This window comes from Candidatus Kryptoniota bacterium, assembly GCA_036567965.1.
Classification (GTDB): domain Bacteria; phylum Bacteroidota; class Ignavibacteria; order Kryptoniales; family JAKASW01; genus JAKASW01.
Window position 1 is genome coordinate 288358 of the sequence record DATCTN010000026.1, and the last position, 80939, is coordinate 369296.

The 80939-nt window shown below is 50.9% G+C and carries 79 protein-coding genes and 2 tRNA genes (1 of these 81 running past the window's edge); 75 read left to right on the forward strand and 6 right to left on the reverse strand.

What is annotated here, in order from left to right; genetic code table 11:
- From rplA to yihA, 40 genes are all read left to right on the forward strand, one after another.
- Nucleotides 1-180, forward strand: partial view of a 50S ribosomal protein L1 gene (gene rplA, locus VIS48_11960; GenBank protein ID HEY9166863.1) — the 3' portion only. It extends 522 nt beyond the left edge of the window; only the last 180 of its 702 coding nucleotides appear in the window; its start codon lies beyond the left edge, outside the window; its stop codon occupies nucleotides 178-180.
- 93 nt (nucleotides 181-273) lie between these two features.
- Complete coding sequence (gene rplJ / locus VIS48_11965; protein HEY9166864.1) at nucleotides 274-804, forward strand: 50S ribosomal protein L10; 531 nt, start codon at nucleotides 274-276, stop codon at nucleotides 802-804.
- A gap of 35 nt (nucleotides 805-839) precedes the next feature.
- Entirely contained in the window at nucleotides 840-1226 is a 387-nt protein-coding gene (gene rplL / locus VIS48_11970) for a 50S ribosomal protein L7/L12 (protein HEY9166865.1), read from the forward strand.
- Nucleotides 1227-1375: 149 nt separating this feature from the next.
- Entirely contained in the window at nucleotides 1376-5218 is a 3843-nt protein-coding gene (gene rpoB, locus VIS48_11975) for a DNA-directed RNA polymerase subunit beta (GenBank protein ID HEY9166866.1), read from the forward strand.
- Between the two features lie 72 nt (nucleotides 5219-5290).
- A complete protein-coding gene (gene rpoC, locus VIS48_11980; protein ID HEY9166867.1) occupies nucleotides 5291-9568 on the forward strand; it encodes a DNA-directed RNA polymerase subunit beta' in 4278 nt (1425 codons plus the stop codon).
- Between the two features lie 129 nt (nucleotides 9569-9697).
- Nucleotides 9698-10078, forward strand: a complete 381-nt coding sequence (gene rpsL / locus VIS48_11985) for a 30S ribosomal protein S12 (protein HEY9166868.1) — start codon at nucleotides 9698-9700, stop codon at nucleotides 10076-10078.
- Between the two features lie 21 nt (nucleotides 10079-10099).
- Nucleotides 10100-10567, forward strand: coding sequence for a 30S ribosomal protein S7 (rpsG, locus tag VIS48_11990; protein HEY9166869.1), 468 nt, complete (start codon nucleotides 10100-10102; stop codon nucleotides 10565-10567).
- A 23-nt stretch (nucleotides 10568-10590) separates the two neighbouring features.
- Entirely contained in the window at nucleotides 10591-12684 is a 2094-nt protein-coding gene (gene fusA / locus VIS48_11995) for an elongation factor G (protein ID HEY9166870.1), read from the forward strand.
- Nucleotides 12685-12781: 97 nt separating this feature from the next.
- Nucleotides 12782-13996 (forward strand): elongation factor Tu, encoded by a 1215-nt coding sequence (tuf, locus tag VIS48_12000; protein ID HEY9166871.1) that lies wholly within the window; start codon nucleotides 12782-12784, stop codon nucleotides 13994-13996.
- Nucleotides 13997-14040: 44 nt separating this feature from the next.
- On the forward strand, nucleotides 14041-14349 hold the full coding sequence (gene rpsJ / locus VIS48_12005; protein HEY9166872.1) for a 30S ribosomal protein S10: 309 nt from the start codon (nucleotides 14041-14043) through the stop codon (nucleotides 14347-14349).
- A gap of 53 nt (nucleotides 14350-14402) precedes the next feature.
- Nucleotides 14403-15023, forward strand: a complete 621-nt coding sequence (rplC, locus tag VIS48_12010; protein ID HEY9166873.1) for a 50S ribosomal protein L3 — start codon at nucleotides 14403-14405, stop codon at nucleotides 15021-15023.
- Between the two features lie 14 nt (nucleotides 15024-15037).
- On the forward strand, nucleotides 15038-15673 hold the full coding sequence (rplD, locus tag VIS48_12015) for a 50S ribosomal protein L4 (protein ID HEY9166874.1): 636 nt from the start codon (nucleotides 15038-15040) through the stop codon (nucleotides 15671-15673).
- Nucleotides 15673-15963, forward strand: coding sequence for a 50S ribosomal protein L23 (gene rplW / locus VIS48_12020; protein ID HEY9166875.1), 291 nt, complete (start codon nucleotides 15673-15675; stop codon nucleotides 15961-15963). The genes rplD and rplW overlap by 1 nt, the downstream gene beginning before the upstream one ends.
- A gap of 39 nt (nucleotides 15964-16002) precedes the next feature.
- Nucleotides 16003-16830: a 50S ribosomal protein L2 gene (rplB, locus tag VIS48_12025; protein HEY9166876.1), complete on the forward strand. Its 828-nt coding sequence runs from the start codon at nucleotides 16003-16005 to the stop codon at nucleotides 16828-16830.
- A gap of 13 nt (nucleotides 16831-16843) precedes the next feature.
- Complete coding sequence (rpsS, locus tag VIS48_12030; protein HEY9166877.1) at nucleotides 16844-17134, forward strand: 30S ribosomal protein S19; 291 nt, start codon at nucleotides 16844-16846, stop codon at nucleotides 17132-17134.
- Between the two features lie 13 nt (nucleotides 17135-17147).
- On the forward strand, nucleotides 17148-17492 hold the full coding sequence (gene rplV, locus VIS48_12035; protein ID HEY9166878.1) for a 50S ribosomal protein L22: 345 nt from the start codon (nucleotides 17148-17150) through the stop codon (nucleotides 17490-17492).
- 47 nt (nucleotides 17493-17539) lie between these two features.
- Nucleotides 17540-18181, forward strand: a complete 642-nt coding sequence (rpsC, locus tag VIS48_12040; GenBank protein HEY9166879.1) for a 30S ribosomal protein S3 — start codon at nucleotides 17540-17542, stop codon at nucleotides 18179-18181.
- A 27-nt stretch (nucleotides 18182-18208) separates the two neighbouring features.
- The gene (gene rplP / locus VIS48_12045; protein HEY9166880.1) at nucleotides 18209-18628 is read left to right on the forward strand and encodes a 50S ribosomal protein L16; all 420 of its coding nucleotides are present in this window, start codon (nucleotides 18209-18211) and stop codon (nucleotides 18626-18628) included.
- Between the two features lie 4 nt (nucleotides 18629-18632).
- Nucleotides 18633-18878: a 50S ribosomal protein L29 gene (gene rpmC, locus VIS48_12050; GenBank protein ID HEY9166881.1), complete on the forward strand. Its 246-nt coding sequence runs from the start codon at nucleotides 18633-18635 to the stop codon at nucleotides 18876-18878.
- Nucleotides 18878-19147: a 30S ribosomal protein S17 gene (rpsQ, locus tag VIS48_12055; GenBank protein HEY9166882.1), complete on the forward strand. Its 270-nt coding sequence runs from the start codon at nucleotides 18878-18880 to the stop codon at nucleotides 19145-19147. The genes rpmC and rpsQ overlap by 1 nt, the downstream gene beginning before the upstream one ends.
- Before the next feature lie 14 nt (nucleotides 19148-19161).
- Nucleotides 19162-19530, forward strand: a complete 369-nt coding sequence (gene rplN, locus VIS48_12060; protein HEY9166883.1) for a 50S ribosomal protein L14 — start codon at nucleotides 19162-19164, stop codon at nucleotides 19528-19530.
- A gap of 13 nt (nucleotides 19531-19543) precedes the next feature.
- Nucleotides 19544-19864 carry a 50S ribosomal protein L24 gene (gene rplX / locus VIS48_12065; GenBank protein HEY9166884.1) on the forward strand — a complete coding sequence of 107 codons (321 nt, stop codon included), beginning with the start codon at nucleotides 19544-19546 and terminating at the stop codon, nucleotides 19862-19864.
- Between the two features lie 126 nt (nucleotides 19865-19990).
- Nucleotides 19991-20569 (forward strand): 50S ribosomal protein L5, encoded by a 579-nt coding sequence (gene rplE / locus VIS48_12070; protein ID HEY9166885.1) that lies wholly within the window; start codon nucleotides 19991-19993, stop codon nucleotides 20567-20569.
- Between the two features lie 18 nt (nucleotides 20570-20587).
- Nucleotides 20588-20773 (forward strand): type Z 30S ribosomal protein S14, encoded by a 186-nt coding sequence (locus VIS48_12075; protein HEY9166886.1) that lies wholly within the window; start codon nucleotides 20588-20590, stop codon nucleotides 20771-20773.
- Between the two features lie 21 nt (nucleotides 20774-20794).
- The gene (gene rpsH / locus VIS48_12080) at nucleotides 20795-21190 is read left to right on the forward strand and encodes a 30S ribosomal protein S8 (GenBank protein HEY9166887.1); all 396 of its coding nucleotides are present in this window, start codon (nucleotides 20795-20797) and stop codon (nucleotides 21188-21190) included.
- A gap of 17 nt (nucleotides 21191-21207) precedes the next feature.
- Nucleotides 21208-21753, forward strand: a complete 546-nt coding sequence (gene rplF, locus VIS48_12085) for a 50S ribosomal protein L6 (GenBank protein ID HEY9166888.1) — start codon at nucleotides 21208-21210, stop codon at nucleotides 21751-21753.
- 18 nt (nucleotides 21754-21771) lie between these two features.
- Entirely contained in the window at nucleotides 21772-22143 is a 372-nt protein-coding gene (gene rplR / locus VIS48_12090; protein ID HEY9166889.1) for a 50S ribosomal protein L18, read from the forward strand.
- Nucleotides 22144-22157: 14 nt separating this feature from the next.
- A complete protein-coding gene (rpsE, locus tag VIS48_12095) occupies nucleotides 22158-22730 on the forward strand; it encodes a 30S ribosomal protein S5 (GenBank protein HEY9166890.1) in 573 nt (190 codons plus the stop codon).
- Nucleotides 22727-22915: a 50S ribosomal protein L30 gene (gene rpmD, locus VIS48_12100; GenBank protein ID HEY9166891.1), complete on the forward strand. Its 189-nt coding sequence runs from the start codon at nucleotides 22727-22729 to the stop codon at nucleotides 22913-22915. Before rpsE ends, rpmD begins: the two co-directional genes overlap by 4 nt.
- Nucleotides 22916-22926: 11 nt before the next feature.
- The gene (gene rplO, locus VIS48_12105) at nucleotides 22927-23391 is read left to right on the forward strand and encodes a 50S ribosomal protein L15 (protein ID HEY9166892.1); all 465 of its coding nucleotides are present in this window, start codon (nucleotides 22927-22929) and stop codon (nucleotides 23389-23391) included.
- 3 nt (nucleotides 23392-23394) lie between these two features.
- Nucleotides 23395-24741, forward strand: coding sequence for a preprotein translocase subunit SecY (secY, locus tag VIS48_12110; GenBank protein ID HEY9166893.1), 1347 nt, complete (start codon nucleotides 23395-23397; stop codon nucleotides 24739-24741).
- Between the two features lie 6 nt (nucleotides 24742-24747).
- The gene (map, locus tag VIS48_12115) at nucleotides 24748-25515 is read left to right on the forward strand and encodes a type I methionyl aminopeptidase (GenBank protein ID HEY9166894.1); all 768 of its coding nucleotides are present in this window, start codon (nucleotides 24748-24750) and stop codon (nucleotides 25513-25515) included.
- Nucleotides 25508-25726: a translation initiation factor IF-1 gene (gene infA / locus VIS48_12120; protein HEY9166895.1), complete on the forward strand. Its 219-nt coding sequence runs from the start codon at nucleotides 25508-25510 to the stop codon at nucleotides 25724-25726. The genes map and infA overlap by 8 nt, the downstream gene beginning before the upstream one ends.
- A gap of 7 nt (nucleotides 25727-25733) precedes the next feature.
- Nucleotides 25734-25850, forward strand: a complete 117-nt coding sequence (gene rpmJ / locus VIS48_12125) for a 50S ribosomal protein L36 (protein ID HEY9166896.1) — start codon at nucleotides 25734-25736, stop codon at nucleotides 25848-25850.
- Between the two features lie 15 nt (nucleotides 25851-25865).
- Nucleotides 25866-26249 carry a 30S ribosomal protein S13 gene (gene rpsM, locus VIS48_12130; protein ID HEY9166897.1) on the forward strand — a complete coding sequence of 128 codons (384 nt, stop codon included), beginning with the start codon at nucleotides 25866-25868 and terminating at the stop codon, nucleotides 26247-26249.
- Nucleotides 26250-26267: 18 nt separating this feature from the next.
- Entirely contained in the window at nucleotides 26268-26654 is a 387-nt protein-coding gene (gene rpsK / locus VIS48_12135; GenBank protein HEY9166898.1) for a 30S ribosomal protein S11, read from the forward strand.
- A gap of 22 nt (nucleotides 26655-26676) precedes the next feature.
- Entirely contained in the window at nucleotides 26677-27309 is a 633-nt protein-coding gene (gene rpsD, locus VIS48_12140) for a 30S ribosomal protein S4 (GenBank protein HEY9166899.1), read from the forward strand.
- Nucleotides 27310-27396: 87 nt separating this feature from the next.
- A complete protein-coding gene (locus tag VIS48_12145; protein ID HEY9166900.1) occupies nucleotides 27397-28386 on the forward strand; it encodes a DNA-directed RNA polymerase subunit alpha in 990 nt (329 codons plus the stop codon).
- A gap of 13 nt (nucleotides 28387-28399) precedes the next feature.
- Nucleotides 28400-28867: a 50S ribosomal protein L17 gene (gene rplQ / locus VIS48_12150; GenBank protein HEY9166901.1), complete on the forward strand. Its 468-nt coding sequence runs from the start codon at nucleotides 28400-28402 to the stop codon at nucleotides 28865-28867.
- Nucleotides 28868-29031: 164 nt separating this feature from the next.
- Nucleotides 29032-29628 carry a ribosome biogenesis GTP-binding protein YihA/YsxC gene (yihA, locus tag VIS48_12155; protein HEY9166902.1) on the forward strand — a complete coding sequence of 199 codons (597 nt, stop codon included), beginning with the start codon at nucleotides 29032-29034 and terminating at the stop codon, nucleotides 29626-29628.
- A 51-nt stretch (nucleotides 29629-29679) separates the two neighbouring features.
- Here the strand turns inward: yihA and VIS48_12160 are convergent, their stop codons facing one another.
- From VIS48_12160 to VIS48_12170, 3 genes are all read right to left on the reverse strand, one after another.
- A complete protein-coding gene (locus VIS48_12160; GenBank protein HEY9166903.1) occupies nucleotides 29680-30813 on the reverse strand; it encodes a hypothetical protein in 1134 nt (377 codons plus the stop codon).
- Nucleotides 30810-32240 carry a cytochrome ubiquinol oxidase subunit I gene (locus VIS48_12165; GenBank protein HEY9166904.1) on the reverse strand — a complete coding sequence of 477 codons (1431 nt, stop codon included), beginning with the start codon at nucleotides 32238-32240 and terminating at the stop codon, nucleotides 30810-30812. Before VIS48_12165 ends, VIS48_12160 begins: the two co-directional genes overlap by 4 nt.
- 59 nt (nucleotides 32241-32299) lie before the next feature.
- Nucleotides 32300-32383 (reverse strand) — tRNA-Ser (locus tag VIS48_12170).
- A 110-nt stretch (nucleotides 32384-32493) separates the two neighbouring features.
- Here VIS48_12170 and VIS48_12175 point away from each other — a divergent pair.
- Nucleotides 32494-32919 (forward strand): hypothetical protein, encoded by a 426-nt coding sequence (locus tag VIS48_12175; protein ID HEY9166905.1) that lies wholly within the window; start codon nucleotides 32494-32496, stop codon nucleotides 32917-32919.
- A gap of 37 nt (nucleotides 32920-32956) precedes the next feature.
- On the opposite strand, the gene VIS48_12180 is transcribed toward VIS48_12175, so the two are convergent.
- Nucleotides 32957-33610, reverse strand: coding sequence for a peptidylprolyl isomerase (locus VIS48_12180; protein HEY9166906.1), 654 nt, complete (start codon nucleotides 33608-33610; stop codon nucleotides 32957-32959).
- A gap of 175 nt (nucleotides 33611-33785) precedes the next feature.
- Between VIS48_12180 and VIS48_12185 the strand changes: the two genes are divergently transcribed.
- The 28 genes from VIS48_12185 to VIS48_12320 all read left to right on the forward strand — a co-directional run bounded on the left by VIS48_12185 (nucleotide 33786) and on the right by VIS48_12320 (nucleotide 70549).
- Nucleotides 33786-34241 carry a hypothetical protein gene (locus tag VIS48_12185; GenBank protein HEY9166907.1) on the forward strand — a complete coding sequence of 152 codons (456 nt, stop codon included), beginning with the start codon at nucleotides 33786-33788 and terminating at the stop codon, nucleotides 34239-34241.
- A gap of 11 nt (nucleotides 34242-34252) precedes the next feature.
- Nucleotides 34253-35578 carry a transcription termination factor NusA gene (gene nusA / locus VIS48_12190; protein HEY9166908.1) on the forward strand — a complete coding sequence of 442 codons (1326 nt, stop codon included), beginning with the start codon at nucleotides 34253-34255 and terminating at the stop codon, nucleotides 35576-35578.
- A 25-nt stretch (nucleotides 35579-35603) separates the two neighbouring features.
- Complete coding sequence (gene infB, locus VIS48_12195) at nucleotides 35604-38387, forward strand: translation initiation factor IF-2 (protein ID HEY9166909.1); 2784 nt, start codon at nucleotides 35604-35606, stop codon at nucleotides 38385-38387.
- Nucleotides 38388-38422: 35 nt separating this feature from the next.
- Entirely contained in the window at nucleotides 38423-38773 is a 351-nt protein-coding gene (gene rbfA / locus VIS48_12200; GenBank protein ID HEY9166910.1) for a 30S ribosome-binding factor RbfA, read from the forward strand.
- A complete protein-coding gene (truB, locus tag VIS48_12205; GenBank protein HEY9166911.1) occupies nucleotides 38760-39425 on the forward strand; it encodes a tRNA pseudouridine(55) synthase TruB in 666 nt (221 codons plus the stop codon). Before rbfA ends, truB begins: the two co-directional genes overlap by 14 nt.
- Nucleotides 39422-40372, forward strand: coding sequence for a bifunctional riboflavin kinase/FAD synthetase (locus VIS48_12210; GenBank protein ID HEY9166912.1), 951 nt, complete (start codon nucleotides 39422-39424; stop codon nucleotides 40370-40372). Before truB ends, VIS48_12210 begins: the two co-directional genes overlap by 4 nt.
- A gap of 2 nt (nucleotides 40373-40374) precedes the next feature.
- The gene (gene rpsO / locus VIS48_12215; GenBank protein ID HEY9166913.1) at nucleotides 40375-40644 is read left to right on the forward strand and encodes a 30S ribosomal protein S15; all 270 of its coding nucleotides are present in this window, start codon (nucleotides 40375-40377) and stop codon (nucleotides 40642-40644) included.
- Between the two features lie 17 nt (nucleotides 40645-40661).
- Nucleotides 40662-42827 (forward strand): polyribonucleotide nucleotidyltransferase, encoded by a 2166-nt coding sequence (gene pnp, locus VIS48_12220; GenBank protein ID HEY9166914.1) that lies wholly within the window; start codon nucleotides 40662-40664, stop codon nucleotides 42825-42827.
- 46 nt (nucleotides 42828-42873) lie between these two features.
- Nucleotides 42874-42957 (forward strand) — tRNA-Leu (locus VIS48_12225).
- A 507-nt stretch (nucleotides 42958-43464) separates the two neighbouring features.
- On the forward strand, nucleotides 43465-43971 hold the full coding sequence (locus tag VIS48_12230; protein ID HEY9166915.1) for a hypothetical protein: 507 nt from the start codon (nucleotides 43465-43467) through the stop codon (nucleotides 43969-43971).
- A 12-nt stretch (nucleotides 43972-43983) separates the two neighbouring features.
- Nucleotides 43984-44580: a hypothetical protein gene (locus tag VIS48_12235; GenBank protein ID HEY9166916.1), complete on the forward strand. Its 597-nt coding sequence runs from the start codon at nucleotides 43984-43986 to the stop codon at nucleotides 44578-44580.
- Nucleotides 44581-44590: 10 nt separating this feature from the next.
- Nucleotides 44591-45844, forward strand: a complete 1254-nt coding sequence (locus tag VIS48_12240) for a hypothetical protein (GenBank protein ID HEY9166917.1) — start codon at nucleotides 44591-44593, stop codon at nucleotides 45842-45844.
- 75 nt (nucleotides 45845-45919) lie between these two features.
- Nucleotides 45920-46120 (forward strand): helix-turn-helix domain-containing protein, encoded by a 201-nt coding sequence (locus VIS48_12245; protein HEY9166918.1) that lies wholly within the window; start codon nucleotides 45920-45922, stop codon nucleotides 46118-46120.
- Between the two features lie 117 nt (nucleotides 46121-46237).
- Nucleotides 46238-47113, forward strand: coding sequence for a YicC/YloC family endoribonuclease (locus tag VIS48_12250; GenBank protein ID HEY9166919.1), 876 nt, complete (start codon nucleotides 46238-46240; stop codon nucleotides 47111-47113).
- On the forward strand, nucleotides 47110-47718 hold the full coding sequence (gene gmk / locus VIS48_12255; protein HEY9166920.1) for a guanylate kinase: 609 nt from the start codon (nucleotides 47110-47112) through the stop codon (nucleotides 47716-47718). Before VIS48_12250 ends, gmk begins: the two co-directional genes overlap by 4 nt.
- Nucleotides 47699-47995 (forward strand): DNA-directed RNA polymerase subunit omega, encoded by a 297-nt coding sequence (locus VIS48_12260; GenBank protein HEY9166921.1) that lies wholly within the window; start codon nucleotides 47699-47701, stop codon nucleotides 47993-47995. The genes gmk and VIS48_12260 overlap by 20 nt, the downstream gene beginning before the upstream one ends.
- A 58-nt stretch (nucleotides 47996-48053) precedes the next feature.
- The gene (gene coaBC / locus VIS48_12265; GenBank protein ID HEY9166922.1) at nucleotides 48054-49268 is read left to right on the forward strand and encodes a bifunctional phosphopantothenoylcysteine decarboxylase/phosphopantothenate--cysteine ligase CoaBC; all 1215 of its coding nucleotides are present in this window, start codon (nucleotides 48054-48056) and stop codon (nucleotides 49266-49268) included.
- Nucleotides 49269-49534: 266 nt separating this feature from the next.
- On the forward strand, nucleotides 49535-50566 hold the full coding sequence (locus VIS48_12270) for a LacI family DNA-binding transcriptional regulator (GenBank protein HEY9166923.1): 1032 nt from the start codon (nucleotides 49535-49537) through the stop codon (nucleotides 50564-50566).
- A gap of 8 nt (nucleotides 50567-50574) precedes the next feature.
- Nucleotides 50575-53388, forward strand: coding sequence for a TonB-dependent receptor (locus VIS48_12275; GenBank protein ID HEY9166924.1), 2814 nt, complete (start codon nucleotides 50575-50577; stop codon nucleotides 53386-53388).
- Nucleotides 53389-53404: 16 nt separating this feature from the next.
- Nucleotides 53405-57085 (forward strand): hypothetical protein, encoded by a 3681-nt coding sequence (locus tag VIS48_12280; protein ID HEY9166925.1) that lies wholly within the window; start codon nucleotides 53405-53407, stop codon nucleotides 57083-57085.
- A 12-nt stretch (nucleotides 57086-57097) separates the two neighbouring features.
- Nucleotides 57098-58105: a PorV/PorQ family protein gene (locus VIS48_12285; GenBank protein HEY9166926.1), complete on the forward strand. Its 1008-nt coding sequence runs from the start codon at nucleotides 57098-57100 to the stop codon at nucleotides 58103-58105.
- 185 nt (nucleotides 58106-58290) lie between these two features.
- A complete protein-coding gene (locus VIS48_12290; protein HEY9166927.1) occupies nucleotides 58291-60471 on the forward strand; it encodes an ice-binding family protein in 2181 nt (726 codons plus the stop codon).
- A 326-nt stretch (nucleotides 60472-60797) separates the two neighbouring features.
- A complete protein-coding gene (locus tag VIS48_12295) occupies nucleotides 60798-63863 on the forward strand; it encodes an alpha-amylase family glycosyl hydrolase (GenBank protein HEY9166928.1) in 3066 nt (1021 codons plus the stop codon).
- Nucleotides 63864-63935: 72 nt separating this feature from the next.
- Nucleotides 63936-65744 (forward strand): hypothetical protein, encoded by a 1809-nt coding sequence (locus VIS48_12300; protein ID HEY9166929.1) that lies wholly within the window; start codon nucleotides 63936-63938, stop codon nucleotides 65742-65744.
- Complete coding sequence (locus VIS48_12305; protein ID HEY9166930.1) at nucleotides 65741-66958, forward strand: extracellular solute-binding protein; 1218 nt, start codon at nucleotides 65741-65743, stop codon at nucleotides 66956-66958. Before VIS48_12300 ends, VIS48_12305 begins: the two co-directional genes overlap by 4 nt.
- A gap of 156 nt (nucleotides 66959-67114) precedes the next feature.
- A complete protein-coding gene (locus VIS48_12310; protein ID HEY9166931.1) occupies nucleotides 67115-68008 on the forward strand; it encodes a sugar ABC transporter permease in 894 nt (297 codons plus the stop codon).
- An 85-nt stretch (nucleotides 68009-68093) separates the two neighbouring features.
- On the forward strand, nucleotides 68094-68936 hold the full coding sequence (locus VIS48_12315; protein ID HEY9166932.1) for a sugar ABC transporter permease: 843 nt from the start codon (nucleotides 68094-68096) through the stop codon (nucleotides 68934-68936).
- Nucleotides 68937-69031: 95 nt separating this feature from the next.
- Nucleotides 69032-70549, forward strand: a complete 1518-nt coding sequence (locus VIS48_12320; protein ID HEY9166933.1) for an MFS transporter — start codon at nucleotides 69032-69034, stop codon at nucleotides 70547-70549.
- A 57-nt stretch (nucleotides 70550-70606) separates the two neighbouring features.
- Here the strand turns inward: VIS48_12320 and VIS48_12325 are convergent, their stop codons facing one another.
- Entirely contained in the window at nucleotides 70607-70888 is a 282-nt protein-coding gene (locus tag VIS48_12325) for a hypothetical protein (protein ID HEY9166934.1), read from the reverse strand.
- 272 nt (nucleotides 70889-71160) lie between these two features.
- On the opposite strand from VIS48_12325, the gene VIS48_12330 reads away from it, so the two are divergent.
- From VIS48_12330 to VIS48_12355, 6 genes are all read left to right on the forward strand, one after another.
- Nucleotides 71161-72225: an ATP-grasp domain-containing protein gene (locus tag VIS48_12330; protein HEY9166935.1), complete on the forward strand. Its 1065-nt coding sequence runs from the start codon at nucleotides 71161-71163 to the stop codon at nucleotides 72223-72225.
- 41 nt (nucleotides 72226-72266) lie between these two features.
- The gene (locus VIS48_12335; GenBank protein HEY9166936.1) at nucleotides 72267-73331 is read left to right on the forward strand and encodes an ATP-grasp domain-containing protein; all 1065 of its coding nucleotides are present in this window, start codon (nucleotides 72267-72269) and stop codon (nucleotides 73329-73331) included.
- On the forward strand, nucleotides 73324-73803 hold the full coding sequence (locus VIS48_12340; protein ID HEY9166937.1) for an N-acetyltransferase: 480 nt from the start codon (nucleotides 73324-73326) through the stop codon (nucleotides 73801-73803). Before VIS48_12335 ends, VIS48_12340 begins: the two co-directional genes overlap by 8 nt.
- 3 nt (nucleotides 73804-73806) lie before the next feature.
- Nucleotides 73807-74991 (forward strand): KamA family radical SAM protein, encoded by a 1185-nt coding sequence (locus VIS48_12345; GenBank protein ID HEY9166938.1) that lies wholly within the window; start codon nucleotides 73807-73809, stop codon nucleotides 74989-74991.
- Between the two features lie 107 nt (nucleotides 74992-75098).
- Nucleotides 75099-76868, forward strand: coding sequence for a glycoside hydrolase family 13 protein (locus VIS48_12350; protein ID HEY9166939.1), 1770 nt, complete (start codon nucleotides 75099-75101; stop codon nucleotides 76866-76868).
- A gap of 198 nt (nucleotides 76869-77066) precedes the next feature.
- Nucleotides 77067-79841, forward strand: coding sequence for a T9SS type A sorting domain-containing protein (locus VIS48_12355; protein HEY9166940.1), 2775 nt, complete (start codon nucleotides 77067-77069; stop codon nucleotides 79839-79841).
- Nucleotides 79842-79946: 105 nt separating this feature from the next.
- Here the strand turns inward: VIS48_12355 and VIS48_12360 are convergent, their stop codons facing one another.
- Nucleotides 79947-80234, reverse strand: a complete 288-nt coding sequence (locus tag VIS48_12360) for a hypothetical protein (GenBank protein HEY9166941.1) — start codon at nucleotides 80232-80234, stop codon at nucleotides 79947-79949.
- Between the last annotated feature and the right edge of the window lie 705 nt (nucleotides 80235-80939).

Consider the following 80939-nt stretch of genomic DNA (forward strand, 5'->3'; position numbering starts at 1 on the left):
GTTGGAAAGGCTTCGTTCGACAAGCAGAAGCTCATTGAAAATGTCAACTCGTTTCTCGCAGCGGTGAACAGGCTGAAGCCTGCTTCGGCGAAGGGACAGTATATAAGGACAGTCGCGATTTCCTCGACCATGGGACCATCGGTCAGGATCGACAAGTCGCTTGCTTCGAACGTACACTGAGTTTACGCACTGAATGCTTCTAAGCTTCTCTGGAATTCGTCCATCTCTTGTGCGGACGGATTCGATAATTAACGTTAAAGACCTGAGGAACAGATGAAAAGGAATGAAAAGGAAGAGGTTGTCGCGGAAGTCGCGGAGCTGATATCCAATTCAAGCAGCCTTTTCTTCACTGACTTTACTGGTATGACCGTGGCAGAGAGCAACGATCTGCGGCGGGAGTTCCACAAAAGCGGCGTCAAGTACCACGTCGTCAAGAATACACTTATTAAGAAAGCGATGCAGAAGTTTTCGTCCGACGATTCTTCCTACAAGTATCTCGTCGGGCAGACAGCGATCGCCTTCGGTGTCGACGACCCGGTAGCGCCGGCAAAAGTATTGAAGAAATTTTTCGACAAGAATCGAAAACCTGCTACGAAAGCCATCGTGATCGACAAGCAGGTATTTGAAGGCAACCGGCTTGCTGAATTTGCGCTGATGCCGACTAAGCCCGAAATGATCGCCGCGATACTTGGAAGCCTCCAGTCGCCGATCGCGGGAATAGCCGGTTCTGTCTCTGCAGTCATGCGGGACCTCGTTTCGGTGCTTGATGCTCTTGGGAAGAAACTCTCGGCTCAAGCGTCGTAAAACCAAAAATAGAATTTCAAAAGGAGAAACAAGAAATGTCAGAAGTAGTTCAAGATCTGGTAGAGAAGATAAGCAAGCTTACTCTTCTTGAAGCGTCCGAATTAAAGAAGGCGCTTGAGGATAAGTTCGGCGTAACAGCCGCGGCTCCTGTGGTAATGGCAGGCGCGGTAGCCGGAGCAGCCGGCGCTGCTGCACCCGTAGTTGAAGAGAAGACAGAATTCGACGTCAATCTGCTCAGCTGCGGTGCGCAGAAGATCAATGTTATCAAGGTCGTCCGGGCTGCAACAGGCCTGGGCCTGAAGGAAGCGAAAGATCTCGTCGACGGAGCCCCGAAAGTGGTTAAAGAGGCGCTCTCCAAAGCCGATGCAGAGAAACTGAAGAAAGAATTGGAAGAGGCCGGCGCAACTGTCGAGCTGAAGTAATAGAACTTTAGCAGGCATTTGAACGTTTTGTTATCAGTGGAAAAAGCCAAAAGGGTAATCCGCTCAGCGAGCGGATTACCTGTCTCTATACGGACAGTGCCTGCACCCCAATTCTTATCCGAAAATCTTTCTAAAGGAGTATGAATACGTTGAAGAGTCTAAATTCGAATGGGCAGGATGTGAAACGTCTTGACTTCGCAAAGATCCCTCAAAAGGTCGAATACCCTGATTTGTTGAACGTCCAGATCCAGTCGTTCAAGAAGTTCCTCCAGGAGGACATATCCGCGAAGAAGAGAAGACAGACCGGACTCCAGGGAGTGTTCCAGGTTAATTTCCCCGTGTACGACAACAAGGAGCATTTCGCCCTCGAGTTCGTCGAGTACAGTATCGAAAAGCCGAGATACGGCGTTGAAGAGTGTATCGAAAAAGGATTGACGTATTCGGTGACGTTGAAGGCGAAGCTCCGCCTCGCGAGCAAAGACACGAGCCCCAACAAAGAAGGGTATATGGAAGCGAAGGAGCAAGAGGTGTACCTCGGCTCCATTCCGTATATGACCGATCGCGCGACGTTCATCATCAACGGCGCAGAGCGCGTCGTCGTCAGTCAGCTCCATCGCTCTCCGGGTGTGTTCTTCGTTGAGACTGAACACCCGAACGGGGCGCGTATCTGGAGTTCGCGCGTTATCCCGATGAGAGGTGCCTGGCTGGAGTTTACAACTGACATCAATAATATCCTGTGGGTTTATATCGACAGGAAAAAGAAGTTTTATGCGACGACACTTCTGCGTGCCCTCGGGTATGAAAAGAATGAAGATATCCTCGACCTTTTCGGGCAGGTCGAAGAGATAAATGTCGCCAAGGTCGACCTCAGTGAGTATATGGGACGCAGGCTCGTCAACGACGTCGTCGATACGAAAACGGGCGAGATCATTATTAGTACTGCCGACATGTCGCTTGAAGAATTGAAACTCACCGAAGAGTATATCAGCCTTATTGAAAAGGCAAACGTTAAGAAGATTCACCTGTTAAAGACGACTCGCAAGGGTGACGATCCGATTCTTTTCAACACCATTCGCGAAGACTCAACGAGCTCGAGTGAAGGCGCGTTGAAAAAGATTTATGAAGAATTACGTTCGGTCGAAGCTCAGGACGCCGAAACAGCGCGAGGTCTGCTGGAGAAAATGTTTTTCAGCGAGAAGCGCTACGATCTCGGAAGCGTCGGCCGATACAGGATGAACGCAAAACTCTCGCTGGACATCCCGACAACCGTCACGGTGCTCACCAAAGACGACATCGTAGCGATCGTTGACTACATTTTGAAACTGAGGCGCGACGAAGGACAGATCGACGATATCGATCATCTCGGAAACAGACGAGTCAAGACTGTGGGAGAGCAGCTCGAATCGCAGTTCAACCTCGCGTTGACAAGGATGGTCCGCAATGTGAAGGAGCGGATGAATATTCATGATGAAGAGAATTTCACTCCGCAGGGTCTCGTCAATGCGCGCGTGATCACGACAGTCCTCAGCTCGTTCTTCGGGACGAGTCAACTCTCTCAGTTCATGGACCAGACGAACCCGCTGGCGGAGATGACTCACAAGCGCAGGATGAGTGCTCTCGGACCGGGCGGATTGACCCGCGAACGTGCGGGGTTCGAAGTCCGCGATGTGCATTATACTCACTACGGCCGACTGTGCCCCATTGAAACGCCGGAAGGTCCGAATATCGGATTGATTTCTTCTCTGGCAGTTCACGGAAGAGTAAACGATTTCGGTTTCATCGAGACGCCGTATTTCAAAGTGGTGAACGGAATCGCGACAGATGAGATCGTGTTCCTGAGCGCTGCCCAGGAAGATGAATACAAAATCGCGCAGGCGAACACGCCGGTCGATCAAAAGGGAAGAATTACCTCGGAGCGCGTCCGCGCGAGACATCATGGCGACTTCATTCTCGAGAAGCCGTCGGAGATCCATTTCATGGATATTGCGACGAACCAGATCGTCAGTCCTGCGGCCGCCTTAATACCGTTCCTTGAGCACGACGACGCGAACCGCGCACTCATGGGTGCGAACATGCAGCGCCAGGCAGTTCCTCTTATAAAGAACGAAGCGCCCGTCGTTGGTACCGGACTCGAGCGCAAGGTCGCAGTCGATTCGAGAACGCTCGTTGTCGCGGAACACGATGGAGTCGTCCAGTACGTAGATGGAAGCAGGATCGTCGTAAAATATGACATCAACGAGAAGTCGGATGAAGTTATTGCAAGCTTCGAGGATCTGAAAACCGCGGAATACAAACTCAGAAAGTTCTTCCGCACCAACCAGGACACAACGGTCAACCAGAAACCTCTCGTGAAGGTCGGTCAGAGGTTCAAGAAGGGCGAAGTTCTTGCTGACGGATGCTCTACGGAGAACGGAGAGCTCGCACTTGGCAGAAATGTTCTGGTAGCGTTCATGCCTTGGCACGGGTACAATTTTGAAGACGCCGTCATCGTAAGCGAAGAACTCGTCGCTGAAGATGCGTTCACCTCGCTCCATATCCAGTCGCTTGAAACGAGCGTGAGGGACACGAAACGCGGCGAAGAAGAGCTGACAAGAGATATTCCGAACGTCTCTGAAGAAATGACGAAGGATCTTGATGATAACGGGATCGTCCGCGTCGGAGCCGAAGTTATTGAGAACGACATTCTCGTCGGTAAGATCACGCCCAAAGGAGAAACGGATGTGACCCCGGAAGAGAAGCTCCTCCGGGCGATCTTCGGCGACAAAGCAGGCGACGTGAAGGATGCTTCCTTGAAGGCGCCTCCGGGAATGCGCGGAGTCGTCATTGACACAAAACTGTTTTCCAGGAAGAAGAAGGACGCTGAGTCGAAGAAGGAAGAGAAGAAACGTCTCGAGGAAATTGAGAAGTGGCTCAAGACCGTTAAGGGCGAGGTCCAGGAGAAGTTCATCGGCAAACTCACCGAAGTTCTCGAAGAGGAAGTCTCAGCAGGCATCCGCGCAAAAGACGGTTCGGTCGCGATCAGAAGTGGTACCGTCCTGAAGCGGGAGACTTTCCAGAAGTTCGAGGATCTTGAGAAACTCGATTTCACGGAACCGTGGGTTGAGAGTTCCCGTAAGAACAGGCTGATCGAGCAAATCTACAGAAACTATCATGTTCGCGTACTGGATCTTGAAGAAGAGGCACGCCGTGAACGGAATAAAGCAATCACTGGTGATGAGCTTCCTCCGGGTATTGTCCAGCTCGCGAAAGTTTATGTCGCGTCGAAACGCAAATTACAGGTCGGTGACAAGATGGCAGGCCGCCACGGCAACAAAGGAGTTGTCTCGATCGTGGTTCCCAAAGAAGACATGCCGTTCCTTCCCGATGGAACGCCTGTCGGGATGGTGTTGAATCCGCTTGGCGTGCCTTCGCGTATGAACATCGGGCAGCTCTACGAAACTGCGCTTGGATGGGCCGCAGAGAAACTCGGCGTCAAATACGCGTCTCCGATTTTCGACGGCGCGACCTGGGAAGAAGTCCAGGGTGAATTGAGAAAAGCCGGCTTGAATGAGAATTCCAAGACCGTGCTGTACGACGGCAAGGGCGGAGAAACTTTTGCAAACGAGGTGACCGTCGGTTACATGTATATGATGAAGCTCGATCACCTGGTTGAAGACAAGATTCATGCTCGTTCAACCGGCCAGTATTCTCTGATCACTCAACAGCCGCTGGGTGGCAAAGCGCAATTTGGCGGCCAGAGGTTCGGAGAAATGGAAGTCTGGGCTCTCGAAGCATACGGCGCCGCACATGTTCTTCAGGAAATGCTGACCGTCAAGAGCGACGATGTCCCGGGTCGATCGAAGCTGTTCGAGTCCCTGGTGAAGGGAGATAACACTTCCGAACCTGGCGTACCCGAAGCTTTCAGTGTTCTCGTGCGCGAACTTCAGGGACTCGGCCTCGAAGTCAAGGTCATGCACGACGGTGAATTCTCTCGCAGCGACGAGAGGAAGTAAGAAATTTATGATCCCGTACCGCGGGACTTCAATAAAAATTGTCCGAAGGACTCCTTCGGAGGAGGTTATTTGATGCCTAACGCAGATTTTCGCCGGGAACCCCAGTTAAGCCGCAAGGCGATAACGGCAATTCGCATTAGCCTTGCATCTCCCGATTCAATCATCGATCGTTCTCACGGTGAAGTCACGAAACCGGAAACAATCAACTACCGATCCTATCGCCCGGAAAAAGACGGTCTGTTCTGCGAAAAGATATTCGGTCCGGTTAGAGACTGGGAATGTCACTGCGGCAAGTATAAAAAGATACGGTACAAGGGTATCGTATGCGACCGCTGTGGTGTTGAAGTCACCCAGAAAAGCGTTCGTCGTGAGAGGATGGGGCACATCACGCTCGCGACGCCCGTGGTTCACATCTGGTATTTGCGCTCGCTGCCCAGCAAGATCGGCAACCTTCTCGGGATGTCGACAAAAGAACTCGAGAAGATCGTTTACTACGAATCGTACGTAGTGGTACAGCCGGGCGCCGCTGCCGACCTCAAGGCGAAACATCTCATGACCGAGGAGGAGTATTACGAGCTGCTGGAGAAGTATCCGCATAATAATGAGCTGGATGACTCGGACGCGAGAAAGGTTATTGTAAAGATCGGCGGCGAAGCGATTAAGGAAATGCTGAAGCGGGTCGAAGTCGATGAACTAAGCGACTTTCTCAGGACATCGGCTCGGACGGAAAAATCGGAACAAAAGCGAATTGATCTCCTGAAGCGCCTTAAAGTCGCCGAGGCATTCCGCACGCGCGAGGGAGACGAGTTCATCAACAGACCCGACTGGATGGTGCTCGAAGTGATCCCGGTAATTCCGCCGGAGCTGAGGCCGCTCGTACCCCTCGAAGGTGGACGATTCGCCACGAGCGATCTGAACGATCTATATCGCCGGGTGATCATTAGAAACAACAGGTTGAAGCGCCTCATTGACATCAAAGCTCCCGAAGTAATCCTTCGGAACGAAAAGAGAATGCTTCAGGAAGCGGTCGATGCGTTGCTCGACAACAGCCGCCGCATCAGCGCGGTAAATTCAGACAGTCAGCGCGCGCTGAAGTCTCTGTCGGATGTCCTGAAAGGTAAACAGGGGCGGTTCCGTCAGAATCTTCTCGGCAAGCGCGTCGATTACAGTGGAAGATCTGTGATCGTCGTCGGACCTGAACTGAAATTACATCAGTGCGGACTGCCGAAAGATATGGCGGTAGAACTCTTCAAGCCCATGATCATCCGGAAGCTTCTCGAACGGGGCGAGGCGAAAACCGCGAAGACCGCCAGAAGGCTTGTGGATCGAAAAGTATTGGAAGTGTGGGAAGTTCTCCCCTCGATAGTGGAAGGACATCCCGTAATGTTGAACCGCGCGCCGACCCTGCACAGACTCGGCATCCAGGCATTCCAGCCGGTGTTGGTCGATGCAAAAGCGATCAAACTTCATCCTCTGGTCTGCACTGCATTCAACGCCGATTTCGACGGCGACCAGATGGCGGTTCATGTGCCGCTTTCGTTTGAAGCGCAGCTCGAGGCGCGGATACTGATGCTGTCCAGCCACAACCTCCTGTCGCCGGCACACGGGAAGCCGATCGTCCATCCGACGCAGGATATGGTTCTCGGGTTGTACTACCTGACGAAGATTCAAAAGAGTGCAAATGCAACCCCGAAGGTGTTTGCCTCGGTCAACGAGATCAGACTGTCGATCGAATTAAAGAAGAATTCATATCATGAACCGATAAGATTCAAGAAGGGTGGAGAATATATAGACACGACTCCCGGCCGCGTTCTATTCAATGAGATAGTACCGGTCGAACTTGGATTCATAAATGAAGTCTTGACGAAGAGCAAGCTCATCTCCATCATTGCTGAGTCCTACAAGAAGGCCGGTCCGCTTAAGACCGCATTGTTCCTTGACGATCTGAAGGATCTTGGATTTGAAAGCGCGACGGCTGCAGGCCTCTCTATTAACGTCAACGATGTCATCATACCCGACGTCAAGAGGAAATTTATCGAGATTTCCGATCGTGACGTTAAGGAAATTGAAGCAAGCTACGAGGGTGGCTTCATAACTGCTGGCGAACGTTATAACAAGATCATTGATGTGTGGCAGAGAGCGACTAATCTCGTGAGCGACGCGGCGTACAAAACTCTATCCGCCTCGAAGGATGGATTCAACTCGATATGGATGATGTTGGATTCGGGCGCCAGAGGTTCCAAAGACCAGGTAAAGCAGCTCGCTGCGATGCGCGGTCTGATGGCGAAACCGCAGAAGTCGCTCACCGGCCAGGTCGGCGATCTCATCGAGAATCCGATCATCGCGAACTTCCGCGAAGGGTTGTCGATATTGGAATACTTCATCTCTACTCACGGCGCAAGAAAAGGACTAGCCGACACCGCTTTGAAGACCGCCGACGCAGGTTATCTCACTCGCAGGCTTGTGGACGTTTCTCAGGACGTCGTCATCGCGAGCGATGACTGCGGAACGATCCGCGGCATATCCGTGAGCGCTATTAAGGACGGCGAGCGAGTTCAGGAAACTCTGGTCGAACGTATTCTTGGACGAGTCGCACTTTACGATGTCGTCGATCCGCTCTCCAATACCGTGATCTTGAAAGGCGGCGAAGAAATCACGGAAGATCTTGCTGAAAGGATCGCAAACACCGCAATCGACAGCGTCGATATCCGATCGGTATTGACCTGCGAGGCTCCGCGCGGAGTTTGCGCGAGATGCTACGGCCGCAATCTTGCCACCGGAAAGATGGTCGAGATCGGTGACGCGGTCGGGATTATCGCGGCACAGAGTATCGGAGAACCGGGTACACAGCTGACTCTCCGTACGTTCCACACCGGCGGTACCGCAAGCGTCGAGTCGCAGGAATCGAACGTAGTCGCGCCAGCCGAAGGCAGATTGAGATTCGAAAACATGCAGCCGCTTGTCGATTATACCAACCGCACAACCGGCAAACCTGAAAAAGTATTGCTCGGACGTCACGGCGTAATCCAGATTCTTGACAAGGACAATCGCGCCATCAAGAAGATGGACGTTCCACAGGGCGCCCACCTGCTACTCGCCGAGGGCGATACCGTGAGTAAGGGCGACCTCGTGTACCAGTGGGATCCTTACAATACCCTGATACTCACCGAGTTCGGTGGCAAAGTGCGTTGGGTCGACCTGAAAAAGGACATCACTTATCGCGAACAGACCGACGAGCAAACCGGACAGGTCGAGAAAGTCGTCATCGAAAGCGTCGACAAGAATGTGACCCCGTCGATCGAGATTGTCCATGGCAGCAAGATCAAGCGGACATATAACCTTCCGGTCGGGGCGCACATCGTGGTCGAAGATGCCGAGGAGGTTCAGTCCGGCGAAACACTTGCCAAGAAGCCGAAAGAATTGTCGCGCGTACGTGACGTTACCACAGGTCTTCCGAGGGTGCAGGAGCTTTTCGAGGCACGTGCGCCGCAGGATCCTGCAACAGTAAGCGAAATTGACGGCTACGTCGGGTTCGGCGGACAGTCCAGAGGCACGAAAGAAGTCATTGTCACGAGCGCCGACGGAAAAGACAGAAAAACGTACAAGGTCTCTCTGAGACAGCACATCCTGGTACAGGAAAACGATTTCGTGATTGCCGGTGAGCGACTTACTGACGGACCGATCGATCCGCATGACATACTCCGGATCAAAGGTCCGGCTGATGTGCAGAAATACCTGCTCGACGAAATCCAGGAAGTGTATCGTCAGCAAAATGTGACGATTAACGATAAGCACATCGAAGTTATAGTGCGCCAGATGTTCCAGCGTGTTCGTGTCGTCGACGCGGGCGACACGCCGTTCCTCGAAGGCGATATCGTTGACGTTCACAGGATAAGAGAAGAAAACTCGACGATCAGCAAGAAGATCGTTGTCACTGCGAAAGGAGACTCGAAGTACAGAATCGGTCAGATTGTGGAGCGCGCAGTGGTCATGGCCAAGAATCGCGACATGCGACGGGCGAAGAAAAAAGTGACCGAGTTCCGTGACGCGGTCCCTGCAACTGCTGAGGACGTGCTTCTCGGAATCACGTCTGCCGCGTTGTCCACTGACAGTTTTATTTCTGCTGCTTCGTTCCAGGAGACGACAAAGGTCCTCACAGATGCGTCTGTGGAAGGGAAACTGGACAAGCTTATCGGCTTGAAGGAAAACGTCATAATCGGGCAGCTCATCCCCGCAGGAACCGGCTTGAAGAAGTTCCATGACCTCATCCTTACTGACGAGGAGATGCTTGAAAGAGCGGCCGAAGAGCCGGAGGAAGAAGAAGTCTCCAGGCAGAAGGTCGCGTCCTAATAAAGAAGTAAAACAGAGTGGGGAGAACGCTGTTTCTCCCCATTTTTGTGGCAAGTTTTCTTGATTATTTTATAGGCGTCGTTTATATTTAATTCTCTATGATGAAGGCACGTAATTCGGAGGAACAGATTGCCGACAATTAACCAACTGATAAGGCAGGGGAGAGAGAGACTCCTTCTGAAAGGTAAGTCCCCCGCGCTTCAGGGAAACCCGCAAAAGCGAGGTGTATGCACTCGCGTCTACACCACCACACCAAAGAAGCCGAATTCGGCTCTTCGCAAAGTTGCGCGCGTCAGGCTGACTAACGGAATTGAAGTCACGGCCTATATCCCTGGGGAGGGACATAACCTGCAGGAACACTCTATTGTTTTGATAAGAGGCGGCCGTGTGAAAGACCTACCGGGCGTGCGTTACCACATCATAAGAGGCACACTCGATACTGCCGGCGTGGCAGACAGGAAGCAGGGCAGATCGAAGTACGGCGCCAAGAAGCCTAAAGCTTCGGCATAAAACTTACAAGTAGAGTTTAAAATGAGAAAGAAACGCTCTGACAGGCGTCAGGCTTTTCCTGACCCGAAATATAACGACGTGTTTATCGCGAAGTTCGTGAACAACATCATGACTTCGGGTATGAAGCACCGTGCACGCAGAATTATCTACGATGCGTTCGACATCATCGAGCAGAGGACAAAGCAAAATCCTCTCGACGTGTTCCGGAAGGCGCTGAACAATGTTCAGCCGATTATCGAAGTGCGTGCGAGAAGGGTCGGAGGCGCCACGTACCAGGTTCCGAGCGAAGTAAGGCCCGAAAGAAGCCTTGCACTCGGAATGAGATGGCTCATTAGATATTCGCGCGAAAGAAAGGACAAGTCGATGTCCCTGAAACTTGCGGCGGAAATAATCGCGGCGTCGAACGGCGAAGGAAACGCGATTAAGAAACGTGAAGACACACATAAGATGGCGGAAGCTAACAAGGCTTTCGCTCACTATAGATGGTGAGATCGAAAGGCGATAGATAGGTTATGCCCAGAGAGTATCCGTTAGAACGAACACGCAACATCGGGATTATGGCGCACATAGATGCCGGAAAAACTACAACTACCGAGAGAATACTTTTCTATACAGGTAAGACGCACCGGTTAGGCGAGGTCCACGATGGCGCAGCCACCATGGATTACATGGAACAGGAAAAAGAGCGCGGAATAACGATTACCTCCGCGGCCACGACCTGCTTCTGGAGAGACCACAGGATAAATATTATCGACACGCCCGGACATGTTGACTTCACCATCGAAGTCGAGCGATCACTCCGTGTCCTTGATGGTGCGATCGCACTGTTCTGCGCGGTCGGTGGTGTCGAACCCCAATCTGAAACTGTATGGAGACAGGCCGACAAATACGGAGTCCCGAGAATAGCTTTCGTCAACAAGATGGACCGCGTCGGCGCGGACTTCTTTAATGTTCTACAGATGATGCGCGATAGACTCGCCGCGAACCCCGTTCCGATACAGCTCCCGATCGGCGAGGGTGACCTGTTCTCCGGCGTCGTCGACCTCGTTAAAATGAAAGCTGTTATGTACAACGAGTCGAATCTCGGGACGACCTGGGAAGAGTACGATATACCCCATGACCTCCAGAAGATTTCTGCAGAGTATAGAACCAAACTTCTCGAAGCCGTCTCCGACATAGATGACACACTTCTCGTCAAGTATCTCGACGGCAAGGAGATTTCAGAATCCGAAATTATAGCTACGATCAGAAGAGCTACAATAGGACTAAAGATTGTCCCGGTTGCATGCGGCACTGCATTCAAGAACAAAGGTGTGCAGCGTCTAATGGATTGTGTTGTCGATTTCCTCCCGTCACCTCTCGATGTCGGCGTGACTCACGGCCATGACCCGAACGGAAAGCAAATCGAACGCAAACCGTCCGACGAAGAACATTTTTCGGCACTCGCCTTCAAAATTATGACCGATCCGTACGTCGGAAAACTGACGTTCTTCAGAGTATACAGCGGAACACTATCCGGCGGTTCGTACGTGCATAACTCGAGTACCGGCCGGAAGGAAAGAATAGGTCGTATTCTTCGTATGCATGCGAATCATCGCGAAGATATCGACACTGCTTACACAGGAGACATTGCGGCTGCCGTCGGTCTCAAATACACGAAGACGGGCGATACGCTTTGTGAAGAGGACTCGCCGATCGTCCTCGAGAAGATGGAATTCCCCGATCCGGTTATCCATGTCGCGATCGAACCTAAGACGAAGGCTGATCAGGAAAAGCTCGGCGATTCACTCATGAAATTGACGGAAGAAGATCCGACTTTCCGGATGGCTACGAATGAAGAAACAGGTCAGACGATCATCAGCGGTATGGGCGAACTTCATCTTGAGATCATCGTCGATCGTTTGAAACGCGAGTTCAAGGTCGAGGCAAATGTCGGCCGACCGCAAGTCGCATACAAAGAGACTATTAAGAAGAAAGTCACACAGGAAGGAAAGTTCATCAGGCAATCCGGCGGGCACGGTCAGTACGGCCACGTGTGGCTTGAGATCGAACCCAACGAGAAGGGCAAAGGTTACGAATTCACGAACGCCATTGTGGGCGGCGTGATTCCGAAAGAATATATCCCCGCCGTGTCTGAAGGGATTCACGAAGCTCTTCAGAGCGGAGTCCTTGCCGGCTTCCCGGTTGTGGACGTCAAAGTAAAACTGTTCGATGGTTCGTACCATGATGTTGACTCCAGCGAGATGGCGTTCAAGATAGCCGGCAGCATCGGGTTTAAAGACGGTGCGAAAAAGGCAGATCCGGTTCTACTTGAGCCCATCATGGACGTTGAAGTTGTCACCCCCGAGGAATATCTCGGTGATGTAATGGGTGATCTCAACTCACGCCGTGGAAGGATCGAAGGGATCGGATCCCGCAAAGACGCTCAGGTTGTGAAGGCGATGGTTTCGCTTTCAGAGATGTTCGGATATGCGACGTCGTTACGTTCCATGACGCAAGGACGGGCGATCTTCACCATGCAGTTTTCTCATTACGATGAAGTGCCGAAGAGCATTTCGGAACAGATTATCGAAAAAGTAAGAGGCAAAGAGACGGTGGCTGCATGACAAAGGACCTCTCTTCCTTTACGCAGCTGGTTCCGGTTATGGTTCCGGTGGAACTGTTCCGGAGTAACAGTTTGAAAAAATCATAAGGAGAATTTAAATGGCAAAGGAGAAATTTGACCGTAGCAAGCCGCATGTGAACGTCGGCACGATCGGGCACATCGACCATGGCAAGACAACTCTTACCGCGGCGATCACAATGGCGCTGGCAAAGAAAGGATTGGCTTCGATAAGAACTTTTGACAGCATCGATAATGCGCCCGAAGAAAAAGCGCGGGGAATAACCATCGCAACAGCGCACGTCGAGTATTCCACCGCCACCCGTCACTACGCACATGTCGACTGTCCCGGTCACGCCGACTATATAAAGAACATGATCACGGGCGCTGCTCAGATGGACGGCGCTATTCTCGTAGTCGCGGCGAACGACGGACCTATGCCACAGACCAGGGAACACATTCTTCTCGCGTATCAGGTCGGCGTGCCGAAAATTGTCGTTTTCATGAATAAGGTCGATATGGTCGATGACCCCGAGCTTCTCGAGCTTGTTGAAGTAGAAGTCCGCGACCTCCTGAAGAAGTACAATTTCCCCGGCGATGAGATACCGGTTATTCGCGGCAGTGCACTAAAGGCCATGGAAGCGGGCGCCGACCCAAATGCAAAGCCAGACGACCCAAGATTCAAATGCGTCTATGATTTGATGGATGCAGTCGACAGCTACATACCGCTTCCGAAGCGTGATGTCGACAAGCCGTTCCTTATGCCGGTCGAAGACGTATTCACGATCACCGGCCGCGGCACCGTCGGAACCGGCCGTGTCGAGCGCGGAAAAGTGAAAGTTGGTGAGGAAGTGGAGATCATCGGTCTCGGAGCGCACAAGAAAGCGGTTTGCACCGGACTCGAGATGTTCCGCAAAGAACTCGATGAAGGTATGGCCGGCGACAACATCGGCGTTCTTCTACGCGGAGTTGAAAAAGAAGAACTTGAACGCGGAATGGTTATTGCCAAACCCGGCTCGATTACTCCTCACACAAAGTTCATCGCCCAGGTGTACGTGTTGAGCAAAGAAGAAGGCGGCCGTCATACTCCTTTCTTCAAAGGGTATCGCCCGCAGTTCTACTTCAGAACGACTGACGTGACCGGTTCTGCGACAGAATTCCCGGCTGGAACCGAAATGGTTATGCCTGGCGATAACGTCGACAACCTGAGAATCGAACTCATCACTCCCATTGCGATGGAAGAAGGACTTCGTTTTGCTATTCGCGAAGGCGGACATACCGTCGGCGCCGGAGTCGTAACGAAAATTATAGAGTAACTCTACTTTGAACGCTTACAAAAATATGGAAGCGAGGTAAAGCTGTGGCTGGTCAGACTATCAGGATAAAGTTGAAATCCTATGATCATGCTCTGATTGACAAGTCGGCCGAGAAAATCGTGAGGACAATCAAGTCGACCGGCGCCGTAGTGTCCGGCCCGATTCCACTCCCGACAAAGAAGACGATCTACACAGTTCTTCGGTCGCCACATGTCGACAAACGAAGCCGCGAACAATTTGAACTGCGTCAGCACAAGCGCCTGATTTATATCTACAACGCCTCATCCAAATCAGTCGACTCGCTGACGAAACTCGATTTGCCCGCAGGCGTCGATGTGGAAATGAAAGTCTGAACGGTTCAGCTGATGACATTTAATAATCCCCGCGCATACCGGAGTTTAAGATAATGAGTGGCATGCTTGGCAAGAAACTCGGAATGACAAACGTGTTCGATGAGAAGGGCAACTTCATTTCTGTCACCGTCATCGAAGCAGGTCCCTGTCCGATTACTGCAATCAAGACGAAAGAACGCGACGGATATGAAGCGCTTCAGCTCGGATTTGGTGCGAAGCGTGAAAGCCTGTTGAGCAAACCGTTGAAAGGTCATCTTGCAAAGTCCGGCGTCAAGTCGGCAAGAATTCTCGGTGAATTCGACGGCTTCGAGATTTCCGCCTACAAAGCCGGTGATGTGGTGAGCGTAGACAAGGTTTTCGCAGTCGGCGACACTATTTCCGTATCGGGAACCTCGAAGGGTCATGGTTTCCAGGGAGTCGTGAAGCGCCACCACTTTGGCGGCGGCGCGGTGACTCACGGTCAAAGCGACAGGACCCGTGCGCCGGGATCGGTCGGAAGCTCGTCCTACCCGTCGAGATCATTTAAGGGTCAGCGCATGGCCGGCAGAATGGGCGGCAAGCGCTCAACTGTGAAGAACCTGAAAGTTGTCCGCTTGATCCCGGATTCAAATCTGATCCTCGTCGAAGGCTCGGTGCCAGGACCGACCAACGGCTTTCTGGAAATCTGGAAGTGAATGAGGTCGACAAGATGCAATTAGATATTCTGAAAATCGACGGCACAAAGACAGGTGAGAAGGTGGAGCTATCCCCGGCCGTATTCGAAATCGTGCCGAATGATCAGGCAATCTACCACGCAGTGACCGCCTACCTCGCGCACGCACGCCAGGGAACTCATAAGACGAAAACCCGTGCCGAAGTCAGCGGCGGAGGAAAGAAACCCTGGAAGCAAAAACACACCGGCAGGGCGAGAAGCGGATCCATCAGGAACCCGCTTTGGGTCGGCGGCGGAACAATTCAGGGTCCGGTGCCGCACGAGTACAACCTCAAGGTCAATGACAAGGTGAAGACGCTGGCCAAGAAATCGGCACTCACATACAAAGCTAAAGACAGCTGTATCATGGTGGTCGAGGATTTTACCCTCAACGAATCGAAAACAAAAAGAGTGGTCGAGATTCTAAACTCGCTGGGATTAAAAGGTAAAAAAGTCCTGATGCTTCTCCCGAAGAATGACAAAACCATTTACGTCTCCAGCAGGAACCTTCCGAAGGTTTTTGTGAAAGATGCCGTCGGCGCTTCGCCTTACGAATTGCTGAACAACGATTTCATCCTCTTCCAGAAGAGTGCATTGACAGTTTTGCAGGACAAACTGGTCGGAGAAGCATAATGAGTACCCTTATTATAAGGCCGTTGCTGACGGAAAAGAATACGAAGCTGCAGGAGCAGCACCAGTACGTTTTCGAAATCGTAGTCGGATCGAACAAAATAGAAGTGAAGAGAGAAATAGAGAAACGCTTCAACGTAAAAGTGAAGACAGTCCGCACCGCTGTAATGAAAGGTAAGCTGATCGGCTCGCTCACGAGGCGCGGCAGATTTGAAGGCCGGCGTCCGACAAGGAAAAAGGCTATTGTGACCCTTATGGAAGGTTACACGATCGATCTTCTCGGGACCGCGTAGTATTGTTCCGGAAGAATCCAATAGGAAAAGGATTTTGAAATGGGTTTGAAAAAATTAAAACCGATGACGCCCGCGACGCGGTTCTACGTGGTCTCGACATTCGAAGAGGTGACGAAGACAAAGCCGGAGAAATCGCTCATCGTTCCGTTGAAAAGCAGCGGCGGGAGAAATAACCAGGGACGAATCACATCACGTCACCGCGGCGGAGCCCATAAGAAGTTTTATAGAATTATCGATTTCAAGCGGGACAAGGTTGGAATTGACGCGAAAGTCGCCGCCGTAGAATATGATCCCAACAGGAATGCGAGAATTGCACTTCTCCATTACCGTGACGGAGACAAGCGTTACATCATTGCCCCCGACGGACTGAAGGTCGGCGATATTCTCCAGACCGGAGAGGCCGCTGAGATCAAGGTAGGGAACTCGATCCCGCTTAAGAATATTCCCGTCGGCACGACAATCAATAACGTCGAGATGAAAGCCGGCAAAGGTGCACAGCTCGCCAGAAGCGCCGGCAATTCCGCGCAGCTCGTCGCAAAAGAAGGCAACTACGCAACACTCAGGCTTCCTTCCGGCGAGATGAGGATGATAAGGACTGAATGCAAAGCGACCATCGGCGTGGTCAGTAATGCTGAGTACGAGAATATCAGCTGGGGAAAAGCCGGACGACTCCGCTGGCTCGGTGTAAGACCTCAGTCGCGTGGAGTGGTTATGAACCCTGTCGATCACCCGCACGGCGGTGGCGAAGGAAAATCTCCCCAGGGAAATCCTCATCCGGTTTCGCCATGGGGATGGAAGACGAAGGGTAAAAAGACACGAAAGAGAAACAAGCCGTCCAACAAGTATATAGTGAAACGAAAAAGATAACGGTTGAACTAACATGGCGCGTTCGTTAAAAAAAGGTGTGTTCGTCGATCCGAAACTTCTCAAGAAAGTGGAGGATCTGAACAAAAAGAACCAGAAGAAGGTGATCAAAACGTGGGCCCGTGACACGATGATCGTCCCGGATTTTGTGGGGCATACTTTTGCGGTTCATAACGGAAACAAATTCATACCGGTGTACATCATCGAGGCGATGGTTGGGCACAGGCTCGGGGAGTTTGCCGCAACACGCACCTTCAGGACGCATCCCGGTCTCAAATCAGAAAAAGCCGCGACGCCCGCAGAGTAAGGAGCCTTAACAAATGGAATCACGTGCTGTCGCAAAGTATATCGGTTCGTCTCCGAGAAAGATGAGATTGGTAGTAGATCTCATCCGCGGAAAGAGCGTCGGACAGGCGCTTTCAATTCTTCATTTTTCCCCGAAGCATGCATCGAAAGATGCGGAGAAGGCGCTGCGTTCTGCCGTCTCAAATATCATGAACCGGGAAGATGTCGGTAAGCTCGACGAAGAGAGCCTGTTCGTGAAGGAAATATTTGTTGACGGCGGACCGGCTGCGAAAAGAGTTTTGCCTGCACCCCAGGGACGCGCGTACAGGATACGAAAAAGAAGCAACCATATCACGGTTGTAGTGGCAACGAAAGAATGAAACGATGAGCTATCAGATGAAAGCAATCGTCTACAACGGAGGAACTTTTGGGACAAAAGACTAATCCTATCGGCTTCAGACTTGGCATTACACGCGACTGGGATTCGACCTGGTTCGAGCGAAAAGGATATTCCGCGCTTCTCACGGAAGATGAAAGAGTGAGGAACTATCTGCGCAGTCGATTGAACAAGGCGGGAGTCTCCCGACTTGTAATCGAACGGAAAGGAAGCCAGATGACGGTCTCCATTCACACAAGCCGTCCCGGGATTGTCATAGGTAAAAGTGGAAAAGACGTGAATCAGCTTGAGGCCGAATTGAAGAAACTTACCGGACGGGAAGCTGTCAAAATAAAGACTTTTGAGATAAAACGCCCTGAACTCGATGCGTACCTGGTTGCCGAAAACATCGCAACTCAGCTCGAGGGAAGAATAAATTTCCGTCGTGCGATGAAGAACGCGATCACATCAGCTTCCAGGATGGGAGCAGAAGGTATCCGCGTCATGTGCGCGGGCCGGCTCGGCGGGTCGGAAATTGCCCGCACTGAACAGTACCGCGAAGGAAGGGTCCCTCTTCACACGCTTCGCGCCGACATCGATTACGCCAGCGTGGCGGCCAGAACGATTTACGGCTTGATCGGCGTAAAGGTTTGGATTTGCCGCGGCGAAGTTTACGGACCGCTGCCCAGATAATCATCCGACGGACAGGAGAACTTAGAAATGTTAATGCCAAAGAGAGTTAAGTACAGAAAAACCCAGAGGGGAAGGATGCGCGGCAAGGCCCTGCGGGGAAGCACCGTAGCATTCGGCGACTTCGGTCTGAAGGCGCTCGAGCCCGGGTGGATAACTGCACGGCAGATTGAAGCGGCGCGCGTCGCGCTGACAAGACAGATGAAACGCGACGGAAGAATCTGGATCAGGATATTTCCCGATAAGCCCGTGACAAAAAAGCCGGCCGAGACGAGAATGGGAAAAGGAAAAGGCATGCCCGAGTTCTGGGTCGCTGTCGTGAAACCGGGCAGAGTCATGTTCGAAGTCGGAGGAGTTGCAGGACCTCTCGCGCAAGCGGCACTCAGGCTTGCTGCTCACAAGCTCCCGATAAAAACGAAATTTGTCGTAAGAATGGATTACGAGGATTGAGACAATGATAAAGCCCCATGAAGTCCGTGCGCTGTCCGAGAAGGAAATCTCCCAGCGCATAAAGGATAACCTCGAGGCACTGGACAAGATCAAGTTTCAAAAAGCCGTCGGCGGTGAAGTCAAGAACCCGGTCCAGGTTCGGTTCTTGAAAAAGGAAATTGCCGAGATGAGAACAATTCTGAGGGAACGCGAGATTGAGGCGAAGAAAAATGCCGGCGCGGTCGAGACAAAGAAGAACGAGGGTAACTGATGGAAGCCACGGCTGAAAAAAGAAATCTGAGAAAGACCAGGATCGGAAAAGTGGTCAGCAACAAGATGCAGAAATCGATCGTTGTGAGTATCGAGAGACTCGTTCCACATCCGATCTATAAGAAGTATTCGAAAAGGACGACAAAGCTGACAGCGCACGACGAGAAGAATGAAGCAAAGATCGGCGACATCGTAAGGATCATGGAAACCCGACCGCTGTCCAAGAGCAAGCGCTGGCGCCTTGTAGAAGTTGTCGAAAAAGCGAAATAACGGAGGTTTAGAAATTGATTCAGGAAGAGACCAATCTCGTTGTTGCTGACAACTCGGGCGCGAAGAAAGTTCGCTGCATAAGAGTGCTCGGTGGACATGACAGGCGTTATGCAGGACTCGGCGACTTGATCGTGGTCGCTGTGAAGCAGGCGATCCCCGGAGCCGAAGTGAAGAAAGGCGACGTGTCGCGAGCGGTCGTCGTCAGGACGAAGAAAGAATACAAGCGGTCCGACGGAACATTCATCCGGTTTGATGAAAATGCCGCGGTACTGTTGAACGCGCAGGGAGAGCCCCGCGGCACCAGAATATTCGGCCCCGTCGCGCGTGAGCTTCGAGATAAACAGTTCATGAAAATTGTTTCACTCGCCCCTGAAGTTCTTTAAGAAAGGTTTTGTAATGCACGTCCATAAAAATGACATGGTATTGGTAATCAGTGGTAACTCGCGCGGGAAGACCGGCAAGGTACTCAGGGTGATCCCCGACAAACAGAGAGTTCTCGTCGAAGGCGTCAACGTGAGAAAGAAGCACACCCGCCCGACTGCCAAGATGCCCGCAGGCGGCATCCTGGAGAGAGAACTTCCGATCCACTCGTCGACCGTGATGGTGATTTGTCCGAAGTGCAACAACGCAAGCCGCCTCGGGTACGCTACCGTCGCGGGATCGGGAGGACGGACGCAGAGAATGAGAGTCTGCAAAAACTGTAACGAAATGTTTTAATCGGGTCTGAACATGGCCAAAGAGCAAAAAGTACAAACCGAACAAAAAGACAAAAAAGAGAAAAAAGAGAAGAAGGGCAAAGCCGAGGCTCAGGAGAAACATGTCCCCGAACCGCCGGAAGAAAAGGTGCCTCCCCGCCTGTACGAACAGTACAAGAAGGACCTGATCCCTTCGCTGATGAAAAGGTTCGGCTATAAAAACACGATGCAGGTTCCGAAGCTGGAGAAGATTTCCATCAACTGCGGCGTCGGGGCGGCGACACAGGATCAGAAAATCCTCGAAACGGTCGTGCGTGAGCTTACGATCATTTCCGGCCAGAAGCCTTCTATCAGGAAATCCAAGAAGGCGATCTCAAACTTCAAGCTGCGCGAGAATATCCCGATCGGTTGCAAGGTGACTCTGCGAAAAGAGAAGATGTTCGAGTTCATGGACCGGTTGATCAGTCTCGCGATTCCCCGGGTGCGCGACTTCAGAGGCGTACCGGACAAGTCGTTCGACGGTCGCGGTAATTACACGCTCGGGTTGAAGGAACAGATTATTTTCCCCGAGATAGATGTAGATAAGGTGGAAAGAATTTTCGGCATGGATATCACTTTCGTGACAACTGCCAAGACCGACGAGGAAGCGTACGAGTTGTTGAAAGGATTTGGAATGCCTTTCAGAAAACGTGAAGCGTCCGAAGGTGCCTTCGGATCGGCTGCCTAATTCGAAAGGAGTAACTGAGTGGCGCGTACAGCAATGATAGTTAAAGCCCGGCGGGCGCCTAAGTACAAAGTAAGGAAACATAATCGCTGCCAGATATGCGGACGTCCGAGAGCGTATTATCGCAAGTTCGGCGTTTGCCGCATCTGTTTCAGAAAGTTGGCCCTGGACGGATTGATTCCGGGCATCAAGAAAGCAAGTTGGTAATTTAATTAGGAGTGGAAGTCGATGTCTATGACTGACCCAATCGCCGATTTTCTCACACAACTGAGGAATGCGGCAACTGCGCGCCACAGAAGAGTAGATGTGCCGGCGAGCAATTTGAAAAAAGCGATAACGAGAATTCTATTTGAGCAGCATTACATAGACAAGTATACCGAGCTCGATACGACGTCTCAGGGAGTTATTAGAATCTATCTGAGGTATTTCAACGGCAAGCCGGTCCTTTCAGGATTGCGCCGGGTCTCGGTGCCGGGACGCCGCGTGTATGCGGCGGCGGATGAGATGCCCCGCGTGTTGAACGGCCTCGGTGTCGCGATAGTCTCCACCAACCGCGGTGTCATGACAGACAAGGACGCCCGGCGCCTGAATGTCGGCGGCGAAGTAATCTGCTATATCTGGTAATCATAAGGAGTTTCTAAGTGTCACGCATAGGAAAAAAACCGGTCGCGATTCTGAAAGGAGTCACGGTTCAGGTTTCCGACGGTGTTCTCAAAGTGAAAGGCCCAAAGGGAGAACTTTCAGCCGTCCTTCATCACGACATCTCGATGGAGATCGGCGCGGAACAGGTTCAGGTCAAGGTCCAGGGCGGAGACAATTTCCATAACGCTCTGCACGGACTCTGGAGATCGCTTCTTAACAACATGGTCAACGGAGTCGTAAAAGGCTACGAGAAGAAACTTGAAATTGTCGGCGTAGGCTATCGTGCAGAGATGAAGGGACAAAATGTGCAGCTGGTCCTCGGCTTCTCTCACCCGATCCTTTTCAAACCACCGCAGGGTGTCAAGATCGAGACGCCATCACCGACAAACATCACGATCTCCGGAACCGACAAGCAGCTCGTCGGCCAGATCGCGGCGAAAATAAGAATGTTCCGTCCGCCCGAACCCTATAAAGGCAAGGGTATCAAGTATGAGAATGAATACATCCGCCGTAAGGCCGGAAAAGCTGCAGCAGCGGCAAAGTAAAACTTCGAGGTTTTTGTAATGGGACATCTTGAGCAAAAGAAAGAACGGCACGAAAGAGCAAGACGAGGACTCAGGAAAAGACTTGTCGGCACTACTGAGCGGCCGCGGCTGATTGTCTACAGAAGTCTGAAACACATATACGGCGCGATCGTCGACGACACCGTCGGCAAGACACTTCTCCAGGTCTCCAGCCTCAACAAGGAAATTGCGGATCAGCTGAAAGCCGCAAAAGGCAAGACTGCTGTCAGTAAGCTTGTCGGTACCGCGCTGGCAAAGAAAGCGCTCGAGAATAAAATACAGCAGGTTGTGTTCGACCGTGGAGGTCACCTGTACCATGGCCGGCTTAAGGCGTTCGCGGATGGCGCACGCGAAGGCGGACTCAAATTTTAAAAGGTATCTGAGAGATGAAACTAAAAGACCTGAAGAACGCAGAGAGAATCAAACCGGACCAGACGGAACTCAAAGAGAAACTGGTCCACATAAACCGAGTCGCAAAGGTTGTTAAGGGCGGACGCAGGTTCAGCTTCAACGCCATCGTCGTTGTCGGCGACAGCAAAGGGAACGTCGGGATCGGACTCGGCAAAGCGAACGAGGTCAACGACGCGATCAGCAAGGGCGTCGATGACGCGAAGAAGAATGTTGTACATGTCGCTATTTTGCGAGGGACCGTTCCGCATTCCATAGTCGGAAAATTCGGAGCGGCAAAGGTTCTCCTGAAACCTGCAACACCGGGCACCGGTGTGATTGCGGGCGGTGGAGTTCGCGCGGTACTGGAATCCGCAGGAGTCCAGGACGTGCTCACAAAATCTATGGGCTCGTCAAATCCTCATAACGTAGTAAAAGCCACGATGCGAGCTCTCCTTGCTCTCAATGATGCGCACATGGTTTCCCGCAAAAGAGGAATGCAGACTCACGAACTTTTCGACACAGGAAGCGGCGACGCCAATCCCGGCAGCGAGACACAGGTGCCGAAATGAAATCAGGCAAGAAGATTAAGATCACTCAGATAGCAAGCACGATCGACAGACCCGAGCCTCAGAAGCTGACGATCAAAGCGCTCGGTCTTGGGAAGATCAGGAGAACGGTTGTTAAGCTGGATACGCCTCAGATCAGAGGAATGATCGCGAAAGTTCAACATCTGGTCCGCGTCGACGAGGCATAGGAGATATTGAAATGAATATTCTTGGTAATCTGAAATATGCCCCCGGGGCGCGAAAGAAAGTAAAGCGTCTCGGACGCGGTGTCGGATCTGGCCACGGTAAAACGGCCGGCAAAGGCCACAAAGGGCAACGTTCGCGTTCGGGCGACCAGCAACGTCCGTGGTTTGAGGGCGGCCAGATGCCGCTCAACCGCCGAATTCCTAAATTTGGCTTCCACAGCCCCTTTCGGGTCGAGTTTCAGGTAGTGAATGTGTCCACTCTTGGAAAGCTCGCTGAAGCGGGCAAGCTGACAGGCGGAGTCGTCACTCCCGAAATTCTTTACAAGGTCGGAGCTGTCTCGAAGAAACTGCAGCCGGTAAAGATTCTCGGCGACGGAGCGTTGACGGCAAAACTTGACGTCACGGCAAATGCGTTCAGTGCCTCGGCACTGGAAAAAATAAAAGCAGCAGGCGGCACAGGAAAAACACTCGAGTCATAAGAAATGTCGAGATTAACTGAAAGTCTAAGAAATATTTTCAAGGTAGAGGACCTCCGGAAGCGGATCCTCTACAGCGCGGGCTTACTTATTGTGGTGCGCGTGGGAGCGCACATAACTCTGCCGGGAGTCGATGCTTCATTGCTTGCCCAGGCGGTAAGAAGTCAGGCGCAAAATACGCTCTTCGGTCTGTACGACCTGTTCGCGGGCGGTGCTTTCCAGAATGCGGCCGTATTCGCACTCGGAATAATGCCGTACATAAGCGCGTCGATCGTCATCCAGCTGCTCGGAGCAGTTGTCCCGTATTTCCAGAAGCTCCAGAAGGAAGGCGAAGAGGGACACAAGAAGATAACCCAGCTCACACGTTATGGTACAGTTCTCGTGAGCGCCCTGCAGGGTTGGGGAGTGAGCGTGAGGCTTCAGAGCATGACCGCTCCAGGAAGCGGATTCCCTGTTGTGCCGGAAGTTGTCCGCGGCCTCGGCTTCACGATCTCTACGGTCATCGTTCTTACCGCGGGGACGATCTTCATGATGTGGCTCGGCGAACAGATTACCGAGAAGGGTGTCGGAAACGGGATCTCTCTCATCATTTTCATCGGCATCATCGCGAGATTCCCTAACGCGGTGCTTGACGAGTTCCAGGTCGTCAGTTCAGGCCAGAGAGGACTCATCGGCGAACTTGTGGTGATCGCTCTCATGGTTGCAATTGTCGCCGCAGTGGTTCTTATAACGCAAGGCACGAGAAAAGTACCGGTCCAGTACGCAAAGCGTGTCGTCGGGCGAAAAGTGTACGGCGGAGTCACTCAGTATATCCCGGTCCGGGTCAATACCGCCGGAGTTATGCCGATCATCTTTGCCCAGTCGATAATGTTCGTGCCCCAGACGATATTGACATTTTTTCCGGAGAATGACTTCATGCAGAGCATAGCCGGATATTTTTCCTATACGTCGTTTGTTTATTCTTTCATATACGCACTGCTGATAGTCTTCTTCACTTACTTCTATACTGCGATCGCTTTCAATCCGAAAGATGTTGCGGACAATATGAAGAAGCAGGGCGGGTTTGTTCCGGGGATCAGACCGGGACAGCACACATCCGATTTCATCGACAACATTCTCACGAAGGTGACGTTGCCGGGTTCCATATTCCTCGCTATCGTCGCGATATTGCCGGCATTCATGTCGAAATTCGGAGTCAGCGCGACATTTGCTTCTTTCTTCGGAGGAACGAGCTTGTTGATTATTGTTGGAGTGGTGCTCGACACGCTTCAGCAGGTTGAATCACAATTGGTGATGAGGCATTACGACGGTTTCATGAAGACAGGAAAACTGAAGAGCCGTCGCTATTCCTGAGAGTTTATGATAACAGTTAAGACTGCCCGCGAGATCGATCTGATGCGCGAGGTAGGGAAAGTGGTCGGAGGCATCCTGGACACCGTCGAGAAATACGTGAAGCCGGGAGTGACCACGAAGGAGTTAGATCAGATCGCAGAAGATTTTGTTCTTTCACAAGGTGCAAAGCCCGCGTTCAAGGGATATGGTTTCGACAGGAGAAACTTGTTTCCCGCGACGATTTGTCTTTCGATCGACGACCAGGTGGTGCATGGTATCCCCGGTCCGCGAAAACTCGAAGAGGGTCAGCTTCTTTCCGTTGATGTCGGCGCGATAAAAGCAGGTTACTATGGCGATGCCGCGAAGACATTTGCGGTCGGTGAGGTCTCTGACAAGAAGAAGAAGTTGATGGAAGTTACCAGGAAAGCTCTTTTCATCGGAATCGAAAATGCAATTTCCGGCAACCATGTCGAAGATATTTCGGAGGCGGTCCAGGAATATGTAGAGAGCAACGGATTTTCAGTTGTCCGGGATCTCGTCGGTCACGGAATCGGGACGAAGCTCCATGAGGATCCCCCGGTTCCGAATTTCGGAAAGAAGGGAAAGGGACCTCTTCTGCGAAACGGGATGACACTGGCAATCGAACCGATGGTAAACGCGGGATCATATAAAGTTTATACAGCGAGAGATGGATGGACCGTCTTTACATCCGACGGCGAGCCGTCCGCTCATTTTGAGCACACTGTAGTCATCAACGATGGTAAACCAGAAATATTGACATCATCAAATGGCTAAACAGGGACAAATCAAGGTCGACGGTACGATTACGGAGACCTTACCTAACGCGACGTTTCGCGTCAAGCTCGAAAACGGGCACGAAATATTCGCACACATATCAGGAAAAATGAGAATGAATTTTATCAAGATTCTCGTCGGCGATAAGGTCACGGTGGAGCTTTCACCGTACGATCTTAGCAAAGGGAGAATCGTTTATCGGTACAAGTGAGGAAGCGATGAAAGTAAGAGCATCAGTAAAGAAACTCTGCGACAACTGCAAGATCATAAAGCGCAAAGGTGTCGTGAGAGTTATCTGCAAGAAGAACCCTAAACACAAACAGCGCCAGGGTTAATAAAGGAGAACGAATTTGGCAAGAATAGCAGGAGTCGATCTGCCTAAAAACAAACGTGCAGAGTACGGACTGACGTACATTTTCGGAATCGGTCACGCCTCCGCGCTCGAGATCCTCGACAAAGCAGGAGTAGAACCGGGGAAACATGTCGGCGAACTTGGTGATGACGAAGTTGCAAGGATCCGCCAGGTCATCACGACAGAATACAAAGTCGAGGGCGCACTCCGCAGTGAGACGCAGATGAATATAAAGCGGCTGATGGACATCGGGAGTTACCGCGGCCTCAGACATCGCAAAGGATTGCCGGTTCGCGGTCAGAGGACCAGGACGAACTCCCGTACGCGCAAAGGCAAGAGACGAACGGTCGCAGGTAGAAAGAAAGCGATCGCGAAGAAGTAAAGAACAGGAGAAATTGAATTGGCAAAGGCTGCAGGCAAGAAAAGAAAAAAGACATCGGTTGATGCGCACGGTATCGCTCATATAAAAGCGACCTTCAACAACACCGTGGTTGCGCTGACGGATATTTACGGAAATGTCGTTTCATGGTCGTCGGCAGGGAAGCACGGGTTCAAAGGTTCCCGCAAGAGCACGCCGTACGCCGCGCAGGTAGTAGGCGAGGCGGCCGCGAAAGAGGCGGTCAACCTCGGTATGAAGAAGGTCGAAGTGCTGGTCAAAGGCCCGGGTTCCGGACGGGAGGCAGCTATCAGGTCTCTACAAACGGGTGGGCTTGAGATCACAAGTATCCGGGATGTCACCCCGATACCGCATAACGGCTGCAGGCCGCCAAAGCGACGCAGAGTGTAAAAAGAAATTTTCGGAGCATTAAATGGCAAGATATATCGACGCAAGTTGCAGACTTTGCAGGAGAGAAAGACAGAAGCTTTTCCTGAAGGGCGTGAAATGTTATACGGACAAGTGTCCGCTCGAACGGCGCAATTACGCGCCCGGCGAACATGGCAACCGGAGACGTTCGAAGGTGAGCGAGTACGGCGTCCAGCTCAGAGAAAAGCAGAAGGTGAAGAGGATATACGGCGTGTTTGAACAACAGTTCAGGCACTACTTCCAAATGGCTACGCATCAGAAAGGGAGAACCGGAGAAAATCTGCTCCGGCTCCTGGAGCGGAGACTTGACAACGTCCTCTATAGACTTGGTTTCGCCCCGTCAAGGAAATCCGCCAAGCAGCTCGTACTGCATGGACATTTTACCGTGAACGGAAGACACGTAGACATCGGATCGTATCTCGTGAAGGCAGGAGACGTTATAAAAGTTTCAGACAGAAGCAACCAGCTCGATATCATTCACTCTTCATTGAAAAGGGTCAAGGATGGAATGCTCCCGTCATACCTGCAACTCGACAAGGCTCAGCTGACAGGGACGTTCCTGCAAGTGCCGGAGCGGTCCGAGATTCCGCTGCCCGATGTGAACGAACAACTCATCGTCGAACTGTACTCCAAATAATATCTGACGACGGTGCTGAAGAGCATGTCCCGACTAATTATGAGAACAGGGACGAGCAAACTAAAATTTAAATGAGGTGAAAATCTAATGAGCGCTGTAAAATTGCAAATGCCGGAGACAATTGTTTTAGATCAGTCGAATTACAGCAACACTTTCGGACGATTTATCGCTGAACCGCTCGAGCGAGGATACGCCACCACTCTTGGCAATTCATTCAGAAGAGTTCTACTCTCTTCCATTCCCGGCTGGGCATTTACCCATTTCAGGATACCAGGCGCGCTCCACGAATTCTCGACCATCAAGGGGATGTCTGAAGACCTGGTCGACTTTACACTGAACCTGAAAGGCGTCAGGATAAAACTTATCGACAAGAAGTTGAACAAGATAAACTTGAAGCTTAAAGGCCCGATGGAATTCACCGCGGAGGAAATTCAGAGGCAGTACCCGCAGGTAGAGGTTCTTAATCCCGGCCACCATATTTGCACGTTGAGCGACTCGAAAGAGATCGAGATCGAGTTGAGAGTCAGCCGCGGGAAAGGTTACGAAGCTGCGGAAGATCATAAACTTGCCGAAGCACCGGAAGACCTGGTATCGGTCGATGCGCTTTTCGCGCCTATCATGAACGTCAGGTTCTTTGTCCAGCCCTACGGTGTGGGTGAAAAGACGACGCTCGAGAGACTGACGCTGGAAATTGAGACCGACGGCTCGATCACGCCTGAAGACGCCGTTACAACTGCAGCCAAGATCCTCCAGGACCACATCCAGCTTTTCCTGAACCTGGGAATTCACCAGGAGTCGCAGGAAGAAGGATCGGCACAGGAGGAAGAGGCAGCCCGCATCAGGAAACTCCTGAAGATGTCGGTGGACGAGCTCGAGCTATCCGTGCGCGCGCACAACTGCCTGAAGGCTGCCAACATCCACACGATCTCTGAACTCGTCAACAAGGATGAAGCCGAGCTCCTTCGCTTCAGGAATTTCGGGAGAAAATCGCTCGCAGAGCTGGCCGAGAAGATCGGAAGCATGGGACTTAATTTCGGAATGGATGTCACCAAGTATCTGAAAGACGATAACGAGTAGGAGTTTTTCTTAAATGAGACATTTGAACTCAGGCAGAAAGTTAAAGAGAACTGCGAGCCATCGTAAAGCCTTGATGCAATCTCTTGCGACAAATCTTATACTATACAAGCAGGTGCGAACGACGCTTGCTAAGGCGAAGGAAACGCGAATCTACATCGAGCCGTTGATCACCAGAGCAAAGAAGGACAGCGTTCCTGCGCGGAGACTCATTTCAAGGTTCATAAAGAATAGGGAAGCATTGAAGATACTCTTCACCGAAATTGCGCCGAAGGCTCAGGACAGACCGGGAGGTTACACGCGGGTCATCAAGTTGGGTCAGCGGCACGGCGACGGCGGTGAGGTAGCGATAATCGAACTTGTGGATTTCAACGCGGCCGACGAAGCTGAGAAGCGCCGCAAACCCGCTAAGGAAAAAGAAGAGACTTCCAAAGAAGCCCCGGTCGAGGAAAAGAAGGCTGAAGCGTCCGCTGCCAAGAAGTGACGGTCCAATTTCTTTCCCCTCTGTCCCGACCATAATTCCTCGAATTCAATTCATTCATCCCGCTATGCGCGAAATACGCAACAGAGGGATATTTCGGCAATTGAAGTTGTCGCCGATAATGTGTAAATTATATCTGTTAAAGAATTATGATGGGGAACGACCTTATGAAAATTGACACGGCGAAATTCGTGACAAGCGCTGTCGATTACACCCAGGTGCCTGATACCGATTTGCCGGAGGTCGCATTCATCGGACGGTCCAATGTCGGGAAATCCTCGTTGATCAATAAGCTCTGCAACAAGAAGAGCCTGGCACAGGCAAGTTCCACTCCCGGAAAGACACGCTCACTGAATTTCTTCCTGGTAAACGACGGAAACTATTTCGTCGATCTGCCGGGGTATGGGTATGCTATTGCACCTGAACATATGAAATCGAGCTGGGCTAAACTAGTTGAGACTTACTTGCAGGAACGCAAGCAGCTAAAGCTCGTGATACAGATTCTCGATGCGCGACACGAGCCGATGGAGCTTGACAAGATAATGATCGGTTGGCTGGAGTTCTACAAAATACCGTATGTGATCGTGATGACGAAAGCCGACAAGCTCTCACAGAACAAGATGAACACGCATATGGCGCGCGCAAAGGCGCAACTCCCCAACCTGAAATTCTGCCAGTGCTTCCTCCCCTTCTCGGCCGTCTCCGGCCAGGGACGACCTGAGCTGATCAAACTCATACAGGATTTCACCCAGTCCATAGACTGAACACTCGGTTTAATAAGTCAGCGGGCAGGTCAACCGCCCTGCTCGCTTTTTTTATGCTTTCAGCTCGCTCTTTCTTACTTCTGCAACCTTCGATAACATCCACCCCACAATTGCGAGGCCCAGGACGAAAAGGACGAGGAACAGGATCAACGGGCTCCATTGAATGTTGACCGCCTCCTTTGACACATCGCGGTATCTCGAAATTTCTGTGTTCTGAACCCACTGCCTGGTAATGGCGTTTAGTGTAACTACCAGGAACTGCGCGACTGCGGCGGAAATGGCCGCTCGTTTCGTCACCCCTCTTCGCTGATCGCGGAGCGCAAGCCACACCAGTCCGGGAGACACCGCAGTCAGTATCAGGATCATGTGCATCAGCGGCTCGCTGTTCTGCCTGGCCATGGTAAACCTATCGAGAGTCCAGAATATGTACCACGCTCCTGTCACTGCAAACCAGATCATTCCCAACGTGAAGAACCGGAATGCAAACTTGCCTGCCCAGCCCCGGTATTCTTCGGTCGTTTCTTCCTTCCGGAAGAAGGCCGCATCGACAGTGATGTACACAGCTGTGGTCATAATCGCGATTCCGAACATCATCAGCCATCGGGGAAATAAGGTCGGGTCGCTGGTGTTCAATGCTATACCGGTCGGAGCGCCGGCGACATTGGTCCGATTAAAGATCCCTATCCAGTTGTCTACATTCACCATAAGACTGAAATTGTTCGCGAACAGGAACCCGATTATGATAAACAAGATCGAACTTACCCAGGCGGACGTCATCGCGAATCTTGTTCTGCGCTGCTTTCGTACGCTCAGCGAATATGCGTAGACGCCGTAGTAGGCTACGAGCAGGAGTATGATCACGCTGAACCAAGCCCAACCGATAAGCACTCCCGCGGGATAATAGAATTGGTAATAGCCCACCTGGGTGAACAATAGTGGCACGATGCCGAGGTTCACCCCGATGGCAACTATGATCGGCATACTCTTGCCTAGCCGGTTCGCGAGGAGTTCAGAATTCCCTTTGCCGAACGTTCCGAAGATCGCGACCAACACCATCCCGGCGTACCAGATATTCATCGGGATCATATGAAGAATGAAGCCGAGCACCTTGAAAGTTGTGATGAACCAGAACGGCGCGGGATTGCCGAGCGGCGACGAAGGTCCGATTAGGTCTTGTGGATTCATTTCATCATTCCTCCTTTCCCCGTCAATGCCACGTCATTGTTCTTCAGACTCTCTCTTCTCGTGAACTTCATACCGGCGGGCGATTGGAATGCTATGCTTGAAATATATTTTGAGAGAACCGTCGCCTCCTCCTCGGTGCCGCACCACGGTGGCATGAAGAAGTGTGCCTTGTCGAGGTGAGTGACGACGGTATGAATCATATCCTCGTTCCATCCTCTGGCCAACTCGGCAACAGATGAGAATCCTTTTGATGAATGGCAATCGTTGCAGTGGTACTGGAACAGCAGTCGTCCGATCGCAATCTGATCGGGTTCGGGAAGCTGGAGCAGCTTGCTGCTGACGACTTTTCCGTCCTTGTCAAGGAGCTGCGGGTAATTTTGTTTTACATATGCTTTCGTCCATGTCCCACCGTTGATATATCCCGATCGCTGGAGTTCGGGTATCTCGGAGACCAGGACATTATTTCCAGTGACATAGTTATAGATTATGTAAGGTTTCCTCACGCCTTCTCTGATGAATTCGCCAGTGCTGGTGGTGGCGACGCCGAGAATGAAATACAGAATTGCAAAGCCCTTGTTGATCCAGCCCGGCTGTCTGAATGGTCCGAAGTACAGCATCAGGAAAACGATTGCCGTCGCGCCGAATATCAATGCGACCAAAATATTCAATGCGCTCGCACCGACCATCGCCGCCTTTGCGCTTTCGGGGAGATTGATCTGCCACCAGGCACCTCCGATCGTCACAAGTACGGCGCCGGCCATCGACCATCTTGCAGCCCGGTTTTCAACCAGGGCGAGAAGCTGTTTATCGTTCTTCAGCTTGAAAGCAGCGTGAAGGTAAACATAAAGCGATGTGAGCAAAAGAGAAGCGCCCGTCCGCGCGATAATCTGCGGATACGTCTGAGGATTAAAAAACGCGGTCCACATCGAATGGCCGGGAGTCCACTTTCCGATGTCGAGTTGAAATGCGGTTATCGCGGTAATTAGTACCAGACTAATAAAAGCCGACACGGCATATATCCAGCCGATCGTCGTATGAACTTCCGGCTTCAATTTTCCCCAGTAATAGAAGAAGATAAAAGCAGACACTATTTCAAGGACGAAGAAAACGTATTCCATCGCCCAGCCAAAGACAAATATGTGAATGAGAGATTCTGTTGCAAGAGGAGATGCAAGACCGATAGTCCACCAGATGCCCACTCCTGTAATCGCACCGAAGACCACTGTGAGCAAAATGAAGAAGAATGTGTGCGAGTGAAGATAATCGAGAAGTGCCTTGTTGTTGATTTTGTAAGCGTGACTGACCTCTCCTGCGAGGAAAAGACCGCCTCCAACGGCATACAGAGAAACGAAAACGTGAAGTGTTGCGATAAGAGCGATAAGCATTGGAGAAGTCAGATCATGAACATACCACCAAGGATAGTGCATACAATCCTCCTTGCCGCCAGGTTAATTATTCGTATCCGTGTTCTGTCAAAGAAAGGGAGCGGAGGGTGAGGGACTCGAACCCCCAAGCCCCGAAGGGCGCCGGTTTTCAAGACCGGTGCATTAGCCGATTCTGCCAACCCTCCATGTAACAATCTGTCAAATGAGCGGAACTGCGTCACTAAATTACTAAACCAGGAAACTCCATGCAATCGCAAGTCCACCTGTCTTTGTGATAGCAACGCTGGGGCGACGCATGCATCGCACTAACATTCGCCCCAACAAGGGGGAGAATCTGTCCGCATCCATTCTATTAACTCCCTCCCTCGCAGCTCAGTTCACGATGCAGCTCACATGCTCAGGAACCGAGATCGACATCTATGCACAGAGATTTGACCAGGTCGGATATCTTTATGTACCACTACCATCAATAACTCTTGCCGGTGACGTTGCGAACGACCAGGGGGCAGATGAAGATTCTCTGGGGCGCGTCGGGATCCGACACGTTGCCGAACACCATCGTTCGATCTTATACCGTCTGGATGGGAGTCAAATTAACAGGTCTTTTGGGCAAAACGTCTTTTGTCGGGAAACGGTCGCGAGTGGAAGCACTCTCACATACCTGCCCCCACTGAAAGCCCTGTCATTAACTCTGGCGGGACTTTCTTTATCGTGCGGCTGAAGTCATTAGGATGACAGATCAACTGCCTGAATGAAATCTACTTCAGCGCCTCAGGCTGTGTTTGTTTCTGAGCTCGCAGGAAAATCACAGTATAAACCCCGAGCTTCAACGGAGCCGTGAACTCTCCCGGCTTAAGATCGTTCAGGGCGTCGATAACATCATCGGGGTACCTGTTGATATCAATTTTGCCCAGGTATCCGCCTTTCGCTTTTGTGGGCGCGATCGAGTACTGTACGGCGAGAGTATCAAAACTTTTCCCGGCTTTCAAATCTGTATAGACCTGATTCGCACTCTCAGAATTGGAAAGACGAATTTCAGAGAGCTCCATCATGATTGGAGGAACATATATCACGTGCGCAGTCTGGTCGATCTTCATCTGGATCGCCTTGTTATCCGACATCGCGGGTGAGTACCGCCACTGAAGCACGCATCCTATGGCAAGCGTGTCCCATAATGGATCGCCGCTCGAGTTCTCGAGACTTGCTTGTTTGACCATGCCATCAGTCGAAATCAAGAGATGCATCTTGAGATAAAAGTCATTTGATGTCACATTGCTGGGCAGTTTCGGAAAGGGAGTCCTCTCGATCAGGGTCGGAGGAGTGACGTTTGATCCTAATCCTTCCAGTGCTGCACAACCGCTCATTGTGAGGGCAAGGACGGAGAGGCCTAGAAACAGCTTAAATGCTGACATGTTTCCCCCTATTGTTAATCGCTACTACTTTACGAAGATATTCCAAATGAGTCAAGAACGGCCTTTCAAGCCCGGGGTGCTTCGTCGGGGTTGATAAAGTGCAGTGAGAACGCTATATTTCTCTAACTCCGACGCGTAGCCCGGAATTTCTGGGCTATTTTTTTTAGAGGACATATTGAAAAGCGACAAAATAGAAGAATTAATGACGTTGGTACGACCCACGGTCGAAGGGCAAGGAGCATTCCTCGTGGACCTGAGCCTGAAAGGCGAGGGCAGAAGACAGCTCGTTGAGGTCTTCTGCGAAACCGAGCGTGGGATCACTATCGACGAGTGCGCCGAAATAAGCAGGAAAATATTGCCGCTGATCGACGGGTCTAATATACTCGGCGAGAGTTTCAGATTGGAAGTGTCCTCACCTGGAGTGGGTTCGGTTCTCAAGGACCGTCGTCAGTTCAAGCGAAATCTGGGAAGACTCTTCTCGGTAAAGTACCGCGAAGGCGAGGAAGTTAGGTTTGCTGAAGGTGAATTGTCCGATCTTACGGACGACAAGATTTGTTTGAAGACTGGGAAGGATGATCTCAAATTGGGAATAGATTCGATATTGGAAGCGAGAGTTAAAATAAGATGGTGACAGGAGGATAAATGCACGCCGAGAAAAGTGAAATCATCTCTGCTTCGGCGGAGATTGCCAAAGAAAAAGGCATCGACAAGGAAGTCGTCTCGGAAATTCTTGAAGAGGTCTTCACCGGCATAGTGAAGAAGAAATACGGCGAAGACGTTGAAACAGATATAGTCACCAACGTTGACCGCGGAGAAATTGAGATATATGTAATCAAGAACATAGTGGAGCATGTGGAGAACCAGGCGAAGGAAATCAGCCTAGAGACTCTGAAGCAGCTCGAACCGGACGGTGAGTTTGAGATCGGTGATCAGTACCCCGAGCAAGTGCCTCCCGAAGAACTTGGCCGTCGACTCGTTGTCTTCGCAAGGCAGACGTTTCTTCAGCGGCTTCATGAATACGAGAAAAATGTAATCTATGACGAATACAACAAGATGATCGGGGAGATCGTGGTCGGAGAGATCTATCAGGTGAAAAGAGATTTCATTCTCGTGAACCACAATAGACGTGAATTGTTCCTCCCGAGATCCGAACAGATTTCCAACGAGCACTATCGCAAGAATTCGACAATCAGAGCGGTGGTGAAGGAAGTGAGAAAGGGAACGTCCGGACCTCAGGTGATCATTTCGCGGGCCGACCCGATGTTTCTGAAAAAACTCTTCGAAATGGAGATCCCGGAAATATTCGACGGCGTCGTGGAAATTAGAGCAATAGCCAGGGATCCCGGCAAGCGGGCAAAGGTTGCCGTGCTGTCGACCGATTCGCGGGTTGATGCGGTCGGTGCGTGCGTCGGCATGAAGGGCGTGAGGATCCACTCGATAGTTCGCGAGCTCAATAACGAGAATATTGATGTCCTTCTCTATTCGGATGATCCGGCGCAGTTCGTCGAACGCTCGTTGACGCCCGCGAAGGTAACCCGCGTCGTGGTAGACAAGGAGAATAGGAAATCGCAGGTTTGGGTGGACACTAACCAGGAATCGGTGGCCATCGGAAAAGAAGGGATAAATGTGAAACTCGCTTCCCGGCTCACAGGATTCGACATCGACCTCATGAGAGAGGGCGTTGCACCGGAATCGAAGGGCGCCGCGAGGGAGAAGACAGGTACGGAGATGTACGACATAGACTTGTCCGAGTTCAAGGAAGAACTCGGCGAGGGGTTGCTCACAAAATTTCTCGATGCCGGGTATCTCACTGCGAGAAATGTCCTGGAAGCAACGGAAGAGGAGATCAAGCTCGATGTAGCGGTACCTGACGAAGAAATTGCAAAAATAAAAGAGATGATGCGTAAGGAACTCGAGGAAGAACCGGAAAATGAATCCCCCGATAGTTCCACTGTGCAAGACGAATAGGTCCTAGAGAAAGGCTACTCTCAGCATGGCTGAAAGCACTGCAAAGAAAAAACTCGTGACGAAGGTCGCTTCTGAATTTCAGGTCTCTGCGGATCAGATCGTGGATTTTCTCAAGTCAAAAGGCCACGACAAGGTCAAACGCACGTCCTCGGTGGACGAAAAGATGTACACCGAGGTTGCCGCACATTTCAAGAAAGAGCTTGATCAGGTAGAGAAACGACAGAAGATCAAAGAACACCTCACTGAGAAACAAGAAGAAAAAATCGCGGTAAAGAAACTTGTCGACACGGTGACTGTTGAAAGGCACCCGGTTGAGTCCAGGATCGAGACCGCTCCTCCGCCGGAAGGCGCAGTCGTTGAAACAGGTCCAACCGCTTTAACCGGCAAGCCGCAGGTACTTGATACCACCCCGCACGAAGTTGGCGGTCAGGTGGTAGGAGCCGGGCAGGAAGCCGGCGAGGTTGAAATTGTCGAAGAACCGGCATCTAAGGAGACACTCCTTGCTCCGGAAGAGACAGAGGATGTGACTTCGGACGTCAAAGAAACGCATGAGGCCGGTCGCAAGGTTACGACAGACCAGGCACCCGGCACTTCGCGCGTCGAGAAAAAAGCGGCTGTCCCTCCTGCTGAGGAGACTGGATTGAAGATACGCGGCCGGATGGACCTCAGAACCGGCCAGCTTATCAGCGAAGAAGAAATGCGGCTGAGGAGAGAGCTGGAGGAAGCCCAAAAGAAGAAGAAAGAAGCCGAAGCTCTCCTTGGCACCGAATCGTCCGCCTCAAAGAAGAAGAAAAAGAAAAAGAAGAAGATCAGGGAAGAGAGTGCAGAAGTCGCCCCCACTGCGGAAGTCACCGAGGATGAAGCCAAGAAACGCAAGAAGAAAAAGGGAAAACACCCTGACGTGGATCAGGCGGAAGTGGACCTCGCGTTCAGTCGGACGATGGCGAGCCTTGAAGACGCCGGTGATTCCGACCGCAATGCAATCCGAAGGAAGAAGAAAAAAGAAAAAATGGAAGCTCAGCAGCGCGAGATAGAGAAACAAGAAATTGAAAAGCGCAAGCTGAAACTACCCGAGTTCGTGTCGGTTGGAGAACTCTCGAAACTTATGAATGTCGACGTGGCCGATGTTATTTCGAAATGTATTTCCCTCGGCTTGATGGTTTCCATTAACCAGAGGTTGGATCTCGAGACGATTACTCTTCTCGCGGACGATTTTGGGTACGAAGTCGAGTTGCAGGAAGAATACACCGATGAGGTCCTCGAAGATAGAACCGATGCAGCCTCGACATTGAAGACCAGACCGCCCGTTGTCACGATCATGGGACATGTTGATCATGGCAAGACTTCTCTCCTGGACTTCATCAGGCAGACTAATGTCGTCGCCGGGGAGGCAGGAGGTATTACACAGCACATCGGAGCTTACCAGGTCAGGCTTCCGAGCGGAAAACAAATCACTTTTCTAGATACTCCCGGCCACGAAGCCTTTACGGCCATGCGCGCCAGGGGTGCTCAGGTGACCGATATAGTCATCCTTGTCGTCGCAGCAGACGACAGCGTCATGCCTCAGACCATTGAAGCGATTAATCACGCCAGGGCAGCAAATGTCCCGCTCCTCGTTGCAATCAACAAGATGGATCGCCCTGAGGCCAACCCCGACAGAATCAGGAAACAGCTTGCGGACCAGGGAGTCCTTCTTGAAGAGTGGGGCGGTAAGGCGCAGTCCGTAGAGATATCAGCTAAGAAAGGAACGAATGTCGAACTTCTCCTCGAGAAAGTCCTGCTCGAGGCCGAGGTCCTGGACCTGAAGGCGAATCCTGACAGGCTCGCGAGAGGTATCGTTATTGAATCGACAGTGGATAAAGGTCGTGGAGTGGTGGCAACAGTCCTCGTCCAGAAGGGAACTCTCAACGTAGGCGACCCGTTCGTCGCCGGCACAAGCAGCGGACGCGTACGCGCAATGACTGACGAGAGAGGCAACAAGATCGAATCGGCTCTCCCCTCGATGCCGGTGCAGGTGATCGGTTCGGATGAGCTCCCGCTTGCTGGCGATGTAATAGTTGCGGTGGAAAACGAAAAGGTCGCCCGCGACATTAGCAATCGCAGAAAAATAATTAAACGCGAACAGGAGATGCGCGGCACCCAGCATCATATCACCCTCGAAGAAATTTCCAAGGAAATAAAGGAAGGTATGATCAGGCAGCTCAGCATCGTCGTGAAAGGCGATGTCGACGGATCCGTGCAGGCACTCAGCGACTCTCTGGCTAAACTTTCGAATGATGAAGTCAGAGTGGAAGTCATTCACAAAGCGGTGGGCGCAATCTCCGAGTCGGACGTCCTGCTTGCAGCCGCATCAAACGCGATCATCTTAGGATTCCATGTCAGACCCAGCGCTGCCGCGAGGAAGTTGGCCGAATCCGAGTCGGTAGACATAAAACTGTACAGCATCATATACGACGCGATTGAGAATATCAGAAAAGCACTTGAAGGAATGCTCTCACCGGAAGTCCACGAAGAAATTGTCGGGACGCTGGAAGTCAGGCAGATTTTCAAGGTCCCCAAGTTCGGAACAGTGGCAGGCTCGTATGTATCCGACGGCAAAATCCAGCGGAGCAACAAGATACGCCTGGTTCGAGACGGGATCGTGGTTCTGGAAGGCTCCATCGCGTCTCTCAAGAGATTCAAGGACGATGTGCGAGAAGTCGAACAGGGTTACGAATGCGGTGTGAGTCTCGAGAATTTTAACGACATCAAAGTCGGAGACACGATCGAAGCATTCGTCATCGTCGAGACCCAGCGCACGCTTGCGTGATCGATGCTCCCAATACTGAATTTAGAATCATAGAAATGTCCGTCAGAACTGAAAAGGTTGCCCATTTGATAAAGGAAGAAGTGGGATCGTTAATCGAGCGTGACTATCGCACTTCGGAGATGGGATTCATTACAGTCACGAAAGTCACCATGTCCCCCGATCTAAGGCTTGCGAAAATTTATCTCAGCATATTTGGTGATAACAAGACAAAAGAACGAACTCTTTTCTTGCTTAACGAATCGAAAAAAGATATCAGACGTTATATAGGCAGCAGGGTCAGACTTAAGTTTACTCCCGAAATAGCGTTGTTCATCGATGATACATTGGACTACGTCATGAATATTGAAGAGCTTCTCAAGAAGGCACATGAGCATGATGGCAAGTGATGGAGGAAGCATAATCCCGGTCTACAAGCCGAGAGGAATTACTTCGTTTGAGGTCGTGCGGATTGTGCGGAGAGAGCTCAATCTCAAGAAGGTAGGCCATGCAGGGACTCTCGATCCGCTCGCAGAAGGCCTCCTGATTCTCCTGACCGGAAGCAAAACTAAGATGATGGATGAACTTCTGAAGGTCGGTAAAGAGTATGTAGCGACGCTAAAACTCGGAAGCGTTTCGAAAAGCCATGATCTGGAAACGGAATTGGTGGTGAGAGCTCCGTATGTGAAGGTCTCGGAGACCGAAATCAGAGAATCATTGAAGAAATACAGAGGGCAGATTGAACAGGTCCCTCCCGAGTATTCTGCGGCATGGGTAAATGGAAAGCGAGCTTATAACCTGGCGAGAGAAGGAGTCCGGTTTAAACTGAAACCGAAAGTCGTAACCATTTCCGAAATCGAGGTTGTCAGTTACATATCGCCCGCCCTCGTTCTGCGTATCGCTTGCTCGAGTGGAACATATGTGAGGAGCCTTGCAAGGGATATAGGCGAAGATCTCGGATGCGGCGCTGTGCTGACGGAACTGGTGAGGACCCGGATCGGTCCCTACAGCGTCGAAAACGCAATCCGCCTTGACGAACTCAAATTGAGATTCGCGTCATGATACGCTACTCTATCGACGAGATGCGCTTCGATCCGAAATCTGTGGTCACCGTCGGCACATTCGACGGGTTGCATGTCGCACATCAGAAGATCTTACAAACTCTCACTGAAAAAGCGAAAGCCATCCGCGGAAGAAGTGTAGCGATAACTTTCAAGCCGCATCCTCAGGAAATACTCGGTAAGAAAAAAGTCGAGCTCCTTCTTACCGAGGAAGAGAGAGTCCAGACGTTAAGCGAGGCCGGAGTCGACGAAGTCTGCCTCATCAAATTTGACAGGGATTTCTCTCTCGTTACTGCCGAGGAGTTTCTTGTGGAGCTTGTTCGCGGAAGAATTGGCTTGAGTGAGCTAGTGCTCGGGTACAGCCACACTTTCGGACGCGGCGCCGAGGGAAATGTCGCATTTGCAACAAAGGTCGGCGCGAAGATCGGATTTAAGGTCGACTCGATTGATGCGATAAAGATCGATGGAAATATTGTGTCGACGTCAAACATAAAGAGATTGCTGAAAAACGGGAACCTCGCGCTCGCGAATCGGATGCTCGGCCGGCCTTACGCGATCGATGGCTATGTGATCAGAGGAGACGCGAGAGGCCGCACGCTTGGTTATCCGACAGCGAATCTGAGACTCGTCGACGAGAGAATACTATACCCTTCTAACGGTGTTTATATCGTCGAAGCACACGTTGAAGGAGATAGGTTCACGGGTCTGGCCAGCGTCGGAGTGAGACCAACCTTTGAAGAAAGCACCACTGTTACACTGGAGGTATGGATATCAGATTTCCACAGAGATATATATGGCAAGAAAATCAGGGTATCGTTCATTCATCGGCTGCGCGACGAACTCAAATTCGATTCCCCGGAGCAGCTGATCTCCCACATGGATGCCGACAAAGCGATGATGAACGAATATCTAGTAAGAACTTTGAACAAACAAAAGCAGGAGTTTTAAGAATGCCTTTAACGAAGGAGCACAAGCAGGACATAATTAAGAAATATGGGAAGTCGGATCATGACTCAGGGAGCACTGAGGTCCAGATTGCCATTCTTACGGAAAGGATAAATGAACTGTCCTCCCACTTCGACGCGCACAAGAAAGACAACCATTCCCGAACGGGTTTGTTGAGGATGGTAGGCAAACGCCGCCGCCTTCTGGATTATCTTCAATCACAAAACATCGATAGATACCGGAAAATATTGGACGAGTTGGGCCTGAGAAAGTAAAACGAAAAGGAAAAATGATGGAAGGTTTAATAACAAAAGAAATAGAGATCGGCGGACGAAAACTGTCGCTTGAGACCGGCCGATTCGCCAAACAGGCAAGCGGTGCGGTGATGGTACTGTATGGTGACACGCTCGTACTCTCGACGGTAGTCGGGGCCGAAGAGGAAATCGAAGGACGAGACTTCCTCCCGCTGTCGGTAGAGTACCGCGAGAAGACCGCATCAGCGGGGAAGATCCCGGGAGGTTTCCTGAAGCGCGAGGGCAGGCCGAACGAGAAAGAAATTCTTTCCGCCAGATTGATCGATCGCCCGATACGGCCGCTGTTTCCCAAGGAGTGGCGATATGAAACGCAGGTGGTGTCGACGGTTTTCTCCTTTGACGGAGAGAACGACGGCGACGTCCTTGGCGCGATAGGTGCTTCTGCAGCGCTGATGATTTCAGATATTCCGTTTGCGGGCCCAATTGCCGAAGTGAGGGTCGGAAGGCTGGAAGGACAATATCTCATTAACCCTCTGATTTCGCAGCTTGCCAATTCTGATATGGATCTCATAGTAGCGGGAACTGAAGATTCCATCGTGATGGTCGAGGGCGAGGCGAAAGAAATCTCAGAAGCCGACATGATAGGGGCACTGGAATTCGCCCACAAGCACATCAAGGAGATAGTAGCACTCCAGAAGGATCTTGCGTCGATGGTCGGAGCAGTGAAGCGCAAAGTCGCAGAAGTACAAACGAACGAACAGCTGGTCGCCGACGTGAAGGCGCTTGCATATGACAAGATCCACGAACTGAACAGACTCGTTGTTAAGAAATCCGAGCGCAGCGAGCGTACGAAGGCAATCAAAGAAGAAACGCTTCTTGCTCTCGCAGAAAAATATCCGGAGCAGGAATCGACAATAGGCGAAATTCTCCACGAGATTGAGCGGGTAGACATGCGCTCGATGATCCTGAAAGAGGAAAGACGCCTCGATGGGAGGGGGTACCGCGAAGTCCGTCCCATTACATGTGAGGTTGGAGTGCTGCCGCGGACGCACGGCTCCTCACTTTTTACTCGCGGCGAGACACAGAGTCTGACTTCGGTGACTCTCGGGACGAAGCTCGATGAGCAGACGATAGATGGTCTGCTACCTGAGTCCACAAAACGGTTCATGCTTCATTACAATTTCCCCGGCTTCAGTGTCGGCGAAATAGCTCCGATGAGAGGACCGGGCCGGAGAGAAATTGGTCACGGAAATCTCGCCGAGCGCGCTCTGAAGAATCTGATTCCAGGTGAAAAGGAATTTCCATACACCGTCCGCATCGTGTCCGATATTCTCGAATCGAATGGCTCTTCTTCTATGGCGACTGTGTGTGCGGGCTCGCTCGCCTTGATGGACGCTGGCGTTCCTCTCGCAAAATCTGTTGCGGGAATCGCCATGGGACTCATAAAAGAAGAGGAAGATATTGCTGTTATAACCGACATCCTTGGAAATGAAGATCATCTTGGCGATATGGATTTTAAAGTCGCCGGGACACGCGAAGGAATCACGGCCTTCCAGATGGACATTAAAATCCGCGGGATCTCTTTCGAGATAATGACCCGTGCACTCGAGCAGGCGAAAGAAGGTAGACAGCATATACTGGGGATAATGGAAAAAAGCATTGCCGAACCCCGCAAGGAGCTTTCATCTTACGCGCCGAGGATGACTTCCATCAAGATACCTGTCGACATGATCGGTGCTGTCATCGGTCCGGGCGGAAAAGTCATCAAAAATATCGTGCAGCAGACCGGAGCTGAAGTCAACATTGAAGACGACGGATCAGTGGTCATAGCGGCAGTGTCCGCCGAGTCAAGTGATAAGGCGAGAGAGATGATCGAGCGTCTTGTTCAAATGCCTGAAGTCGGCAAGGTGTACAAAGCAACCGTGAAACGACTCATGGATTTCGGAGTCTTCGTTGAATTCCTGCCAGGTAAGGAGGGCCTCCTGCATATCTCGCAGATTGACCACAAACGAGTGAACAAAGTCGAGGATGTGTTCAAGCTCGGGGATGAAGTCGAAGTGAAGCTGATGGAAATCGACGATATGGGGAGATACAATCTGAGCCACAAGGTCCTTATTGAGAACCCCAATCCTGGAGCCCCTGAAGAAGAGCACCACTCCAGACCGAGACAATCCGATAGGTCGAGAAGAGGTCCGCACCGCTGATCGCGGTGTTGTTTTTTCTTCGAGTGTTGTATAATTTTTTTTCCAAGCCGAAGTGGTGGAACTGGTAGACACACTGTCTTGAGGGGGCAGGGCCCGAAAGGGCGTGCGGGTTCGAGTCCCGCCTTCGGCACTCGCTCATCTGTATATATACCCCACCGTTATTCTAGAGCTCATGACCCTGTAATTCTTACTTGCGTTGTCGGTAAAAGTTTCCACAAATGTTCGGGGCGCACTCGAGAATAACCTGAGCTACCCGCCATAACGCATCGATAAGAGTAGACTTGCCAGTCCGTCAGAGGTGGAGTCCGCTGCTTTTGTGGTGGCATGAGGTTAGCTGAGATGTGTCCTTGAGGAGTTCAAGTCTGATTTTCTGCACCTTTGAAAACCTGGGATTATGATAGGCATCCGATGACTTTTCGTACGGGAGGAGAGCGTCCCGGTTGCCTGCCAGTCTTCGATCCAATCTAAAAGATGGATATTCAGCGCTGCACAGAGCATGCAATCAAGGATTGGTAGCAGGCTGGTTACGTGTTTCATGGTGTGATTCCCCGCATTTGATTCATTTCAAGACGTTTTTCCCGTTGGTAAAATGGTTTGAAATTTGCAGAATACACGGAAGTACCAATAAGGAGGAGTAATGGGAACAGGACAAACGCTTCTCACTGTTGGAGCAATTATGCTCCTGGGAATGGTGATCCTGACGGTAAATCGCAGCTTGAATGACACCAGCGAAGTTATGGTGAATTCAAACATTGGGCTGGAAGAAGTGTCCCTGGCGACTTCCATCATCGAAGAGGCCGAAGGAAAGGCTTTTGATGATAGCACGAAGGTAAACCCTCTTCTCCCGACTCAGCTCAGCCATTTGACACCTCCCTCATCGCTTGGTCAGGAAGGTGGGGTCACGACCGATCTCGATGACTTTGACGACTTCAATGGCCCGACCCATACCGGTCGCAGCGAGATCGACACTCTAAGCACGGGCATTTATCATGTGTTTACAAAAGTATACTACATCAATCCAGCGAACCCAGGTGTACCATCATCTACAACAACATGGAATAAGGAGATGGACGTCTGGGTTTGGAACACGTCGGTACCGGATACAGTCAAGATGCATACTATATACAGTTACTGGTATTTCTAAGGAGTAGAGCCAATGGGTGGAAGCACTTTAATAGATATCGTCAGTTCGATGCTTATAAGCGGACTACTCCTCCTTGTCGCACTGCAGATGGATGAGAAGGCAGTCCAGAACACTTACAATTCGCAGGCGAGCCTGACCGTGCAGCAGAACCTCACGTCGGTAGTCGAGCTTCTTGAGTATGATTTCAGAAAGATCGGATATTGTAAGACCTCAGACCTCATACCCGCTCCTCGATACTGCATCTCATACGGAGATACTAGTACGATCTGGTTCGTGTATGACGTCAACAACTCGGGGTCACTTGACACAATAAAGTACTGGCTCGGGGGTACGATCCCGCATTCGCCCAATCCTGATGTCAGATATTTCTATAGACAGGTAGATGGTGGCACTCCCGCCGAAGCCAATCTCGGAATTACGCAGTTCACGATCAAGTACTACGACACCTTCGGAAATTCCATCTCAACTCCTTTCTACGCACCGAATATGGTTCAGGTGGTCACAATAACAATAAGGGTTGAGCCGACTGCAGCATATGATTCTACCTACTCGACAAATTATGCCGTGTGGCGTCAAACAAGACTTGTCTCGCGGAATCTCAAAAGGTAAGAGGTGCTATATGGTAGGACGAGGAACGCTTTTGGTAATACTCGGTTTCAGCTTGATATTCGGACTTGCCAGCAATTACTGGAACCGTACCAGCAATGAGGCAGTCGATAATTTCACGAACTATTACAACCAGACCTCTGCTCATAATCTTGCTGCCAGCGGCGCGAACGTTGCCCTCACAAACATCTTCATGAACCCGACCAATAACGCGTCAAGATCCTTAAGTGGCAACTTAAGCGACGGAAGTTATTCCGTGAGGATCGATTCTATAGGCAAGCTCACGTTGCGAGTAACTTCCACGGGCGAGTATCAAGACACAACGTCGACCGTTCAGGTCACACTTGGCCCAAAGTACTTCAGCGTGTATGGCGTGTACACTGCAACGATGGCTGGTGTTTACTGGGCGCCGGGTGATACAGTTAGGGGAGATTTTCACAGCGAAGACTACTTCAATATCATCGGGAACCCGGTGTTCTACGGCAGCGTCACATCCAAATATGGAATGTACACTCCTCCCGGTTACACACGGAATCCTCAAATCTACGGTTCGTATCAATCCGGTGTCAGTGTACCAATGCCAAACACGAGTATTTCCAATCTGCAAACGGCTGCGGCGGCAGGCGGATTCACTTTCAACAATCCCAGCGGGGGAGGCTCATATGATGTGTACCTTACTTTCAACGCGGATGGGACCGTTACATACCACACCAGTGTAGTCACCTCCGATACAACGGTTGCGCTTTCCACGCTGGCTCCCAACGGTGTAATTTACGTAAACAACGGAAGCATCCACGTCCATGGAACAGTTGCCGGACAGGTCGACATGGGCGCGGGCGGAAGCTCGGGCAACGAAGGAAACATTTATATAAACGGAAGCCTCATGTGTAATACCGACCCACAAAATAATCCGGCAAGCACGGACGTTATAGGGATTGTCGCGCAGAATAATGTCACCGTTGAAAGCGACAACGCTTACAAAGGAGTTAATCCACCGAATCCTCCCGTAAATCCGTATATTGAGGCCGCCATTTATGCTCAGAACGGAACTTTTTCTTCATATTATCAGAGCAATAGTTACTACACCGGCCTTGGGGCAGTTCACGTTTATGGCTCGATCTCAAATCATCAAATCGGCGTGACTTCCGATCCGTCGATCACTCATGGTTATAACGCCAATTACTCCTGGGACTCGCGGTTCCAGAACCTGCAACCGCCTTCGTTCCCCATCACGGGGTCGTTCAAAGTCGTCTCATGGTATGAATGAAAATCCAGTAAATTCAGTGTTGACATATACTGGTTTCTGGCTTAATATGTATCGAAGCAAAAAGGAGTTTGTACCATGATGAGTGACGTTCAGAAAAGAATGAAAATCGTAGAGACGTACAAAAGGCTTGGAAGCCTCAGAGGAACAGCCGCCCGACTTGACCAGAATGTGAAGACGGTCAAGAAGTGGGTCGACAGATTTGCGAAGTACGGCAAGAAAGGACTGATCGACAAGAGATTCAAGGCTCCTCTGAAGTCTAAGAGTAGATCAAGGTAATTACGTTCAAGAGTTAGTACCTTAACACGTAGCACCCGCCTTCGCGGATATTAACGGAGGCGGGTGAACTTTCTAAGGTCAACGCGGCTTGCATCTCATTCCCAGGATTCTTCCATTATGATACAAAGCATGACCGGTTTCGGCAAGGGTGAATCCACCGTGGGCGGGTTCACAGCGACAGCTGAAGTAAGAAGCGTGAACAGTCGCTATCTCGAAGTATATGTCAAGCTCCCTCAATCTCTTGCGACTAAGGAAATTGAAGTGAGGGAGATGATCAGGCAGCGTCTTGGACGGGGGAAAGTCTCTCTCGTTGTCTCCTCGAACAACTCCCGGACTGACGACCAAATTTCCGTTGACATCGATTCTGTTAGCAGGATAATCACGCTTCTCAAGCAGCTTAAAAAATCCGCGAAGATAACCTCGCCCCTTAAATTAGAGCACCTCCTCGTCTTTAAGGATCTGTTTAAGGGGTCGACAGAAGAATTGTCGAACGGTGAGGAGTGGGAGGCTGTAAGAGGCGCTGTGGATAGCGCCCTGGCACAACTCCAGGAGGCACGGACAGCGGAGGGGCAATCGCTTAAGAACGATCTCCGTGCGCGCATAAGCAGGCTTAATGAGGCGATAGACCGGATCGACAAGCTGGCTCGTCTCAGGGCGGAGGAAGGTAAGGCGAAGTTGAGGCAGAAGGTCGATGAGGTGATGAACGGTAAAGAGGTCGACTCGAGTCGCCTCGAACTCGAAATCGTTCTTCTCGCGGACAAGCTAGACATCACGGAAGAAGTGGTTAGATTCAGAACACACAACGAGTTCTTCATGAAGCTTCTGGAAGGCGAAGATTCGAACGGCAGACGTTTGAATTTTCTTCTTCAGGAGATGAACAGGGAGACCAATACGATGGGGTCCAAATCGTTTGATGTGGAAATGTCTCATCTTGTCGTGGAGATGAAAGAAGAGCTCGAAAGAATCAGAGAACAAGTTCAGAACCTGGAATGAAGATTCGCGGCCAGCTTCTGGTTATATCTGCCCCGAGCGGAGGGGGGAAGACGACGATCGTGCAAGAAATCCTGAAGCGATTCCCTGCATTCAGGTTTTCGGTTTCAGCGACGACGCGGGAGAAGAGGAAGGGCGAAACCGATGGGAAGGACTATTTCTTCCTTACGAGAGCAGAATTTGAAAAGAAGATAGCCGATGGTGATCTCGTTGAACACGAGGAGATCTATTCGAATTATTACGGGACATTGAAAAGCGAAATCGAGAAGGCTCTTACGAACGGCGAAAATATTGTGTTTGATGTCGATGTGAATGGTGCACTTTCCATCAAGAAGAAATTCCCTGAGGCAATTCTCATTTTTGTGAGGCCTCCAACCCTCGAAATTCTGAGGAACAGGCTGGAAGGTCGGGGTAGCGAAAGTGCAGAACAGGTGAACCGGCGGATGGCGAGGGTACCTATGGAACTTGAGAAAGGCGCCGGTTTTGACTATATTGTAATTAACGACGATCTCAAGAGGGCGGTTGATGAAGTCTTTGAAATCGTCGCAAAACATTTGTCCCAAGGATCGAGAGAAAAGGAGTACTCGGGTGGCACTAAAGCCGATTGATTTGACCCAGCTTGACATCGTAACTGGAAATGCTTATGAAGCGATCATCGTTTCATCGCGGCGCGCAAGACAGATTAGTGATGAGAGAAAAGTTGAATTTGCTCAGCGGCTTGAAGGAGTGAAACAGATTCAGGAATCTCTTGAGGAAGACGAAAAAGTAAACCCAGAGCAAGTCGAGCTGAGCAAGGAGTTTGACAAGCTTGAAAAGCCGACAGAACAATCCCTCAATGAGCTGCTGGCCGGCAAGATCGTTTACAGATATAAATCCCCTCAGTAAGAAATCTGGTGCTGACATGCGCACCCTTTGTCTTCGGGTGAAGTAAAGGATTTCGTGCATGTCTTCCCTCGCGGGTAAGAAAATAATTCTCGGAGTTTCAGGAAGCATTGCCGCGTACAAAAGTGCGTACCTTCTTCGCGAGCTTCTGAGAGAGGGCGCCGAAGTCAGAGTGGTAATGACTCCTTCGGCCGTAAATTTCGTTGCTCCGCTTACATTTTCTACTTTATCCAGGCATCAGGTCTACATTGAAATGTTTCCTGACAGAACGCGTTCAACAGATGCCTCGACCTGGCACATCGATCTCGCGCTCTGGGCTGATGCAATGTTGATTGCGCCGGCCACCGCCTCGACAATCGCGAAAATCACCTCCGGGGTAGCGGATAATTTTCTGACTTCTCTCGTGCTTGCGTTGCGCTGTCCTCTTGTGATCGCACCGGCAATGGACGTAGACATGCTTCTTCATCCGACCACGAGCACGAACATCTCTAAGTTGAAAGAACGAGGCGTTTTCGTCATAGATCCCGAAGAAGGTGAACTTGCAAGCGGACTTAGCGGCGCAGGACGTCTGGCTGAGGTAAACAGGGTCATAGAGTATCTTACCTCCTTTTTCCTCGGTCATCAGTTGGACCTTGCCGGCAGGAAGATCCTCGTGACTGCGGGTCCGACACAGGAGCCGATCGACGCGGTACGCTATGTCTCGAACAGGAGCTCCGGCAAAATGGGATTTGCCTTGGCGACGGCGGCTGCCAACCGGGGCGCGGAAGTGAGGTTGATTTCAGGACCTGTTTCTCTCGAAACACCGCGAAACGTCCTGAGGGAGAGCGTCTCGACGGCCGAAGAGATGCTCCAGGCCGTAGTGCGAAATATCGAGTGGTGCGACACACTCGTAATGACAGCAGCTGTCGCCGATTACAAGGTAGCTAGTCCTTCAGACAGGAAGATAAAGAAGTCCGAATTCAACGCTGGACAGCAGAGGTTTGAGCTTGTAGAGACGGCAGATATCCTCAGGTCCATTTCATCATTGAAGGGCGACCGAACATACATCGGATTTGCCCTTGAGACTGAAGACGAGATTGCGAATGCCCGGGCCAAGCTCAGCGCGAAATCGCTCGACTTGATAGTTGTAAACAACGCGCGCGAAGAAGGCGCAGGGTTCGGCACAGACACGAACAAGGTGACGATCTTGAAGGCCGACGGCAGCGAACCTATCGAGCTCCCACTCCTTCCGAAGTACGAGGTCGGTATGCGGATCCTTGACCTGATAAAGGGGTGATTGCCGGATCGAAGATCTGACGATCAGGGCTTTCCAAGAAATCCACCTTCCGGCGTGTAGGAAATTCTCACATCATTCCACTTTTTGAACCGGCCGGACCAATAACCTATTTACGAATAATGGGTTAGCGCTAACATAGGATTGGACTCAATTCTATTTCTGCCTCGGAACCGTTTCCACGATTTGGAGAAAAATCTTCGAAATGACTTGACAACGTAACTTTTTTTCTACATCTTTTGGAAGCCCTTCCAAAGAAATGTGAGGTTATGGCGTCAAAGGTCACTATTTACGACATTGCGAGAGAAGCGAGCGTTGGAATCGGTACCGTCTCCCGTGTCCTGAACAACCATCCAAGCGTCACCCCTGAGACCCGCAAGCGCGTAAGGGACGTTGCAAAGCGCCTAAACTACCAACCTCACACTTACGCTCAACGCCTTGCCCGTCGCCAGTCCGAAACAATATCAGCCATTATACCGTTTTTCACTAATTACTTCTTCATCGAAGTCTTGCAGGGAGTCCAGGACAAGATCTCCCAGCTCGGCTATGACCTCGTCCTTTACGGCGTGAACCATGTGGACCAGGTTGAGGCTTACATCTCTCGCGCACTCCAGCGTGGTAAGGTCGACGGAATCCTGTTCTTCTCTATGAAACTCCCCGAGAAAGTTATCGGCAGGCTGAAGGAAACTAATCTCCCGATAGTCTTAGTCGACACGGTTTCTCCCGATTTCGATTCCATCTCAGTCGCAAATGCCGAAGGCGCCTATGCGGCAACAACTCACCTGATTGAACTTGGGCATCGAAATGTCGGGATGATCAACGCGCAACTCGTGAGCACACCTGCTGTGGAACGGCTCCAGGGATACAGGCGGGCACTTGAGGGGCACGGAGTGCCCTACTCGGAGAAGCTCATAAAGACAGGCACGAATATCAAGCAAGATGGTTTCAACCGCGACGCGGGCTATGAGGCGATGATCGAGTTCCTTAAGATGGGTCCGGATATGCCAAAGGCCTTTTTCGTTTCTTCGGACATCCAGGCGATGGGCGCGATCACTGCTTTGTCTGAAAACGGAATCAGGGTCCCGGAGGACGTGTCCATAGTCGGGTTCGACGATATCGAACTCGCGAGGCACATAAGGCTGACCACCATGCGTCAGCCAATGTTTCAGATGGGTGTTCTTGCTATCGAGCGACTCGTTGCCAGGATGGCGAGTCCTGATATGGAAATACTTCACACAACATTTTCACCGACGCTTATTGTGAGAGAGAGCTGCGGCGCTCTCAGGAGAAATCAAAACTGAGGTAAAGCATGCGGAAAATTGTTACTCCCTTTATTCTCATCATCATGTCTGTTCGCGTTTACGCAGGCGACACGGGGAAAATATCCGGAAGAGTTCTTGACGCCACTACCAAAGAAGCGATAATAGGTGCAAGCGTTATTATCGTGGGCACCACATTAGGGGCCGCCACGGATCTTGACGGCAACTATACGATTTTGAATATCCAACCGGGAACTTATACTGTTAGAGCAAGTGCGGTCGGTTATCGAGCAGTAGTAAGCCAGAATAATCGAGTATCGATCGATCTTACTACGAGTGTTGATTTCGACCTGTCCGAGTCGGCCGTTCAAACAGAGGCCGTGATTGTTACCGCAGAGCGGCCTCTTGTTCAAAAAGACATGACCTCCTCTACTGCTGTCGTTGACAATACCCAGATCCAACAAATGCCGGTTACTTCGTTTCAGGATGTCCTGAACCTTCAGGCCGGTATCTATACAGACCATAATGGTACACTCCACGCAAGAGGAGGAAGAGGCGGCGAGGTGAGCTATACGATCGATGGTGTTCCTGTAACAGACAGCTATGATGGTTCAACCGTTGTTGATGTGAACAAGAATTCCATCCAGGAGATGCAGGTTGTTACAGGCGCATTTAACGCCGAGTACGGTCAGGCGATGAGCGGAATTGTCAACATCGCGACAAAGACGGGCGGTGACGACATTCACGGCATGGCCACCGCTTACTCGGGCGGATACGTGACGAGCCATTCGGATATTTTCAACGGTCTTGGGAAGGTGAACCCACTGGGGACCAACTGGCTCGAAGGCTCGCTTGATGGTCCGATTATAAAGGACCAGCTTTTCTTCTATCTCGACGCGCGGTATTATTATGACGACGGGGACCTCTACGGTATTAGGAAATTCAACACAAGCGATATCAGCATTACCACGGACCCGAGCTCCTTGAACTGGATCATAAATCACACCGGAAACGGGAAGACGGTTCCGCTGGCCCCATATATGGAAGGCTACGGGCAGGGTAAGATCACTTATAAGTTCACTCCCGAAGTGCAACTCTCCTACAATTTCATACTGGATAATTCCAGAGGAAAAGACTTCGACTGGAACTACAAATATAATCCTGACGGAGAACTCAGCAATTTCAAGAAGGGCTACCTTAACACAGTAAATCTCACACAAACGCTGAATGCCAGCACTTTCTATACTTTTGCCGTATCCTATTACTTCAGGGATTACAGAGAGTACCTCGACACGGCCGCCTACTCGCTGTCGGATCTGTTCTCGAGACAGGATCCTTTCAATCAGAAATACGTTCACCAGTCTCTTCTGGTCGCCCCTGAGGGGACTTTCTATACCGGCGGCACGAACATGGCACATAACATCCACAACACCGACACGTACCTTGCGAAATTTGATATCACGAGTCAGGTGACTCAAACGCACATGCTGAAGTTCGGACTCGAGTTCGACCAGTACCAACTGTTCCTCCACAGCATAAATCTCCAGATGTCGCCGGTGGACATAAACAGGAATCCGGCTGTCGACGGAAATCCCTACCTCATAGGGCCCGTGGTTGTTCCGCCGATATCGAACCAGAACAATCTAATGTATTTACATAAACCCCAGCAGGCCTCCGCTTATTTGCAGGACAAGATGGAGTACAATTCCCTGATTGTGAATTTTGGACTTCGACTCGACTGGTTTCATCCCGACGGTCAGGTACTTTCAGACCCATCCGATCCCAACATATATCTCCCACTTAAACCTCAGAATCAGGACAGTATCGTGGCCCCAGGCGGAACTCCTGAACAAGCCGTCGCGGCCCGAATGAAATACTGGTACAAGAATGCAACGAATAAATGGCAGTTGAGTCCGAGACTTGGTGCTGCTTTCCCGATAACGGAACGAGGGATCGTTCATTTCTCCTATGGGTTATTTTTCCAGATGCCGAACTTCGACGAGCTTTACGAGAACCCGGGATACAAACTCAACGTCACCGGCGGCAGCACGAACCTCGGCGTAATAGGCAATCCCGACCTGAAACCCGAGCAGACGACTAGCGGAGAACTGGGACTGCAGCAGCAGCTGACCGATGACATTTCCATTGATGTGACGGGATTTTTCCGGGACATCCGGAACCTGGCCGGCACTCTCAATGAAATCCAATATGTCTACGGCGGATCGGCAATCTACAGTCAATACGTCAACACCGACTTCGGATTCATCAAGGGTCTAGTGTTTACGATCGACAAGCGCTTCGCCAGTGGAATATCGGCGACTGTCGATTACACTTTCCAGGTGGCGAAGGGAGACGCCTCCGACCCGAAGACCGCTTTTAATCTGAGGAACAGCGGCACGCTTCCTGAAACGCAGCTGATTCCTCTGGACTGGGATCAACGGCATACTCTCAATGCAACGCTGAATTACAATAACTCCGCCGACTGGGGTGCGAGCTTCATTTTCCAGTTCGGCAGCGGGACTCCATACACGCCCCAGTTGACATCTACTTCTAATGTTGGTGAGCTCATGTATAATTCGGGAGCCAAACCGGCGACCTACGACCTGAGTATGCGAGTCTACAAAGATTTCAGATTCGGCAGCTCGACGTTCACTGTGTTTGCGAGAGTAGACAACGTCCTCGACATGAAGAATGCCACCAACGTCTTCACCGACAGCGGTGAACCTGACTGGTCGCTTTACGAAGAGCATCTTCTCGCGAGCAATCCATCCCAGCGAGTCGCATCTATCCAGGATTACTATACCAGGCCCGATTATTATTCGCCGCCTCGCAGAATACAACTTGGACTAACGTATTCCTTCTAATGACAAAGGTATCCACATGCGCAAGATATTAGTCGTCCTGTTTTTGCTGGCTGGGTTGAGTTCAATTTCGCTCGCCCAGGATAATCTGATCCCGTACGCGAAAACACACAGGGGTAATGCACTCTACGTTAGATTTGGAATCCACGACGGGAACAGGGTTGCGATTACGTTCAGGAACAACGGCCAGATATCGGGCACGGATCCGAACGACATTCGTGGCGCTTGGCCGTATCCCATGACTCAAGATAGTTACATCGGAGACGTCACGCCTCTCGTCGGAGTGGAGCTTCCGGGTATTTATCCCGCAGGCATCAACACCAAAGGAGATACTATTTTCAGCCTGATACATTCAGTGACGATTTCGCCTGGACCGCGCAACGGGCAGGCAGCAAAAGTCGATTCGCGCGATGGTCACTTTCAGGGGTTTGAACCTGAGCCCGGATATGTTAATCCGTCACAGGATACCGTGGCTTCGAGCAGCATTCCTTCTTCCTGGCCCTCCTTCTGGCCAGATCATCCCGACTGGCTTGACTCGACCGGTCACGCAGCATGGGACGGGTACTTCGGACGGGGCGTCTTCAGCGCAGATCAGGAAAGCTACTGGGTCATGGATGATGCTCAGGATAACAGCGTGCAGCAGCGTACAAGCGATCGGTTTCATCCTGATTCAACCGATACCACCCGGAACGGCGTCGGCATAGTGGTGAGAGTCCGTGGACTTCAGTGGGCCCAAGTTCAGGCCCAGGATGTACTCTTCTGGCTGTACGATATCAGCAATATAGGAACAACCATATATCAAAAGACCGTCTTCGGCGAGGTAGTAGGAGGCTGCGTCGGCGACGTCGGTCAGACTTATGTCGACTGCCAGGACGATCTCGGATTCTTTGATGTCAACAACAACCTCACATACACTTGGGATTCGGACGACAGGACAAGTGATCCCCTTTGGATATCGCTCAAGACAATCCTGCCGGGAGTAAGAACCAATATTGGTTTTGCAGGCTACGCGTATCTGGAGAGTCCGGGTGATCAGTATGACGGCATTGACAACGATAACGATGCGGTTGATCCTAACAGCTCGCAGTTTCAACAGTCGGATTTTACTTTCAGCTCTGTCACCAACACTTTCGTAATGTCCCGTACCCTTTCGCGCACGAACCCGGGCGCGAACGCGAATTGGCCAAGTAATGAGATCATCCTCATAGATCCCACCACTTATGCAAGGACCGTTGTTCGTCTAGACACCCTTCTTCATAGCGACACCGACACCGTCACTGTCTATTCCCTTGGAGTTCCTTACAAGATTTACAATGGAGAGACTCTAATTGAGACAATTAACAACGGTCTTGACGATAATCTGAATGGATTGATAGACGAAAACTATACGATTCATTACCAAAGAGTCTTCAAGACTACAACGGGTCAAGTCTACCGTACTGACACGAGACCGCTATACTACCGAAATTATTTCACAGGTGCCGGACTGAATAATACGATGATAGATGAGAGCCGTGACAGCGGTCCCGGCACGATGGTTTCCGGATGGGTGCCCGACTACACTCAGCAACGTGACCCTGTGACGGGGAAATATCCGGGCGTAGTGAAGTCTCACTGGTCCGGTGACGAGAACGGCAACTGGGACGTAAAACACGATGATGTCGGCGCTGACGGTGTTCCGAATACGCACGATCTAGGCGAAGGCGACGGGATGCCGACTGAGGGGGAACCGCACTTCGACAAGACAGACGTAAACGAATCCGATCAAATAGGGCTGACGAGTTTCAACTTCTTCAATCAGACTGCTTCACCGCCGATGAACAACAGCGAGACCCTCTGGAGCAGGATGGTACCGGGCTACTTCGATGTTATCCCGGCACTTCCGCAGGACGGCGACTTCATTTATTCATCCGGCTATTTCCCGCTGTTGCCGCTTCAGACAGAAAGATTCTCCCTTGCGCTTGTCTTCGGAGCCGATTCGAATCAAATCTTCAGGAACAAGCAGATCGTCCAACGCATATACGATAAGAACTACGATTTTGTGCTTCCTCCGCCCAAGCCGCACATGACTGCGATACCCGGTGACAAGAAAGTGACTCTCGTGTGGAATTCCGTTGCCGAAACTGCTGCATCATTTGAAGGGTACAAAATTTACCGTTCGACTGATCCCGGCTTCACGGAAGCAGGCGGCGCAGCGCTGGCTACTTTTGATCAGAACGACGGGGTGCAGGGCTATTTCCTGCCTCCCTCCCAGGACTTAGCGCAACTGCCTATGTTCTACCTCGGCAATGATGGTGGCCTCGTCCATACGTACGTGGACAGTGGACTGCAGAATGGCCAGGGATATTATTACGCAGTAACGGCTTACACTACGGGTGATGAACAGGCCGACACATATCCGGCCGAAGACCCGAAGTATATTACCGTGACTTCGAGTGGCACGATCAGGCAGGATGTCAACACGGTCTATGTCGTCCCCCAGGCACCTACAGCCGGGTACGTAGGTCCTAATGCGCCCAATCTATTTTCACCTGTTCCAGGATCGCCTCTATTCGGCACTGGAAAAGTCTACCTGAATGTCGCAGATCGTGACGCAGTCCCCAGCAAGACCTACAGAATTGGCTTTTCAGATACGCTCAACGGCTACATTCCAGTAACTGATGGGTACTACATTATCGACTACTCCAACCCGGTTTCGCCTGACACCGTCACTTTCTTCGGCTCAACCAAGATCCCGTTCGATCAGACCCAGGCGGTCGGCGACAGAGACAAGTACCTGTTCGGCGGTTCATATGTCACAGTCAGCAACTCCTGGACGGTGAAGTTCGACACAAGCTCCGGGTGGAACAGGACACACAAGCTCCCCAACTTCAAATTCACATTCTCGCCGTTCCAATTTTCAGGAGTTACCGAGACCGGGATTGCTTATCCTTGCGATTATACGTTGGTATTCGATTCATCAAGTGTCGATACATCAACGAGCCTGACAATCACGTATGACGGGAGTCCGCTCGACATCGTGAAGGAGAACACTAATTTCCATGTGATTGATCCGCGGACCGGCAAACTCGTTCCGTACGCGTTGCTGGAACCCGACTGTATCAGCGACAACCTCAACTGCGGAAAGTTTTCTGTGGACGATATAGTCATTTTTTTGAACACGGTGAAGACCAAAGCAGGCGTCGACACCTCGATAATCACGTGGTCGTTGTCCCCCGTCGGTTCGGATTCAACCAACTATCTCCCATCCGCCGGCGACACACTGACGCTCAAAGTTTCGAAAGCGTTTGTTGATGGTGATCAATTGACCATCACCACCAAGGCGGCGACAGTGGATACCAAGCTTGCATCCAATCAGATCGACATGATCAGGGTTGTTCCCAATCCGTACATCGCGGCGACTTCCCAGGAGCCTCCTTTACCTCCAACGATAACCAGCGGACGCGGTGAGAGGAAGATTTCGTTCATACACATTCCCAGGGCGACCCCGCCGAACGTCACCACGATATACATTTACACGGTGCGCGGTGAACTCGTCAGGAAATTGCAGATGCCCACATCGCAATCAATAACCGACGGTACGATCGATTGGGACCTCAGGACTAACGAGAACCTCGACATAGCCTATGGCGTCTACTTCTTTCTCGTAGACGTGCCGGGCGTCGGACAGAAGTACGGCAAACTTGCGATCATAAAGTAGACGAGGCCAATGATGAAAAAGAGTATTCTGGTTTTTATCGTATTGTTCGCCTGTGCTCAGACTTACGCCCAAAACAAGGTCGGGACGACTGCGGCGCCATTTCTTGGAATAGGTGCCGGACCAAGGGCAATTTCTATGGGCGGCGCTTTCACAGCGATGGCGGACGATCCCACCGCTCTCTACTGGAATCCGGCAGGCATCGCAAGAGACGGTCGAACGGAGGCTCTCCTCGAGCATACCAATTATCTCGTCGGCACAAGTTATAACTTCTTTGGCGCGGTGGTCGCATTCGACGAAGATAACGCGGTGGGATTGAGCGTCACTAATCTCGCATACGGCACTTCGGATGTCACGACCATCGCGCAGCCTGATGGGACGGGCGAGACATGGAATGCAAATGATTGGTCAATCGGGCTCTCATACGCCAGGAATCTGACAGACAGGTTCTCGATTGGCGGTACCGCGAAGATGATTATCCAGCAGATCTGGAAAGAGTCCGCAACAGGCTACGCTCTGGATGCCGGATTGCTTTACATAACGCCGTTCAACAACATGAAGATCGGAATGGAAATCGCAAACTTCGGAACGGACATGCAGATGACCGGACAGGATCTTTACATCACACACAATCCCGATCAATCGGTTGTAGGCGATAACACAAAGATCCCTGCCCAATACTATACCGGTACGTTCCCCCTCCCGCTGATATTCAGGGTCGGGCTTGCGATGGATGTCGTGAAATCGAGTGACAACCGACTCACGGTCGCGGTCGACGCACTTCATCCAAGTGATAATGTTCAGACGGTGGATGTAGGGGCGGAATACACGTTCGACAATCTGATTTCCTTGAGAGCCGGGTACAAGTCGCTCTTTGTCCCTGACAGCCAGGAAGGCCTGACAATGGGATTGGGCTTGAACTATGATATATCGTCTCATTTCAATGTTAAAATTGATTACGGTTATGAAAATTACGGGCTTCTCAAGAACATTCAGAAGTTCGCATTGACAGTTGGATTCTGAACCATGGCAGGTTTGAAGTTTTCTGAAGGCATTTCAAAACCGCTTCATGAGAAAGCGGAGTTATATCGGTTCAATAAAAAGATGCACTCGACATTCTTCGGATTAGCGGGCAAAACTTCTGATAAATCCGATATCGCGATTTGCATCGTGAAACTCATCACAACACAAAAAAAAGGAGCAAGATCATGTTGAAGCGTTTTTCAGCTTTAGCGATCACGGCATTTGTTGTTGCGCCGCTTGTTGTTTTAATGGCGCATACTTCCGCTCTTGCGCAACGATTGCCGGTGAATCTTCGGACAGCCGGGAATTTTGCCATCCTGGCAAAGACAGGGGTCTCAACTACCGGGACCACAGCAGTTACTGGAGATATTGGAGTTAGTCCAGCCGCTGCGACGTACTTAACCGGATTTGGGCAAACATTGGATCCCTCGGGTACTTTTTCGACGTCATCTTTAGTGACCGGGAAACTATATGCCGCGGATTACACTGCCCCGACTCCGACTTATGTGGGTACGGCTGTAAGCGACATGCTGACGGCGTACACCGATGCAGCTGGAAGAACGTTGCCGGATACTACTGAACTGGGCGCCGGAGATATTACTGGGGACACCCTCACTCCTGGTCTTTACAAGTGGAGTACTGGGGTCACAATATCTGCTGGTGGAGTCACTATCTCGGGCAGCGCAACTGATGTTTGGATTTTCCAGATAGCGGGGGACTTAACCGTGGCCAACGGAGCCATCGTTACTCTTAGCGGCGGCGCACAGGCCAAGAACATCTTCTGGCAGGTAGCTGGCCAGGTTACCATTGGAACGACGGCTCAGATGAAGGGAATCATACTGTGTCAAACACAGATTGCGATGAATACCGGCGCAACCCTGGACGGTAAAGCGCTGGCGCAGACTGCAGTTACATTAGCCGGCAATACTGTCACCGATCCCACACCACCGAAGAACGTCAAATTCCAAGTTCACATGGGCGTGCAGATGATCCTTGGCAATTTCCATCCGGCTACGGACAGTGTCCTCATCCGGGGAGATTTCCAGACCTTGGCAGGCGATACCATCACATGGGGCGGTACGAGGTTTACGATGGCCCCCTCGGTGGCAAACGACTCGATATACGAACTGACAGTTCCCTTTGCCGATTCAGCTGCAGGCAGATGGATCAACTATAAGTACGTAATTCACAACGCCACTGCAAGCGACGTGTGGGAAAGCATAAACAACCGGACCGATTCGATCGGAACCGCCGCGAGTCAGGCTATACCGCTCGTCTATTTCAACAACCAGGCAACTGCGGGCGTGACCCATTACGTTACATTCGTTGCCGACATGACGAATTTGCTCAAGGAAGGCTTTTCAGATGTAAATGATTCGATCATGGTCAGAGGAGACACGTCGCCTTTGAACTGGGGACCTGGTGTCAGATTGACAAAAACCCTCCTCAATCCCAAGCAATATAGTGTCAAGCTGCAGTTCACCGCCCCAGTGGGAAATTCCATTCAATGGAAGTTCTGGGCGGGCGGAACCGATCAGTATAGTAACACCGGCTGGGAAAACATTGCCAACAACCGTGTGTATGTCTTTGCCGACAAGGATACCGTTTTCCCTGCTATTACGCCCGTGATAGATATTTCCACGCCCACGACGGGAGTGGACACTGTTATATTCCATGTGGACATGAACGGTGCGCACGAGGCCTTTCATAACAGTCTAATAACAGGTTTAAAGAGTGTTTGGATGTGCGGCAGCGTATCACCGCTCAACTGGCCCGCTTCCGGATGGCCGGCTACAGACACAACCGTCGACAGTCTGTTGCACCGATTGTACGACGACGGAACACATGGGGACAGTGTTGCGCATGATAACAAATGGTCAACCACACTTGTGTTTCCAAAGGGAGCTTCGCAGGCAGTGCTGTTCAAATTCGGTGCAGCTTTCAATGGCTCAGACACTCTGGGTGGTGGTTTGGGAGTGGACAATGAGGCCCCAACAGGTGCTAATCATTCATTTGTGCTCACTCCGCCTCGTCAGTCCCAATACAATAAATGGGGCGATCAAGTTACTGCCATTCGTGAGAACCCCGGTAACAGGATTCCGAGCGCTTACGGGCTCACTCAGAACTATCCGAACCCGTTCAACCCGACTACGACGATCAATTATTCAGTTCCGAAGAACAGCTACGTGAGCCTGAAAGTGTACAACGTACTCGGACAGGAAGTGACGACACTGTTCTCAGGAAAGCAACAGGCTGGTAACTACATCGCGACATTCGATGCCAGCAGGTTTGCGAGCGGTGTGTACTTCTACCGCCTGCAAGCAGGCAGTTACAACAGCGTCAAGAAAATGGTACTGATGAAGTAATTTCTCCTTCTCCTCATCCGTCCCAACCGAAAGGTTGGGACGGATGGAGGTTTTATTGCCGAGAGACGGCTTCACCGCGATGAGGAAGATGATTTTGACTAAATGATTTGTAGAATTTGTTCCTTCTTAATCGATGAAAAGACCGGAAAGCTGTGGCGAGCATTTCTTCCTGCCACAGCTTTTTGTTGTACCCCGGATGATGTCATGAGACCCGATGTATGTCAAGACCGACTTATCTGATGGAATGACGGGCCTATGATTCACTCATCGACGAGACTCGTTACTTGCAGGAATCACAGGCCCAATTGCATAGGGGATTAATTCTTATGAGAAGACTAACGCCTGCGCTCTTGATACTGTTCACGGCATCCATATTAGCAGCCCAGACTTCGGACAGCGTCGACGTCACGTTTACATACAAATCTGCCGGTAATCCTTCGGTGGTCTACCTGCCGGGCGAATTCAACAGTTGGGCTAACAACAGTGGAGGTGTAATTCCTTCCGGCTCGCCGACCGCAATGACAAAAGATCCGTCGACAGGCATTTGGTCCAAGACCTATAGACTGCGTGTCGGTGGCCCCCTCACCGGGGGAAATTTCCCTCCGGCGTATCAGTACAAGATAAATGAGAACGGTGTTGCCAGCGGCTGGCTCGCGGATCCACTGAATCCTCTTCAGAATCCTGCCGACAACAACAATTCCGTAATTTATGTCAAGAGCCCGACCATCTTTCACTTTCTTCCGAATTCGAAATCAGGAATTGTGGGGACCGATAAACCGGTAATCACCGCCTGCGTCTTTCCGTCGCTCGCAAGCGGCGTTGATACTTCCTCGTTCGTACTTCAAATCGATAGCGGAACGTTCAATATACCGGGAAGCGCGTACGATCCGGCAAAAAGCCTCCTGAGTTTACTCTCCCCGATTTCTCTCGCTAATGGAATGCGGACGATGAAGTTGAGCGCGAAGAATCTTGCGGGCAACCTGGTTTCGGACTCGACGTCGATAATCGTCCGGGCGGGATCGATTCAGATATTGAACCAGGGCGGATACGTTACGCGTAAACCTGGAGTCACTATCGTCGGTGTCGTTCAGGATACTTCTATCCGTTCGGTGAACATAGTCCACAATGGCACGGACACTCTGGCAATCGTGGCGAGCAACGGCAGCTTCTCACAGGGCTACGCGTACAGGCCCGGAGTGAATACTTTTGTAGCTGTTGCGCGCGACAGCTCCGACAGCACGATCGTTTCGAGTCCGTTCACGATGACATATTACGTGAACCATTCACCCAACGCAGTCGTCAGTTTTTCGTTGTCCGGCTCGTCGGTGAAGGTTTCAGGACAGACCAGCACCGACCCTGACCCCGGCCAGTCTGACAGTCTCACTTATCTCTGGGGAGTCGACCCCGCGAATCCGCAGGCCATCGGCGGCGTGCAGGGGATGACAACATCGAGCATCCAGATCGCGCGACCCACGGCTCCGGGTGAGTATTATCTGTCGCTGATTGTTTCTGATCCACAGGGAAATAAAGACACCACCAGATCATATTTCACAGTTGACGTGAACGACAGTGTCACATTTCCGACGTTCGCTTCGAATCCCGGATGGGCAAAGAGGGGGCGCATCTATGAGCTCTTCTTCAACTCGTTTACGCCTCAAGAGACGATCGCCGCTGCAACGCTGAAGCTGGCGTACCTGCAGGAGATGGGATTCAATATCATCTGGGTAATGCCCGTCATGAAAAACAATCAGGCGATAGACAACGGCCCCGGCCCAGGATACAACATAACTGATTTCTACACGGTCGCGCCGCAGTATGGGACAGTATCGGATTTCAGGAATTTTGTCGATCAAGCGCATTTACTTGGCATGAAAATAATTCTTGATGTAACACCCAATCACACAAGTTACGGTCATCCGTTCGTGACGGATGCACGGCTATTCAAGACTAATTCGTTCAATTGGAATTTCTATCAGCATAACCTGATTAGTAATTCCAATTACAATCCCAATTTATCGGAATCGATTACGGCCGACGGGTTCGTTTACTATGGCGCATTCAGCGACCAGCTTCTCAACTACAACTGGGCAGATGTAGACGCACGGGCGTACATGGATGGAGTTTATAGATGGTGGGTCGAACAGACCGGCATCGACGGTTACCGCTTCGACGTGTACTGGGGACCTCACGACAGAACTAACGGCGGCAACGGCGGCGAAACCGAGATGGGTATACCCACCAGGACCATCTTGAAGCACGTCAAGCCCGACATCTTTCTCCTCGGAGAGACGGCGGGAACTGGCGTCGGCACCGAAGTCAACTACGCGGATAACGGAGGGGGGCTCGACGCAGCTTACGATTGGAATCTGCTTCACAACGCTGTTCAATCCTTCAACTTCGGGAGCTCCTCCAGTGTCTCGAACCTGAATAACTACGTCACCAATTATGGCGGCCCGATCATGGGATTCGTCCCGGGCCCAAACTCGCTCTTCTTGCGCGGGCTGGAAAACCAGGACGAGGACCGAATTGCGTTTACGTACGGCTCTGACTCCAAGACAATGCCGATGGGAACAGTCATCTTCACTGTGCCCGGAATACCCATGCTCTATGCCGGACAGGAAGTCGGATGGGGTTTAGGTATTACCGACTTTGATCAGCGCAGACGCGGAGTCATTGACTGGAACAACGCAGGGAAGTCACTCCTCATGCCGCACTACCAGAGACTGGCCTGGATTCGGAAGACTTATCCCGCCTTTTCTACTCAAGCCTTCTTCGAATTGACTACAGGAAATTCGTGGGTCTACGGTTATACACGTCCATATCTCGATCAGAACGGAATCGCTCTCGAGAACTTCAGCGCCTCGCCTCAGACAGCTGCGATCACACTGACAGGGAGTGGTGGATCTCCGAACGTATCCTTTACGGGCGGCGCGATCGATGGCAAGACGTATTACATGAACGATGTCTACAACGATTCATCCGCCGCAGTCACCTTCAGCAGCGGAGCGGTAAACCTATCTGTTACACTTCCGCCATACGGCTCGGCGGTTTATGTGCTCAGCGATACGCTCATCAAACTTTCGGTCCCGACGGTCGTAAACAATCCGGCAGACGCGGGCAAATTACCAAGATCCTACGAGCTTGAACAGAATTATCCTAATCCGTTTAACCCGTCGACCACGATCAGGTATGATCTACCGGCCAGGTCTCACGTACGAATTGACGTGTTCAATATTCTCGGACAGCGAGTCGCCACTCTCATCAACTCCGAACAAGATGCAGGTACTCACGAGGTGCTCTTCAATGGGAGCTACTTTGCTTCTGGAGTGTATTTCTATAAATTGTCATCCGGAAGCTTCACTAAGGTAAACAAAATGATTATGCTCAAGTGAGCCTGAAACGATATTCAACAGCCTCGCGATGTTCCTTATGTTGCATATGAGTTTTACACTTTAGATTTTTTTGTGGCGAAATCAAAAACCTATTCCGCGGCGAACTTCGGGCTGATTGTCATTCTCTTCTTTTTTGCCTCAATCCGGCCTGGTGATTCGCAGAATAAGTCACGGACTGAAAGGGTCGATACCCTCGCGCTCGTAAACGGCCAACCTATCACGAGCGAAGATTTCAAGAATCGATTCGACATGTCCATTTATCCGGGTGAAGACTACCGTGACACCATCAAGATGGAATTCCTCTATTCAATGATAGCTGAAAAGCTTCTTTCCGAAGCTGCAGAAACAGGTCCGGAGCCGTTGTCTCCTGATGAGAAGGAAGTCGCCGCACAAACCGAAGGCATTTTTCTGCGCGATGCGCTTTATAGATCAAAGATAATCCCCCGGGCAAAGGTATCGGAGGCCGACCTGAGGCGTGGATTGACTCAGTCCACCTACTCGTACGTTGTTGACGCGCTTTATTTCTCCGACAGCATAAGCGCTGCACATTTCGTCGATCTGGTCCGCGGTGAAAAACAAATCATATATCGTATCGCGGACAGCTTATCAATAAGTCACGACACACTCGGCATTTCGTACGGTGAATCTACGCCGGGAATCGAGAATGCATTCTTCGGACATGCCAATGGATTCATTTCGCAGCCGACTTTCACTGTCGACGGATGGATTGTCTTCAAAGTCATCGATCGAAAGGTGAATCAGAAATTCTCCGGCATGGCGACTGAGGACAAGGTTGCCATGATCCGAAAAATCATACAGGGTCGTGAGGAGACAGATCTCGGAGCGGAATATCTTGGTAAAATAATGAAGAACGTTCGGGTCAGTGTGAATTATTCCATTTTCAGACCGCTTGTTTATGCCATTGGAAGGATATTCACTCAAAAGCATCCGGAAAAATTTGATCAATATTATCTCGATCCTCGGGACATGCTCGAACTAAGGGCCGAGTTTGCGAATCAGCTCGCTCAACCACTCTTGAGCTTTGAGGGCGGCGATATAAGTCTTGATGAAGCACTCAAGGAGCTTCCGCTCTCCGGCTTTGGGTCGCCTGTTCCGACAATTCCAGAAATTACCATGGAGCTCCATTCGGCGCTCAGGTTTATTTCTCAAAATCACTTTCTGTCGAAGAACGCGAGAGAACTCGGCTTGGAGAATTCGGGAGAGGTGAAATACAATGTCGGTATGTTCCTCGACGCGTATCGTTCTTCCAGGGAAGCCGGGGAAATCACCGACACTCTTAGCATTACTCAAGATGAAGTTGATAAGTTCTTCGAGACTCATCACGACGAGGTGCTGAAAGCCGTTCAACTCAAACTCAATGCTTACGAGGCTGTCGGGATAAATGAGGCCGTCGATATTTACGACAAACTCCTCACTGAAAAGAAAGCAGGACGCGTCGACACCTCGGGAAAGTGGACACGCGCGTCATCACTCGGGGAAATTGGGGCGGTTCTCGCCGAACAGCCTGACGGTGCAGTGTACGGACCCATCTTTGAAAACGGCAGGTTCCAAATATATAAGGTAATTGAGAAGAAATCTTCGGTCAGCCAGGAAGCAGTCAGTCACAGTATCGAAGTCGCAAGGGAAATGTTGACGGAACAGGTGAAAGAACAAACCTTGGATAAATATATTTCCGACCTTGCCATGAAGGCGGGAGTGAAGATCTACTATTCTGAAGTGAGGTCAGTGAAGATCACGCCAATCGAAATGCTTACGTTCAGGTACATCGGGTTCGGGGGAAAAATACTCGCGGTTCCGTTATTATACCCGCGCGAGGGCTGGATAAAGTATTACAAACCTAGTAGACCGCCCGCCCCGTGACACGAATCGCAGGACTTCTGGCAGCAGTGGCGGCTATCAGCCTGTCGTCGTGCGCGCGGAGCAGCCTCGAGGATCCACACCAGATAGTTGTCTGGCAGCAGATGAGGCCGGACGAAAGGGAAGTGCTGAAGTGGGCGCTCGACAAATTCATGGAGGCAAATCCGGACATAAAGGTGACGGCACTTTATAAAGAGACCGAAGAGCTTCGCTCCGGATTTCAAATCGCAGCGATCGGAGGCGCAGGTCCCGACATCGTCTACGGACCCTCAGACCAGATCGGCCCTTTCGAAGCTATGCAAATCATACTTCCACTTGATACGCTCTTCAGTAAAGACTATTTGTCTAATTTTAATCCGAAGGGTCTCGTCTACAGTCACGGACACTTGTACCAGATCGCAGACAAGGTGGGCAATCATCTCATGCTCATTTACAATAAGACGATCATGCCCGTTCCTCCAAAGACAATGGACGAGCTTATCGCCGCGGGCAAGAAATTCACTCACAAGCCTGACTCCTACGGGCTCGTCTGGAATTATACGGAACCTTTCTTCTTCGTCCCATTTCTCACGGGTTATGGAGGATGGGTGATGGATTCTCTCGGAAATCCGACACTTGACACGCCTAGTATGCTCCGGGCGCTGGAGTTCATGAAGAATCTCCGCGACAAGTACGAAATAATTCCCAAGTCGTGCGATTACGAAACAGCTGACGCACTCTTCAAGGAAGGCAAAGCGCCGATGATAATAAACGGGCCGTGGTCATTCGGCGATTACAAGAAAGCGGGACTCGATTTCGGAGTTACGAAGATCCCGTTCAATACGGAGACAGGGTTGTGGCCCGCGCCCATGGTGTCGCCGATCGGATATTCCATCAACTCGTCAGTTCCGAAATGGAAGATTCCTGAGATCGTCAGAATGATCAAATTTCTTCTGAGTCCGGAAATCCAGAGCGAGTTCACAAGACGATTCGATACGATACCGACAAGGATCGAAGTCTACAATGGCCCCGAAGTCAACGGCAATCCGATCTTGAAGGAATCCGAAGACCAGATGGAGGTCGGCGAGCCGATGCCGATTATCCCGGAGTTGCGTGCAGTCTGGGATGCTATGCGCCCAAGTTACCAGGCAGTTCTCGGCGGGACGGAGACACCGGAGCAGGCTGCAAAGGAAATGCAGCGAAGCGCTATTGAAAAGATTAAGGAAATGAATGAGTAAAGGAAATTTAAGAGTCGAAGGGCAAACGTCAAACACATCGGGGAGAGATTGTTCCTGGACATTTCAAGAGACAAAGAAGTTTTGTTACTGCTGGTTGAGCTTTGAATCAACTTTAATGCGGTTGGCAGGCAGAAGAGGGGTTTCGCTCTGAAAGGTTTGTACGATTCCGAGAGACTCTCTCCAAATACGTTCGCCTATATTCTTATGGTGCCGGCGGCGCTCGTGATGTTCGGGGTCGTAATTTATCCGTTCCTCTACAATGTCGTTCTCTCGTTCTCAAACATGAGTCTCCGTCATTTCCGTGACTGGCACCTGACCGGTTTGAAACAGTACGGCCAGGTATTCAGCGACAAAATTTTCTACTCGGTATTCTTCAAGACATTGGTCTGGACGTTTGTCAATATATTCTTTCATGTCACAATCGGAGTAGCGCTGGCGGTTATCCTGAACAGAAAGTTATTCGGAAAGGCGGCGATCAGGACGCTTTTAATTCTTCCGTGGGCAATCCCGCAGGTAATTGTTGCATTGACCTGGAGAAGCATGTTCAACTACGAATATGGCGCCGTGAATCTCTTGATCGCGCATTATCTTCGCATGTCGCCGGTGGAGTGGCTCGGGAAGCCGCTCGAGGCGTTCGGTGCATGTATCATCACAAATATCTGGCTCGGGTTTCCTTTCATGATGACGATTGCGCTCGGAGGGTTGCAGAGTATTCCCAGGGAGCTTTATGAGGCGGCGGATATCGACGGCGCTTCGGGGTGGCAGAAATTCTGGACTGTCACCGTACCTCTCCTTAGACCCGTCATGATTCCCGCGATTACGTTAGGCATAATCTGGACGTTCAACAACGTAAACATTATCTGGCTCGTATCGAACGGCGGAGAGCCGTCAGATCAGACTCACATACTCGTCTCTTATGTTTACAAAGCGGCGTTCAACCTTTACAGGTACGGTTACGCCGCCGCACTTTCGATGGTCATCTTTGCAATACTTCTCGCCTTCAGTTTATTTTTTCTCAAGCGCACTCGCGCCTCGGAGGCTGCATATTAGAACTGCGAATTGTCAATTTCGGGATAAGAAGAAACCATTAGCGCTATCACTAATGTCGGTCGCCAGGTAAGAAATGAAAAACCAATTGAGAAGTAAGAATTTAAAATTCAAAATTCTGAATTATCTTCTCTATTTTCTCCTGATCGGCTTCACGCTCGCAGTGTTATATCCGATTGTAAATGTCTTCAGCATTTCGCTTCGCCCATCAGACAGGCTCCTCTCCACTTCGCTTAAGGTGATACCGGAAGGTGCGTCGTTCCACGCGTATCAGGTTCTTTTCACTCAAACTCCGTTTCTCCTGTGGTTTTGGAATTCAATCTTGATTGCACTCGTGGTCACTGTAACCGGTGTGGCCCTCGCGTCAACGGCCGGTTACGCATTCAGTCGATTTGATTTCTATGGAAAGAAGAGCGCGATGGTGGGATTGCTTGTGACTCAGATGTTCCCGCCGACAATGCTTCTTCTCCCGATGTACATTATGCTCTTGAAACTGCATCTTATAAATAGCTACTTCGGAATAATAATCATTTACACTTCGACCGCTCTTCCATTTTGTGTGTGGCAGATGAAGGGATATTACGACACCATCCCATTCAGTCTCGAGGAGGCGGCAAGGATTGACGGTTCCACGAGGTGGGGCGCATTCAGGAGAGTAATCCTGCCGCTGGCGGCACCGGCGCTCGTGATCACGGCTCTCTTCTCTTTCATGACTGCCTGGGCCGAGTATGTCGTTGCCGCACAAATCCTCCAGGACACGAGCCTTTTTACGCTTCCGTTAGGCCTGAAGCAATTCGAGTCGAGCATGTCGACCCAGTGGGGACTCTACGCCGCGGGCTCCTTGATAATCAGCATTCCCGCTGTCGCACTGTTCCTTTTCCTGAGCAGATGGTTGATTTCCGGGTTGACGCTGGGAAGTGTTAAAGGTTAGAAATATGACTCACGAATTGTGATTGTTCAATTGGGCATGTGTTTCGATTAGTGCGGGAATTGTTTTAAGATTCAAAATCTAAAATTGGGAATTAAATGAAGAAGCCGCGTTTGACATTCCTCCAAATCTGGAATATGAGTTTCGGGTTTCTCGGAATACAATTTGGATTCGCGCTGCAGAACGCAAACGTCAGCCGGATATTTGAAACGCTCGGCGCGAAGATAGAATCAATACCGATACTCTGGATAGCAGCTCCGGTAACCGGGCTGATCGTCCAGCCTATAATCGGTCATATGAGCGACAAGACATGGGGACGACTGGGGAGAAGACGTCCATATTTCCTGACCGGCGCAATTCTCGCGTCCGTCGCACTTCTTGTCATGCCTAACTCCCCGGTTCTCTGGATTGCGGCGGGCATGTTGTGGATAATGGATACTTCAATCAACGTCTCGATGGAGCCCTTCAGGGCATTTGTCGGCGACATGCTGCCGTCAGAGCAGAGAACTACCGGATTTGCTATGCAAAGCTTCTTCATAGGGATCGGCGCGGTTATCGCCTCAGCACTGCCTTACATCCTGACAAACTGGTTCGGTGTCAGCAACACAGCAGGCGAGGGTGCCATACCTCCATCAGTTAAGCTCTCGTTCTACATCGGTGGAGTTGTCTTCTTTCTTGCGGTACTCTGGACTGTTGTCGGCTCGAAGGAATATCCGCCAGATCAATTGAAAAATTTTTCGAGGGAATTTGAGGAAGGGACGGAAGAAGCTCGGGTTGAGAGAGCCCCTGTCCACCACTCCAGGTTCCTCAGGAACGGTTTAATCTGGACGGCGATCGGGATCATCCTGTTTGCGGTGTTTTACTTCTTCATTTACATGGACTATGGCCTCGGCGTATTCTTCGGCGGAATTGCCGCGTTCGGATTGCTCCAGTTGATTTCAGGCTTCTTGACGAAACAAAATTTGACATCAGGCGGACTGGTGGTTGTGATGAACGATCTCTTCAACATGCCGAAGACTATGGTTCAGCTTGCGTATGTCCAATTCTTCTCCTGGTTCGCACTATTTGCGATGTGGATTTACACGACGCCGGCAGTGACGCACCACATTTATGGCGCCACTGACACACAATCGGCGCTGTACAACGAGGGGGCGAACTGGGTTGGTGTGCTGATGTCGGTCTACAACGGCTTTGCTGCTGTCATGGCATTCGCACTCGTTTGGTTGGCCAGGAAGTCGAACAGGAAGAGCGTTCACGCTATCAGCCTTGTATGCGGCGGGATCGGGCTGGCATCTTTCTATCTAATAAAAGATCCGAAACTCCTTTTGATTTCCGAACTTGGGATCGGATTGGCCTGGGCGTCTATACTGGCGATGCCTTACGCGATACTCACCGGTTCACTTCCGGTCGAAAAGATGGGCGTCTATATGGGTATATTCAACTTCTTCATAGTAATTCCGCAGATAACTGCCGCCGCAATACTGGGGTTCTTTGTCAAGAATCTATTCGGAGGCGAGGCAATCTACGCTTTGTTACTTGGAGGTGCATCGCTGATTGTCGCAGCTCTTCTTGTGACAAGAGTGGACGATATAGATGAGACATCCCGCGCCGGCTAGATGGGAGGAAGTCGCTCGCTGTCTGGCTAACTTCCCTGATATGGTTGGTGGACGATCCTATTTGTTCCTTCGGACCTCTAAACCGCGCTCATTTAGCCCCTCGACGACCTTTTCCGTCACGTGTTCCTCGGTTTCCCCCTCGATCAGTCTCAGACCTGAGACTCGCACAGCTTCATCTATGCTTGGTATCGTGCCCTGAAGGTATCTCCAGATGTGGTAGCCCAGCCTGTTGTTGTCGTTCGGCTCTCTGGTCCTGGCAGTTCCTGCAATCTTGTATGCAATACTTTCACTGCTCTCTTCGCCGAACTTCTCGACCTGGGCCGGCGCCTTGGTTGTCATGTCTTCTCCATCCTTTCTGAAAATTTACTCGCCGTTCCGGACAACTTCAATGATCCATCTCGTGAGGAAACAATCGTCGGTCGTGTCGGTCGACTATACGCGAGAGTTCACAGCTCGATCATGAAGGATAGACCTTCCCTCAATGCAGACTGAAACGGGCCTCAAACTGTACCACTTTGCTTGACAATTAATAATAAATCCTTATATTGTTCGCAGGTGAAAGGCACTCCGCAGACATATGAGAAGTCGGACTTGAGTCGGAAGAACTCCGAATGAATGTTGCTCTTGTCTTTAATGTGAAAAGAGAGAGCACTCCTGAAGACAACACCGAACCTCCCAGTCACTCCTCTCCCGTAAAGACGCTGACAGTTTCTCCAAAGACGTTGGACAAGTACGCCGAGTGGGACACGATGGAGACGATCGAAGCCGTGGCACACGCGCTTTCGTTGTCGAACAACGTGGCACTCATCGAGGCGGACGAGGACGCTTACGGGAAATTGCGTGACGGAGGATTCGATATCGTCTTCAACATTGCGGAAGGAATGAACGGTGTCAGCAGGGAAGCTCAAATACCCGCGATGCTCGAGTTCCTCGGCATTCCTTATACCGGCTCCGACCCATTAACGCTTGCGACCTGTCTCGACAAAGCGAGGACGAAGGAAGTCTTGTCTCATCACGGAATTCCGACGCCCAGGTTTGTCGTGGCAAACTCATATGAAGAAGCCGTAGGGGCGTCCTTGCGCTACCCGCTTTTTGTTAAGCCGCTTCATGAAGGATCGAGCAAGGGCATTTACAATTCATCTTACGTTGACACGCCCGACTCTCTCCGGAAAGAAGTGGAACGAATACTTACCGATTACGAGCAACCGGCACTAGTTGAAGAGTACCTGCCGGGCCGAGAGTTTACTGTGGCGCTGCTTGGTAATGGGAGTGAACTGAAAGTGTTTCCGCCTGTCGAGATCAACTTCAGTTCACTGCCATCGGAGGCACTGCCTGTCTATTCTTACGAAGCGAAATGGCTTTGGGACACCAAGGATTCACCGATCGATGTCTTCAAGTGTCCTGCGCCGGTGAGCGACACGCTGTCGAAGAGGATCGAAGAGATTTCTCGACAGACGTTCGAGGTTCTCAGGTGTCGCGACTGGACGCGGATTGATATGAGACTTGACGCGAACGGTGAGCCGAACGTCATCGAGGTCAATCCGCTTCCCGGGATTTTACCGGATCCCGAAGAACATTCGTGCTTCCCAATGGCGTCGAGAGCTGTGGGACTGAATTATGATGAAATGATTAATTCGGTTCTGGATGCTGCAGTAAGAAGAATAGAGGCTTTGTAGCTCGTAATTTGCTGTATTTGTTGAACTTACAGAGGCGGAACATGCCAAGGAAAAAGAGAGTAACCGTTGTTTACGACGAAGCAGCGCTGGATATTTCCTCGGAATTAGAATTGGCCTTCAGCGGCAAGATCTCATCGGATCAAAAAGCCGCATTGATGGATACATCCACCACCAGTGTAATCGAGCAAGTCGACACCGTTGTCGCAGTGCTCAGCGAGGCGGGCTTCAGCGTCTCGACGGTAATTACCAGCTCCGACATAAAGCAGCTTATGGAGAAACTGAAAGAAGAGAAACCTGACCTTATTTTCAACTTCTGTGAATCGATCGAAGGCGATTCATTCCAGGAGATGAATGTCGCGGGTCTTTATGAGCTCCTTGGAATTCCGTATACAGGAAGCAATCCCCTGACTCTCGGGAGCTGCCTGAACAAGGTCAGGACAAAAGAGATTTTGACTTATCATAAGGTAAATGTCCCTCCCTACAGAGTGTTCACATCTCCGGACGAAGTTTCTAAAAAGAAGATCGGCTTTCCGGCAATCGCGAAACCTATCCACGAGGATGCTAGTGTCGGCATTTCGAATACGTCGGTGGTCCACGACCGTGAACATCTTCAGTCGCTCCTTGTCGACATGTTGAAAAAATTCATGCAGCCGATACTTGTCGAGCAATTCATCGAGGGGCGCGAATTTAATGTGGCCATTGTCGGAAGCGATGAAGTCATTGCGCTTCCGATTTCCGAGATCGACTTCAGCACTATGCCGCAGGGTTATCAGCACATCGTCTCATACGAGGCAAAGTGGATGCCGGACAGCGTGGAATTCAAGTCAACAGTCCCGATTTGTCCCGCGAAAATCAGCAGGCGGCTCGAACAAAAGATTCAGAACACCGCAATCAAGGCATACCAGGCGATGCAATGTCGCGATTACGCGCGCGTCGACATGCGCGTGGACAAAACAGGAAACGTGTTCGTCCTCGAAGTAAACCCGAACCCGGATCTTTCTCCAAGCGGTTCAGGATTCGCGAGGAGCGCCGGGGCCTTCGGCTGGACTTACGGCCAGCTGATAAATAGTATTGTCCAATCAGCTTTGAAAAGACGTCTTGGTTAAGATAAGTCCGACCGTAAAAGATGACTACCAGGCGATCATGCGGATCTTGAAACGTACCGATCGCTTCACAAACGAAGAACTGGAAATCGCGGACGAGCTCTTGAATTCATATTTCGAGAGTCAGGTGGACAGTGGGTACTGGACCTACACTGCCATGACGGACAAGGTCGCCGGATATATTTGTTATGGCCCGACTCCGCTCACATACGGCACGTTCGATATATACTGGATCGCCGTCGACCCTGATTTCCAGGGGAAAAGGATCGGGACTGAGCTTCTTCTCTTCGCCGAGAAAGATATAGCCAAGCATGACGGCCGGCTGATCACTGTTAACACCAGCTCGCAGGAGAAATACGGGTCAACAAGAAGTTTTTATCTTAAGAGAGGTTACCGCGAGGGGGCCAGAATACAGGGTTACTACCGTCCCGGTGACGATCTCGTGATATATGTTAAACAAATATCGGAGGACTAGTTCATGGAACTGTGGCAGCAGATGCTGAGGCAGAGTATCGATAGCGCTGATGATCTCGTCAAGAAATTCAACTTTGACAGAGATACTGCCGAAAGGCTTAACACCCTTTTCCACATCAGGATAAACCCGTACTATTTGAACCTCATTAGATATCCCGGCGATCCGATCTGGCTCCAGAGTATACCGGATGCCACTGAGCTCCAGGACGACGGACTCCCGCTGGATCCGCTGAATGAGGATGGTGATAGCCCGGTTCCAAGTATCACGCATCGTTATCCCGATAGAGTGTTGTTCCTTGTCACCAGCCAGTGCTCTATGTACTGCAGGTTCTGTACCCGGAAGAGAAAGGTCAGTGATTCGACCAAGATCAGCATGAAGTTTATCCAGGACGGACTCGATTACATCAAGGCTCATCCCGAAGTAAGAGACGTGATCGTCTCCGGCGGAGACCCGTTAATGCTGACGGACGTCATGCTGGAGAAAGTCCTGAAGGGCTTGCGCGAGATCCCTCACGTCGAGATAATCCGCGTGCACACAAAGATGCCGTGTGTCCTTCCGCAAAGAATTACACCGCAGCTTGTCGACATGATGAAAAAGTACCAGCCTATTTACGTGAACGTGCATTTCAATCATCCGTGGGAATGCACACCGGAAGCCAAGGTAGCATGCGATCTTCTCGCCGACGCAGGTTTTCCGCTCGGCAACCAGATGGTGCTGATGAAGGGAGTCAACGACGACGCTGAAGTTGTGAAAGAACTCAATCGCAAACTCCTCATTATGCGCGTCAGGCCGTACTATATTTACCAGGCAGACATGGTGAAGAGCACGAACCATTTCAGGACGCCCATTCGTGTCGGACTCGAAATAATGGACAAGCTGCGCGGCCATACATCAGGCCTTGCGGTACCGTACTTCGTCATCGACGCTCCCGGCGGCGGCGGAAAGATACCTATCCTCCCGCAATATGTGCTGTACCACGATGATGAAAAAATCGTACTCCGCAACTATAAATACGAAGTGTTCGAATACGCGGAGACCGTCGAAGGCCAGACACGGGTGCCGGAAGAGATCGATTCGCGCTTTATGAGAAAGGCACCGGTAGTCACGAGGGAACGCAAGCGAAGGATCTCTAAACCGAAGAAGCGAACCTCCGTACGCGTTGAAGCGGATAAGCCGGCAGAAGAATAAACTCTGATCGAACGATCCCAATGCTTCCTCCTTCAGCTGGTGCAAGGAGGAAGCGGGAACCGTAGCCAACAGGGAAGCGGGCCAACCTTAAAGAAAAGGATTTTCCTTTGAAGCGGTACGCGATTATTCCTCTAATTTTGTTTCTGGCGACCGCCAGTGCTCAGGTCAAAGTGCCCGAATGGGCCAAGAAGGCTGTCTGGTACCAGATTTTTCCCGAGCGATTTCGAAACGGCGACACGAGGAACGACCCTACTGCAACGGACGCCGGCGTCTCAGGGAGGGAATGGCACATTTCGCCATGGACCGGTGATTGGTACCAACTTCAACCTTGGGAAAGGAAACACTCGGACAAGTTCTACGACGTCGTCTTCGACAGACGGTACGGCGGCGATCTCGAAGGCGTGATCGACGAGCTTCCTTACCTGAAGAACCTCGGCATCAATGCGATATACTTCAATCCGATTTTTGAATCCAATTCACTCCACAAATACAACACATCAACATACATTCACGTCGATCACAACTTCGGTCCCGATCCCGAGGGGGATTTGAGGACCATGTCGGAAGAGAATCCCGCCGATCCTTCGACCTGGAAATGGACTTCTGCCGATAAGGAGTTTCTGAAACTCATCGCGAAAGCACATTCAGTGGGGATCAGGGTAATCATCGATGGAGTGTTCAACCATGTCGGGACCGACTTCTGGGCGTTCAAGGATGTCGTCAAGAAACAACAGAAATCAGATTTCAAAGACTGGTTCGTCATAAGAAGCTGGGACGATCCCACAGCGGGTACAAAGTTCGAGTACGACTGCTGGTGGGGAGTGAAGTCGCTTCCCGTTTTTAGAAAGGACACGATCACAGGACTCGTCCACGGCCCGTACGAGCACATCATGGCGATTACGAAGCGGTGGATGGAACCGGATGGCAAGCCCCAAAACGGTATCGACGGTTGGCGCCTCGACGTTCCGAACGAAGTTCCACATCCCTTCTGGAAAGATTGGCGGAAAGAAGTTAAAAGTTTAAACCCGAACGCCCTTATCATCGGTGAAATCTGGGATGACGCCTCCGCATGGCTGAAGGGTGATGAGTTCGATGGGGTAATGAACTACGAATTCGCAAAAGCTGTCGTCAAGTTTTTCATGAACAAGAAAATGAAAATTGGTCCAAGTCAATTTGACTCCACTTTGCACGCAGTGAGAGATTTCTATCCGAATGACATAGATTATGTCCTGCAAAATCTCGTTGACAGTCACGATACCGACCGGCTTGAGTCGATGATCATGAATCCCGATCGGGACTTCAACTCGAACAATAGCCCCAGGAATAATAAGGACTACAATGTCGCGAAACCGGACGCAGCAGGTATAAAGAGACAGGAACTGGTCGCACTTTTTCAGATGACCTATGTCGGGGCGCCGATGATCTATTATGGAGACGAAGCAGGAATGTGGGGGGCGACGGATCCAGATGAGAGGAAGCCGATGCTCTGGGCCGACATGAAATACGAAGACGAGAAGTCGAGTCCGGCCGCGGGTCCCAATCGTCCAGATGACAGAAACGTTTTCAATAAGGATCTATTCGACTTCTACAGCAAACTTGTCCATGAGCGCGTCACAGATCCGGCACTTCAGGTTGGGACATATAAGACTCTAATTGCAGATGATTCAAATCAAGTGTTCGTGTTTGAAAGACAGTACGGTGAGAAAGAAGCTGTGGTCGGTTTCAACCTTTCTTCACGAACTCAGACTGTGAATTTGAGACTGAGTGGTTCTACCCCTGTCTTCAAGGACATTCTCAACGGCAAGCGGGTTGCATTCAAGGGCGACTCGATTCAGGTCCTTATAAAACCCAATTGGGGAGTGCTGCTCACCCGGTAAGCACCCGGTCCTTTGAAGATTCATCCCAGTAGAGCTTGAACAGCTTTGAATAGTGTTGATTATAAAGTGGGCACCTGTTAAGATTAGTCGGTCTAAATCAAACTAGTCGTGCGCTGAGATGTTTTAAGAGGGTAGAGGGACTTCAGCGGGCTGATAACTAGACTCGTCTCCACGTGCGACCTAAGGAGGGTGAAAGTCGTGCAAGCTAATCGTTTGATTGCCTCTATCCTTTTCTTTTTGATGCCATTCGGCGTTGTATGGGCTCAACTCAGTGTTCAGGATCCAACTGTCTATGGGACGAAACCCGGATACATAGACAGGACTACACTCGTCGTGGAGCCCCACGGCGCGTACGTCGAACAGGCCCTGTACATCTGGTATTCCGACCACAACCAGTATCCCGGCAACCAGAATCTGGAGATTGTTCATCGTTTCACGCTTCCTCAGGGCTCAGTGATCAACGACCTGTGGCTCTGGATCGGGAACGAAGTCGTGAAAGCAAAAATGTTCGACACGTGGACTGCGAGGCATATTTATGACAGCATCGTGGTACACAGGCACGATCCCGCGTTCCTGGCGAAGAACGGTAACTCGTATGAACTGCATATTTATCCTCTAGTCTCCGGCCAGTTCAGGAAGATAAGGATGAATTTCATCACACCCACAAGTTGGACTGGGAACAGCGGATTCGCGGATATGCCGCTGTCGTTTTTACAGGCCAGCAACTCGACGACCAAGCCAGTCCAGCTGCTATTTCGTGATGAGGAAGATGTCTGGGGATCACCTTATGTTCGAGAGTTGCCCAACATTAGCTCCGAAAGGACAGTGGATACTGCGGGCTACGCTTATCGGGACTTCGAATTGCCGGACATCTCTTCACTTGAGAGCTTCTCATTGGGCTTTCAAACTGCATTCACCGATGGAATTTATTGCAAGTCGGGCGACCGCCAAGGTGACAGCTCTTATTTCCAAATCGGGGTTGATCCGGCAAGCTTCAATGTCGTGCGGAGCGATACAGGCGCCGCAAGAGTAATTGTCGGCATCGATCTTAGCGGCTACTATAGTCCTACTTTAAGTTCTCTCGTCCCGAGAATCACTGCAACTCTGCACAATGCACTGAGGCCCGTCGACCAATTCTGTTTGACTATCTCGGGTGCGGGATCTATTACTCATTACTCGCCTTGGAGGCTTGCAGACTCGGTCACAATCGATACCGTGCTTAAGGACTTTTTACAGTCCACAGTAGCCTCCAAACTCTCCCAGTTCAAACGCCCGGTGGTAATCTTCTGTGACGACCATGCGCAAACAATCTGGCGCTTCCCAGGGTTGGATAGCATCGCAATTATAAAAACATTTGGTCAAATCAATGACGCGGTAAGCAGTATCCCGGGTGCCGATATCGTTGCAAGTTATGATCACGGCTTCGAAACCGCAGCTGCGACTAACTCAAATCTTTCTGTCATACTCCCAAAAATTGACTCTCTCTTTTACCGTGGCGGGAGATTCCTGGGATACTACGACCACAATAGGCCTGCTTACGAAATGATTGAGTCGCATTACATAAATGGATTAGGAACAAATGCAGAATTAAACTCAGTAACTCTGTTTCCACAGCCTAACGGCAACATCGGCAATTCATTTCCTTCATCCGTCACTTGCAACAGTGTGAATTTCCTGACCTTCTCAGATCCTGACACCAAGATCGATCTTGCCAGTAGCTCCGGTGCGGGGGCGGTAATTTCAAAAAGAATTGGGAACGGTCTCCTCGTGGTTTCCGGAATTTGGTCGTTCACAGACGATGAAGCTCTCAAGGAAATGCTGGCAATTCCATTGCTTGGAACAAATCAGCACAGCTGGGATAACAAACAACCGATAATGCTGCAGGCACTCCTCGATGATTTTAGAACCTCAATTGCTCAGGACTCTGTAGCTCAGGTGATCTTTTTCAGCAATGCGGATTCTCTGATTTCAACCACCGATGCCAGGACGTGGGTGAATACTTACTTGACTTCTTTGGGGACCAATAAGCCCATCTTCAACACTGTCAACTTGCTGGACGGAAATCCGGTCACTCCGGCCTACGTCACTGATAACGGAGTGGATTACTACGGCTCTGGATTCCTGTTAAACTCACTTGCTCAAGTCACAGGAGGAGAGCATTTCGAATCGCATTTAAGAAGCTGGGACTACATCGAAGAAGGGCTCAAGTATACAAGTTGCGCTCGAATGGACTCGATGAAGGTTGGAGTAGTCGTGGATAACGGCGCCGGCAACCTTATCCAAATAAGAGAAGTCGCTCCTGACCCGGGCAATCGCGGGAAACCATGGTTCTATATCGGCGTTTCGAATGCCGCTGAGAGAATTGACTTCAACGTTCAAGCGTGGTTCTATGGATTCACACAAAGTCACTTGAAACAGGCTTCGACATATTTATTCGTTGATACGACGAACAGATCGCCGATACTTGCCGGGATGATGGGATGGGAGACGTTGCAGGATTATTTTCTTGAGAGCTCATTCGACACATCGAAAATTGTCAATCTTGCTATTAAGTATAACCTTCTTTGCGATTACACTTCATTGATTGCACTCGAGCCGAGCGAGTCGAATCCACCTCTTCTTAATCCGTTCGATGAGAGCGGGATCTTCACCAGCATGGTCAGGAACAAAGAAGCTGAGCGGGACAGTTCGGTCTTCAGCGCATTTCCCAACCCGTTCAACGGACAGGTAAAGTTCTTCCTGAATCTCAAGCGATCTTCCAGCGTAAGAATAATCATTTACAATATTCTCGGACAACAGGTGAGAGCGTTCACGCTGATCGCAGGCCCGGGCACCTCTTCTATAACTTGGGACGGTGCAGATTCACATGAGGGAGCTGCTGCAAGCGGTGTATATCTCGTACAGGCAACTGTAATCGAGAATGCAACCGGCACTCTGTTTCGCAAGAACCTCAAGATATTGATGCTTAAATAATGATGCCATCGCCGGCGATGACGATGTGATCACTTCTGACTGCGGCTCATTTCAGGCATGAGTCGCAGTCAGCTCTTCAAGTCTGATTTGCTCGTGGCCTACTTGTCAGGCGCCAGACTTAATTGACTTTACCAGATCGATCATAAGAATCAGCAGAGCGAACGAGCCAAGGATTGCAGGAATGTAGTACACTTCATTATAATTCAGTCCCGGGAACCAGTGCCCGAACACAGGCGATCCCAGCCACGCTCCGATCCATCCCCAGATCAGTTTTCCGATGAACGATTCCATTCCCGCCCTCACCTGCATCTTCAATGCGTAGTGAAGCACGAGCGACACGACGACGCTGATGACGAGCAGAATTAGAAAGCTTACGAAATCCATTCCGATCATACGTCTCTCCTTTCATGCTGGATTATGATTTGAACGATTTTAATCCGACCGCCTGAATGCCTGACTCCATGCGGTCGGGTGTTTCCCACTGCCTTCGCGATAGGTTAACCAAGCCGATCTTAATAATCAAATTTCTCCACTTGTGGGTACTGGCTCAATTTGGACAATCTATATGATCCCTTGCGAAAATGTCCCGCTCCTAAGGAGTCCCTTAGGGAAAGGGATCCCTTCGGGAGAGTCCCGTCGGGGAGGAAGAAAGCTTTCATGAGTAGTGGTCCGGTTATGGCGATTTTTTGTCTGACGTCGGGAATGGAGTCGCTATTCAAAAAATCGCTCGTTCTCTGTACGGGACGATCCCGACGGTAGTCGGGACCATTTTCGCAGGGCACCCTTTTTGCGCCTCGATTATTGTATGTGGCGCATCCGCCTTTGGTGGACTTTCGGTTCACTTTTCCCGTTCAGAAATATCCATACAATGAACGGGATCCCGTAGTGCGGGACTTTTGGGCGAGCAAAAGAAAGTGAACTTCAGAGAGACTACAAGACTTGTAGGAATTAACAGTACTTTCTTTTGTCTTGACATCCCGACGAAGGTCGGGACAGGCTCCAGAGAGTACCAAAGTCCGCCAAAGCGGATCCGTCCTCCGGCGGAAAAAAGTCAAGCGTTCACTACACGAAACGTTTCGTGAAGTGTAGCTTACGGAA

Coding starts and splice junctions, on each gene's coding strand:
- rplJ (HEY9166864.1), top strand. CDS start 274: ATGAAAAGGAATGAAAAGGAAGAGGTTGTCGCGGAAGTCGCGGAGCTG.
- rplL (HEY9166865.1), top strand. CDS start 840: ATGTCAGAAGTAGTTCAAGATCTGGTAGAGAAGATAAGCAAGCTTACT.
- rpoC (HEY9166867.1), top strand. CDS start 5,291: ATGCCTAACGCAGATTTTCGCCGGGAACCCCAGTTAAGCCGCAAGGCG.
- rpsG (HEY9166869.1), top strand. CDS start 10,100: ATGAGAAAGAAACGCTCTGACAGGCGTCAGGCTTTTCCTGACCCGAAA.
- fusA (HEY9166870.1), top strand. CDS start 10,591: ATGCCCAGAGAGTATCCGTTAGAACGAACACGCAACATCGGGATTATG.
- tuf (HEY9166871.1), top strand. CDS start 12,782: ATGGCAAAGGAGAAATTTGACCGTAGCAAGCCGCATGTGAACGTCGGC.
- rplC (HEY9166873.1), top strand. CDS start 14,403: ATGAGTGGCATGCTTGGCAAGAAACTCGGAATGACAAACGTGTTCGAT.
- rplD (HEY9166874.1), top strand. CDS start 15,038: ATGCAATTAGATATTCTGAAAATCGACGGCACAAAGACAGGTGAGAAG.
- rplW (HEY9166875.1), top strand. CDS start 15,673: ATGAGTACCCTTATTATAAGGCCGTTGCTGACGGAAAAGAATACGAAG.
- rplB (HEY9166876.1), top strand. CDS start 16,003: ATGGGTTTGAAAAAATTAAAACCGATGACGCCCGCGACGCGGTTCTAC.
- rpsS (HEY9166877.1), top strand. CDS start 16,844: ATGGCGCGTTCGTTAAAAAAAGGTGTGTTCGTCGATCCGAAACTTCTC.
- rplV (HEY9166878.1), top strand. CDS start 17,148: ATGGAATCACGTGCTGTCGCAAAGTATATCGGTTCGTCTCCGAGAAAG.
- rplP (HEY9166880.1), top strand. CDS start 18,209: ATGTTAATGCCAAAGAGAGTTAAGTACAGAAAAACCCAGAGGGGAAGG.
- rpmC (HEY9166881.1), top strand. CDS start 18,633: ATGATAAAGCCCCATGAAGTCCGTGCGCTGTCCGAGAAGGAAATCTCC.
- rpsQ (HEY9166882.1), top strand. CDS start 18,878: ATGGAAGCCACGGCTGAAAAAAGAAATCTGAGAAAGACCAGGATCGGA.
- rplX (HEY9166884.1), top strand. CDS start 19,544: ATGCACGTCCATAAAAATGACATGGTATTGGTAATCAGTGGTAACTCG.
- rpsH (HEY9166887.1), top strand. CDS start 20,795: ATGTCTATGACTGACCCAATCGCCGATTTTCTCACACAACTGAGGAAT.
- rplR (HEY9166889.1), top strand. CDS start 21,772: ATGGGACATCTTGAGCAAAAGAAAGAACGGCACGAAAGAGCAAGACGA.
- rpsE (HEY9166890.1), top strand. CDS start 22,158: ATGAAACTAAAAGACCTGAAGAACGCAGAGAGAATCAAACCGGACCAG.
- rpmD (HEY9166891.1), top strand. CDS start 22,727: ATGAAATCAGGCAAGAAGATTAAGATCACTCAGATAGCAAGCACGATC.
- rplO (HEY9166892.1), top strand. CDS start 22,927: ATGAATATTCTTGGTAATCTGAAATATGCCCCCGGGGCGCGAAAGAAA.
- secY (HEY9166893.1), top strand. CDS start 23,395: ATGTCGAGATTAACTGAAAGTCTAAGAAATATTTTCAAGGTAGAGGAC.
- map (HEY9166894.1), top strand. CDS start 24,748: ATGATAACAGTTAAGACTGCCCGCGAGATCGATCTGATGCGCGAGGTA.
- infA (HEY9166895.1), top strand. CDS start 25,508: ATGGCTAAACAGGGACAAATCAAGGTCGACGGTACGATTACGGAGACC.
- rpmJ (HEY9166896.1), top strand. CDS start 25,734: ATGAAAGTAAGAGCATCAGTAAAGAAACTCTGCGACAACTGCAAGATC.
- rpsD (HEY9166899.1), top strand. CDS start 26,677: ATGGCAAGATATATCGACGCAAGTTGCAGACTTTGCAGGAGAGAAAGA.
- VIS48_12145 (HEY9166900.1), top strand. CDS start 27,397: ATGAGCGCTGTAAAATTGCAAATGCCGGAGACAATTGTTTTAGATCAG.
- rplQ (HEY9166901.1), top strand. CDS start 28,400: ATGAGACATTTGAACTCAGGCAGAAAGTTAAAGAGAACTGCGAGCCAT.
- yihA (HEY9166902.1), top strand. CDS start 29,032: ATGAAAATTGACACGGCGAAATTCGTGACAAGCGCTGTCGATTACACC.
- VIS48_12160 (HEY9166903.1), bottom strand. CDS start 30,813: ATGAATCCACAAGACCTAATCGGACCTTCGTCGCCGCTCGGCAATCCC.
- VIS48_12165 (HEY9166904.1), bottom strand. CDS start 32,240: ATGCACTATCCTTGGTGGTATGTTCATGATCTGACTTCTCCAATGCTT.
- VIS48_12175 (HEY9166905.1), top strand. CDS start 32,494: ATGCATCGCACTAACATTCGCCCCAACAAGGGGGAGAATCTGTCCGCA.
- VIS48_12180 (HEY9166906.1), bottom strand. CDS start 33,610: ATGTCAGCATTTAAGCTGTTTCTAGGCCTCTCCGTCCTTGCCCTCACA.
- nusA (HEY9166908.1), top strand. CDS start 34,253: ATGCACGCCGAGAAAAGTGAAATCATCTCTGCTTCGGCGGAGATTGCC.
- infB (HEY9166909.1), top strand. CDS start 35,604: ATGGCTGAAAGCACTGCAAAGAAAAAACTCGTGACGAAGGTCGCTTCT.
- rbfA (HEY9166910.1), top strand. CDS start 38,423: ATGTCCGTCAGAACTGAAAAGGTTGCCCATTTGATAAAGGAAGAAGTG.
- truB (HEY9166911.1), top strand. CDS start 38,760: ATGATGGCAAGTGATGGAGGAAGCATAATCCCGGTCTACAAGCCGAGA.
- VIS48_12210 (HEY9166912.1), top strand. CDS start 39,422: ATGATACGCTACTCTATCGACGAGATGCGCTTCGATCCGAAATCTGTG.
- rpsO (HEY9166913.1), top strand. CDS start 40,375: ATGCCTTTAACGAAGGAGCACAAGCAGGACATAATTAAGAAATATGGG.
- pnp (HEY9166914.1), top strand. CDS start 40,662: ATGGAAGGTTTAATAACAAAAGAAATAGAGATCGGCGGACGAAAACTG.
- VIS48_12230 (HEY9166915.1), top strand. CDS start 43,465: ATGGGAACAGGACAAACGCTTCTCACTGTTGGAGCAATTATGCTCCTG.
- VIS48_12235 (HEY9166916.1), top strand. CDS start 43,984: ATGGGTGGAAGCACTTTAATAGATATCGTCAGTTCGATGCTTATAAGC.
- VIS48_12240 (HEY9166917.1), top strand. CDS start 44,591: ATGGTAGGACGAGGAACGCTTTTGGTAATACTCGGTTTCAGCTTGATA.
- VIS48_12245 (HEY9166918.1), top strand. CDS start 45,920: ATGATGAGTGACGTTCAGAAAAGAATGAAAATCGTAGAGACGTACAAA.
- VIS48_12250 (HEY9166919.1), top strand. CDS start 46,238: ATGATACAAAGCATGACCGGTTTCGGCAAGGGTGAATCCACCGTGGGC.
- gmk (HEY9166920.1), top strand. CDS start 47,110: ATGAAGATTCGCGGCCAGCTTCTGGTTATATCTGCCCCGAGCGGAGGG.
- coaBC (HEY9166922.1), top strand. CDS start 48,054: ATGTCTTCCCTCGCGGGTAAGAAAATAATTCTCGGAGTTTCAGGAAGC.
- VIS48_12270 (HEY9166923.1), top strand. CDS start 49,535: ATGGCGTCAAAGGTCACTATTTACGACATTGCGAGAGAAGCGAGCGTT.
- VIS48_12275 (HEY9166924.1), top strand. CDS start 50,575: ATGCGGAAAATTGTTACTCCCTTTATTCTCATCATCATGTCTGTTCGC.
- VIS48_12280 (HEY9166925.1), top strand. CDS start 53,405: ATGCGCAAGATATTAGTCGTCCTGTTTTTGCTGGCTGGGTTGAGTTCA.
- VIS48_12285 (HEY9166926.1), top strand. CDS start 57,098: ATGAAAAAGAGTATTCTGGTTTTTATCGTATTGTTCGCCTGTGCTCAG.
- VIS48_12290 (HEY9166927.1), top strand. CDS start 58,291: ATGTTGAAGCGTTTTTCAGCTTTAGCGATCACGGCATTTGTTGTTGCG.
- VIS48_12295 (HEY9166928.1), top strand. CDS start 60,798: ATGAGAAGACTAACGCCTGCGCTCTTGATACTGTTCACGGCATCCATA.
- VIS48_12320 (HEY9166933.1), top strand. CDS start 69,032: ATGAAGAAGCCGCGTTTGACATTCCTCCAAATCTGGAATATGAGTTTC.
- VIS48_12325 (HEY9166934.1), bottom strand. CDS start 70,888: ATGACAACCAAGGCGCCGGCCCAGGTCGAGAAGTTCGGCGAAGAGAGC.
- VIS48_12330 (HEY9166935.1), top strand. CDS start 71,161: ATGAATGTTGCTCTTGTCTTTAATGTGAAAAGAGAGAGCACTCCTGAA.
- VIS48_12335 (HEY9166936.1), top strand. CDS start 72,267: ATGCCAAGGAAAAAGAGAGTAACCGTTGTTTACGACGAAGCAGCGCTG.
- VIS48_12345 (HEY9166938.1), top strand. CDS start 73,807: ATGGAACTGTGGCAGCAGATGCTGAGGCAGAGTATCGATAGCGCTGAT.
- VIS48_12360 (HEY9166941.1), bottom strand. CDS start 80,234: ATGATCGGAATGGATTTCGTAAGCTTTCTAATTCTGCTCGTCATCAGC.